The sequence below is a fragment of the Natronosalvus caseinilyticus genome, assembly GCF_017357105.1.
In the GTDB taxonomy this organism is placed as follows: domain Archaea; phylum Halobacteriota; class Halobacteria; order Halobacteriales; family Natrialbaceae; genus Natronosalvus; species Natronosalvus caseinilyticus.
In genome coordinates this window covers 2721700-2835118 of record NZ_CP071596.1, presented here as the reverse complement: position 1 = coordinate 2835118, position 113419 = coordinate 2721700, and the positions used below count along the sequence as shown (strand labels likewise).

The following is a 113419-nucleotide window of genomic DNA, read 5'->3' as shown; positions in this document are numbered from 1 at the left end:
TTTCTGTTATGTTGATTGGGGATCACGAGACACACACAGTGTATCAGTTCCAGTCTGCGGAGTTTCAGAAGGGGGCCGGGGGCACGTAGTTTTTCTCAGGAAAGACAATGACAACAACCTACGCACCGAACCACGTAATTAATGCTTGTTTCTGCCCACTACGGTAATGTTCAGTTCTAGTTTGTAATAAGGTCTTTGCGCGTGAAGCTCACCGTGGCTCACCCCCGCCCCCTCTCAGAAGGCTCAGACTGGAAGTGACACTCTGTGTGTGTTTGTTGGATGGTTGATGTGAATGGCACTTGATACGCGAACTGCTATGGCGGTTGTTGACTACCCCAGATTTCTCCTGCTGTACCGCCTGTTCTCATGACTTCCACTGGAACCGATGTTCTCCCGAGGAGTCGATCAGGCGGCAACAGTGCGCGGGTGTCCTTCTGAGGAGGAGGCCGTGTTGCCGCTCGAGCAGGGTTAGAGTCGAATCCGTTCCTCCTCTACGTCCACTTCTTCGCCGTCCTCAAGAAGGGTAACTGATAAAGTAGGCATGAAGGTATCCTCTGCACCCTTGGGGAGCTCGATTCCCAACCCATCGAGGCCAGGATACCAATCACGGACTTGTTTGAGTTGTTTCGAAGTCTCGTTCGTGTCTTCGTCGGAATCGACTCGTATGTGGGCAGTATATTCTTTGGAATGATCGGCCACGTCGTAGTAGAAGATGACTGAGAGATGATTTTTCTTAATGATGCCTACTGGCGAGACGATGACATCGCTTAGTTGAGGATCTTTGCCAGTTTCCTTGCTCAGAATCTCGAAATCGGGCTTTTCGATGTCCGGCGCCTCGATGTCGGTGTCAGGATTTTCGTCTCTTCCCGAGCAACCAGCGACGAGGGCCGTGCCAACGCCGGTGATGGTGGCAAGGACGTCTCTACGCCGCATAGCCCGCAGGAGGAATTCATTTGCCATAATCTTTCTGGTGGTTGAGATTATGGTTATCCGGACGCACTGGGGTGACGCGTAGACGGTTACCCCTGTATGTATTTTAAACAGGGTTTTGATGGCTCGTCAGAGACACTCGCTATGCTGCCTGTGCTTCTGTAATGAAATGCAGAAACTACACCACGTACATAGTGCTGAAATAGGGAAAGTATGAAGACATCTTAATTAGAGAGACTATTCAACTGATGTTACCCTCGCTTGACGCGCTTGTAGATAACTCGAACAACACGCTCGAAGACGTTTACAAGACCGTCGTCCCCGAATGCGAGGAAATCCGCATCGCAACGGGCTACTTCTACTTATCTGGCTTCGATCTCTTCAAAGAAGATCTTGAAAATCTCCGTGATCCGGAAGAACTCGAACAAGCCCCATTTCGTATCCTCATGGGGCGAAAGACTGACCAACGTACCGTCGACGAAGTCAGCGAAGGCCAAACGCTACGCGAGCAGTTCGAGCAGGAAGTTAAGGAAGATGTTGCAGAGCTGAACAACGCGCAGATTGAACGACTTGACCGATTGCGCGATTTCATTGCAGAGGGGCTCGTTGATGTTCGCGTTCGAAATCCCGACTCGGGATATTTTCATGCGAAAGGCGCCTGCTTCCGCGGTGCGACGGATGACCCGAGTCTACGCAACGGTGACCGCGACCAGCGAGGCGCGGTGACTATCGTCGGATCATCGAACTTCTCACAGTCAGGCCACCGTCACAACGTCGAGCTCAATCTGACCAGTCAGAACGGGAGTGATGCAGAAGCGTTCGAGGAATGGTACGACAACCAATGGGCCAACGGCGAGGAATTCTCGGAAGAGATTATCAATATCATTGAGGAGACCGATCGCTACCAACAGTGGAAGGAACAGCAGGAAGAGGACGATGATGAAGTCGAAGATGAAGCAAATCTCGGAACGTATCTCGAACCGTTCGAGATGTACAAGCTCCTTGCGTACGACGAGCTGAACGGCAACGTCAGTGTCCGCGACAGCCCACTCTACTACTTCCAGACGCTCGGATACGAGAGTGCCAAGACCAAGCTATCACAATATGACGGCTGCATTATTTCCGATTCAGTCGGCCTAGGGAAGTCGTTTATCGGAAGCGAACTCCTCTACGACTACCGGGAACAAGGTGATCATTGTCTCCTTATCGTCCCGGCCAACCTGACCGACCAGTGGCGTGATCTTCTTCAAGACGCGACAGACGAAGACGGAGACCCGTTCTTCGGACTCGAGGTTGACGGAAAACACTTGCAGGTCATGAGCATCAGCAAATTCCAGAACCTCACCCATGAAGAAGTGACCGCTCTCGACGACCGATTCGATGTAGTGCTCATCGACGAGGCACACCGATTCCGGAACCACGGGAAGTGGCGACCAAACCCGGTTGACGACGACGATTACAAGGGAACTCGTCGGCATGCGAACGTGCGACTTCTCCGGAACAACACGATGATCATGCTGACTGCGACGCCGATCAACAACTCGGCTAGCGACCTCAAGAACCTCATTGGATTGTTCACCGACGAAAACGAGCTGATGAACAAGGCGTCGCTGAAATTCAGTGCTTTCGACGACTATATCGACCTCGCTGCGGAGCGTAAGCGAGTTGCTGCCGGCAAAGAGGAGGCCTCCGAGGAGAAACAGCGCCAGATGACAGAGCAACTGAAGCGCCACTCGGATGAGATCTCCGAGATACTAAACGAGGTGATGGTGCTCCGAACTCGAAAGCACGTCAAAGAGACGCTGACCGATCAAGACGAGTTCGATATGAGCTTCAAGCCGCCAGAACTCCACAAGGAACAGTACTCGCTTCCTCCCGCATACCAGCCCATTTACCGAATGTTGCCGGACGTGATGGACGCCCTCCACCTCCCACACATCACCATCAAGAACCCACAAGCAGGGGGTACACTGAAAGCACTCTACAAACTCAATCTCTTGAAACGCCTTGAGTCGTCTACCTACGCGTTCGTCCAATCGGTGCAGACCCTCCACGAGAGTGAACGGGCGCTCCTTGGGTTCCTAGATGGGTTACCGGAGGACGAAGATATCGACGTCCTACGTACGTTTGGCACCGACGAGCCTGGATCGACGCTAGAGGATTTCGTTGAAGGAGCTGACGCAGCTGAAGATCTGGAGCAAACGCTTGAGGAGTTCGGCTTCGATAGTGGAGCCCTTCAGGCAGATGGGGGCGATGCAAACGACGAACTAGCCGATGCTACGGTGGGAGAGGTGAAAACGTACATTCGCGAAGACCTGACACTCCTCGCGTACTTCCTTTCCCGATTCATCGGTCGTGTGGCCCGTGACTCCGGGGCGATAGCGGACATGGAGGTCGAGTTGGAACAGTGGCTTGCTGACCATGGTGCCGCGGTTCTTCCAGACGTGCCTGAGGACGACCCAAACCCGATCCTCTATCCCCGGCATGATTTGAGCGAAGCCGACAGTGCCACACTGGACTTCTACGAAGCCGTATTCACGCTCCGCGAGTTCCGTGACCCCAAAATTGACCGGTTAGCCGACGTCCTGAACGGGTACGATCAGAAGGTACTCATCTTCACCCAGTACCGCGCGACTGCGGACTACGTTCACCGAACACTCGTCGACAACGAGTCATCACCGATGACGATGGAGAACAGTGCCGTGGTGAAGGGCGGTGACGAGAACAAGCAAGACATCATCAAACGGTTCGCTCCAGAGGCGTCAGGATACCAGCAGACCCTGGCTGAGAGTGACGAGACAGAGTTGCAGTACGTCGTCGCCACGGATACCCTCAGCGAGGGTGTGAATCTTCAAGACATCTCGGTGGTCGTAAATTATGATCTACCGTGGAATCCCATGCGAATTGTTCAGCGTGTTGGTCGTGTCGATCGCATTGGTTCGACGGCGGACAAATACGTGCACAATTTCTACCCTGACGGTGACATCGAGGCGGCAATCCAGCTCCTTCAGCGCTTGCAGGCGAAGATCAACGACATCGCGCTGATCGTTGGGAAGGAGAACAACATCCTCGACCCGAACGAAGATGCAGTGCTGGAAAAAGCAGGAGTCGAGACAGAAAAGACGATTGGAGAACTGGAGATTGAAGAGATCGAATCGTCGATTCGGGAATCCCGTGAGGTGACCGACTACAACGAACTCGACGACACCTCGAAGAATCCGCTGCTACGGAACGCAGGAAGTGACGAAAACGCGGCATTCGAGCGCGTGCTACTCAAAGAAGAGCTCAACGACGAATATGGACTCTCTTCAGAAGACTTCGAGTTTGCAGAGGACTATTTCGAAGAGCAGACCGACGAGCGAGAGTTTCTCTACACGAACGCCATTGGCCACGATAGTGGGCCACGTCCAGGTGTGTTCGGCCTTGTCCACCTGTGGTTCGAGAACGAAGAGACTGGGGAACCCGAAGATGCGCCGCTCGGGCGTGTACGGCGGGCGTTGTATTACAAGCCGTTCAGTGGTGATCTGAAGGAGCGACCAGTTGGTGCATTGGCCATCAAACCGGAAACCCAAGGAGAGCAGCTTTCCGGGAACACCGACAGAGTAATTGCGAACAGAGAGTCGGTCGAGGAGCATCTCTCCCAGCGGTTAGAAGAGATACGTGAAGGCCAGGTCGAGGAGGTGTTCAGTGGCGGTGGCCAGTCGGCCACGCAGGAGATGCTCCTCGATATGATGCAGATGCGAATCCTGCCACAGTACGGTGATCAACCCGCACCCGTAGATGGGCACGATACGGTCGGGGAGTGGACGAATGAGCTGTTCGACCAGCTTGATCGAGTTAAGCTGGAGCACACGGATGAAGACAGAGTATTGCGGGAGACCTTCCGGGAACACCCGGACTACACTTCGCTCGGCGATTGGCCAGTCGAGGAATTCCTCGTCGAACTGGAGGCATTCATCGAGGACAATATCGAAGCTTCTGCCGAGTACCAGACGACGCTCGTTGGCGAGAGTGCCGTGCAAGCTCGGCTCATTTGTTGGGGAGTTATCGGTCAGTAGTTCACACTGATCGTTCTCGATATCCGATTACTGCGATATCCTCAACGTGCAACACGCTCCTAATGAACTTCATACACCGCATGGCTTCGTTGTAGAGATCGTTGTTCCTCTCACCCCAATTCACCGGAACAATCAGACATCCAAATTCGATTTTCTTGCGGTTGCTTCGTTGTGTCTTCCCGCCCTTGACGAACTTTAGTATGTCATCGCTCACGCGTTTCTGTTGGCTCTTCTCAATCTCAATAGCAATCCGTTCTCCTGGGTGATACAGGTCTACGCTGGTTGAATTCCGGTGTCCATAATTTGCACTTCGGATTCAGTCCTATATCTGAATCCTGTTCGAAGTGGTAGTCTGGGAGTGCCTTCGCCACATAACTGTCCAGATCTTGTTGACTCTTCTCGAATACACTGTTTGGTGTGTCCTTGACGGCTGCAAGAATTCGTTCAAAATCGTCCTCAGGAAACATCCTCGATTTCTTCCGTTCTCGAATGTCCTTATTCAGAAACCCCTCTTTCACGACTTCTACCATGGTCTATATCATTGAGTGATATCGTTAAAATCGTGGTTATTCTGGTAGGTCATCGCAATCTATCGCTCCGAGGCTAAGACGCGCTCACTATGCGAGTACAGCCGATATTCCCGGTCAGGTTTTGGGGGTTTCCACCGAACGACACCGTTCTATTCGAGGGATGGCCGTAGGTCACGCCACCTCATATCCACCTGAGTACCTGAGGCCAACCGTACACGGTAGATGTAGGAGTCCCGCTCGTCACCAGTAGATGCACCCGCATCGTCCTGAAGTATCTCGATAACCTCTCCGTGCTCGCCATGGTATTGGAAGTCCGGGTCGCCTCGATTGGGGATGTCGATTCGGACACAGTCACCCGGTTCAACGCTCTTCATTAACAGATTCACCAGTCAATATCGCCGACCTTCGAACGTCGGAGTTCAGATAGACTCATCTCGTGCTCTGGATGCAGCCAGTACGGGTATCCATTGACGTTGAATTCACGACCGGTCGCTTGTTCGAGTATCTCTTGAGCCAGAGCAGTGAACGAGTACTCTGCACCGTTCTCCAGCCACTCGACGTTGTCACTCCGACCAGTCTTTCCCGTGATTCGACCGCGCCAGAAGTCGTCCGCCGGGTCGTACACGCGCTCAGCATCGTCTGGTAGGCTTTCCTCGTCGAACAGGACGATGTCCCCTTCCTCGACGAGCCCCGCCTCCAGTAAGACGGTGATCGCCCTGTCTGCCCGACTCGACGACCGACTCTGCTGACGTTCCTTCTGCCGGCGCTTGGCCATGTATTCCTCAGCTTCTGGTATGGGGAGCACTTGCCGAGCGCTGACGAACACCTCTTCGTGGCGCTGGTGAACGTCCAGTTCGATGCAGGTGATGTCCATCCCGTACTCACGTTCGAGCCACACGACAGGGGTTGTGATCTCCGGGCCGAAGCTGCCCGCGACAAGCAATATCCGTGGTCGGTCGTCCAGGACGAAGTCCGCATAGCCGTCCTCTGTGGTGGCGACGTCCTCACCGAGGAATTCACTGAATAGCTCGCCGACAGCTTCAGGCGTGAGTTGGTCGTCTTCGTCGCGGCGGTTGTTCCAGAACGCCCGGTGATCCTGCTGGAGTTCCTCTGCGCTGATGGTCGAGCAATAGCTCGCGTACTTAATCGCCTGGAGGTCAGTCGTCTTGTCGGCGCTGTCTCGCTTCAGTTCGATGACCACGAGCTTCCCGTCTGGGTCGAGTGCCAACACGTCAGGACGTTCGGCAGTCCGGTCAAATTTGGCATACTGGGAGGCGACCACGAGTAAGTCTTCACCGAGTATCGAGGGCGTCTCGATTATCCACTCTTCGATGTCTGCCTCGGTTAGGTGGAGAGCATCGAAGCTGGTGGGCTCAAGTGCTGTGACGCCTTCGTTGTCGACGTGATAGACCATCGTTTGTTAGCAGTATCGCTGTTGGTGTTACTTGAACGGGCCTTCTGCCTCTAACTGGTCGAATTTCTCAAACACCATATCGAAGTACTCCTCAGTCATAATTCGTGGATTCGATACCCGGTGGAAATCGTCAAGAATGAATTGGGTTTCCCGTCGGTCAAGCCCATACGCATGGAAGGCGGCAGCGTCTATTTCTGCCTGTATCTCGTTTCGCTTCTGCGGATCAGTTGCGGACTCAACCCCACCGAGCCGTTCGCGCATCTCCGCGAACTCATTCCCGTAACAATTCAACTGAGCAGCCCGCTCAGCGATGTAGTGGAACCAGTTGTCACCTTCAGAGAGGTTAGGCATCTGCGACTCTTTGAATTTGTACATTACAATGCCTGTATCCACCTTTGTCCTGAGGAGGTAATCAAGCGGAATTGAATTGAGCAGGCCGAGCTTGGCAAACAGCTCATGATCAGTGAACATCCGCTCGTAAAAGTTATGCAGGGGTTCTTCAGATAGCCCCTCCTCATACGGGGTGATCTGGTAACTCGGGATGGTTAGTAACGTGTTGTGGCAGATGATGCCTTTCGGTAACACCGATGCGATGAGCGTCCGCTCGTTCGTTGAATTGGTAATCCTGCGGAGACCGATACGGAATTCAGTACAATCCAAGAGTACGTCGTTCTCGGAGAGAGGCTTGCCTCGATGTTCCTTTAGCAGGTCATCTACAAACCCTTTCTGCGAACCCGTACCGTCGAACGCCTCGTAAATTGCGGACTTGAGGTCACGGACTGTCTTCTCGCGCATCCGTTGCTTTGCGCTTCGAGCTGGGTCTGTCTCTTCTTCAACACTCCAGAACTCCGGTTCATGTACGTCGTTGATGAAGTCTGGAGTGTATGAATACTGGTAGACGTTCTTTCCACCATAGACCGGGTACTCAGCTTCCGACCTATCGACAAATCGATCTGAGTCGCTCGTTCGTCGGAGTCCCTGGTATGGTTCCATATAGCCCGCAGGGGCATCACTGGGAGCGATTGGTGGTTTTTTGATGATGGTCTTGAGCACCTCCAACTTTTGTTCCGACTCAATATAGGGGAAGATTCCTGCCTCTGGAGAGTATTTTTCAAGGACATCTCGAGGGATACGTATGGCCTTTTCATCGAAATCTTCAAAGATGGAAAGGTCGCCTACCATGTATCTCCCCGAGACGTGGTCAGTTGAGCCACCATTTTTGAAGATGACCACTCCGAATTTGTACTGGTTGTGAACTTGCTCGAAGATGCCGTGATTCTCAAAGATGGTTAGAACATCCAGCTGCGTATTGTCCAGCAAGTGGCTTCTTAGGTCTTTACACGACGCACCGTTGTATATCGCGCCCGGAAGGATTTGTGCGACACGAGAGGAGTCTCCTGCCAAGCTAAACACTCGCTCAAAGAACAGCGATGAGAGGTCGTTTGTACTGGGGTTGATTCGCCCATCAATCTCTGGACGTTGTAGCTCATACTCCGGAGTATTCTTGAAGTACTCAGCACGTATCTCCATCTCCTCCTGATACTCCTGCCAACCCTGTGCAATCTCCTCATCAGCGAGGAGTTCCTCTTGCACCTCGTCCTTGTCGTCCGGAAGTCGTGAACGGAAAGTTTCGTCGTATTTCGAGAAGAAATCGTCACGAAGTGGCTTAATACGATCCCATGGTGGATTTCCAATAACGACATCAAAGCCGCCAGTCTCGTACACAGGGGCAAATTCGAGCACCCAATGGAACGGGTGAAAGTCTTTGACAGACTCCTGATCGACTGACTCGATCCCGGCAGCGCGGAACTGCTCAATAACCTTTTTATTGAGTTCCTCACTATGGGTGTCGATTTTTGACTCTGCCATCCGACGTGCATTCGCTGCCTCAGTCGCACTTGTTGCTTCCCGATGGCGCTCAATCGCCTCGATTACGTCTTCATATAGCTCTCGTACCCCAGACCCAACGCCGGCTCCCCAATTATTAAGCGAGGCATCCCCATCATCAGTTAATTCGACTAGGTCGGTGAAGCCGACAAGTGAGTTCCCTTGCCGAATATTGAAGTCGATGTTGGGCAGTGGCTCCACCTCACTGGGCTCATCCTCAATGTCAGCTACCATCGAGAGCCACAAACGCAACTTGCAGATTTCGACTGCTCCGTCGTCGATGTCTACCCCGTAGAGGTTGTTGAGAATAATCGACCGCTTCGCGTACAGCGAAGCACTCCCGCGTCCCTCTTTGATCGTCTCCAGTTCCTCGACGGTGCGCTCCTCCAGTTCCCATGTTTTCCCTTTGCCGTCCATCTGCTGGAAGAACTCGATGCACTGCATGTAGATGTCCAGCAGTACTTCCTGAGCAGCGAGCAGGAAGGCCCCGCTCCCAACCGCTGGGTCAAGGACTCGAGTTTCTTTCAGGAAGTCGTGATACAGCGTCTCCACGTGCTGTGTCTCGACGTTTTTGGTCGGAACCTGCGCCGTGACCGCTCCCCCATCGGCTAGTACTTCCACGCCGCTCTCAGCGTCTGGAGCGGGGAACCCAAATACGTCGTCAATCTCCTCGTAATTGGCACCGACTTCCTCGTTGAGCTGGTCGAGAAGGTATGGGTGAATCGTCCGCCGAGACATGAACCCGGTGATCTCCTCGGGGGTGTAGTACGCCCCCATCTCCTTCTGGTTGACCGTCTGCTCGAAAATGTGGCCGAGGATGGCTGGCGAGAGGTTCTTCGGATCGACGATGTCGAGTCGCTCGTCGACGTTCCAGTTCCAGTCTGAGAGGAAGTCGAGGATGTCACCGAATAGTTCGTTGGTGCGCGCGGTCGTATCGCCGAGTCGTGCATCCTCGAACTCCTCCTCGATTGGGTTCTTCGAGAACAGGCCGCCGTTGAGGTATGGGAGTGCCCCGAACTCGGTGCTCTTCTTGTTCTCGGCGAGGAAATCGAAGAACAGCGGCTCGTAGAACTCCTCGTAGACATTCTCGCCCTCGTTTACGTGTTGTTTGTGGTGGTCGTGGAGGTAGTTCGGGTCGCGGTCGAGCAGACGTTTTTCTTGGATGAAGTAAAGGAAGATCATCCGGTCGAGGGTGACCTGGACGTACCGCTGCTTGGCGTCACCGCGGTCGTCCGGGATGCCGGCGACCTCCTGCACGAGATCGGTTCGAAGGGTCTCGAACTGCTGGTAGAATTCCTTGACGACCTGCTTCGTGTCGTAGAGATCGTCGTATATCGCAGCTGCTGAGCCGTACTCAAGGCTGTTGAGCTTTTGGAGGATCGTGTTCTTCTCGCCGCCTTCGCTGGTCATCTGCTCCTTGGTGAAGGAGAGTTTTTGATGCTTGATGCGTCCGTGTTGTTGCCCGTCGAGCGCTCGAATGCGAGTGAGGAATGTGAACTCCTCGTAGTCGTTGGTGGCGACGAGGTTAGTTCGACGGCGTCGGTCGTCTGGTTTGAAATCTGAGGCAGATTCGCCCGCACCCGCCTCAATGAGCACGATGAACTCTCGGTCGGTCAGCTGGAGGACGAGTTCGTTGTCTTCACCGAGGTTTTCACGGACTTTCAGACCGCGTTTTTCGAAGGTAGAGGCGACATCGGAGAGCGAATCCCAGCCAGCGATGTCCTTCGCTGTGATCTGCTGGAGTGTATCCATGGGCTAAACTTCTACCAGGGATACATAAAACTAGACACACTGGGATGCTGGTGGTACATCATCGTGGGAAAATAATGTTTCAGATAATATGTGTCTTGAATTCGATAGACCACAAGTACTAATCCAATTCGTTGGCGAACGCTTCGTGAGCCCGGTACACTGCATGCAGTTCAGGCCTGATTTTCACTGTTTTCGCCCGTTCATCATACTCAAGGAGATAATTTCTGTTGTCATCCTCGCTATTGTCGAATTTGGTCAGGTGTGACTGAATGAGAGACACGTAACAGGCATTTCTGTCGCCCTGCGAAATGGCGTCTGCGATGTCCCTGACATCGACTATGGTACCAGGTTCGAATTCAACGAGAAACTCGATGATGCGCCGCCTCCTCTCGTTTGAAAGGAGATCGTAGGCATAGGCAGGATCGATTTTATTAGTCGACTGGTTAGGCTGCGGTTCGATAACGTCTCGGATGCGTTGGAGCAGTTGCATCAAACGATTCTATCCGCAACTGCTCAATGCGTTGGTATAAAAGCGAAGACTAGGAGGCTCTTTTCACCAACCAGACTCGACCAACTCATCTGTCGCGCACACCTCACAAACCGCTGCTTCCCGTGTCTCGACATCAGTGGAGTGTCGAGGAGTCTTACCACCGAGATATGACCAACCCTGCTCGGTGACGTGGACATATTCGTGGGCCATCCCAGGCTGTTCAATCAAATCCAACTCTTTCAGATTTTTCAGCACCATTCTATGTATCTCGGAATCGTACTCACACTCGAGGCGCTCATCGACAAGGCGTTTGAGTTTGTGATAGTCGACTGGATCGTGGTAGGCAACGAGCTCAAGCATCACTCGTTCTGCTGGTTTCGGTGCTGAAGGCATACACGTAGAACATCTCGATGACATTTCTATACGATGGGCTTAAACGTGACATAGTATTGTTTTGTTGAGGTCTAGTTATACCGGGCGATGGTCAAGAATTGATAAGATGTCTGCCCTGGTCGACATCCACCCAACGATACGGCTGGATCATACAGTCGAGAGGAAAAACGAGTCACAACAACACTGGGCAATCAAAGCTGCAATTAGCGACAAACTACATGCAGACCCTAGTTGCGTGGGGGCGATAGAAACAGAGAAGAAAACGTCCGATTTGATTGGAGATATTCGCTGTCACCTTTCCGACTCTCCACCCGATATGCCACAGCGATCTGTCGTCGAGATCGAGACTGCCGCATCGAACAAAGATCGGCTACGAGCAACTATTGACCATCTCCGATTTGGCTACGCCGTTTACTGGGTATTTACTGTGGATGCTCACGAGGCCCGGCGGGAAACAGAGGATCTGTTGGACGAATTTATGACTTCGACGCCATCACTGGGTGTTGCCTCACTTGCGGACGGCGAGCTTGCTTTGGGCACTCCCATTGTCTGGGATGAATTCTCTCCTCCAGATCCATGGCTGGGGCAGCACGAGCTCTATATTCCGACCTACAACCGATGGGGCAGCTGCTTTGACCATGGGGACTTCGCGGTCGATGGTGACCGTGTGGCAATCTATCGCCAGCCCGGCAGCGGAGTACTGTATGCGAGCCGGTATCTTGAAAACGGTCAGCAAACGCTTCCTAGGCATTCTCCTTGGAAAAAGGATCAATTTCAAGAGAGTATTCGAGAGGGCGAGGTTGAACGGGTATCCCCGGTTCGGGGCCCCCCATGAGTTGGACGAAGCTACAGAGGTGATCGTCCGCGATTCCATAGATATCTGCCAAGAATTAGTGGCGACCGAAACAGCCTACTTGTCGGAATATATCTTCTCACAAGTTGCCAACACACCGTGACAGAATCTGGTCTACGACGCTACAGCAGATTGAGTTCCAACGATCGTTCACTGCGTCTGATGTTCGGGACGCCATCGATGGCGAACCACCCACTGAACGGACAGTTCGGAACACTCTCGATGCGATGGAAACCCTGGATCTACTCGAGAGCGAAGGCGGAACTGGAAGTGCTCCACGCCAATACTATCCTCAAAATCCTGGCCCACCCAAAATGTCCTCGGGCTATACCCCTCGGGAAAGTACCCAATCAGGTACGTTTCCGTATCCCGGCGCGAAGGGAGGGCTCTCCGATTGGATTGTCGATACGATGCCGGCCCACGATACGTATATCGAGGTATTTGGTGGTGCAGCAGGCGTCATGTACAATAAACCCCGATCGAAGTACGAGATCTACAACGACCACAACGAGGATCTGACGCAATTCTTTACAGTCCTCCGAGACCGACCTGACGAACTATCTGAGTGGCTCGAGTCAGTCCCCTATTCACGAGCGCAGTACGAGCAATGGGTAGCAGAATTTTATAACGGGGTGCGTCCAGACGATCCCATCGCACGTGCAGGCCGGTTCTTCTCACTTCGCTACATGCAGTTTCTCGGCATCGCGTCGTCACCAAATGGTTTCAAAACACGCGCACGCCGGTCACCCGCACGTACGTTCGACAATGCTCGAAAAAGAATCCACTCGCTTGCTCGCCGGTTCGATCAAGTCACCATCGAGAGTCAGGACTTCCAAGCAATCCTCGAGAAATACGATGATTCCGCTGTAGATGTCCTCTACTACGCTGACCCCCCTTATGTTGGTGGAGAAGACCAATACAATGGGGAATTCGACCATGACGTCTTTGTCGACTGTCTCCGTGATATCGAGAATGACTGGATGGTTTCGTGTTCTACGATTCCCGATGGACTTTCGGAATTCACCATTGTAGAGCAGCAGAGTCGCCATCGAATGACGCGAAGTTCAGACGAGGTCAGCGAGAGAATCGTTTGCAATTTCGACCCTGAAGAGCGATCAGCATTCGCCAACGGCAACAGTAACTGACCGCTATTCAATCTCCCTTTGGTCTTCCTGCACCACTATCCTTGTTTGCCGAAAGGAGTTGAAAAGAGAGACTTGAGTTGGTCTACAACTCACATCTCTCGTTTCACCGAGCGTTGTCTCTCATTTACTCAAAGAGACGGGTGAGGCGAACCTACCTCCCCGGACGGTAGCAGGGTAACATTTGAGTCGGTGGGCTGCATACACCTGTATGCAGATGTCTAAAAGTATCAGGCTTTCCGAGGAAGCCTACGAGCGGTTGGAGGCCCACAAGAAGGAGGAAGAGACGTTCACCGACGTGGTTCTCCGACTCGCCGGCGAGCGCTCCCTCCTCGAACTAGCCGGGATCTTCACCGACGAGGAGACCGCGGCCCTAGAAGAGGCGATCGAGGAGCGACGAGAACGGCGCCGCGGCGAGTTAGAAGACGTCGCCGACGAGATGCAGGGTGCATAGAGTGTTGCTGGACACGTCTTTTCTCATCGACCTGATGAACGGCGACGAAGACGCCATTGAGAAGGCTCGCGAGCTGGAGACGAACCTCATCCAGCAGCGGCTGTCCTCAATGACGCTGTTCGAGCTCTACTACGGGATCGAGCGATCGAATCAGTCCAAAGCGGAGCGAGAAAAGGTGGAGAACGTTCTCTCCTCGAAGCCAGTCCATCCAGCCGACACAGCAGTCATGCGGAAGGCCGGGCGACTGTCAGGGCAACTTGTGAACGAGGGCAACACCGTCGACGATGGTGACGTCATTATTGGTGCGACTGCCGATGTCGTCGATGAACCCGTGCTCACTCGGAACGTCGACGACTTCGACCGCCTCGGCGTCGACGTCGAAACCTACTAACTCTCAAAACTACCGAACTGCCCGTAACGTTACGGCCCTCCGTTTTGGAGGGCCATCTTTTCCGCTCGAACCGGGGGAAAGGACGTCGAGATCACCGCCGCTCACCTGGTGGAATCGATGCCCGTCTCCTCGGTTTTTATACCAAATTCCATACATTATTCCCCCGATGAGAGTCGGCCCCCCTTTTTTCTCTGTATAGTACCCATTACCTTGGTTCCATTTTGCCTATCATGCATCGCCGTTGAAGGAATATATTCGCTCTCTCGATGGTTTACAGCGAATATATTGCTTCGATGCCGTTATACGAGAATCGGTAACAAAAGTAGCGGGCCGGGTAGTGCCCTATCTGGGCATTAGAGTCGAAATACGGGGAATATGTATTTTGTTTCGCGGGTTGCTCTAGTGTCAGAACAACATCGATTACGAATGTAGCGACGAATCTCCCGAGAACGACGCTGAAACAGTCGTATCTGGAAGGATAACACCTCGAAACCCCCCTCACTTTGGTAGTGGCGAGAATCGGCTAATGACGAGAAGATACTGATACTAAACTATGCTGTCATATGCGCTAGGGAAGGTGGCAACTCTCAGTCGCCATTGACGAAGCACAGTCGCCGACTCACAGTTCGCCGAGGTCACTCTCAGTCGGCGGTGTCCTATGACTGCTGCTGGACGTGGCGGATGGTCTCGATCAACTCTACCACCGCGTTTGTTGGGCGCACGAGGCCGGCGGCGGGGTTCCACTCAACCACGCCGTGTTTCTTCCAGAACCGGCGGGTGCGACTGGTAGACCTCAGTATACACCGGTTTATAGCCGGCTGCGGACTCGCCGTCCGGCCCGGTGCCGTTCTCCTCGGTGGCGAGTCGGTCGGCCAGCTCGTTACGGTGAACCTCGTCGGCCTCGTGTTCGTCTAGAACGACCAGCAGCTGCCGCCGACGGCGCGCTGCGAGGATACGATAGACTTCCTCTGCTGCAAGGGACTGGTCGTTGGGAACGGTGCTGTTGCTTCGAAGAAAGAGTCGTAGGCCAATCAGAGGGCCACGAACGAAGCCGAGACGCCGCCGTTCTCCCCAGTTATATGCTTCTCAGACCGGTATGCAGCCATCTTCGGCCTCCATAATCCGCCCTTATCGCTGACGACGTACTCAAGGGCGTCCTCGTTCTCGTCCATCGCGACGCCACGTTGCTCGAGCAGCTCCACCATGCGGCGAGCGTCGGCGAGCATACCTTCGGCGTCTGGTCTGGACACTACCACCGCCAGTCGGAGGCTCACCGACGTCTGTAGCGGCCTCCTCGTCAGCTGTGTGCTTGCCGTCCAGCGCGGTGTTGCCGCCGCCGTTGGCGGGCTCTGTGTGACTGACGCCCTGTCCGATGGATTCGAACTCGGTGTCCTCCTGGACGGGGAGTTAAGTATGCCATCGGACTCAGAGATGTCGACGTTCGTGAGCCTGTAGTGGTCTCCGTCCTTGAGGGAAACGTCGCCGCCACTCGACTCCCAGACCACGAAGTGCAACTCGACAGTCTCGTCGGCAGCGGTCGCCTTAACACGGCTGCGCAAATGTGGAGAAACAGCTCAAAAACTGCACGTCTCGAGGGTAAGGTCTCTTCGGCTGACTTCACCTGCATCATTAGCTCGTTTCATGATTGCTTCCACTGTCCTTTGGAGACCGCTTGATTCCCCAGCCATCCCGTTAGAGACGATTTCATCGAATGCTTCGATAAGGAGCGCGGCGTTGACCTCCAGGTCGAACGTGTTTTGATAGCCCGACTTCTGGGTAGGCGTGAGACTGATGAGGTTTTGCTGTTCAAGAGCTTTGAGCCGGTCGCTGAACCGGTTGTATGACCGTGCAGAATGACCATGTCTTGTTGCGATGGTTTCGTATGCTTCAAAGAGGTCGGAAGTTGGTACTTTATTCGACGAACTCGACGGATCGATACTTTTGATGGCAACGGAGAGTAAGGCCAGTCGCTCTTGGGTCGTAAGGCCTTTCAGAGAATTTTTCACGTCGTCTTTGTCTATCTGGGTGTCGGCTTCACGGACATGCTCAACTGAGACATTGTCAGCATTTTCATCATCCGCAATTTCACCCGATTTCTCCAAGAGTTTGAGGGCTTGCCGGGCACTGCCGCTGTCTCGAGCGGTGATGGCCGAGCAGAGTGGAATGACGTCATCGTTGAGGACACCATCTACGAATGCTTCTTCTTTGCGGGCACCCAGGATAGCTTCGAGTTCGGTAGCTTTGTATGGGCTAAATTCAATGAATTCCTCGCAGAGACTGTCTTTGACGGTTGGTGAGAAATTTTTGATGCAGCCTGGGTCGTTAGTGATCCCGATGAGTCCGACGTCGGTGTCCATCGGAAGATCTCCGTTTGTGGTTGCACGTGAGATTTTATAGAGGATCTCGTCTTCACCTAGACCGTCGAGTTCGTCAAGGACGATGATGTTGGTATCTCCGGAGCTTTCGAGTTCGTCGAACATTTTCTCGTATAGTTCGCCTTGGCTATAGCCGCTCCCGATTTTGTCGTAGCCGGACGGATTTCGGATTTCCCGGAGGGAGTTCGTGATTTCTCGGGTGGTATCGTAGCTGCTTTTGTCGTTGTGGGAGTCAGAACAGTTGACGTAGACAGTAGTGACGTTGATGCCCTTTTCGGCGCAATCCTCGGTAAGGGTCTCCAGGATGGATTTTGTTAGCGAGGTTTTGCCGGTGCCGTTCTTGCCGCGCAGAACGATGTTTTTGGGTGGTGAGCCTCGGTATACGCTTTTGAGGGCACTGACGAGTTCTTGTTCTTGAGTTTCGCGTGCAAGGAATTCGTCTGGTGTGTATGAGTCGTGGCGGAGTACTCGATCATTGTCGAAGATTCCGTTTGATTCGAATATAGACATGGTTGGAGAGGGTCTTGTTTGTGCCTGCGTACTTCCGTTGGTTGGTTGGTTGCATAAGTGTTTGGGTGAATGTGGGTAGTGTGGTGAGTGACCCTATTTACTTATATACCCGGAGACACCGCACAGTGAGTGCATCGTAAGAAAACGGTGGGGGGTAGAGTTGGAGACATTTTATTAGTTGGTTGTATTTGAGAAAGGTTTATTAGTGTATGAATCATAGGCTTCCGTAGTAGACCCAAGGGTAAATTGAGAGAGTACTGTGTACTCCGAGATAGACCCCGCGCGACCCCCACCCCTTCTCTACTGGCTCCGCACTCACCGTACGGTGTGTCGGGGGTATATACGAGATACTGAAAAACAGCCTGCACATACCGCACCAACCGCACTTACCGCGGTGGTGATTGCGGTATTGTCGCAGTCATTTCTGAGGTCTACTGCTGTTTGGTGCGGTCTTGTTCTGTAACTGTAGGTGCGCGCCAGCGTTTTATCGGGTCGAGATCGACAACGCCCAGCTGGTATTGATATGGATGAAGACGTTTTCTCTGGGGCAACTGAAGGCAACCATTATACGTGTTGCACCAGATGTTGTGCATAAGCAACACCTGGAGGAGTGAAGACGGGCGTCATACTCCGGGTATTGCACCGGAGAAACCATGAGCAACAACCCTCTATCCGCCGCCCCAGAAAACTCTGACATACAGGAATGGGCATGTCCGTACTGCGAGCAGACCCGCCAATTCCTCCCGGAAATTCGAGATCACATTACCGAGTCAACGGAAGGAGAACACCGAGGGGTTGACGGCTTGAAGCCCACCCGGGATATCGTTGCGTACGGTACTGATGGTGAGGAGGTCGAACGTATCGAAGGAGTGCCGACCGAACCTGCCGACCCACTAGAATCCTATTCAAAGCAGGAAATCATCATCAATAGTTGGTTAGCTGCCGACCGAGACCCGGATCGAAAAGCGGTCGAAGCAATTTCAGGCTCCACCCAGCAATACGTTTCCAAACTGCTGAACGACCTTGAGTCCGGAGAAATACCACGCGAGACCTACATCGAAGTGCTGGACTACGGCCTCAAGAACGAGTTGGAAGAACGACTCGAAGAATACGACCCAGAAGACACGGAGAACACATCCATGAGTGCACAAACAACGGCAACACCAGAAGACATCATCGACAACTCGACGAAGAAAGAACGAATCATCGCAGCGCACAGAGTCAGTCCCTCGGCGGAGAAAAACGCGGTTGCAGACGCGCTAGGTGTCAGCTACGAGTACGTCAGGCAAATTTTCAACGATATCGAGGATAGAGAACCTGACGAGTGGCAGAAGCTGCGTGAGGGAGATCTCGAGGAAGATCCAGATCCTGAGCTGAAGGACGCTGTTGAACAGCGTTTGCGTGAGGCGGGCGCGCTAGCCGGCGAGCGCGAGGAACGGAGTGAGGCCGCGTCGCGTGAGGCAGTGTCTTCGGCGCAGGTAGAAGGGATGGTTCCCGCTTCGGAGATCGCGGACGTGCGCGACAAGATCGAACTGCTTCTCGAACAGGCCGAATACACTGGTGATGAAGATGCGGAGTTCGTGGCCAGAAAAGGTCTCCAGTGGATAGACGATCTTCTCGAGCAAGCCGAGTAGCGAGTTACTCGTTGTCGATTGCTGTAATCCAGGCCTCAGCTGTTTCGTCGATTTTCTGTTTTGCTTCGTTCACAGGAACCGTTATTTTGATTACTGCTTCAGATTCTTCATGGTCAGGCTCTGTACTCGGGAATTCGTAGACGTGAATATCGACAGTATCGTGGCTGGAGCCCTTCCAGAATACCTCCATTTGTGCAAGCTGACCATTTCTTGTGCAGTCGTAGACAGTCACCCAACCATGTTCTGTTGAGGCCAACGGGTCAGTGTACATTTTCGACCAATTGTCAGGTACTGCTGGTGGTTCTATCATAGATTTCTGTACGCTGATATGGATGTAGGCGTCGTATAGTCTCCCGTGTTGTGCCTCCGGTTGTACGCTCGCTGAGTCGGCCCAACGCTAGTCCATAGTTTTAATATAGATGGTTGTTTTGAGCTAGTTGGAGCAACCAACGAGGTTGCAGAGACTGCCCGGAAGCGACCGTAACGCCCGCTGTGGCGGTTGCTCTGGCAAACGCGACACAACGAGTAACAACCATATATGAACGAGACGATCTGCTGCTCTCGCCCGCCCGCCTGCGGAGGTATCGACCTATGAGTACTGATGCATCGACTGCGCACGCGAACGCGCCCGAACACGAAGACCCCTCGAACGACGAAATCGAAGGGCTCTCCGCCCCTATGCACCGCAATGACGACGGTGACGCGCTGGCGCTCTCAATCGTGCTCTCTCCCGACCAGATCGCCGCCCTCGACATTGGCGATTCTGTGGACACCGTTCGGCCAGTCGTTCGGAACGGATCGATCCACATCGAACCCGCCTGACGTGGTACAATAGCGGAATTATAATGTGCGTCATCCTGATTGATTGACCATGGGAAAACAGGCGTCCACCTATCCGCCCGAGGAACAACGCGAACGGTGGAAGAAACGAGCGGACGAACTGGACATGTCAATGTCAGAGTTTCTGGCATCGATGACTGAAGCTGGCATTAAGAAGTTCGAGAGAGACGTTGAACCCGATTTTACGAAAGCAGAGCTGCGCGAGCAACGCGCCGACCTGCTGGAGGAACTGAATCAGTCGCGCGAGCGTATTCAAAAGCTTGAGCAGCAAGTGTACCGTGGGGAGCGCCAGGCCATTCTTGATTTCATCGAGGATAACCCGGCTGCGGAATACCACGAAATCTTGTCGCGTATTCAACAAACTGCCGGGAAGCGTCTCACCGATCACCTGGACTTCCTCACCATCGAAGGAGAAATAGAGTCGAACACCTCGGAGCAGTACTTTGTCGTCGAAGACAACGACGACGATGGTGGGGTTGAGTAGATGGAGGCCGACTACGACCCGGACTCGAACTACCATTCTGGGTCGATCCCGGTGCAGGAAGCGAAGGCAGAACTCGGCGTGTTCAAACGCACAGTTGACGTGCCGACCAGGTATCGACTCGACAACTTCGCATCCGGCCTCGATCCCGACACTGTGTGGGATGCGTTCGTTGAATCAAGAGACAAGAATTGGAGCGAGCACACGCTGAAGTACCGGTATGAGTCGCCGTGGAACAAGTGGTGCGCGTTCGCACGCGAGCGCGGTGTGAATTCGGTTACGCCCACGGCAGAAGACCTCGAGGACTGGTTCAGTGTGACGATTGAGGATTCGAAATCCGTTCAGACCGCCCACGACATTCACTTCAGAGTGCTGATTGCGGTGTTCTCGTGGGTGACTGAGCACACCGACTATCCACACCGATACAACCCGGTTCTGCAAGCGGTGTTGCTTGAAGGAGCTACGGAGGAACTGTGGGCGGAACGTGTGTTCCGTCGAGACAAATATTGGACAGAGGATGCTGAATGACTGATAATAAAGATCGACTTGACAAACTCGAAGCGGGGAAGAACGCCTACGGTGAGGTATCGGGGAATCCGAAAGACCGGCTTGCTGAAGTTGAGCCGGAATTTTTGGCCGTTGATGAAGACCCGTTTGATCTGTTCATGCTCGAAGACCGGCATCAGGAGATCACTGACGCGACCTATAATCAGTGGACGAGAACCTTCGACCAGTGGCGTAACTTCATGGAAGCCCAGGGACGCCATCCGGCGTGCCCGTCAAGCGTGCACGTTTCGAAGTTCGTTAGATTCCAAACCGAGGAATTGGAGAACAGCGAGGGAGACGTGAAGAGCAAGCTCTTCCGGGTGAATGCTGCATATGAGTGGATGCAGGAAGACGGGCAAATCCCAGCACCGACAGATTACAATCCGTACAAGAAGTGGTTGAAGAAGGGTCGGTTATCGACAGACAGTGAACGCTCGTATCCGAGAATCTCGTTGGATGAGCTTCGAGAGAGGGTCAATGACATCACAAACATTCGGGAACGGGCTCTCACCGTCACGCATTTGAAACTCGGGTGTCGCTCGAGTGAGCTTGCGAACATTAACCTGGCCGACATCAGCATCGAGCACGATGAACTGCGTGAGCACTACACTGAGATGGGAACGCACCCGAAAATCGAGCAGTACGAGAATGTAGTGTATATCCCGTCTGAGCGGGATGGGAACAAGCGTGAGGTAGATACGATATTGCCGCTTGACGAAGAGACTCGGCAGGCGATCGTGGATTGGTTGTTGATTCGTCCGGATAATTCGAAGGATGCGTTGTTCTTCACGGACAAAGGGAAACGTCCCGCGCACAACGACATCGCGCACTTTTGGAAGAAGTACTGGTGGCCGGAGTACAAGTTCGGTGAGGATGAGTACTACGATTCAATCACGCCGCATTGGTGTCGACACCACTTCACGTCGTGGTGGAGTACCCAAGGTATCCCGAGGGTGCAACGGAAGTATATGCGTGGTGACCGGACTGACGAGTACAATCGCCGGCGGTCAGCGATGGACGCCTATATGCACGAGTACTTCGAGAACATCGAACCCGTGTATCGGGAGGGTATTTTCCAGCTGCGGTTGGACAAGGTGTAGTCGAGACTGGGCGTCGGTCGAGCGGTCTCTTTCTATTCGTGTGTCTTGTGTTGGAAGAAGTGCTGCTAGTTAGTGCTGATTTTGCTTATAAAGACTCGGCGTGTTCGCGTTAGTTATCGTCCCACTGTGTGTCGTTTTCGTCCCGAATATGGTAATTTTGCTCTATCTTGTTCAGCTCTATCAGAAGCCGAAAGATTGCCTTAACGAGGTTCGCATCGACGTCGAATCGATCCGCGTTCTCGCCCGCTCGCTCCATCACTCGAGCCTCCTGCGTTTCGTCCGTCGTGGGTAAGTCCTCGGCGGCTTTCACCTTCGCAATGGTGTCTGCGACGTAGGTTCGGCGCGCGATCAGTTCGACGAGGTCCTGGTCGATCTCCTGGATCTCCTCGCGTAGTTCCTCGAGGTCCATCTCCTCGGGCGCCCGTCCTTCGTCGTTCGGTTCGTCGGTCGTGGTCTCTGAATCGTTCGTCATAACGTTGTGGCTCCCTCGGTCCGCGTTCGAACCAATCGCGTCGTCCCCGGTCTGTCTCGCCACCGCCCACACACCGTCTCGAGTGCGTCTCGATTACCAACGGCCACGTAACTCGGGCCCGTCCCGGAGAGCGAGACGCCTGCAGCGTCCGGAAGCGCCTCGAGCATCGGTTTGGTCGCACACTCGAGGGCGCCACAGAAGGCGAAGCCGTTGACGGTCATCGCTTCGGCGTAGCGTCCGTCGAGGGCGAGTTCGGCGACGAGGTCGGCCATCGAGTCGATCCGTTTGCAGGCGTCTACGTCGGCGTCGGCGCTGAACGACTGTTCCGGTGGGGTGTAGATGGCGGCGTGCCGTGCGAAGTCCGATCGGTCGTGCTCGAGCAACCGGTCCTCCGTGTTGTCGGTGATCGTGACGCCCCCGAGCATGCTCGCGCTCGCGTCGTCGAGCGCGCCGGTGACGGTGACGCCCGCGTCCCTGGCGGCCTCGACGCCGACCAGGCAGGCCTCGAGTCGGTCCACGTCGTCGGCGAGTCCGGAGCCGAGGGCGTCGAGCGTCGCGAGTACGGACGCGTTGGCGGCGGCGCTCGAGCTCTTGAGCCCCGAGGCGAGGGGGACGTCGCTTTTGGTCGCGACCGTTCCGCCCTGGATCGAGTCCTCGAAGCCAGCGTCGTCGCGGTAGTGCTCGAGCGTGCGCTCGACGCAGCGTTCGATCAGCGTGGTGTCGGCGTCGGGAGCGTTCTCGACCGTCCCGGAGACGCCTTCCGAACCGTCGAGTTCGACCGTCGCGGTCGTCTCGAGGTCGATCGCGAACGCGGCGCCCGTGCCGGTCGCCAGAGCGTTGAGTATCGTGCCAGCAGCGGGTGCGGTCGCCCGACCGTCCATACGGTGTCTCTCTTGTACGGGCTATTTACGGCTGATGGTCGGTGCGGTTCTGGCCGCATTCGCCGAGTCGCCGGTATCGGTCGGTATCAGTACCATCGTGCGTCACCAGTAGCAGCGCCATCGCACCACCCTCGAGGGCCACGGGCAGTCCGTGGTGCTTTTGCCGCCCGCCCCCAAGAGGTGCGTATGAGCACGCGAAGCAACGTCGCCCCGAGCACGCTGCCGGTCGAACTGGTCGACGGCGGCGTCGTCGTTCGCTACCTCGACGGACGGGAGACGTTCTACAACGGCGTTCCGGAACCGAAGGCGGGAAGCGTTCGGTCCCCGCCGGGAAAGGAGGTCCACGTCCTGGTCACCGATCCCGACGGCGTCGAGGGCGTGATGACCTACGTCAACGATCGAAATACCCACGAGGACATCCTCGAGGCGACGGGCGTCGGGCGAGTCATGCTCGAGGCGACGGACGAGGAGGAGTTGTTTCCCGGAGTTACCGTAACGACCGAGGGGTACTCCGTTCGCGTCGAGGCGGATCACGCTGTCGTCGACGGCCGGGTGTTCGTCTTCGCCGAGGACGAGATGAGCGAGCACGCGTACGAACTGGTCGAGGGTGAGGGAGGAGACGAGCGGGACCAGGAAGAGGTGCGAGACGAACGGGACAAACGGGACGAACGAGACAGGTCCGAGTGATGCCGCTTCAAAAACAGTGGCGACCCCTCGAGCGTTCGACCGTCGCGCAGGCGCCGGATCGTCCGGGGGTTTACGAACTCGGCGATGCAGACGGTGAGGTCCGAACGATCGACTCGGGCGTCCTCCGGGACGAACTCAAGACGGCGCTCGCCTACGAGAGCGCCGACCGGGTGCGCTGGGAGGCGACGCACACGCTCGAGGAAGCCGAGAACCGAGCCGTCGAGCACCGTGCTCGAGCGGGTCTCGAGGAGTAGGCGACGGCGTCGCTGCTGGCCGAGGGTGACTCGTGCCAGACTCACTGGATGTACGACGGGCCTTCGGCGTCGCAGTGTCGTTCGTGTTCCTCGGCATCGTCTTGAAGATCGAACAACAGGCCGCACTCCTCGCACTCGTACCAGGTGGCGTCGTCGCGCTGGGTTGTGACCACCATACCACACCATGGCACGCGAAGGGGGAAAACCGTTACTCCGGCAGTGGGTCACGGACGGCGAGCAATTCTAGAATTCTAGCGCTCTTCGTTCGAGCGGCCGGCCCGATCCGCCGCGGTCTCGAATCCGAGTTCGGACTGCTCGAGCGACCGGCGACCCTCGCGTTCGGCGAGCGCCTCCGGATCGGGGGCGACGTCGTCGGTGATCCGCGCCCACGAGTTGTGCACCTTCGCGTGACACCACCGACAGAGATAGATCGTGATCTCGTGACCGACGGTCTCGCCGTCACGAGCGTAGGACAGGTGGTGTTCCTCGAGTAGTGGGCGCTCGCCGGAGATGGCCGACTCCTGGGGAAGCTGGCCGAGTCGGCGTTCCTCGAGCCCGCAGCGAGCGCACTCGCGTTCAGTCGTCCGGGACCGGAAGTGGGGGCATGCGGCCCAGGGTGAGGGTTCATTTGCGTTACTCTCGTCGCTTCCGTTGCTCCCGTCGCTCGCGTCCGACGCCGACTCGCTCGCACCGTGACATCCGTTACAGTCGCCTTCCGCGTCGACGACCACGCACGCGTAGTCGGCCTCGGCTCGCTCGCGGGCGAACTCGGGGTCGTGCTGGTAGTGATCGAAGGCGTATCGGCACTTCCCGTCGCTGGTGAGGTGATCGCAGACGCCGGCGAACGCGTAGGGGTCGTCGACGCCGACCGACGTTCCCCGTGGCGTCTTCTCCATACCACTGTGTACGCTCGAGCGAAGTTGAATCTGTGGTCTGTGCCCGCTCGGTGCCGATACGCCTTTTACCCTGCCGCCGCCACTCGAGGCCGTGCCAGTCGTGTACGACCCAGACGGTGCGGCGCGGACGCTTGCGACGACCGTCGACACCGCCGACTCCCTCCTCCAGCAGACTCGCGGGTTGATGTTTCGTCGGTCGCTCCCCGACGACTACGCGCTCGCCTTTCAGTTCGAGCGGGCGAAAACCCGCGACATCCACATGCTGTTCGTGTTCGTTCCGCTCGACGTACTCTGGGTCGAAGATGGCGTCGTCCAGCGGGTGGAAACCCTCCGACCCTGGCGAGGATTCGCCAGAGGTCGGGCCGACCTCATCCTCGAGTTGCCGGCGGGTGCCGCCGACGGCGTCGAACCTGGTGAGCGGCTCGTTCTCGAGGGCGATTCCCGACGAAACTGATCCGCCATCGTGTCAGCCCGCCTGTGACGCGTGGCAGGTAGTGCCGTGACCGGCGCCTTTAACCATCGACGGGGCCACGGCTGAGATACAATGACACGAGACTCGTTCTCACCGTCAGAGGATAGAGGAAGTCGGGGCGACCCGGCTGGCCGCGAAATTCGTCGATAACGCCTTTTCCACCGATTCTATGACTCGCCCACCCACCCCGCTTACGGATACGTCCGTCGAACTGCTGGATACGACCCTCCGAGACGGCGAACAGGCGCCCGGCGTCTCGCTCTCGCCAGACGAAAAAGTCGAGATCGCCCGCGCCCTCGAGCGCGCCGGCGTCGCCGTCATCGAGGCCGGGAGCGCGTGTACTGGTGCAGGCGAGCGCAAAGCCATCTCCCGCGTGACCGACCTCGACCTCGAGGCTCGCGTGACGAGCTTCTGCCGCGGCGTCAGGAACGACGTCGACCTCGCCCTGGACTGTGACGTCGACGGCGTCCACCTCGTCGTCCCCGCGAGCGACCGCCACGTCGAGGGGAAAGTCGGCAGCACCCGCGAGGACGTCCTCGAGACGACCGCAGACCTGGTCGGCTACGCCGCGGATCACGGCCTCTGGGTCGAGGTGATCGGCGAGGACGGCTCGCGGGCCGACCTGGACTACCTCGAGACCCTGATGGAAGCCGCCCTCGAGGCCGGCGCCGACCGGACCTGCTTCGCCGACACGGTCGGCCACACGGGCCCGGAGCGAACGGCGGAGGCGGTCTCCCGGCTGGCCGAACTCGGGCCAGTCAGCGCCCACACGCACGATGACCTCGGCCTCGGCGTGACGAACGCCCTCGCCGCCGTCTCCGCGGGGGCCGACCTGGTCCACTGCACGGTCAACGGACTGGGCGAACGCGCCGGGAACGTCGCCCTCGAAGAGGTTGCCATCTCGCTCGAGCACGTCTACGGCGTCGAGACGGTCGAACTCGAGGAACTCTACGACCTCGCCCAGCGCGTCGCCAGGGCGACGGGCGTCGAACTGGCGCCGAACAAGGCCGTCGTCGGGCAGAACGCGTTCACCCACGAGAGCGGCATCCACACCGACGGCACCCTGAAGGACGACAGGATGTACGAGCCCTACCCGCCCGAGACGGTCGGGCGGGAGCGACGACTCGCGCTCGGCAAGCACACCGGCCGGGCCGGCGTCAGGGCCGCGCTCGAGGAACACGGCGTCGACGCGACCGACGAACAGGTCGGGACGATCGCTACTCGAGTCACCGAACTCGGCGACCGCGGGCGGCGGGTGACCGACGCCGACCTCCTCACGATCGCCGAGGACGTCACCGGCGCCGACCGCGACCGGACGGTCGAACTGCTCGACCTGAACGCGACCAGCGGCGGCGAGGTGCCCACGGCGAGCGTTCGCCTCTCGGTCGCCGGCGAGGAACGAATTGCTTCGGGGACTGGCTCAGGCCCCGTCGACGCCGCCGTCTCCGCCGTTCGCGAAGCGATCGGGTCCGCTGCGGACGCCGACCTCGAGGCCTACCACGTCGACGCCGTCACCGGCGGTACGGACGCGGTCGTCACCGTCGAGGTCACGATGGCTCGAGACGACCGCAGCGTGACGGTCGCCAGGAGCGAGGCCGACATCACCCGCGCGAGCGTCGAGGCGATGGTCGACGCGCTCGACCGGTTGCTCGAGGACGAGGACGAACGGCAGGTAGTGGCGTCGGCGGACGACTGATCGTTCGCTGCAGAACGAAGGGGACGCCGAGTGACTCGAGTACGAACTCAGTAGATCCGATCCAGGTCAGACTGCTCGTAGCTGTGTTCTTCCGCGGGGAACGCCCCGCCCTCGACGGCGTCGACGTAGCCCTCGGCGGCCGACTCCATCTCCTCGCGGACGTTTCCGAACTGCTTCGAGAACGAGGGACTCCACTCGCTGATCCCCACCGCGTCGTGGAACACGAGCACCTGTCCGTCACAATCTGGCCCCGCACCGATCCCGATCGTCGGGATGTCGATTGCCTCCGTGACCTGCGACGCGACGTTCGAGGGAACGTGCTCGAGGACGAGCGAGAACGCGCCAGCGTCCTCGTGGGCCTGGGCCAGGTCGACGATTGCTCGGGCGGACTCCTCGTCGGTTCCCTGGCGGGGGAAGCCACCGTACTGGTTGACGTGCTGGGGGGTCAGCCCGAGGTGGGCCATCACCGGGATGCCGAGCTGGACCATCTTCTCGGTGAGGTCGACGGTGTGTGGGCCCGACTCGAGTTTGACCGCTTCGGCGCCCTCCTCTTTGAGCATGCGTCCGGCGTTTTCGAGGCTCTCTTTCTCGTCGACGCCGAAGGAGAGAAACGGCATGTCGGCGACGACGAGGGCGTCCTCGGTTGCCCGGGAGACAGCGCCGACGTGGCTGGCCATCTGATCGACGCTCACCGGGAGCGTCGTCTCGTACCCGAGGGTCGTGTTGCCGACGCTGTCGCCGACGAGAATCACGTCGACGCCGGCTCGATCGACGATGCGGGCGGTGGGCGCGTCGTAGGCAGTGAGCATCGTGATCGGTTCCGTTCCGGCCTTCTCGCGAACGTCACGAACCGTTGGCATACCACGACGGTCGCCCTCGAGCGAGTAAACGTCACTGTTTCTGGGCCAGAGCGGGCCCGAGACGGTCGGCCGAGTTCCGAATCGAGAATTCGAAGCAGGCGCCGTCGAATCCGTTTCGCCCGCGTTCGCTGCACTCGACGGTCCAGCCGTGTGCGTCGGCGATCTGGGTGACGATCGAGAGCCCGAAACCCGTTCCATCTGCTCCGGTCGAGTACCCCGAATCGAACACGCGTTCCCGTTCCTCCGGTGGTATTCCGGGTCCGTCGTCGACGACGTAGAAGCCCTCGTCGCTCGAGCCCACAGCGACGGCGACTGCTGGTCCTGCGTGTTCGACACAATTTCGAAAGAGGTTCTCGAGAACCCGAAGCAACCGATCCCGATCGGCCTCGAGCGATCGATCGTCGACGACCGTCAGCGTCGCCTCGCCCGTGTCGACGCCGTCCCAGGCCTCGCGAGCGACGGCCTCGAGCGACAGGGCCTCGGTCTCGGTTTCGTCGACGGTCGATCCCTCCCGCGCCAGGGTCAGCGCGTCGTCGATGATCGCCTGCATTCGATCGTGTTGCGTTCGAACGACGTCGAGTGTCTCTCGACCATCCTCGTCGACGGACGTTTCGAGAATGTCGAGGTACCCGGCCGCGACGTTCAGCGGGTTCCGGAGGTCGTGACTGACGACGCTCGCGAACTCGTCGAGGCGAGCGTTCGTCCGCTCGAGTTCGCGTTCGTGTTCGCGCCGCTGGGTTACGTCCCGGATCATCACCAGCGTGGCGTCCGACTCGGCCGTGATCGGTTCGCTTCGGATGGCCAGGTGCTGTGTGGTCCCCGCCCGTTCGATGGCGAGTTCGTCACGGCCGGTCTCGACGATGGATTCGACGGTTTCGGTCCCGATCCGGACTCGATCGGTGGGGGCACCGACGAGATCAGCGGAGGCATCGGAATCCGACCCCTCGAGTACGGATTCGGCTGTCGCGTTCACGTCGACGATTCGCCCCTGTCCGTCGAGCACGATCACGCCGTCGCGCATCGTCTCGACGACGGATTCCCGGGCGACCGGCACGATCTCGAGCAATTGATAGCGGAAGATAGCCGCGGCGATGGCAACGCCGGTAATTGCGAACGCGACGGGCGTCCAGTTGAACGATTCGATTCCACCCATTCGGACGTAAAAGACGTTCGCGAGGAGGGGGACGACGACGGCGGCAGCGATCGCAATCGCCTGTTTTCGATAAACGCGACGGGAGGTGTATGCGACGTGCCCGATCAGCGCGATGCCGGCGAGAATCAGGGTGTAGGCGTAAATCAGGTGAAGGTCGTACGCCCAGCCGGTCGTGTAGGTGATGAGCGCGCGTTCATCGACGAACCTGGCATCGGCCAGGAACCAGCCGTGAAACCCGTTCGTCACCATCGTGAGAAACGTGAGAGTGGGAACGACGGCCAACAGCCCGATCGTTCCTCGAGTGATATGTCGGTCGTAGTTCGCGTAGTGAGCAGCGAAGACGAGCCAAGAGACGGGCAACGCGAACGTCGCGACGTTGATCAGTCCGAACCAGAACCACGTCGCTGTCGCGCTGGCACTCAGGTGCGCCCCCAGCGATCCGACGCTCCAGGCACAGGTGATCGCCATCATGACTGCTAGAATCGTCGTCAGTCGATCCTGACGATTGCGCCGTTTCCGAAGGGCGTAGACGACGACCCCCATCGAGAGTACCGCTGCAACGAGCAATGCCCCGACGAAGACGGAACGGAGGTCAGTCATCCGTCCTCCGGCGGCAGCACTGTTCCATACAGGAGTCACTCTTCTACCAGTACATGAAGCCGTTGGCCCACTCTCACGGGCCAGGACCAGGAACGACGCTAAAGCCAGTATCGTTAAGCCCGCTCACTCGAGACGTCCGCGTGTGCCTCAACGCGTCGAGACGAGTTCCCCGGAGGGCGTCGATTACGGCTGGGTGATGCAGGTCACGTTCGTCACGACGATCGTGGTCGGCGCTCCGCTCGTCGCCCTCGCGTCCACGACCGTCGACCTGCCGACGTGGAACGCTCGAGCCGAGTTCGCCATCCGGGTCGGCGCCGTCATCTGGGTCCTCACGGCGCTCACCGTCTTCGCGTACGCGAAGCGGGTGCAGGGTCGGTAGACTGCCGGGACCTCTCTCGTCCGTATTTTGCTAACCCCCCCCCCTCTGTGCAATCCGCCGTCTCGAGGGTCTACTGACCGTCGACCTCGAGAGTCTACTGTCCGTCGACGTACTGGAATCTCGCGCCCGCTCGTTTCGCCGTCTCTTCGTCGCGTGGAGAGTCGCCGATGAAGAGGGTTTGCGACGGGACTGCATCGAGCGTGTCGATCACCGCGAGCAACGGGCCCGGGTGGGGTTTTTGCGTCTCGACGGAGTCCCGTCCGACCACGGCGCCGACAACCGACGCGAGCGCGTGTTCCTCGAGGGCGATCCGACACGCTGCCTCGCAGTTGAGCGAGCAGACGCCGACCGGCATTCGCTCAGCCTGCTTCTCGAGGTCGTCGGCGTGAGTCAGTCGCGTCGACCGCCGTGCACCCTCGCGTTCGTGGCCGGCGATCGTCGCCTCGACTTCGGCCGCGAGTCCGACGTCGGGTGCGCTGGCCAACAGCGACCACAGACTTGAATTCGGCGGGTCGACGTCTGCCGCGCGGTACACCTCGCGGACGTCGCTGGTGACGGCAGCCCAGTCGACGGGGAGGTCGACGAGCGTCCCGTCGAGGTCGTAGACAATCGCATCGTATCCGTCGGCGTTCACGAACGACGAGAGGAACGAGAAGGGGATAGTGGCTTCGGTAGCCGCCGGCGTTCTGGATCGAGAACGGTGGTTCGAGGGATGCTCGAGGACTATTCGTAGGCTACTCGAGCAGGTGACGAGCGATGATCTTCTTTTGAATCTCGGTCGTCCCCTCGTAGATCTCGGTGATTTTGGCGTCCCGGTAGAGACGCTCGACTTCGCCTTCGGTGACGTAGCCGTAGCCGCCGTGGATCTGGACGGCCTCGTTGGTGACGAACATCGCCGACTCGCTGGCGAAGTACTTCGCCATGCTCGCGAACATCGCGGCGTCGCCCTCGTTCGCCGCTCGCTTGCGGGCCGCTTCCCGTGTGAGCAGGCGCGAGGCCTCGATCCGGGTCGCCATCTCCGCAAGCTTGTGCCTGATCGACTGGATGTCGCCGATCGGCTGGTCGAACTGCTCGCGCTCCTGGCTGTAGGCGATGGCCTCGTCGAGGGCGCTCTGGGCGAGTCCGACCGACTGGGCGGCGATGGCGACGCGACCGCCGGTCAGGATTTCGAAGGCCGCAGAGAGCCCCCTACCTTCCTCAGTCAGTCGGTTCTCGGCCGGGATTCGAACGTCGTCGAAGTGAAGGCCCGTCGTGTCGCTCGCCCTGAGCCCGAGTTTGTCCTCTTTCTCGCCGACGGTGAGTCCGTCCGCGTCGGCGGGCACCAGGAACTGCGTGACCGTCGAGGGGTCGTCCCGGTCGGTCTTCGCGAAGAGGACGATCACGCCCGCTCGATGGCCGTTCGTAATCCATTGCTTGTCGCCGTTGATGACGTACTCGTCCCCGTCCTTGACGGCTTCCGTCGTCATCTCGGCCGGATTCGACCCCGCGTGTGGCTCCGAGAGGGCAAAGGCGCCGACCGGCCGACCAGTGGCCATCTGCGGCAGCCAGCGCTCCTTCTGCTCGTCGTCGGCGAACGTGGCGATACACGAGGTCGCCAGACAGTGGACCGAGAGCGCCGTCGCCACTGCCAGCATCCCGTAGGCGACCTCCTCGTTGACGATCGCGTAGGTGATTGGATCGGCGTCGTACCCGCCGTATTTCTCCGGAACCGTCAGACTCGTCAGGTCCATCTCCGCGAGGCCGTCCCAGACCTCCTCTGGGAACGTCTCCGTCTCGTCGGCCTCGAGCGCCGTCGGCCGGATCTCCTCGAGGGCGAACTCGTGCACCACGTCCCTGACCGCCTCCTGCTCGGCCGTGAGTTCCATGCCTCGAACTCCGCGGCAACGGCAAAAAATGCCACCGGTTTGCGTTCCTCGCTTTTTTCTCCTCTTCCCGTCGATCGGCAGCGAACCAGCCTCCGACGAACGCGATCGACGACGAACCCGGCGAGTTCGCTACAGCAGGTCCAGCGCCTCGAGTTCGGCCTCGAGCGCCGCCGTACTCGCCTCGTCTTTCAGCCGCAGCGGACTCCGGAGCGGTCCCGCGTCGAACCCGCGAAGACGGAGCGCGGTCTTGACGCCCGACATGTACGCGCCGCCGGTCTTGAGTGCGTCTCGAACGTCGTAGACCCGGCTCTGGAGTTCACGGGCGCGGTCTTCCTCGCCCGCGTCGTAGGCCTCGTAGAGGTCGACCACGAGTTCGGGGAAGACGTTCGCGACCGCGCTGACCATGCCCGAACAACCGATCTCGAGGCCGGGGAAGAGCAGCGAGTCCGATCCGGAGAGGAAGGTCAGTTCGGGGTGGGCATCGATCGACTGGGCGAGCCAGGGCACGTCCTTGCTCGAGTCCTTGAGGCCGGCGATACCGTCGATCTTCGCCAGTTCGTCGAGCGTCGACCGGGCGATCGAGTTCCCGGTCTTGCTCGGAATGTGATAGATGTAGATCGGGAGGTCAGTCGCCTCTGCCACCCGGCGGTAGTGCTGGAGGGCGGCATCGTGGTCGACGGGGTAGTAGTACGGTGTCACGACGACCAGGCCGTCGACGCCGACGCGCTCGGCGTGGGTCGCGTGCTGGACCGTCTCGTGGGTGCTCGGTGCGCCGACGCCCGCGATGACGGGTACCTCACCGTCGATCTCCTCGACCACCGCCTCGACCACGCCTCGCTGTTCGTCGGCGGTCAGCAGGGGGAACTCGCCGTTCGTCCCGAGCGGGAACACGCCGTGGGCGCCACCGTCGACGACGAACCGGGCGTGGGCCGCCGTGGTCTCGTAGTCGACCGACTCGTCCTCGTGAAACGCCGTGACCGTCGGGGGAACGACGCCGTGGACCGAGAGCGGGTCCGCCGTTCCAGGATCGTGATTCGACATACCCGCAACTCAGTCTGGCACGGCTATAAAGGACGGCGGTGCCGGCAGTGCTTCCGGCGCGAGCGATGCTGGCCGCACGCTGGACCGCGAGCGATGCCGGTGTCAGCTTTATACGAGCGTTCGTGATAGAACCGATCATGGCAGACGAGGTCACCGACATACTGACGAAGGCGTACATCGACGAACTCGAGACCGTGATGAACTACCTGACGAACGCGATCGTCCTCGATGGCGTCCACGCCGAGGAGGTCAAAGAGAGCCTCGAGGCGGACGTGGAGGAGGAACTCGAGCACGCGCGGATGCTCGGCAACCGGCTGAAACAACTCGACGAGTCCCCGCCGGGATCGATGGAGTTCGAGGCCCGCCAGTCGAGTCTCCAGCCGCCAGAGGACACGACCGACGTCCAGTCCGTCATCGAGGGCGTGCTCGAGGCCGAGGAGGACGCTATCGATACCTATCGCGCGCTGTTCGAGGCAGCGGGGGAGGCGAACGATCCGGTCACGGAGGACGTCGCCGTGACGATCCTGGCCGACGAGGAGGCCCACCGGACGGAGTTCCGCGGGTTCCAGAAGGAGTTCCCGAACGATTAACTGGCACTCGACGTCGACTCGAGCGACTCGAGAATCGACACTCGAAGCGAGTCGATCGGACCGACACGCGTTTTACCGATGCGCGAGCAGGTCACCTATGACCGTCGACGCCGTACTCTTCGACTTCGACGACACGTTCTACCCGTACGCGCCGTGCAACGAGGCGGGAAAGACCGCCGCCCACGAGGCCGCCCTCGAGCGCGGCTACGACCTCGACACCGGGGAGTTCGAGGCGTTCTACCAGACCGGCCGCCGCGACGTGAAACGCGACCTCGAGGGGACCGCCGCCTCCCACGACCGCCTCCTGTACTTCAAGCGCGCGCTCGAGCGCCGCTCGGGCGAGCCCCGACCGTCGGACGCGCTGGCACTGGGCGACGCCTACTGGGAGGGCTACCTCGAGGCGATGTCGCTCCACCCCGGCGTCCAGGAGGCGCTCTCGGCATTGCGCGAGTCCGGAATCGACGTGGCAATCGTCACGAACCTCACCACCCGGATTCAGCTCCGCAAAGTTGAGCACCTGGACCTGGCGGACGCCATCGACCTGTTCGTGACCTCAGAAGAGGTCGGCCAGGAGAAACCCGCCTCGGTCATGTTCACCTACCCGCTCGCGCGACTCGAGTGTCACCCGAGCGATGCGGTGATGGTCGGCGATTCGATCCGTTCGGACGTCGTCGGCGGAAACGCGATTGGCCTCGAGACGGTGCTGTTCGACGCTGCGGGCGAGGAGCCGGACGACCCCGATCCCTCTGAAGTCGATGATCGAACGAAGGACGACCGCATCCCCGACCACAGGATAGATCACTTCGGCGACCTAACGGAGCTGATACTGTGACTGTGAACCTGATCCTCGAGACCCAGCGCGAGCAGGTGGTCGAGCACGCGAGCGACCTCGCGTCGCTCACTCCTGGCCGTACCGGCAACCTGAGCGTCCGCGGCGGCGACGGCGACGCCTTCGCGATCACGCCGACAGGCGTCCCCTACGACGCGTTCGACGTCGAGGACGTACCGGTCGTCGGCGTCGACGGCGAGCACCGCGACGGCGCCATGAAACCCAGCAGCGAGGTGCCGATGCATAGCGCCATCTACCGCCGGGAGGACGTGGGCGCCATCGTGCACACCCACTCGCCGTGGTCGACGACGCTGGCGATCGCCGACGAACCCTTGCCGCCGATTCACTACATGATCGTCGCCGTCGGCAAGCGGGTACCGGTCGCTGAGTACGCCCCCTACGGCACCGACGCGCTGGCCGAGAACATCGTCACCGCGATGCGCGAGGCCGACGCCACCGCGAGCCTCATCGAAAATCACGGCCTCGTCGTCACCGCGCCGGACCTCGAGACGGCCCTCGAGAACACGGCCCACGTCGAGAGCCTCGCCCGGATCTACCTGGAAGCGCGTTCGGCCGGCCTCGAGCCCCAGCGACTCTCCGACGAGCAACTGGAGATGGTGCTTGCGAAGTTCGAATCGTATGGGCAGTAGATAGGGCCACACCGACAGTGGCTGGGGCCGTACCGACAGTGGCTGGGACCGTTCGCGGCGGAACTGTCGCCAGTTCATCCATCGGAACGGCGACCTCGAGCAGCCGAGAGCTCGAACTAAATCACCCGTGGCAGTGCCGAGACTGAAACCCACTCCGACCGCATCTCCACAACCGCACCTCGTTCCTCCCCAGCCTCGGCGCTCGCTACGCTCGCGCCGTCCCTCGCACGATGTGCTGGAGTCCCCCTCGCAATGCTCGGTCACTCCAGCAGCGCGCGCCACCGGCCGGGAGCAGGGCTCGAACACGAGTGAGAGCCCTGCGACCCGGGGGAGGGCAGGCCATAAGCTGGTGGACGGTCGCCCCCTTTTCGACGGGAACGGTATAGTCCGACCCTTCACGGATGCCGGAATCGAACCGATGGAATAACAGCGTGGATCGCACGCGAGGAACGCCCGGACGAGTCAGTCGCGTCCGGCCAGCAACTCCTCCGCCGTCACCAGCGCCTCCATCTCGAGGCCCGCGGCTTCGACGTTCTCGCGGCCACCCTCCTGCCGGTCCACGACGACCAGGGCGCGCTCGACCGTCGCACCCGCATCGCGTAGCGCCTCGACCGCGTCCACCAGGCTCGTGCCCGTCGTGACGATGTCCTCGACGACGACGACTTCCTCACCCTCCTCGAGTCGGCCCTCGATCAGGTTCGTCGTCCCGTAGTCCTTGCGCTGTTTCCGGGCGATGACGTAGGGAACGTTCGCGGCGACGCTCGTCGCGGCCGCTAGCGGGACCCCGCCGAGGGCGACCCCGCCGAGTTTCGCGTCGGCCCTGGCCTCGAGTCGCTCGGCGAATGCCTCGGCGATCAACTCGAGACAGCGCGGGTCGGTCTCGAAGAGGTACTTGTCGACGTAGTAGTCGCTGGTGCCGCCGTGGGAGAGTTCGAACTCGCCGTATCGAACCGCGTCGGCGTCACGAAGGGCGTCGATGAGTGCCTGGTTCGTCATTGGCGACAGTGGGGCGGCGAATCGAGATAAACGATGTGATGCGCGCTCGGCGTCGAAGGAACTGGGACTCGAATTCGGATGCGCGTCCGGAGACTGGGGAGCGTGTTCGAGGTTGGTACCCGACGTCGGCTCGCGGGGTCGAAACTCGAGGCCAGCACTCGAGCGGCCGACTCGCAGAGCGAGACGCGACCCTACCAGGGCTCGTCCTTTAACCCGAGCCTGTACGCGATCATGTTCGTCGAGACGTGCAACAGCGGCGTGATGACGACGACGACGAGGATGACCTCCCCGGTGAACCAGGTCAGAAACCAGTCGGTCGCGAGCAGGGCCGTCACCGGAAGCGAGACGACGACGAAGTCGAGCTGGTCGAGGACGGGAAACATCGCCCCACGGTCGCGGCCGGTTCGCCGCTTGAGAAACGACGCGAGAATGTCCCCGAGCATCGCCCCGCCGGCGAGCCCGAGCGCCGCGAGCGGCGTGAACGTCGGCACCTCGAAGCCGAGAGCATCGCTCGCGTCACCGGCGAATAGCGTCAACACCGCCGCCAGGATCAGGCCAATCGTCGTCCCCACTGCCGTTCCCCGCCAGGTCTTGCCGTCGCCCAGTAGTCGCTTACTGTTGAGAGTTCGACCGCCGTCGATCGGCCGACCGCCGCCTGCGAGCACCGCCGCGTTGTTCGGCACGTAGGCGGGCACCATCGCCCAGAACGCGACGACGACCGTCTCGAGTACTGCCATGTCACCCTCGATGTGCCGGTGGCTCTTAACCGCTGGTGGTTCTCGACCGTCGATTGGAGGCGTCGATGACCGATGACGGTCGAAGACACGTCGATAACGGTCGCGGACGACGATTCCTCAACGAAGACGAATCACAAACTGCCAAATAAGAGGGGGACCCACGTTCGATTATGATCCCGCCCATCGCAAATCGGTTCGTCGCCGGGGAGTCACCCGCGACGGCCCTCGAGCACGTACGGACCCTGAACGACCGGAACATCAACGCTATCGTCAACCTGCTCGGCGAACACTACGACTCCCGGTCGCCGGCGGCGGCCGACGCGGCCGAATACCGATCGCTCGTCGCGGACATCGGCGACTCGAACCTCGAGGCCTGCATCTCGGTGAAACCCTCCCAGATCGGCCTCGACGTGGGCGAAGACGTCTTTCGCGACCTCCTCGAGGAAATCGTCGCGGAGGCCACAGATCGAGACGTGTTCGTCTGGATCGACATGGAAGATCACACGACGACCGACGTCACCCTCGACGCCTTCGAGGCGATGACGACGACCTACGACGGCAACGTCGGTGTCTGCGTGCAAGCCAACCTCAGACGGACTCGCGAGGACGTCGAGCGACTCGCCGACTTGCCAGGCAAGGTCCGGTTCGTCAAGGGGGCTTACGACGAACCGGCCGAAATCGCCTACAAAGATAAAGCGGCCGTCAACCGCGCCTACCGAGAGTTGCTCGAGTACGCCTTCGAGCACTTCGAGGACGGGGTCGCCGTCGGCAGTCACGACCCCGAGATGATCGACTACGCCATCGACCTCCACGAGGAGTACGGGACCGACTTCGAACTCCAGATGCTCATGGGCGTTCGCGAGGATGCCCAGGAGGAACTCGCCGCAGAGTACGAGATGTGGCAGTACGTTCCCTACGGCGGCCGGTGGAAATCGTACTTCTACCGACGGGTCATGGAACGCAAGGAGAACCTGTTTTTCGCCCTGCGGGCGATCCTCGACCGGTAAAGGGAAGGGCTGATAACCCCGTAGTGTGACCCACAGCACATGACCTCGTGGAAGCGGGACTTTGCGAGCGGCCTCGTCGTTCTCGGTCCCATTCTCATCACCCTCTACCTCCTCTACTGGCTCTACGGGATCATCGCGGGGGTCACCCCGGAGTTGATCCTGGACGCCAACGTGCTCCGATGGCTCATTCCGGACGGCGCGTTCGAGGGTGCGGCCCGAACCCGCGAACAGGTCGCACAGTTCCTGCGGGTCGTCATCGTCCTCACGGTGCTCATCATCCTCACGCTCTCGATGGGGTACCTGATGCGAACGACGATCGGCGGCCTGGTCGAACGCGTCCTGGACAACGTCGCCAACCGCGTGCCTGGCCTCCGGGTCGTCTACAACGCTTCCAAGATGGCTGCCGAAACCGCCTTCGGGGAGCAGGAATCGCTGCAAAAGCCTGTCAAGATCGAGACCTGGAACGGGGCGCGAATGACGGCGTTCAAGACCGGAAAAACGGCCGACGACGGCCGCGAAGTACTCTTCTTGCCGACGTCGCCAAACATCACGACGGGATTCGTCATCGAGGTCGAAACAGACCGTATCACCGAACTCGACGAGGACGTCGAAGACGCCCTGACCCGGGTGCTCAGCGCCGGGTTCGGCGACGCTGATCGAGGCATGGACGCCGGCATCTCCATCGACGTCGTCGACGAGCGCGTCGCACAGCACTTCGAGCCCGACTCCGACCAACCGTCCGAGGCGAACGACTGAAACCGAGCCGATTCCGGACAGATCACACCTATGTCGACGCTCTCCGAGGTCCTCGTAATCGCAACGCTCGCCGGCTGTGCGACCGGAATCGGTGCCCTGCCGACGATCTACACTGACCGGGTGAGCCACAGCGTCTACGACAGTTCGCTGGGATTCGCCGCCGGCGTCATGGTCGGCGCGGCCGTCTTCGCGCTGATCATCCCCGGCCTCAACCTCGGTTCGCCGCTCGAGGTCGTCACCGGCATCGTCGCCGGCGGGGTCTTCTTGCTCGCCGTCAATGCCGCACTTCCCCACCTCCACGTAAACACTGGGTTCCGGGACGAAGCCAGCGGAATGGAGGGAATCGCCCTGCTCCAGAGCGACGAGGCCGCGGCCGAACGGGCGGCGATGGACGACAACCGGCGGCGGGCATTGCTCGTCGGCGCCACCGTCACGATCCACAACGTCCCCGAAGGACTCGCCGTGGGCATCGCCTTCGCCAGCGGCGAGGCGGGACTCGGTCTCGCAATCGCCACGGCCATCGCCGTCCAGAATGTCCCCGACGGATTCGCGATGGCGATTCCGGCCATCAGAGCCGGCGTCTCCACGCCGAAGACGATTCTCTACACCACGCTCTCGGGCGGCCTCCCCGAACCGATCGCAGCCGCGGTCGGCTTCGCCCTCGTGGCGTTCGTCACTGGTATCTTCCCGATCGCAGCGGGCTTCGCCGCTGGCGCGATGATCGCGGTCGTGTTCCGCGAACTCATCCCCTCGAGTCACGGCCACGGCTACGCGGATACGGCGACGATGGCGTTTCTCGCCGGATTTTCGGTGATGCTGGTCGTCGATACCGTCCTGGCGGTGTGATCCCGTCCGAACTCCGCTACGACGAGGACGAATACGTCGGGGACGAATCGGAGGGGTGACTACGCCGACGCCCCCATCCCGGGACTACTCCCGTTCGTACTCCCGTTCGCTGTCAGTATCGCTCTCGGAGTGGTCTGATTCGGCGTCGATCGACGCCTGAATCTCCTCGAGTCCCGGGGCTCGTCGTCGGACGATCAACAGAACGAGGCCGAGCATGATCGCCGGAATAACGACCATTGCCACCAGGACGAAGAGGGCGATCTCGAGTTCCGGCGGGCCGGGGATGGTCGCGGGGGCGTGCTCGAGCCAGCGGCCGACCGGATGGCCGAACGAGGGGTCGACCGAACGGCTGAACGAGCGGTACGACACGGACATAGCACACGTACTCGAGACGCACATACAACAGTTGCCTTCGTTCTCAGTTCGAGACTCCGGTCGCTCACTCGAGACCCAGGAACGACTCGGCGTTCTCCCAGAGGAGTTTTCGCTGCACGTCTTCGGGGAAGTCGAGTTCGGCGAACTGCTCGAGCCAGGGCTTGGGCTCGAGCATCGGGTAGTCGGTGCCGAACATAACCTTGTCCTTCAGCAGGGACTTCGCGTAGTGGAGCACCTGGTCGTCGATGTAGCGAGGCATCCACCCCGAGAGGTCCATGTAGACGTTGCCCTTCTGCTGGCAGATAGCCAGTTGTTCCTGTTCCCAGGGGAACGCCGGGTGGGCAATCAGGATCTGGAGGTCGGGGTAGTTCGCCGCCACGTCGTCGATCAGCATGGGGTTGCCGTACTTGATCTTGAGGCCGCGGCCGCCAGGCGAACAGGCCCCCAGCGTCGAGTTTCCGCCGTGGAAGACCACCGGCACGCCCAGGTCCTCGATGGTCGCCCACAGCTCCTCGTGTTCGGGGTCGGAGGGGTCGAAGCCCTGGGCGATCTGCTGGAACTTGAATCCGGAGAGGTCGAGGTCCTCGACGCAGCGGATCGACTCCTCGACGCAGTCGTCCTTGAGCGGGTCGACCGAGCCGAACCCGACGAAGAAGTCCGAGTACGTGTCCCGAACCTCGGCGACGTAGTCGTTGGGCACCGGCGGATTGCCGGTGTTGGTCTCGGCGTCCCACCCGAGGAGGACCGTCCGTCCGACGCCCGCCTCGCGGTACTCCTCGACCATGTGCTCGTAGGTGTCGGTCTCGAGGTCGGCTCCGAAGCGGTCGGCCGCGTCGCGCATCATCTCCCCGCCCGCGTCGTGGAGGAACTCGCTGGTCGGCTGGTGGGCGTGGGTGTCGATCGCTCGCGGCCCGTCGGCGGCCTCGAGTACTGCCGGAAGCGTCATACCCGACTTTCCGCCCGCGGCCGTAAAAACGACGCCGGTTCGCGCTGACGGGCGAGCGCCACCGCATTCAAGACCCTTCCCGACGTAGGTGAGGTATGATTCGCGACCAGCTAACCGAGGTGACCGGCCGGCATCCCTGACGTGGTCAGATACTGGGCGGATTCGAGAGACGGCGCCTCGAGGCACGCCTCCGTCGCCAGCGTTCGTGAGCGTTCTCTTGCGCGCTCGCTCGACTGCTCGCTCGAGTGTCAGTCCGAGCGCTCATTCCTGCGTCCGTCCGAGCAACCGATCGACCGCTCAAAGCGCGTCGACACCCCTATCGACCACGATCAGCTACTTGTATGAACGAACGCACACACGAACGGACGAGTGCGGACGCGTCGACGGGCGGACGAGCGATCGTCGCCAAACGCGTCGACTCCGGCGTGGCCGACACCGAGGAGATTTCGGACCTCGCCCGCGCAGCCGGGTACACCGTCGTCGACGAAATCACCCAGACCAGGACGGCGGATGCCGCTCTCCAGCTGGGCGAGGGGAAGGCGAACGAGCTGGCGGAGGCGGTCCGGCGAACCGACGTCGAGACGGTCATCTTCGACAACCGGCTCGGGCCCTACCAGACGTACAACCTCGGACAGCTCCTGCCTGAAGGCGTCACGGTCATGGACCGGTTCACCCTGATTCTCGAGATCTTCGGCCAGCGCGCTCAGACCCGGAAGGCCCAGCTCCAGGTCGAACTCGCCGAACTCCGGTACGAACTCCCGCGCGTCGAGGCGAAGGCGAGTCTCGCCAAACGGGACGAACACCCCGGCTTCATGGGGCTCGGTGAGTACGACGAGAGCCGCGAACAGGACATCAAAGACCAGATCAGCCGGATCAGGGACGAACTGGACCAGATCGAGCAGACCGAGGAACAGCGCCGCGAACGCCGCCGCGACTCCGGATTCGACCTCGTCGCTCTGGCGGGGTACACCAACGCCGGGAAGTCGACCCTGCTCCGGCGCCTGGCGCGGGATCTCGAGGTCGAGGAGAACGAGGACCTCCACCCGGACCTCGACGCGACGGCGGAGTCCCAGGACAAGCTCTTTACGACCCTCGGGACGACGACCCGACGGGCGGACATCGAACCCCGGAACGTGCTCGTGACCGACACGGTCGGGTTCATCAGCGACCTCCCCCACTGGCTCGTCGAATCGTTCAAGTCGACGCTGGACTCGGTCTACCGGGCCGACCTCGTCTTACTGGTCGTCGACGTGAGCGAACCCGTCGAGGAGATTCACGAGAAGCTCGTCACCAGCCACGACACACTCTACGAGCGCAACGAGGCGCCCATCGTCACCGTCCTCAACAAGATCGACCGCGTGAGCGACGAGGAACTCGCCGAGAAACGCGAGGCGCTCTCGGCACTGGCGCCGAACCCGGTCGCCGTCAGCGCCCAGGAGGGGAGCAACGTGGACGCCCTGCTCGAGCGGATCGACGAAGAACTCCCCGACTGGGAACGCGAGCGCCTCGTCGTGCCGATGACCGACGACACGATGAGCCTCGTCTCCTGGATCCACGATCACGCCAGCGTCGACGACGTGACCTACGGCGACGACGACGTCGTGATCTCCTTCCTGGCCCGACCCGCGGTGATCGACCAGGCCCGGTCTCGAGCGAGCGACCTCCAGGCGGCGGAGGTCTGACTGACCCCGTTCGGCACAGATCCTCGTCGGCCACGGGCTCGAGACGAAACGTTCGCCCGGTCGAATTTCTGCGTTCGGTATTGTACCGTTGTAGTGCGGAATACGCGCTCACTATTACCGAGCGAAGGTCCCGTATTCGGTTTCGGTGGTCAGCCTGGCCTCGTCGTTCACCTCGTTGCTGCACGATCTGTGTGAGGTCTCGTACGTGTCGTCGAAGACGACATCGTAACGTCTCCCGCGGTCATCGGCTCCCGGGTACACTCGATGTCCTGCTCGCTCGAGCGTTCGTATTCGGCCTCGATATCCTCACATCCTCACATCCTCACATCCAAACACAATCTCGGGGATGCCGTCGACGACGAGTGCATCGCGGTACGCCTCAAGTTCCTCGTCGATTGGTTGGTTCGGTGTGGGTTACAGGAACACCGATTTGGGCTCACTCGGCTGCAGTTATAATAGGATTGCTCGGGCCAATCCGAGGAACACGAAAAAGCCCAGTACGTCGGTTGCCGTGGTGATGAAGATCGTCGCCGACGTGGCCGGATCGTATCCGATTCGGTCGAGTAACAGCGGGGTTAACGCTCCGAAAAACCCCGCGATGACGAGATTCGCCACCATCGAGACACCAATGACGGCCCCGAGTAAGAGCCCGAACTCGCCAAACGAGAAGGCGATAGCGATCACGGCCACGAGCACACCGGTAATGAACCCGTTGGCCGCACCAGCAACGACTTCGTTGAAGATCACCCGCTTGCCGGTGTTGAGTGACACCTCACCGAGTGAAATTCCGCGAACGGTGACTGCCATCGCCTGCGTCCCAGCGTTCCCGCCCATCCCGGCAACGACTGGCATGTACGCTGCCAGAATAGCGACGGCGGCAATGGTGGACTCGAACAGTCCAACGACCGCTGCAGCCATAAATGCGGTTCCAAGGTTGAGGATCAACCACTTGTACCGCCTCCGTATCTTCGCTCCTGGACCGTCGAGGACGCTCTCCTCTTCTGCGACGCCAGTGAAGTCGTAGAGCGTTTCCCCTCGAGCCTCTTCGAGCAGTTGCAACAAGTCCTCGGCGTGTATCACTCCGAGAATGTCGTTCTCTTCATCGAGCACGGCGACGGCGCGCTCGCGGTTTTGCTTGAAAACCTCGATCACCTCTTCGTCATCGCGGTCGTAGCGGACGTGCGGCGTCTCCTGTACGTAGTCACTAACCGTTTCGGTGGCGGTATCGGCTATCGACAGTGCCGCGCCGGGGAGTTCACCTTGTAATTCACCATCAGCGGTAACGAAAATCGTCGGAACACGTCCCGTTCGCTCTTCGAATCGACGAACTCGCTCGGTCACTTCGGGGAATTGCCGTGTTTCGTCGACGGTAACGTAATCGAGGCTCATCAGCCCAGCTGCACTTTCTGGGTCGAACGAGAGTAAAAAGTCGATTTTCTCGCGGCGCTGGTTATCGAGCGTAGCGAGGAGTGCCTCACGCGTCTCTTCATCGGTGAATCTGAGAACCTCGGTCACCTCGTCTGGGTCGAGTCGGTCGATAAAGGCCTCCAGTTCCGACCGACTCATATCCACGACGAGGACTTCTTGTACCTCGTCCGGAAGTCCAAAGAAGACGTCCCGCCACTCCGTCCGTGGCAGAGCGGTAAAGGGATTAGACGGCGAAGAAGACATCGCAATCGTCTCCTGAACGTCTGTCGATTGCTGGGACATACACGGAGCGTACAGATCAACCCCTAAATTATAGTCGATAGCCGAATTCGCACACCAATCCTAACACCGCCTGGGGAGATAGACAGCTGATCCAGAAACGACTCACACCGATTCTGCCAACATCCTCACCCTATAAATGCGTGACCTGACTCAGTGTGAGCATGGAACGCGTTGCGATCATCGGCGCGTCGATGACCCAGTTCGGCCAGCGCGAGGCGTGGATCCGCGACCTCCTCGCCGAAGCCGGCATCGCCGCCCTCGAGGACGCCGGCGTCGCCTCGGACGACGTCGAGCACTGCTACGTCGCGAACATGTCCAGTGGCGAGTTCGAGGGCCAGGGCGGCATCATGAACATGCTCGCTCACGACCTCGACCTCCTGCCGGCGTACGCCCAGCGGGTCGATCAGACCTCCTCGAGCGGCGGGGCCGGCATCTACGCCGCCTGGCAGTCCGTCGCCAGCGGGGCCAGCGAGATGACGCTCCTTGTCGGCGGCGAGAAGATGACCCACCGCACGACCGGGGAGTCGACCGACATCATCGCTTCGATCACCCACCCCGAGGAGTACAAACACGGCGTCACCCTGCCCTCCTTCGCCGGGATGACCGCCCGTCACTACCTCGAGCGCTTCGACGCGCCTCGGGAGAGCCTCGGGAAGGTCGCCGTCAAGAATCACAAAAACGGCGTCGACAACCCCCACGCCCAGTTCCGGAAGGAAGTGGGCTTAGAGACCGTCCTCGAGTCGCCCATCGTGGCCGACCCGCTCAGACTCTACGACTTCTGTCCGATCACCGACGGCAGCGCGGGCCTCGTGTTCTGTCCGGAGTCCGTGGCGAAGGAGTACGTCGACGAGTACGCCGTCGTCGCGGGTGTCGCGGGTGCGACCGACACCCACGTCGTCCACGAGCGTCCCGATCCCACCGTGATGAACGGCGTCGTCGAGAGCGGCGAGTCCGCCTACGAGATGAGCGGCTACGGCCCCGAGGACGTCGACGTCGCCGAACTCCACGACATGTTCACTATCCTCGAGTTCCTGCAGATGGAGGGACTCGGCTTCGCCGATCACGGCGAGGCCTGGGAGCGCGTCGAGGCGGGCGACACGGAACGCGATACCGGCGACCTCCCGATCAACACCTCCGGCGGCCTCAAGTCAAAGGGCCACCCACTCGGCGCCAGCGGCGTCGCCCAGGGTGTCGAGATTTACGAACAGCTCGTCGGCGAGGCCGGACCGCGCCAGGTCGACGCCGACGTCGGCCTGTGCTGTAACGTCGGCGGGTTCGGCAACTGCGTTATCACGACGATCATGGAGGCCGCAGCATGACGATGGAGGCCTATCGTTACGCCGATGGGACGATCGGGTTCCCCGGCCACCACCTCGGACCCGACGGCGAGGAACCCGTCGACACGGTCGACCTGAGCGAGTTCACCGCGACGGTCGTCACCTGGACGACGAGCACTGCCACCCCGCCCGGCGTCCGCGAGCCGAATCACCTGGCCATCGTCGAGTTCGACCTCGAGGACGCGCTCGAGGTCGATCAGCCGCCCGTTCGAGCCCTGGGTCAGCTCACGACCGGCGACGTCGAGACCGGCGACGAGGTTCGGCCGATCTACGTCGAGGAACTTCGAGAACCAGGTGTGGGGATCAAAGTGACCGAGAGTCAGGCGTGGGACGGCTACCGGTTCGAACCGGTTTGAGCGGTCCTCGTTTCGGGCTTATTCGTCTGTGTCTTCGTCGTCTTCACTGTCTTCGCTGTCTTCGCTGTCGCCGTCACCATCGTCACTCAAGTCGTCGTCAGCCCCCGTTTCGTCGCTCCTCGAGTCGCGCGTCCCGTGCGGACCACTACCTCTCGATCCTCCACTGTCCGCCGATTCGCCGTCGTTCTCGGTCGGCGTAGACTCGTCCGTTTCATTCGTTTCGTCCGCGCTCGAGGCGCCGTACCGATCCCGAAGCGTCTCGAGTTCGGCGTCGACGTCGACGCCGGAGTCGGTGGATTCCTCCGGGAGACGGGCACCGCTGTCGCTCTCTCTGTCCTCGTCTCTCGCCGACCGCTGGTCACTCGCGGATCGCTGGTTGTCCCCGGACTGGATGTCGATCCGGTAGGGCTGAGACGCGTCGTCCGACCCAGATTCTCCTCCCCGGTCGATGCGCTCCGCCAGTCGCTGGTCGATATCGTCGCGAAGCCGCCTGGCGTCCTCGAGCAACGTTCGCGTTCGATCGTCGACCTCAATCCCAACTTCGTCAGCGTCGTCCGAGACGGCGTCCTGCAGTTCCCGAAGCGCACGGTCGAGGTGCGTGAGCGTCGTATCGCGGAGGTCGCTCGAACGGCTAGCCGTCCGGTCGGCGGCGTCCGTTGCAGCGTCGCGAACCGCTCGCTGGCCTCGGGCGAGCTTGAGCCCGCGTCTGAGGGCCTCGAGCGCACGGATGTTCGCCTCCAGGGTCGCGATTAGGGCCGGAATCGCGACTTCGTCACCGAACCGCACGAGTTCGCCCGGCGTCGGCGGCCGCAACGGGAATTGCCGTCGACGGCGGTTCCGGGATCGAGCGTCGTCCTCGAGTTCGTCGCGGAGCGCGTTCAGCGTCGCGCTCAACTCCTGAAGCGCGTCGGCGAGGTCGTCGCGGTCGGTACGGTCGCGGTCGTCCATGTGATCACTGCGTGGCCATTCGTGAAAAAATGGCCGATTGGGTCTCTCCCTGGCGAATAATATGCCGAACTCGTCCGACGTATTTTGTTCGAGGTGAACGTACTTAGATGAATAACGACCACAATGTTTATTGCGGTCGGCGGTGAGGCTGTAAATGGATGCAGACTGAGTCAGGTACCGGTGTGTCAGACGGCGTCACGTTCGCGCAGGCGCTCGACCGACTCAAACGGAACGGAAGTACTGTACTGGTCGTCGGGAGCAGCGAGCAAGCAGCGCACGAAGTCGCGTGCCAGCGCTTACTCGGGACGCACACCGATAGCGAACGCCATCGACTCGCCGTGACGGCTCGAGACGCGACGTACCGCGGACACGGCTGCGTCTGTGAGTCCACGGACGCGAGGACGCGGCACATCGAACACACCGTCCAACCAGCACAGGAACCGACCGTCGAGACGGCTGGCCGACCGCTCGCCACCCTCGGAACGGACGTCATCGACGCGATTCGAGAAATCGAGTCGACGGAAGGCGGACTCGATCCTGCCGAACTGCGCGTCTGCGTCGACTCGATCGTCCCGTTGCTGAGCGAGTACGATCCCGAGGACGTGTTCAAACTGCTCCACATCACGACGACGACCGTCAAAAGCACGACGGGAATGGGTCACTTTCACCTCCCGTTGGCGCGCAATCACGACGCGGTCAACCTGTTCGAACCGCTGTTCGACGCGGTCGTCGAGGTCCGACGCCGCGACGACCGCGTCGAGCAACGGTGGCATCTCCGTGACTACACCGTCCAGAGTGAGTGGCTCGAACTGTAGCAGTTCACTTTCACCCCGCTGACCAAACCCTCTTAGGCGACCGGGCCCCAGTGACTGACGATGGATGGGGACGAGTCGTCGCACTCGACGAGCCCGTCGTTGCCGCCCGCACTCGAGTCGGCCGACGTCGCTGACTGGGACGTCTTCGAGTTACTCGAGCCGGCGGTCCAGGAGTGGTGGCTCGAAGCCTTCGGCGAGTACGTCCCCGAGAACGGCGGCTTCTTCACCCCGCCACAGCGCGAGGCCATCCCGAAGATTCACGCTGGAACGAATACCCTGATCTGTGCGCCGACGGGTTCTGGCAAGACGCTGGCGTCGTTTACGGCGATTATCGACGAACTCTTCAAGCGCGACCGGGACGGCGACGGACTCGAGAACGCGGTGTACTGTCTGTACGTCTCGCCGCTGAAGTCACTGGCCAACGACATCCACCGGAACCTCGAGGTCCCGCTCGAGGGGATCGAATCGATCGTCGACGAGCGGGGCGACTCGATGGGCGAGATTCGCCACGCGATCCGCCACGGCGACACCAGTTCGAGCGAGCGCCAGGCGATGCTCCAGACGACGCCCCACGTGCTCAACACGACGCCGGAGACGCTAGCAATCTTGCTCAACGCGCCGAAGTTCCGCGAGAAACTGCGCAGCGTGGAGTACGTCATCGTCGACGAGATTCACTCGCTGGCGGCTAGCAAACGCGGGACGCACCTGTCGGTGAGCCTCGAGCGACTCGAGGCATTGGTCGATCACGACGTCACGCGGATCGGCTGTTCGGCGACGATCGAGCCGCTCTCGCAGGTCGCGGAGTTTCTGGTCGGGTGTGAACCGTCGAGCGAGCCGGGGTCCGCTGGCTCGGATTTCGAAACTGAACGAATCCCTCGAGACTACGACATCGTCGACGCCCGCTTCGCCCGCGAGTTCGACCTCCGCCTCGAGTGCCCTGCCGACGACCTGATCAACACCTCTCGAGACCTCGTTCAGGACCGCTTCTACCGTCTCTTACACGAGCACATCCAGAACCACACCAACACGCTGGTCTTCACGAACACGCGTTCGGGCGCCGAGCGCGTGTTACACACGCTCCGCGAGCGCTTCGACGCCTACGACGAGGACAACTCGGGGTGTCACCACGGGAGCCTCTCGAAGGACGTTCGACACCGGGTCGAAGGGAAGCTCAAAGCGGGCGACCTGGACGTGGTGACGTCCTCGACCAGCCTCGAACTGGGCATCGACATGCCCCACGTCGACCTCGTCGTGCAGGTCGGCTCGCCGAAGTCCGTCGCCGCGTTGCTCCAGCGTGTCGGCCGGGCGGGCCACCGGGTCGGCCAGACGGTCACGGGTCGCGTGATCGCCCTCGACCGGGACGAGTTGCTCGAGTGTGCCGTCATGCTCAAGAAGGCCCAGGAGGGCTTCGTCGATTCCGTGTCGATTCCCGAGAACGCCCAGGACGTCGCCGCCCAGCAGGTCTACGGGATGGCGATCGCCGAGATTCGACCGGAACGGGAGGTGCTCGAGATCCTGCGGCGGGCGTATCCCTACCGGCGCTACGGCGACGACGACTGGGAGCAACTCCTCGCGTACCTCACGGCCGAGTACGCCGGAATGGAGGACCGAAACGTCTACGCGAAGGTCTGGCGGGACGCGAACGACCCGCCCGACGGCGAGCACCACTACCCCGAGTACCCCGTCGGTGAGGTGCTGATGGGCAAACGTGGCCGACTTGCCCGCGTCATCTACATGACCAACGTCGGCACGATTCCCGACTCCTTCACCTGCGACGTCTACACGCGCGCCGAGAGCGCGTGGGTCGGCCAACTCGACGAGGGCTATCTGGACACACTCGAGAAGGGCGACGTGTTCGTCCTCGGCGGGGATCACTTCGAGTACCGCTACCGGCGCGGGTCGAAGGTGTACGTCGACCGGACGAGCGCGCGGCCGACGGTGCCGTCCTGGTACTCCGAGCGCCTGCCGCTCTCCTCGGACATGGGTCGTGAAATCCTCGCGTTCCAGCGGACGCTCCTTGAGCACTACGACGAGGGCGGCTCCTCACGCATCCGCGCCTGGCTTCGTCAGTTTCCGCTGGACGACTCGAGCGTCCGCGCGATTTCTCGGCTGTTCGACTACCAGATTCGCTACGCGGGCGTTGGGAGCGTGAGCACGCCCGATCGACTCGCCGTCGAGGTCGAACGGGACCGTGACGAGTACGAGCGCCACTACTACGTCCACTCCTGTTACGGCCGTCGCGTCAACGACGGCCTCTCGAGACTGCTCGCCTACCGGTGTGCCCAGGAGGCGACGGCGGACGTCCGCGTCGCCGTCGCGGACAACGGGTTCGTCCTCTCGATGCCGCTGAACCGGAAGGTCGACCTCGAGGGCATTCTCGCCGATCTCGAGGCCGACGACGTGCGCCCGGACCTGCGACGCGCGCTGTCGGGAACCGACCTCCTCCAGCGGTACTTCCGGATCAACGCCACGCGCTCGCTGATGATCCTCAAGCGGTACAAGGGCTACGAGAAGTCCGCCAGCGAGCAACAGGTCTCGAGCGAGATGTTGCTGGGGTTCGCCGAGGGCCTCGAGGACTTCGCCGTCATCGAAGAAACCTACCGGGAACTCCTCGTGGACAAGTTGAACGTCGCGGAGGTCGAAGGCATCGTCTCCCGCCTCGAGTCGGGCGAACTCGAGGTCTCGAGACGGCTCGTCGACTCGCCGACACCGCGCGCGTTCGGACTGGCGACGCTCTCGGCGAGCGACGTGGTGCTGGCCGAAGACGAGAGCGCCGTCTTGCAAGCGTTTCACGAGCACGTCCTGGAGGAGATCGGCGAGGGTGCGCTCGCCACGTCGTCCGAGGATCGATAGGTGGATCGCGTTTTTCGACCCAAAATTCAGTTCGCGCTCGAGGAGCGTTCTCCGACCCGTTTACAACGGCTATAATTTCAGTTTCGCCTGGTGAAATTGTTTCGAGAAACGATAATGGCAGATATACCTCGACATTTAGGGACACCGCTTTCATAGGTGTTCGTTGGCCCGCTACTCAGAGATATGAGCAGCCAACTCGATCACGCACCCAACGGCGAGATGGGACTCGACTCGACGGAGGACGAAACGGACGCGTTGACGGGAGAACTCGTCCAGGCGATTGCAGCCCTCGAGGAGGTGCCCGAGACCGACGTCGGGCCGTTGTACGAATCCGTCGAACTGGAATCGGTCGTGACGCTGCTGCGTCACGCGAGCGCGCACGATTCGACGGTCAATGTCGAATTCGAACACGAGGGCTACACCATCACCATCGGTTCCGATGGAACCGTTCGAATTTACGAGGGAGACCCACAGATCGGCCAGCCGAACGAATCTGCGTGAGAGGAATCGACGGAATGCGTAAACAGGAACTCATCCATCTACACGCCCTCGCAGTCGAGGTTCGTAAGGACGTAACCGAACACGAGTCGGTGCCACCGGGCGCGTTCGACGAGTACGATCGGTACGGAGTCGCTCCGACTTCGATTCACTACAACAAGCCTCGGCACAAAGAGAGCCTGCTGTTGCTTCTGGACGGGATCTGTCGTACTATCGGTCGGCCGCCGGCGCAGGAGCTCCCCGACGGGATGCAGTGAGGCCGGTCGAGCCCGCGTGAAGATGTCGTCGTCTCGCTGCACCGTCAGTCGCGACTCTGCTTCGGGAGTGACGTGCGCGGGTGTCTGATTCGCTCGAGTGTGGTGCATGACGTCTGTCTGATCCGCTCGAGCAGTACACGGTCGAACGGTGGCGGCCGGGTGCCATAACATTCAGATTTATCACAAAAATTCGCAACCGGAATCGCCTAAGTGCTATCAGTACGTCCATCCCACGACGCAGATGAGTCGAACCGGAATTTCCGCGCCGATCGCCAGATACTATCTCTTCCAGGCAACCGATTCGGTCGGCTTCATTTGGCCAGTGTTCACCCTGTTCTTGCTCTGGAAGGATCTCACCTTCGCCCAGATCGGGACGTTCGGGGCCGTTTCGGCACTGCTCGTCGTCGTCCTCGAGGTACCGACGGGCTACATCGCGGACCGACTCGGTCGTCGGAACGCGCTCGCGATTGGGATGGCGGCAATGACGCTGTCGATCGCCGGATTCGTCGTTGCCGATTCGTTCCTCTCGTTTCTGGTTCTCTACGCCGTCTGGTCGGTCTCGCTCGCATTTCAGTCCGGAACCGCGGACGCCTGGCTCTACGAGACGCTTCGGTCGGGAGACGGCGAAGGAAATGAGACGGATTTCGCTCGCATCCGCGGTCGAGGCGGGTCGGTCCACCAGTGGGTCTCCGCGATGACGATGATCGGTGGCGGCCTCCTCTACGCGATTGAGCCGACCTATCCGTTTCTCGCTTCGGCGGCACTCAACGGCGCTGGCGTGGCCGTGGTGCTCACCATGCCGAAGAACGCCCAGTTCGATGGCACCAGTGAGATGAACGCGTCGGACTGTCCTGGCGTACTCGAGACGCTCTCGATGCTTCGGCGGCTGTTCGCGGGTCCATCGTTTCGCGTCTTCGTCCCGCTCGTCGCCCTGTTTTTCGCGCTGGTCAACGTGGCAGACACCTACATTCAACCGATTACCGTCGAGGTGTTGAACGGCGCATCGCCGGTGTCGTTCCTCGCCGGACCCCTGCCGGAGGAAGCTGCGCTCGGATTCCTCTACGCCGGATTCGCCGTCCTCGCGGCCATCGCGAGTTATCACGCGGAAACCGTTCGATCCCTGGTGGGCCTCCGGACGGCGCTGCTGACAGTTCCGGTGGTGACCGCCGTGACCATGTTCGCCCCTGCCGTCGTTCCGGTGCTCGCCATTCCCGTCTTCTTCGGAATGAAGGGGGCTCGAGCCCTGTACGAACCGCTGGTCAATCAGTACCTCAACGACCAGTCGGCGTCGGTCGGTCGTGCTACGGTCCTCAGTGCCGCGTCGATGGGGTGCGCACTCGTGCGCATCCCGTTGAAACCGCTTGCGGGCTTCGTCGCGGACCTGACTTCGCCGATCACGTTACTGGCGCTCCTCGGTGGGGGCTTTCTCGCGTTCGCACTTCCGCTGGTAGCCCTTCGATCCCCGGTCCCCGAAACCGCGTGTTCGAGCGAGGAACGGCCATCGATCCAGGACGCGTCGGTCGATGGACGGCAATCGGGTCGAGACTGATCTCGCTCCCGTCGATTACTCGAGCGACACGGTAAACGTCACCCGTGCATCAGCGCCGTCGGCGAGGGCTGCCACCAGCTCGCGGTCGAACCCCTTGGCGGCGACATCGGCCTCGAGCAGGATCGTCCGCTCGTCGACGTACTCGCTGGTTCGTCCGACGGCACTGCGCTCGCTGGCGAACTCGAGGTCGGGGTCCCCCCGCCCTGTCACGCTGTCGACGTGCCCGTCGGCCTCAATGGAGACCGTGATCGTCGCGTCGGCGTTCCGACACGCCTCGACGAAGTCCGGGTCGAAGTCGGCGGGGGCGCGGTCAGCGTCGATGACGAGGATGCAGTCGCCGGCCGGCGTGAGGTAGTCGTCGGTCGTAATCTCGAATGTGCTCGCGTGTCGGGCGGAGACGTGCTCGTGGCCGCGGGCGTGGACGACCTCCGTCAGGGTGCTCGAGTCGTCACTAACGTCGGCGTCGCCTTCCGCTTCCTCCTGGTCTTCGCTTTCCACGTCGGTGGCGTCGCGCATACTCGAGCCAGCACCGGGGTCGTCAAAACGGATTCGAAAACGCGCTACCGATTGGAACCGTTCCGCGAGGTGCCGGTCACACCTCGTTCAATCGCGGGCAAATCGCAAGACCGATACTCGCGACGACACGTCGGATGACCGTGCAATCGACGCCCGTTCGAATTCTCGTCTGGATCGGCGTCGGGCTGTCGGCCGTCTGGGCCGTGGCGGTCGTTCTTCTCGTACTCGGTCGATTCACGCCCCTCCCGTCGTTCGGTCTCGTCAACTTGATCGTCGTCGTCGGTGGCGTTCTGGCGACGATCGTGGGTATCGGGCAACTGCTCCGAAATGGATACCGGTGGCTCGTCGATCGGTGACGCCGTTCGATAGTCGGTCTCCGCAGTATCGAGAGCTGTTGCCCCTTTAGACCAGGCTCGCGCCGTCGAAGGCCGACCGTTTGATGTCGACCTCGAGCAGGTCGAGGATCGTCGGGGCAACGTCGTAAAGGTCGGCGTCCTCGATGGTCGCGTCGGGGTCGTCGATGAAGAGACTGGTGTCGTCGAAGCTGTGCATCCCGTTACGCGGCCCCGTGGTGAAGACGTCGTTGTCGGCTTTGAATCCCGACTTGAGGTCGAAGCCGTTGTTCGGAATCGCCACGAGATCCGGTGCGATGTCGTCGTGGTCGCCGCGGAACGCCGTCTCCTTCTCGACGACACGGTCGACGACTTTCCGACCGTCGGGACCCTCGAGGCCCTCGAGCATGGCCTTCAGTTCGTCGCGAACCGCGTCGTAGTCCTCCTGTGGGACCGATCCGCGCGGTTCCCGGCCCTCGAGGTTGAGGTAGAACCGGCCGGGGATGAACGAGTACGCGCGCGTCTCGTCGGCGATGTCGCCCAGTTCGTCCGGGCTGTCGGTGTCGAAGGAGAGCCAGCCCTCCTCGCGGAGCCACTCGTTGAAGTGGACCTCGTAGTCGAGGCTGGTGAAGCCGTGGTCGGAAGCGACGATCAGGGTCACGTCGTCGGGCAACAGCCCGCGGATGCGCCCGATGTAGTCGTCGAGTTTCTCGTAGAACTCGAGGAACTCCTCTCTGTACTCGCCGTCGCGCTCGTAGTCCTTGAACAGGAAGTGGTTCACCCGGTCGGTCGTCATGAAGACGCCGAAGAAGAGGTCCCAGTCGTCCGTCTCGAGGTAGTGACGGAACGCCTCGAAGCGGGCGTCGAGCGTCTCGTGGGCGTCCTGGATGAACTCGGTCTTGTCCGCCTCGTGGCCGAGTTTCGGGTTGACGTCGATACGGTAGTCGATCGACTCGAGATAATCGCGAACGTCGTCGGGGAAGGCCGCCTTCTCGAGGTCGGGGGAGAGAAAGCCCGAAACCATCCGCTGGACGTCCCGCTGTGGCGGAAAGGTGACGGGAACGTTGAACACGGTTGCCTTGCGCCCCGCCTCCGTCACGCGGTCCCAGAGGCGAGTCGCCTGCACCTCACGCCCCATCGGCACGTACGTCTCGTAGGTGCCGACCTCCCGATCCTGGAAGCCGTAGACGCCGGTCTCGCCGGGGTTGACGCCGGTCGTGAGCGCCGGCCAGCAGGCGCTCGACTCGGGCGGAACGATGCTCGAGATCTCGCTCGCCGTCCCCTCGTCGGCGAGCGCGGCGAAGTTGGGAAATCGATCGCGGTTGTTCGTCAGCAGACTGTACGGCACACCGTCGATACCGATAAACGCGACGCGCGGGTTCTCATCGCCGCGCAATCGGTCGAACAGACCCATGGGGCACCGTAGTCCGACCGGCTACAAGAAGGTTCGTCTCGAGACACTGTTTTCGAGAACGATAGAGCCCTCGCGTCCTGCCGCCCCTCCGCCGAGGGTGATCGACGCCACCGCAGCCGATTTCAGTCTCGACGCTGATTCGGTGCGTCGGGGTCGAAATTCGTCGGGACGACCGTCAGGTGGGCCATTCCGGGTTCCTCGTCGTCAGCCGACGCCGGGTCGTGGGTGGGGTGTTCGGTGGTCGCCATCTCGACTCTAGCTACACCAACGATACTCATAAAATTACCCATGCTCATAATGCATCGTTCGTACGGTGGAGATAACTCTCGAGTATCACTCGGCGAACGGCCGCAAAACGGAGGTGCGCTACCCGAAGTGCTCCTCGTAGAGGCCCTGGGCGTGCTCGATCGCGTCGTAGGCGGACTGCCTGTCCTCCCAGCCCTGCGTCTCGACTTCCTTGCCTTCCTCGAGGTTCTTGTACGTCGAGAAGAACTCGTCGATCTCGTCGCGCTGCTGTTGCGGGATGTCCTCGAGGTCCTGGACGTGATCGTACCGGGGATCCTCGTCGGGGACGGCGATGACCTTGTCGTCCTGCTCGCCGTCGTCGTCCATCTTCATGAGCGCGACGGGACGGGCCTCGATGACACAGCCGGGGAACGTCTGGTCCTCGACGAGCACGAGCACGTCGAAGGGGTCCTCGTCGTCGTAGTAACTCTGCGGGATAAACCCGTAGTCCGAGGGGTAGTGGACGTTCGAGTGGAGCACTCGGTCCAGGACGACGCCCGGCACGTCCTTGTCGTACTCGTACTTGTTTCGCTCGCCCTTGAGACACTCGACGACAGCGTAGATCGTTTCCGGTGCATTCGGTCCGGTCTCGAGGTCTTCCCAGAGATTGACCATACAGGCAGGTCCGTGGTCGATCAAAAAGTACTTTCGTAATCCCGTGGAGCCACGACGTGCTGGTGTTTCACGTGGCAGCCGAACGAACCGAAATTCGCCCGTATACGGGCCTTCTGCCCCGCGTAGCACCCGTTACCGCGCACTGGCGCAAATTGAATAGTTGGTAACTCTTAAATATCTTGGTGACATTTGCACATCCATGTCAGAGGCACAAGCAATCACCGGCGAGCAGAGTATCGCACGCGAACTTACAGCGTTTCAGCGCAACATTCTGGTCATCCTGGCGAAGGAGCCAATGTACGGCCTAGCCATCAAGCGCGAGCTTGAGGACTACTACGGGACGGAGGTCAACCACGGTCGACTCTACCCCAACCTCGACGAACTCGTCGACCTCGGCCTGGTCGAAAAGAGCGAACTCGACAAGCGAACCAACCAGTACGAACTGACCGACGACGGCTACGAGGCCGTCCTCGACGGTCTCGAGTGGTCGCTCTCGAAGGTCGTCACGGGCGACGACCGCGCCGACGAGATCGGCGAGATCATCGAGAACAGTTACTGAAGAACCCGTTCTGACATCACTGGGACGGTTCCGACCGGAATTCGGGCACCGGTTTTTCGGCCGTCTCGTAAATACGTTCGAGAGAGTTGTCTATAGCGTCGCGTTGTTTCTCGGAGGGCCAGGCGTTACGAACGAAGTACTCAGACCGGAACTCCGCGAGTTCGTCGCTCGAGGCCGACGTGATCGGTTTCGCGTAGTGGTTCCCCATGAAGTCCGCGAGCGCCTCGGCGGTGTCGCCATGGACGTCGCCGTGAACGTCGCGAACTTCGGCCGCGAGCGCCCGGTTTCGCTCGTCGACGGTATCCCAGTCCTCGGGATCGCCCGACCCGTCGAGCGGAATTTCGACCGCGCGCGTGAGGTCCTCGATCCGGTCCGTTCTGATGACCCCGGCTTCCTCGTCGTGCCACTCCTCGGGGTGTAAGACGAGTACCTCGTCGCCGTCGTCCGCGCGGACGTGGTCCGTGTAGTCGTGTTCCTCGAGCAACCGCTTCCGGCGGTCGGCGTAGGCCTCGCGTTCTCCCTCGTCGACGGCGTTTCGCTCGAGCCGTCGGAGGCGTTCGGCCTCGTCGACGACCTCGGCGGGCAGGTCGTGCGCTGCGTCGGACGCGTGGTCGGCGTCGTTTTCACCCGGTTCGGATTCGAACGCGTCGTGGCCGGTCATTCGTCTCGAACGGTAGGGCTCGAGGCTATTGGGCGTGCTGTTTCTGCTCACGACGACGCTACGATCTCCTGGAGCTGATACGTGTTTGGCTCGAGTTGGCACTGATGAGGTGCGGATGGCGCGTCAACGTTGCACTGGCGAACGCTATTCCCTGCTGATATGCCTTCGAGTACCCGGTTCGGTCGATACTCGCGGACGGTCTCGTCCGCGCGTATTACTCGACAGCGAACCTGTCTCGAATCTTTACGACATCGTTTCACATGCAGCTAGCGAATGTGCGAGTGAGTGGAACGACAATGAGTGTTCACGTTGACATCGGCGAAAACCGAAACGTTCGATTGACCGACGAACGCATCGAGTGTCGACCGCCGAATCGGATCGCGTTCGCGGCCGAAGGGGTGATTACGGTGACCAGAGAGCTGCTGGGCGAATTCGAGGGAGCATCCCTGAAACCGGTCCGCGTAGACATTTCGGTCGACGAGGCACGAACCGTCAGGGCCGACCTCGAAGGGCCGGCCTCGATCCGGCTCGAAACAGTGGACGTCGGCGTCGAAACGCCCGATACTGACGATCTATCGCCGGGGATGGACTCGGTCTCAGCTTCGGCGGACGACAGCGTCGAGTCGACCGATACGTCGCCTGGAGCGATTGCGTTCTCCGTCGAAGGAGCGATTGTAGACGTGCCGATGGAGACGCTCGACCCCATCACCGATGGCACGCCGTCGCTCGAGTCGGTCGTGTTCGCCGTCGACGATCCGGTCAGGACGGACGGCGGATCGGACGATGTCGTCTTCTCGCTCGGGCTTCTGGGCCACCGCATCGTCATCTACCGAAACGGCGCCATCGATGTCGGTACGGGCGAGAAGGGGGTGGACGTCGACATTCTGTGACGAGTGACGATCGACGTTCGTGGCCGCAGGGAACCGATCTCGCGCTTCTCACTGAGCCTGATCCAACGCCTCGTTCGCCAGCGCGTCCGCTCGGTCGTTGACCTCGCGGGGAACGTGCTCGAGCGTCCACTCGTCGAACTCGCGAAGGAGTTCGTGGACGGTCACCCGCTTTTCGCGCAGTTCGGGATTATTGGTGTTGTACTCGCCGCGCACCTGCTTCACGATCAACTCCGAATCACCGCGCACGTGGAGCTCGTCGTATCCGTAGTCGCGGGCCGCCTCGAGCGCCGCGATCAGGGCCTCGTACTCGGCCTGGTTGTTCGTCGCACGCCCGATCGTCTCGCTCCCCTCGCCGACGATACCCTCGCTCGTGACGATCACCCAGCCGATCCCGGCGGGCCCGGGGTTGCCGCGCGCGCCGCCGTCGAAGTAGACGTGCGCGCGACCGCCGCCCTCGCCCAGGAGGGCCTCGAGGTCGCGGGGCCTACCGCCCTGTATGACCACCTTGTTCTCGTAGGCGACGGCCGTCGCACCCCCGTGAGACGCCCGCCAGCGTTCGTGATCAGTGTTTCCCGACTCGACCGTCACTCCCGCGTCCTGGAGGCGGTCGCGGGCGTCTTCGACGTCGCACTCGATAACCGGCATTCGCCGAATTGTCGGCGTACTCCGGCTAAAACTGTTGTGGTTTCGATCCGAAAATCGGGCGTAAACCCGCCCGATCCCGTCGAATTCGGCCGATCCGATCCCTACAGTGAATATCCAGACCAAAGGTTTATATAATACCGTGCTACTACTATAAAAGTGCGATGACACGGTCCACCCGCCAGCGGGAGCGAATGCGCGAGACGGACGAGACCGAGGATCAAGAGGGGGTACGTGCGTGCCCCGAGTGCAACTCGGACAACCTCGTCAAGGACTCCGACCGGGGTGAGCTCATCTGCGAAGACTGTGGGCTCGTCGTGGAGGAAGAACAGATCGACCCCGGCCCGGAATGGCGGGCGTTCAACCACCAGGAACGACAGAACAAGTCCCGCGTCGGCGCGCCGACGACGCAGACGATGCACGACAAGGGACTCACGACGACGATCGACTGGAAGGACAAAGACGCCTACGGTCGATCCATCTCCTCGAAAAAGCGCAGTCAGATGCACCGGCTGCGCAAGTGGCAAGAACGCATCCGGACGAAAGACGCCGGCGAACGCAACCTGCAGTTCGCCCTCTCCGAGATCGATCGCATGGCCTCGGCACTCGGCGTTCCGCGATCGGTCCGCGAGGTCGCGTCGGTCATCTACCGACGCGCGCTCAAGGAGGACCTGATCCGCGGACGATCGATCGAGGGCGTCGCCACGTCCGCACTGTACGCTGCCTGCCGAAAGGAAGGCATTCCGCGCAGCCTCGAAGAAATTTCCGAGGTATCCCGCGTCGAACGCAAAGAAATCGGTCGCACGTACCGGTACATCTCGCAGGAACTCGGCCTCGAGATGAAACCGGTCGACCCGAAAAAGTACGTCCCTCGTTTTTGCTCCGAACTCGAACTCTCCGAAGAGGTCCAGACCAAGGCCAACGAAATCATCGAGAAGACGGCCGAAGAAGGGCTCCTCTCCGGAAAATCACCGACCGGGTACGCCGCGGCGGCGATCTACGCGGCCTCGTTGCTCTGTAACGAGAAGAAGACCCAGCGAGAGGTCGCCGACGTCGCGCAGGTGACCGAAGTCACCATCCGGAACCGGTATCAAGAGCAGATCGAAGCGATGGGCATCCACGGCTAACGTCGGTTAGCCGTTCGTTTTCAGCCGAACGAAGGCTCGAGAGTGTCTGGGCCGTTCGGACCGCCTGGACTGTCCAGAGCACCCAGCCCGACCGGAGCACCCGGACCATTCGGAGCACCCGAGCCGTCCGTGAAACTCGTCTCGAGTTACGTCACTGACAGCCGATTTCCTCGGCCCGCTCGAGTAACGCCGCTTCGCCGATCGAACTGCTCAACTGGTAGGTCAACTCGCCACAGTCCCACGTGACGAGGGTCGTCCCGTTGTAAGTCGAGACGGTCGCCTCGAGTTCGCCGACGTCCTCGCGGTCGGGGTCGTCGCTGCGGAGGTCGCCCTCCGAGACACTGAACCAGAGCAGTTCCTCGCCAACGCGGTGCTCCTCGTGGTAGGTCTGGACGCCGTTCCACTGGTCGGCGGACACGGACTGTCGTTCGTACTCGCCGGGGAACGTCGCGTTCGGAACCTCGAATCGCAGGTACTCGTTCGCTTCCGAGCGGTCCTCGAACTCGTGTTGTTCGAATTCCGGCTCTTCGACCGACCGCTCGTCGTCCGTGTCGTTCCCTGCTGGCGGGTCGAACAACCCGGCCTCGAGGTCCGCTTCGAACGTGACGGTCTCGAACGTACTGGTGACCTCGAGTTCGGTGCCGTCGACGTCCGTGTACGTTCCCTGCATTGCGAGCGGATACCCGTATTCGTCGTCGATCCAGAACGTCCCGCCCTCGAAGTCCGTCTCCTCGTACGCGCTCGTCTCGAGCGGGTAGACGTAACGGGTGTCGCCGACCAGTACGCCGATGCCACGGTCGACTGTCGTCTCCTTCGGCTCGATCGAGACGACGTGAGTCGTCCGGTTCGCGACGGTCTCGGTCCCCTCGTAGCTGACGTCGTACCGATCGAGGCGCTCCTCCAGTAATCGTGCCTCGTCATCGGCTTCGCTCTCGCTCTCGGACTCGGACTCAGTCTCGGTTTTGGACTCGGCTTCGAGGTCGTACGCGGTCACGTTGTCGGTCTCACCGTCGGTCAACCAGAGCGTCGAACCGTTTCGAACGGCAATTCCGCCTTCGTGGCTCTCCTTGAAACCGCTCGAGTCGATCACTTCCGATCGCATCTTCGACGGTGGGCGTTCCCAGACGCGTTCTGTCGTCTCGTACGTTCCTGCACTGTCCGTGAACGTGACTGTCCGCTCCCCGGTTAACGGCGGTACGTCGTCCGCCGTCACCGCCTCCTCGAGAAGCGTTTCCCCATCCGGTTGCGTCTCTCCGGAAATTGCCACCGTACACCCGGCACAGACGACCACGAGTGTGATCGCTGCGAGAACCAATCCGTCGTGAGTCCACCCCATACGCATTCGTACGCTTACACGCTTATCTAAGTATTTCTATGTCGGGGAAAATATCAATGGGGGTGGATGCAGTTGAGCCGTCGAGTGTGTGCGTACACCTCGGGCGTCGATGGGTCGGAGCGACGCGTCGAACGTGGTGTCAGAGGCACGTTCGGCTTGATGGATGCAGTGGAGGGCCGACTCCGCCCAGCACGCCGGTTACGGCCTGCAACTATCCGTTGAGACCGATGTATAATCAAATCGGACGAGCGACTTCACGCAGAGAAAAGACCATGGACTCTTTAAGACGCACCGCGTCTTTGATGGAAAGTTTGTTCGATACCGAGTGGTATCATCGGAGTATATCCTGGGAGTTTCGTACAATCGCTCTGTCCGCTCGAGAGCCCGTTTAGGCCGAATCGGTCGCAGTGTCGCCCACACGCCGTTCTCCGAAATCGTTCGCCGCTATCCGTCGTCGCCCCCGCGACGCCCTATCCCTACTTCGTTCCGTACAGCGAGTACGTGATTGCCAGCAATCCAAGCAACCGACTCACGTTCTCGAGGAAGACCGTCGTCGCCTGATCGGCGGCGGTGAGCGTCGTCACCGAGACGTTGATCACGAACGGGCCGAGCGTCAGCAACAGCAAGCCGATGGCGAGATACTTCATCGCTCGACTGTCGTTTCGCCGATAGCCGCGGTAGGCCTGCACAGCAAGGACCGTCCCCACCAGCGCGACGAGGAGCAGGCTCGCGACCGTCAGCAACTCGAACGTCGACGCCTGGTCGAGGCGGACGACGCCCCCGGTCATCGTAACTCCTCCCACATTCGGGTAAACTTGTCGGCGACGTCTTCGTCCTTCCGGGTAATTTCGAGGGACAGTTCGCCGTCCTCGAGGGTGACCTCGAGTCGCTCGAGGCGGGCCGCGTAGACGCTGTAGTGGTTGCCGTCCGGTGCGAGTTCGGTCTGTTCGCTGATCAGGTCACACTCCCGGAGTCGCTCGAGGCGACGGTAGATCGTCGGGAGCGACGCGTCACAGCGGTCGCTCAGGGTGCTGGCGGACATGGGTTCGGCGCTCGTTTCGGTGAGGATCGCGCGGGCGTACTCGTCGTCGAGGAGGGCCAGTAGTTCGGGGGGATCGGCGTCCTCACTCACGTTTGATACGTCGTTCCCCCACCGCTATCAAAAGCGCCCCGGTTTTTCTGGCTCAGAACATCCGCTCGAGAGCGTTCTGACTCGGACCAGCCGCTTGAGCGTGCCGTCGAACCGTCAGTCGCGCGGGTGAAACCGCTTGACGGCCGTTCGGACAGCGTCTTCGCGGCCGATGAACGTGACCCGATCACCCTCTTCGAGGACGGTGTCGGCCTCGGGAACGTGCGTCTCTCCGTTACTGGCGATCACGGCGACGATACAGCCGTCGGGAATCTCCGAATCGAGGTCGCGGATGGTCGTCCCGTCCAGTTCGGCCGCGGTGACGACGATCTCCTGGGCGTCGTGGCCCTCGCCGAGTTCGTTCATCCAGTGGGCCAGCGCCGGGCGTTCGATCTCGTTGTCGATGGTCCAGGCCGTCGCGCTCGAGACGTCGATGGCGTCGACGTCGAGCGTCTCGAACGCCTCCACGTTCTCCGGCGTGTTCACGCGGGCGAGCACGCGGTCGACGTCGAAGCGCGTGGAGGCGAGTTGTGAGACCAGCAGGTTGGTGTCGTCGTCGGCGGTCGTGGCGACGACCAGTTTCGCGTTGTCGATGCCGACCTCCTGAAGCGTCTCGGTCGAGGTGCCATCGCCGTGGTGGGCCGAGAAGCCCTCCTGACGGAGTCGCTCGACGGTCGCCGAGTCGCTGTCGACGAGGATGACGTTCTCTCCGCGGTTCTCCAGTCGCGTGGCGAGCGTCCGGCCGACCCGACCGCCGCCGACGATGATGGTGCGCATTGGTTCGATGTCGAAGTATTCCGCGAGCTGGCGGGCGAGCCCCGCCTGCAGCACGACCGTGATGAAGATGACGAGAAAGACGGTGCCGGCGAGCGTCTGTGCGGCCACGTCGTTGCCGGCCGTCTCGAGTTCGATGGCGAACAGCGTGGCGATGGAGGCGGGGATGATCCCCCGCGGGCCGACGAGACTCAGGAAGTACCGCTCGCCCGCGCTAAATCGCCAGTGGGTGGTCGCCGCGGCGACGATCAGCGGACGGACGATTAGCGTGACCGCGACCACGACCGCGATGCCGCCGAACCCGAGGCCGAGGAGCGCTTCCACGTCGATGAGCGCGGCCAGCGAGATGAACACGAATGAGAGGACGAGCAGGGTCAGGTCGCGGTTGAATCCCTCGATTTCCTCGCGGTGTGGCAGGTCGAGGTTGCCCAGGACGAACCCGGCCGTCCCGGCCGCGGCCACGCCCGTCTCGGGGAAAATCGAGTCGGCGAGGCCATAGGCGGCCAGCGCGCCGGTCAATACGACGAGACGGGCGGTCTGTGGGGCGTCGCCCGCGGGCTGTCTGACCCGCGTCAGCAGGGCGTAGACGACGATGGCGACGACGATCCCCACGCCGATGCCGACCGCGTAGCGCTGGAGGAAGTACACAGGCACGTGCGAGCGCTCGTCCCCGACGACGACCGTCTCGAAGATGACGATGGCCAGGAGCGCGGCCGTCACGTCGTTGACGATGCCCTCGGCCTCGAGCGCGGCCTCGACGTGCTCGCGAACGGTGATAACCTCGAGGATGGGCGTCACCACGGTCGGGCCGGTCGCCACCAGCAGGGCACTGATCAGGAAGGCGATTCCCCAGTCGGTGTGCAAGAAGTACCGGACGGCGAGGGCTGTCCCGCCGAGGGCGACGGCTGCACCGAGCGTCGTCAATCGGATGATGGCTCGAGGGGCCATCTCGAGCTTTTCCCGGCGGAGGTGAAACGCCCCGTCGAAGATGATGATGGCGACGCTCAGGCCGACGACGGTCGAGAGACCGGCGCCGAAGGTATCGATTGAGACGAACCCAAGTCCCTCGGGACCGACCAGCAGGCCGAGGAGGATGAGAAAGAGGACGCTCGGAATGCGCAGCCGATTGGCCAGCAGCTGTGCGGCCAGCCCGAGGACGAGGATGCCGACGATGACGGGGAGAATCGACGCCACTACGACGACGTATGTTGTTACGCTTGATATGAATTTCGAGCGCATACCGGCGTCTTCAGGCGCAGGTCGAGCGGTGGACCAGGTGTGACACCCACTGTCGGTGGCCGGATCGGATTTCGACCGTAATCGGTGTTGTGTGGCCCTGCGTACCACGAAGTGCTACGAATACCGTGAGATGCCGGCTCCGAACAGACACGGGGCGGTGACGAACGCGGTCTGTTCGGCACACGGCGATGACGTGGGATTCGATGGGGTCGTTCGAACATCGAATATCTTCGTGATCATGAGAGGCGACGCCTCTCGAACGATCCACTTGACCAGACCTCAGCCCCATACAGTGGAGAAACCGAGAGTTTCGCCGGAGTGTCTCTGGTTCCCCTCGTCGTCCTCAGATGGTCTCACTACGAATGGACGCATCATGTCGTAATCCTCGTGCTCGACCATGTGGCAGTGCCACATGTACGTCCCCGTCTGATCGCTGAAGAGCCCTTCGTACTCTCCAAAGTGAACCGCCACGTGGACTACCTCGGACGGGTGAACCGTGACCACGTCGTTCCACCCCAGTTCGTAGGGTTCGGGATCCTCGAGCGAGTCCAGATCGAGCTCGTCCTCTGCCGGATCGTAGTCTCCCGTTGGTTGCCGCCCCAGGACCTGAAAGTGTACTAGATGAAGGTGGATCGGGTGAGACATACCGGTCAGGTTGGGAATACTCCAGATCTCGGTGTCTCCGAGCCGTGGATTCTCCGTTACTGGATCATCCAGTGCGAGTCCGGACGTGTGTTCCTCGTTGCCGAGCTTGTGCAGATTTCGCCCGTACTCGTCGCTCTGTATCAAGAGCGGGAGGTACCGAGTATTGTCGACGGCATCCAGGGAAATCTCCGGAACGTCGGCCAGGTTCGACGGAACGGTATTCGTAGTACTCGTACCCTCCTCAGCAGCCGAGTCCGAGACGTCGACGAGCAGAATTTCGGGAAGTGACACGACGTCATCGCCTTCGCTGCTGAATTTACCACGGTACATAGCAGGTGCATTATTGTGGAGAAGCAGTGTCTCCCCTGGCCACTCCGAGAAGTCGACGACGACGTCACTGCGTTGTCCGGGGCCGACCTCGAGCCTGTCGTCGAGTTCGACAGGATCCGAGAGGAGGCCACCGTCGTTACCGATCTGAACGAACGGCGGACCGGTGTCGCCGACGGTTTCGGAGGACTCGTCGTACTCACGAAGGTCGAGACTGTAGAACCGACAGTTCGATCCGTTCAATATCCGGAACCGGTACGTTCGGGGCGAAACTGACAGTCGAGGCCAGGCTTTCCCGTTGACGACCGATGTATCTCCGTAGAATTCCGAGATGATGCTCGGATCGGGGAACGACTCGTCGGGCGCGTCGGCGACGGTACTTGGATAGAACAACGACCCATCATCGCTGAAACTCCGGTCCTGTAAGACGAGTGGAATCTCGTAGTCGCCGCTGGGAAGGCCGAGTTCACGTTCTTCGTCACTTCGGAGTAGATACAATCCGGCCAGACCGGCATAAACGTTCAATCTGGTAATGCCGACCGAGTGATCGTGATACCAGAGCGTCGACGCCGGTTGATCGTTCACGTAGAAGTAGTCTTTCTTCTCGAATGCCGGGCCGGTCTCCGCAAAGTCACGGGTATACCACCCCTGCGCTTTTCCATCGCTCTCGTGTTCGATGTTCCCTCCATGGAGGTGCGTCACGGCTCGTACACCCGGAGTTTCGTACGGGATCATCTCACTATGTACCGTCGTGTCTACGGGCAAGAGATGTTCGTCCGGCAGTTTATTCTCCCACCTGACGTAGATCGGTTCTCCCTTCTCAGCTTCGATCGTGGGTCCGTGGAAGTGTCCTTCGTACCCCCAGACGGTGGTCGCCGGAAGATCGGGATGTATCTCCTGGTCGAACTCCTGCATCTTCAACTCGTAGTATGGCCGGTCATCCTTGCTCCCAACCGGTTCAGCGGCACCGGGCTTCGGTAGGTCCGCAACTCACTTTTCGAGCGGAGGCGACGTATGATTGAGGATCGTCCGTGCATCCGATTGCTCTGGTGGACGTTCCTCTGGTTCCGTGTTCGCTGAGGGACTCGAACAGCCAGCGAGTCCCGAAATCCCAACTGCACTCGAGATAACCATGAGATCACGCCGAGAGAGGCCAGAATTGGATCGTTCGTCGTGGTCCACCATTTCGTCTGGAGGTATGGAACCCTCCCTTATCTGGAACGGGCCGATTCCTACCGCCTGGGAATCTTGTCGAAATCCGCTAAACGCGTGCAGCTCTCGGAAATCCGGACTGCTTTCACCCTTGCCGACCCGTCAGGCAGGTCGCGACGCACCTTCTCGGCGATATGAACATTCCAGGCCGTATCTCTGTCGAAGCAGACGGGGATGGCATCTTCGTAGCCGCAACCTCTATCGGTTCTTGGAATTCGAGGCATCGTAATCGCCAAATTCCGTGGTGACGCGTCGCTCCTGGACCTCGGTATCGAGGAACTCGAATCGTGGAACTCCCGGGTTTGATGAGTGGCTCTCAACTCGAGAGGACACTGTCGAAGCGATACGTGTGCCTTCAAATCTCTCCAACGGACGATGTCCCTCCACCAGCGGAAAATTTATCCACCGGCATCGTGATAAACTGAAGTAATGACTGACTCGCAGTTGACGGGCGTACTTCAAGAAACCCTTGCTCTCTTCGAAGTGGGAGGAGCGCCCAGGACGACGGCCGAGGTAGCCGACCAGATCAACCTCGACCGTCGGAAGGCCTACGAGCGCCTCGAGTGCCTCGTCGACCACGGTCGGCTGGAAACCAAGAAAGTAGGCGACAATGGACGCGTCTGGTGGCAGCCAGCTACCGAGCTCGAAGGGCTCATTACCGACGTCACCGACCGCAGGGAACGCGAACGCGAACTTGAACGCCGCGCCAATCAGCAACAGATCGTGGCGGATCTCGGGCAATTCGCACTCGAAACCGACGACCTGGATGAACTCATGGACCGGGCGGCACGTCAGGTGGCAGACGTCCTCGACAACGAGTACTGCAAGGTGCTCGACCTCGACCCGGACGCCGAGGAACTCTTGCTCCGCCAGGGCGTCGGCTGGCACGACGGAATCGTGGGCGAGGCAACTGTCTCTTCGGTCGAAGCGGACTCCCAGGCGGCCTACACGCTGGCGAACAATCACCCGATCGTCGTCGAAGACCTCGAGACGGAATCACGCTTTAGCGGCCCCGAGTTGTTGACGAGCCACGACGTCAAGAGCGGTCTCAGCACCATCATCGGGCCGTTCGACGACCCGTGGGGTATCCTCGGCACCCACGACATCGAACAGCGGGAGTACTCCGAGGAGGACGTGACCTTCGTCCAGAGTGTTGCGAACATTCTCGCAGAGGCGATCGACCGACATCAGTCCCAGGAGGAACTCGAACAGTTAGTCGCCGACCTCGAGGAGTCCAACGAACGGTTGGAACAGTTCGCGTACGCCGCCTCTCACGATCTCCAGGAACCACTCCGAATGGTGTCGAGTTATCTGCAGTTGCTCGAGCGTCGCTATAGTGACGCGTTTGACGAAGACGCCGAGGACTACCTCGAATTCGCCGTCGATGGAGCCGACCGGATGCGGAGGATGATCGACGGACTGCTTCAGTACTCACGCATCGAGACGTCGGGCGAGCCGCTCGAACCGACCGATCTCGATTCGATCCTAACCGATGTCCTTGAAGACCTGCAGTTGCGGATCGAAGAAAGCGCCGCCGACGTGACGTCCGAGTCACTTCCGCAAGTCGAGGGTGACGCGAACCAGCTCCGGCAAGTGTTCCAGAATCTGCTGAAGAACGCAATCGAATACAGCGGTGACGATCCTCCACGCGTTCACATCTCGGCTGAGGAAACGGGAGATGAGTGGATCATCTCGGTGCACGACGAAGGAATCGGTATCGATCCCGGCGACACGAATCGCGTCTTCGAGGTCTTCAATCGACTGCATAGCCACGAGGAGTACGATGGAACTGGCATCGGACTGGCGGTGTGTGAGCGGATTGTCGAACGGCACGGCGGTGAGATCTGGGTTGACTCGAACCCCGGCGAGGGAGCGACGTTCTCGTTCACGCTTTCCGACGCGTAATTCCGTAGCGTAGACGACTCGATTTTTGACCTCGCATTCCACACTACACCGACTGTTCAGTAAGCAGGTCTACGGGGCCGGTGGTTCATTGGATTCGGCACGAAACAATCCATCACCGTGCTGAACCCATTCTCTATATGCAGCACGCCTGCCCTCCTTCATGCCCTGAAGAACGTGGAGGGGGGGGGTCTAAATCAAACCTGCCTAGGAATTCGACGACCACTCGACGAGACATTTCAGGGGTTCGACGACCGCCCATCGAGAGTGAAACCACACCGTCCGGAACCCCGAGACGAACATTCAAACCCTCGCCGTCCCTACCTGAAGTGAATGCGCCTCGACGACTACATCGAGGAGTTAGAGCCCGACGAGGAGGCCGAGCGCCGGCGCCTCGCGAAGGAGAAGTCCTACGCCATCACGGACCACCTCGAGGACTTCGAACGCAACTTCGAGCGGGCGCTCTCGGGTGACACCCTCGTCGGCTCAACCGCGCCCTCCATCTTCGTCGGGCGATCGAACTACCCCGACATCCCGGTCGGCGTGCTCTCGCCGGTCGGCGACGAGGACGACGCCGAATCCTACGTCACCGACGGGAACTGGTACCGGCAGGGTTACGGGATCGACGACGTCCTCCAGCGCCGGACCGGCCTCCTGAACTCGAACAAGCGTGCCAACGTCGACGCACCGGGCATCGCCAGCCGACTCGCTCCCTCCGTCCAGGACGTCTGGGACGGCTTCGTCGGCGTCCAGCGCGAGGTGGCAATCGCCGATCGACCGGTGGACCTCGAGATCGGTCTCGAGGGCAAACCCGACCTGGGCTTCGACGCAGGCACCGACGTGGCGACCCCCCGCGGTCCCAGGGCGGCGGCCCGCTCCGCGGGCCTGACCGAGAACCCGCACGTTCCCCGGCCCGTCAAGAAGACCCTCGAGGACGACGACTGGCAGGCTCAGGGGGCGATGACCTACCTCTACCGGCGCGGGTTCGACGTCTACGAAATCAACTCGATCCTCTCGGCGGGAGCCCTCGGTGAGGCCGCCCAGCGGCGACTCGTCCCCACCAGATGGTCGATTACCGCCGTCGACGACACCGTCGGGCAGTACCTCCGTGGCCGGATCCGGAACGCTCCGAGCATCGACGAGGTACAGGTCTGGGCCAACGAGTACGTCGGAAACCGCTACTGGGTGATCCTCGCGCCCGGCACCTGGGAGTTCGAACTCGTCGAAATGAAGGCACCGGGAAGCATCTGGAACCCCGATCCGGGCGCCGGAATCTGGATGGCCAGCGCCTCGGAGGGCTATCAGGGCCGCTCGAGTTACGTCGAGGAAACGGCGGGCGCGTACTACGCCGCCCGACTGGGCGTCCTCGAGCACCTCGAGTCGGTCGGACGCCAGGCAAAGTGTCTGGTGCTTCGGGAGGTGAGCGACGACTACTGGGCGCCAGTAGGGGTCTGGCAGGTCAGAGAGAGCGTTCGGAACGCGTTCGAGAGCGCGCCGGGGGCCGCAAACGGGCTCGAGGGCGAGGACGGCAACCGAGCGAACCTCGCCGGCGAGTACGGGACTGCCGAGACGTTCCACGACGCCGTCGCAACGGTCGCTCAGCAATTGCCGGTCTCACTCGATCGGTTACGGCGAAAGTCGGAACTGGCGGCGGGCGTGCAGTCGAGTCTGGCAGCGTTTTCCGGGCGGGAGTGAGCGGGGACCACGCCGGTTCTGGCCGATTCGGTGGTGGTCTCAGGTCTCGATCCGAGGGCTCAGTCCTCTGATCTCAGCCCTCTGATCTCGAATCTGACGTTTCAGACGATCCGCTCGTCGTCCTCGTCCTCGGTGCTCCGTCGCTTCCCACGGTGTCGCCGGTCGTCCTCTTCCTCACCGAGGTCGCCCTCGGAATCTGAAACGGCATCCATCTCCTCCGCCTTCCGTTTTCTGGCGCTGTCACCGCTCGCGTCGTCTATGCTTCGCTCGTCTGTACCTCGTTCGCGGCCGGGTTCGTCACCTTCCCGCGCGAGGCCGCCGTGGTGCTGGTCGGGCGTCTTCGACCTCGAGTCGGGGTCGACCGCTGATTCCTCGTCGTCGAAGACCCCGTCGCCCTCGTCGAACAGGTCTTCGTCCTGCTCGAATACCTTCTCCGTGTCCTCCTCGTCGACTCGGCCGTGACCCTCGTCGAGACCACGGGTTCGATCCGGTTCCGACCGGTTCGGTTCCGTCTCCCGACTCCCCGGTCCCTCCTCGATCGGCTCTCGTTCGTCGACATCGGTCCTGGTCTCCGTCTTCGGTTCCGCTTCCATCCCCGATCCCGTCTCCATCCCCGACCCCATCTCCATCTCGTGACCGCTCGAGTCACCGACATCGCCGGCTCCCATCGCGCCCGGACTCCGGAGGTGAACCTCCGTGCTGGTCACGTCGGAGACGTCGGACTCTTCGAGCGTGATCGCTTCGTCGCTCGGCGACCCCCAGCCGAGGGCGGCCTTAATGCTGTCGGTGATCCCCGGGTCGGGCTCGACGTAGGCAGTAGCGCCCTCGACGTCAGTGACCATACCGACGTCGTCGCCGTGCTCGTTGATGACACGCTTACCGACGTCCTCTGGCGTAAATCTTGCGGACATAGCGCTCGAATCAACGGGCGGCACACGGATGCAAGTGGACCTTGCATGCGCGTGCTATCTCTTGACACGCCATGGACGACGGAAAAAACGATCGGAACCTGGTTCGAACCGGTTAGAGGTCAGTTCCGCGGTCCGTTCCTCTCGTGCCGGTCGTGTCACCGAGGTCGGATCGGAGGTGGATCTTGTCGTCGGTGACTCGCTCGATGGCGCTCTCCTGGAGGGGGTAGGTGTCTTCGTTAGTGTCGCCCCAGCCGAGTTTCGCCTTGATCGTATCCGTCATTCCCGGGTCCGGTTCGACGTGGGCCGTGCCGTGTTGCATGGCGGAAACCATGCCGATCGTTTCGCCGTTCGCGTTGACCACTGTCTTGCCGATGTCGTCCTCTGTCAGGTTTCGTGCCATTGCACTCGACCAGTCCACGAAATCGATGAAGGGTCTGCTGCCTGCCGCTGCAGGCACTCGAGAAGATCAGTCGAAATCCGGCTCTCTTCCCTCGAGAAAGGCCGATACGCCCTCCTCGTGGGAATCGGAGGTGTACGCCTGCACCTGCAACAGGTTCTCGTACTCGAGGGCCTCACCCCAGTGGCGACCGAGGTTTTCGTGCATTGCCCGCTTCATCAGCGCGATGGTTTCGGTCGGTCGACGTCCGAGTCGATCCACGGTCTCCTCGACGCGCTCCTCGAGGTCGTCGGGGTCGACGGATTCGTTTATCAGGTCGAGGTCGGCTGCCTCGTCGGCGTCGAAGAATTTCCCAGTAAAAGCGAGTTCCTTCGCCGTGCGCAACCCGACGAGTTTCGGCAGGAGAAACGTCCCGCCGGTGTCGGGAATCAGCCCGACACGCACGAACGCACACGAGAACGTCGCGTCCTCGACGGCGTACGCGAAGTCCGAGAGGGCGACGATCGCCAGGCCGGCGCCGACGGCGTCGCCGTTGACCTTCGCGACGGTCGGCACCGGGCACTCGAGCATCTCCTCGACGACCCGGCCGAACGTCTCGGTGATTCGGTTGAACGCCTCCTGTGGTCCCTCCCGCCGCTCGGCCATCGCCTGAATGTCGCCACCAGCGCTGAACGCCGTTCCTTCGCCCGTTAGGACGACGGCGTGGTGGTCAGCCGGCGACACGTCGGCTATCGCCTCGGCGAGCGTCACGGCCGTCTCCGTCGAGAAGGCGTTGAGCACGTCGGGTCGATCGAACGTGATCCGAACGACGTCGCCTGTATCGTCTACCTGCATGCCTCGAGCATTCGCCAGGAGGCGCTTAACGGTATGCGTTCAACGCTCGACGGCCGGGGACGCGACAGGCTGGAGGACAGTAACGAACGCCTACCAGTCTCCATCCAACGAATAACCATATGTGGTTGTCTGGATTTCTGACCTATGGTAGGGCTCACCGGTCGAATTGGGCGCTCAGACGAGGAACCGTTCGCGGCGTCGCTCGAGTCGCTCCGTCACACCGATCGGCTCGAGGCGACCGTTACTTACGACGAGGGCATCGTCCAGTTGGGACACACGGCGTATTCCGAATACCCAATCGACAGTTTCGAACGCGGACGATATCGAATTCGATTCGAGGGGAAACTGTACGACGTACCCGATGAGAACCGTCGCGAGGAACTCGAACGGGTTGCGCCGTTGTTGTTCGAGGACGAGATCGCCACCGGCGATATCGACGACGGGTTCAAAGCGCTTCGCGATTGGATGCTATCGGTCGACGGCGCGTTCGTATTGACCGTCCTCGATACCGAAACTGGCGAACTGGCCCTGTGTAACGACGTTCTCGGTCGGTTACCCACGTACTTCTACGCCGACGCGGAGTCTATGGTCTTCTCGCGAGAGCTTCGGTACGTGCTCGAGTCCGTCGACGTGGCATTCGATCGTCTGGGAGCCGCACAGTGTCTTCTCTTCGGCTACTCCCTGGGGAACCGAACGCTCGTCGAGAACGTGCGTCGTCTCCGACCGGGGTCGCTCGTTCGCGTTCGAACCGACCCCATCGAAACGAGCACGCATTCGGTGTACACGTTCTCCTTCGACGACCCGGCGCACGCCCACCGGAGCCGAGAACAGAACGCTACTCAACTGGCGACCCGGTTCGTTCAGGCATGTGAGCGTCGTGCAGGTCATTTCGACACGGATCTCATCTCGTTGAGCGGTGGTCTCGACTCGCGGTCGGTACTCGCTGGCTACCACGCCGCGGGTTGTCCGGTCGAGGCGGCGACGATGGAGTCTCCCGAGTACGTTCCCGTCTCGGATGTCGACATAGCTCAGGAGCTAGCCGCGGACTTCGAAGTCGACTGGCGAACGTACGACGTCGGCCAGCCTCGAGGGGCCGACCTCGACACGCTCGTGAAGACGAAAAACGGCCACATCGGTCTCATGACGTCCTTCGTCCTCACCTTCTTGCGCCATCTCGAAGCTGACTACGGGGCGTCGATTGCCTACATCACGGGCGACGGCGGTGACAAGGTGCTCCCGGACCTGACTCCCACGGGTTCGGTTCACAGAGACGCCCTCGTCGACTACATCGTCGAGGAGAATTCCATCCTGGACATCGGTCAGGTGTCTCGAATCACTCGCGTCTCCGAAGACGCGATCAGACGGAGCGTTCGCGACCACGTCCAAACCTACCCCGAAACGACTGTCGACGGCCTCTACACCCACTTTCTGCTCTACGAACGAGCCGCGAACTTTCTCTTCGAGGGCGAAGACCGAAACCGACTGTTCTTCTGGAGCGACACCCCGTTCTACTCGCTCCCGTTCTTCCGCTATGCGATGAACTGTCCGCCAGAACAGAAACGACGGTACAACCTCTACCGCTCGTTCCTCGAGGCGCTGTCGCCGAAAGCGGCGAGTCGAACCCACGCCGTCTACGGTGCTCCGGTCAATTCGAGACGCCACGTGGCAGCGGCCCTCCTCGACGACGTACTCTCGCGATATCCCGCCGTCCTGGAGACGCTCAAGCCGATCATCAAAGCCGTCAACGACCTCGATACGGATTCAGACCTCGATGCCGACACTATCGACTGCATCCGCCGCCAGGTCGATCGAATCGAAGGGGTAGACGTTGGACTCGATACTGACGAACTACATCGATTCCTCGATACCGCTAACGATCGGGAGAAATACGCCGTCTACCGCATCTTCGCGATCACTTCTATCGTCGACGACCTCTCCTCGACAGATCGAAAGAGCGTCCTCGAGTCGAGAGAGGACGCCGTCTTTGCCTGAGTCCGACGTATCGTTTCTGCATGGACAACTATGATGCTTCTGTAGAATCCGAAAATTGTAATACTGGAGTCTGCAATTTATGGATATGCGTACCCTGGATAAAATCGACATCGAGATCCTCCACCACCTCGTCGCGGATGCCCGCCAGCCCTACAGCGAGATCGCCGAACGGATCGACGTCTCCGCGCCGACGGTGTCCAACCGAGTCGACCGGCTCGTCGATCTGGGCGTGATAGATGGCTTTACTGTCGACGTCGACCGATCGACCGTCTCTGCGGGGACCGAGGTACTGATCGACTGTACGCTCTCGCCGGACGCAGACGACGGAATCGCCGATCGGCTGTCCTCGTTCGAGGAGTTCGAACACGTCTTCGCGACGGCGGACGGCCGGGTCCTCGCGACCGCTACCATCTCCCAGGCACGAATCCGAGCGGTGCTCGCCGACGCGGTCGACCTCGAGTCCCTCGACAGCTACCGGGTTCACCTGCTCGAGGACTGCCACTGGTCCCCGTCGATTGCCTCCTCCGATCTCGCTTTCACATGTGACGAGTGTTCGAATCGGGTGACGGACGACGGCGTCTCGATCACCATCGACGACGACCGCTACCACTTCTGCTGTCCGTCCTGCCGGTCCGCGTTCGAAGAGAGCGCGACGATCAGTGAGTCTGCGTAACTCGGTCGAGAATTCACGCAAACCTGCGAGAGCCGAGAGAACCGGGCTTACCCGAAGTTTTCGATGCGTGCCTCGTCCGGATCCCCGCCGGCGGCATCGATTGCCTCGGCGACCCGGTCGACGAAGTCGGCGAACCCGAAGACGTAGCACCGCCCGTCCTCGAGGTGTGTGTCGACGGCCGACTCGAGATCCTCGTCGTCGTCCGCCTCGAGTACCGTGACGGTCGCCCCCGCTTCCGAGAGCGCCTCGAGTCGCTCGGTGTGGGCCGGTTCGTCGTCCCGGTAGATGACGGTCGCGTCGTGGCCGGCCCTCTGGGCAGCCTCGGCGATGGCGACCGCAGGGCCGATGCCGGGTCCACCGGCGATCGCCACGACGTCACCGTCGCCCTCGTAGGCGATCGTTCCGAACGGGCCCTCGACGTGAACCGTTTCGCCGCCCTCGAGGGAGGCGAGCCACGGCGCGAGTTCGCCGTCGGGGTCGACCCCGACGGTGATCTCGAACGTCTCCTCGACCGTCGGCGACGAGAGTGTGTAGTGGCGCGCGACCTCCTCGCCCTCGGGTGCCGCTCGGAGGAGGACGAACTGCCCGGGGAGCGCCTCGAACGCTTTGGGCGTCGCGAGCTCGAGTGCGACGGTCGACGGTCCCACTTCGGTGACGGACTCGACGGTAACGGCCGTGCCTTCCATACCGGACCGTACCGGCGGGTGCCTCAAAGAAGTTCCTTTCCCCGCGGCGGTTTCAGGTCTCGAGCCGTCGATGCTCTCGCTAACGCCTCGTGTTCTGGGGGCCTCGTTCAGGCCTCGAGTTTCGGGATTCGGGAACCTGGTTCCCCCTCGAGTTTCCGGGCCCGCTTACCCCTCGAGTTCGTCGCCGTATCGACTCTCCCACAGGCGGAGGTAGACGAACAGCGGGGCGAGTGTCGCCCCGGCGTCGGTCGGTTCGTACTCGACGCGCGGAGGAACCTCGTCGTAGGCGGTTCGCTCGAGCAGTCCGGCGTCGACGAACTCAGAGAGGCGCGCGGAGAGGGTGTTCGGGGAGGCCGGAACCACGTCCTCGAGTTCGGAGAAACGACTCGGTCCGCCCGCAGTCGTGATCGCCCGCAGAATCGAGAGGGCGTGTCGGTGCTCCAGGAGCGAGAGAACGTCCGGTTTCGCTGGCGACTCGTCGGTCGCTTCTTCTCCGCCTGCCGTTTCCACCCCCTCGGGAACTTCTCTCACGTCGGTCGCCGACTCGAGGGCCTCGGGCGCCGGAACGTCGAGGATCGTTTCGAGCGCGTCCGTGATGGGATCTGAATTGGCCATACGACCACTACGTATTCTGTAGTATTAAACTCCTGGATGTATAGCGAACTATTGAGTCCTACTGGGCCGTGGTCTCTGCTCTGGTTCGCGTCCGAACACTCAAATGATTCCTGTGTGTGAGACGAATCATGTCTGAACGAGATGCGATCGACGCAGTGGACGAACCCGTGACAGTGTCGTCGCTCGTCGAGGACCTCCGGGCGCTCGGGCTGACGGCAGGCGAGACAGTGCTCGTCCACTCTTCGCTCAGCTCCTTCGGGTGGGTCTGCGTGGACGCCCAGACCGTCGTCGACGCGCTCATGTCCGCCGTAACCGAGGCGGGGACGCTCGTTATGCCGACCCACTCCGGACAGTACGGCGATCCGGCCGTCTGGTCGAATCCACCCGTTCCCGACGACTGGATCGACACGATTCGAGCGGAGCGACCACCCTATCGACCGAAGACCACGCCTACACGCGGCGTCGGCGCGGTTCCGGAGTGTTTTCGATCGTACCCCGACGTCTATCGGAGCCAGCACCCGACCGTCTCGTTCGCGGCCTGGGGTGCCGACGCCGAATCTATCGTCGCCGACCACGCGTTCGATAACGGCCTGGGGGAGCGTTCACCGCTGGCTAGCGTCTACGACCGCGCCGGCTCGATCCTCCTGCTGGGAGTCGACCACAGTGCCAACACTTCCCTCCACCTCGCCGAGTACCGGGCGGACATCGATCGGTCGAGGACCGACAACGTCGCCACCGTTCTCGAGGACGGCGAACCAGTATCGGTCACCTTCCAGGACATCGAAACCGACGCCAGCGACTTCGCGACCCTCGGCGACGCGTTCGAGGACGAACACGACTCGAGCGTCCGACGCGGATCGGTCGGTGCTGCCGACGCGCGGTTGATTCCCCAGCGAGCGATGATCGACTTCGCCGTCGGCTGGCTCGAGGCGAATCGGTAACGCGCTCCACCACCGACGCGAGACCTCGAGAATCGACCACGCGCTCCCGTCGATCACTCGAGGCTCGAATCTTCCGTGGATTCGGCGGACTCCGCTCCTGCGTCCCTGACCTCGACCTGTGAGATACGTGTCCCCTCGACTGCCGCAACGGCGAACTCGTACCCCTCGACCTCGAACTCGTCACCGACGTCCGGAACGCGACCCGCTCGAGACAGGATCAACCCACCGACAGTCTCGACGCCGTCGGCTTCGAATGCGGTCTCGAGCGTCTCGTTGAGCCTCGAGACCGTGAATCCGCCGTCAACGACGTAGGTGCCGTCGGCTCGCCGATCGACCGACGGTTCGTTCGTGGCCACGTCGAAGTCGTCGCGAATGTCGCCGACGAGTTCCTCGACGACGTCCTCGACGGTCACGATGCCCTCGAACGCGCCCCACTCATCGACGATGGCGACCATCTGTTTTCGTTCGCGCTGGATCTGCTCGAGGAGGTCGGTGACCGAACCGGTTTCCGGATAGATGAGCATCTCCCGGGCGACGTCGCCGGCCGTTAGCGCGTCGGCGTCGCGGTTCTCGTGGGTGACGCGGAGAACGTCTTTCACGTCGAGGAAGCCCTCGATCTGATCGTCGGTGTCGGGATCGATCACTGGGTACCGGGTGTGGCCTTCTTCGATGATCCTGGACCGAACGGCCGGAAGCGGCGTGTCCGCGGAGATGGTGATCACGTCCGGCCGTGGAACCATGACCGCCTGAACCGAGAGGTCGTCAAAGTCGAACACGCGCTCGATTAGTTCGACTTCCTCCATCTCGATGTTGCCCTCTCGGCCAGCCGTTGACAGCACGGCGAGAATCTCCTCTTCGGTCAGCACTTCCTCGTTCTCGGAGGCCGGCGGGATGCCGATGAGCCGCGTGAAGAAATTAGCCGTCCCGTTGAAGACGACGAGTCCGGGGATAAAGACGTAGTAGAAGAGTTTCATCGGCCGGGCGACGATCAGCGCCACGCGTTCTGCCTCGGCGATCGCGATCGTCTTCGGGGCCAACTCGCCGAAGACCACGTGCAGGAAGGTGATGATACTGAACCCGACGGCGAAGGCGACGAGGTGGATCAGCCCCTCGGGCAAGACCGGCGACAGTACGGGCTTGAGCAGGGCCGCCACGGCCGGTTCGCCGATCCAGCCCAGTCCAAGCGAGGAGATGGTGATGCCGAGTTGTGTCACGGCGAGGTAATCGTCCAGGTTGTCCATCGCGTCCTGTAAGAGGACTGCCCCCGAACGACCTTCCTCGACGAGCGCGTCGACGGCTGTCGCTCGAATCCGAACGTACGCGAACTCTGCGGCGACAAAAAATCCGTTCAGGAAGACCAGGACGAACGCGACGAGGAGTCGACCGACGGAGAGGGCGACGTCTACCATCGACGACTCCATGACGTTCCCGCATCGGGCTGGGTGCTCGAGTCGCGAATGAGGCGACCACTGTACGGGCCAGGATCGTGCATATCACCATCTATGAGCTTCGAGCAGTTAATTCCCTAGAAATGCGTCCCTTGTTTGGATCAGCCATTGAACGACGCTCGAGACAGCTACCGATGCGGACTCTTTCCAGAAATCGGCCACGTCGGCGACCACACAGCCACGAATGGCCGCGAGGCGTGGCCGACTCGAGCATGAGTGATCCACCATGACACAGTACAGTGTCACTTGGCACCCGAACTGGGACGTTCGTGAGCCATTTGCACTCACAGGGGTCGTTGATGTGTCGATTCCTCAGTCGGCGGGGGATCCCGTCGACGATCTACTATTGGGCAGATCTCATTATAAAACCGATTTAATGAGCAAAATTGGCAATAAGATCGTATTTTTAGGCTATATAAGATATAATTGCCTAAATAAATGAATGTTTGTCAGAATTATATGGGTGCGTCGGTGTAGAACTATTCGGTTGATCACTGGCGGTACACGAGACGGGTTCCACTGGCGATGCTCGAAACGGAGTACGACTGACGGTACTCGAGACATGCACCTCTGGCGGTACTCGAAGCAGGAACCCTAATCGAACCCGCACGTCCGCGATCCGTCGATCAAACCCCGCATTGGTCGACGATGTTCGATGGTAGTCACTCATCGTATGCATCTCGAGCGTCTCGTCACTCGAGCTACGGGCGTGATACACGAGCGGAGAGAGTCGAATAGTCGAGGTGAGCAGTCAGAGATCGACCTTTCGCTGGTCTCCATCGGACAGCTTGGCACTTACGAGCGCCGCGTGGCTTCGCCGCAATCGTTCCGACAGCGCCTGGTGAGAGATGCCGAGTTCGTCCGCGAGCTCTTTCAGGGTCACCTTCCGGGGCACGTCGAAGTAGCCCAGTTCGTGAGCCGTGACGATCGTCTCGTACTGGGTCTCCGTGAGCGGCGTCTCCTCGCTGAGGTCGCCGTCGAGTTCCGTCATACGACGCACTGAGACGGAGAACTCCTGATCCAGCAGTTCGTCGTGCGCGGCCGACAGCGACTGTCGATCGTGAAAGAGCAGTTCGATCGTCCAGTGGTGGTCCGCCCCCGTCGTCTCGAGGATGGCTCCACCGTGATCGGCGATCACTTCCTGGAACTGCGTGATCGGCGAATCGAACTCGAGGCGAAAGAGCCAGCGTTCGCGGCTGGCGTCGGTCAGACTGGCGAGCACTGAGAGCGTCGGATCTGCCTCGAGCGCCTCCTGAATCTCGTTACGACTCGCCCCCGACACCCACACGAGTGGCGGGCCCTCTCCGACCACCCCTGCAAACTGGAGCTCGAGCGACGGGATGCGCTCGAACGCGGTCGCTGCAGCGAAGTGGCCGGCGGGGACCTCGAGTTCGGCGACTGTCGTCATCATCGACATTCACCACAACCGCATATAGACGGCTTCTGATAGCGGTAGGTGTTCCCGCTATCATCGTTCGAGGACTATCTCGTTCGGAGATAGGTTACTCCGTTTTACCGCCTCCGCGTCGGGCATTCACGGCGTAAGATAAAACAACAGACATACATCGTTAACTGATACCGTGCCCAACCCCAGCGCATTACGATGTCGATTTCGTCTCGTCTACGTGGAGAGGTAATAGGACGATACACGGTGATGGGGCTCGGTCTCCTGTACGTCCTGGTCGGCGCCGCGTACTTCGTCACGGTGGTGTCCGAGGGAACGTCGCTCGGGTCCGCGTTCGTGGTTTTCTCGTTTATCGCCGGGTCGGGCCTCGTCGTCTTCGTCGGCGGGTACCGTCTCCCGGTGTCGTCCGTCGACCGTCGATTCTACTCGTCCGTCGCGGGCTGGTCGCTTCTCGGAATCGGCGGCATGCTCGGTATTCTGGGGGTCTATCACGCGCAACCGGATATGGGACTCGAAGACCCTCGACGGTCGCTCGCCGTTCTCACCGCGCTGAGTTGCGTCGCCGGGTTCGGCGTCGGAACCTACGCCGCCCGGGCCAAAACGAACGCCCTCGAACTCGAGCGACGGAATCGAGCCCTCGAGCGAGTCCAGGACCAACTTGAGGAGACGAACGAACAACTCGAGCGATCGAACGAGCGACTCGAGCAGTTCGCGTACGTCGCCTCCCACGACCTTCAGGAACCGCTTCGAATGGTCACCAGTTACCTCCAGTTGATCGAACGTCGCTACGCCGACGAACTCGACGAGGACGGCGAGGAGTTCATCGGGTACGCCGTCGACGGCGCGGAGCGAATGCGAGCGATGATCGACGGCCTCCTCGAGTACTCGCGCGTCGAGACGCAACGGGAACCGTTCGAACCGGTCGACCTCGACGACGTCTTCGCTTACGTTCGCAAAAACCTCGAGCTCAAGCTCCGAGAGCACGACGCCGATCTCGAGGTGGACGACCTCCCTCGCGTCGAGGGCGATCCGAGCCAGCTTCGTCAGCTCTTCCAGAACCTCATCTCGAACGCGCTCGAGTACAGCGGCGACGAACCGCCGGTCATCGACGTGACGGCCGAACGGAACGGCGACCGCTGGCTCGTCTCGGTTCGCGACGAGGGGGTCGGAATCGATCCGGACGAGACGGAACGCATCTTCGAAATTTTTCAGCGGCTTCACAGCGAAGACGAGGTCTCGGGAACCGGCATCGGCCTCGCGGTCTGTAAGCGAATCGCGGAGCGCCACGACGGTGACATTCAGGTCGATTCCGAGCCTGGGGAGGGCTCGACGTTTTCGGTCGCTCTCCCGGCGGCAAACGGCGAGATGTGAATTCCAGACGACGGAGCACCCGCTCGAGCCGGTAGCTCCGCTGCAAGTGAACGACGTAACGCCGTACGTGGCAGCCCGTTTCACGTCCAAAGGCTTCGGAATCTGCAATCAAGAGCGTCGTGAGTACGAAAGAGGTTCATCGACCCATGCATTTTTTGGCAAAACGAAGGATATCAGTCCGCGTCCGTTTCGTCGGTGGACGGTGTATCCGATTCTGAGGTCCCCTCGTTAGTGGATTCATCGGATCTCGCCGATGACCCGGGGTGTGTCGCCGCCAGAACGTTCTGGACGTAGCGCATTCCGGTGGCAATTCCCATCACGCTGTCCATCAACGATTGCTGAGTCGCCTCACCGGGATAGATCCGGTGCTCTAGCTGGAGCACCTCGGCGTTCCGAAGCTCACAGGCGCGGTCCTCCTCGTCGAGGAACGTGTAGAACCCGGGCGTCGCAGCAAGCACCGGCCCGATCTGGGTCAGTAGCTCCGTGCGCGACTCCTCCTCGCGGATGAGTCGCTTTGCCCGTTCGGTGTCGAACGCGCTACGCCCGACGACCCGAATCGGACCCCGCTTCTCCTCCTGGATGAGGTGTATCGGCAGGCGCGAGAGGGTCACCTGCAGGTTGAACTCCGTTTCCTCCTGAGAGTGAGGCGTAACGTCCTGAATGGCGTTCTCGTCGAGCCACCACCTGACCTGCTCGACGCTCACGTGGGTCGTCATGACTCGACTCCGGCTTCGAGCCAAAAAAGGCCTGACCTGGCAGGAGCCGACTTTTCGACTCCGAGAACGTACGGACTTACCGATACTCGGGCTTCCTGGAAGACCGCATTCGATGACGGTTGTAGTCGCGGGGCCCCTCTCCCTGGGCAAGGCCGTCGCCGACGTCCCACGGACCCTCCCGATAGGTGCGACGTCGACAGCGGTCTCGAGAGGGTCGCGATTTGTCCACGGCGCGAATAGTAGTTTCTCATCGGAACCTACGGCTCGTCCATCGCTGAGTACGAGGTATTCGGCGAGGTCGCTGTCGGACTCGGGAACGGTGAAGTCGGCGTCCTTCTACGATTAAATGGTCCGCGGAGAGTCGTCACAGCATGACTGCCAGAGCGAAAGTAGCAGGAAAGTCGGATCAGGCTAATTCTCCTGTGCTCCAGATGAGGGGATGTACAACTCGGAGGTCGGTAATAGTAGGCACCGTACAAATAGTAATATGCCCGGGGAGGGCTCCGAACCCTCGATCTCCGCATGTCCCAGGTTCGAGGCTCGGCAGAGTCCTCGAGGGACACGGAGGCTTCCAAGGCGAAACCGCACCGAATCTCTGAACCCTATGAGTGCGGCGCTATGTCCAGCTAAGCCACCCGGGCTTGCTGCAGTAGCGGGTTGTGCGCTGTGTTTCTTTAACCTTCCCATTCGCCGACGGCGTGTAATCCCTACCCACGGATTTATCACCAGCCCATACGAACCACGGTGCATGACCGTTCCCGGTATCGTCCAGTCGACGCTCGAGGGCGAGGAAATCGCCGCTCGAGTGCCACTCGGTGGTGACGACGAACTGTTCATCACACCCTCCAGGACCATCATCTATCGCGCCGAAGGACTGCTGAGCGACGAATCCGTCGACGCGTTCCCGCACGACGCCGACCGCCTCACGCTCTCGGAAGGTCGCCGAAAGACCCGATTTACGCTCGAGTACGCCCTCGACGGCGAACGCGAGTTCACGATTCCCGCCAATCGAACCGACGACGTCCTCCACCCCGTGCTCGCCGGCGTCCTCACCGGCAACGACATCACCGACTCGGGCGAATCCGTCCTCAAGACGTTCCGCTTCAGCGAACTCACCCTCATCATCACGAGCGACCGACTCGTCAAGCACATCGGCGAGGCCGTCTGGGACAGCGACTTCGAGCAGTACCACTATGCCGACGTGACGAACCTCTCGTTCGAGGACGGCAGCGTCGCCACGCAGGTCGTTCTCGGGGTGGACGGTCGCCAGCAGCGGATCAAAGCGCCGAACGACCAGGCCGACGAGGTCGCCGAACGCCTCAAGCGCGCGCTCTGTTCGTTCCACGACGTCGAGACGCTCGAGGAACTCAACGCGCTCCTCGCGGCAGACGAGGACGACGCGGACGAACCGACGACCGAGTCGGCGTCGGGCGTCGACTTCGGCATCGGCGTCGACCCGCTGGATGCGAACCCGCCGGAACCAGACGACCTCGGTGAGGAGGCGGCCGCGAGCCAGGAACCGACCGAGACCGACCTCTCCAGCGACCCACTCGGCTCCTCGAGTGCTTTCGATTTGGGGTCAAGCGCAGACGAGGGTACCGGGCAGGCAGCCCAGCATCAGACCGCCGACGGCGACCTGCACGACGAGTCGAGCGCGACCGATCGATCCTCGGTCGGTGTGGTCCGGGACACGTCGACGGCGGACTCGTCCTCGGCCGACCCGGAACTGCTCGAGCGAATCGAATCGCTCGAGTCGGCCGTCGAGGCCCAGACCGAGTTGCTCGAGGCCCAACAGGCGACTATCGAGCAGTTGATCGAGGAGCTTCGGCAGGGTCGATAACTGCTGCTGGCAAAGATATCGGAACTATAGCAACTACCGAAACTATAGTAGCTACCGACTGTATGGCAACTACCGAACGGAAAGTTATGGCGTTACGGCGGCGTTTCTGACGTAATCATCGCCCTCACTCCCGCCCCGTGACTTTCCTGATACACGACGAGCCAAACGGCCCGAGTTCGCCGGCCTCGAGTTTGATGAAGTGACCCGTCGAGAGGCCGGCGCCACAGCGGCGACAGGAGAACTCGCCCTCCTTGGTGATGACCTGTTCTTCGAACCGGACGTACTGGCGACTCTTCACGCGAACGATGCCGTCCTCTCGGTCGATGATGCCCCGCAGTTCCGCCTCGTCGAGAATCGTTCGCGTCACTGCGGGATCCGTAGTGATCGTCTCGATTCGGTCGACGACCGCCGGGAGCGGGAGCGACTCGTGCTCGAGTCGCTCGAGGAGAGCGAGTCCGAGGTCGACGCGGTCGTCTTCGGCCATCGTGCTCGCTCTCGAGTGTTCCGTGGATAGTGATAAACGTTGTGTCGACGCTCGGCCCTCTCGCCCGGGTTGGCGCTCTCGTTACCGAAGAACACGGAGATTAGAAGGAATGGAACCGCTGCTATCACCTCGGGAGAACGTCACGAGACAGAAAGGTTTCAACCCCGGCGTTCGAACCACCGGCCAATCGATGGCGTCGCCGATCACCACTCGAGCCCTCCTCGGGACGGTACTCGTGGGTTTCGTCCTCCTCGCGAGCCTGCTCGTCTCGCCGTCGGCCACGGTCGGCGTGCTCGAATCCGTCGCTGACGATCCGTACCGGTTCGGACTCGCCGTCGCCGTTCTGTACACTGTCCGGCCCCTCTTCGCGTGGCCGACGACGCCGCTCGCCGTCCTGGTCGGTTACGGCTACGGTGCAGTTCTCGGTCTCCCCGTCGCCCTGCTCGGCGTCTCGCTGACCGTAATTCCGACCTTCCTCGTGGTTCGCTGGCTCGTCGGGGGGAGCAACTGGTCGACCGGCGAGGGACGCCCGCTCGCCGGCATCCTCGGGCGGAGTTGCGACGTTATCGACCGGTACTACGACGCCGTCGGCCCCGTTCGCGGCGTCGTCACGTCGCGACTCGCCCCGATTCCATCGGACGTCGCGACGGCCGCCGCCGCCGTCAGCGAGGTCCGGCTTCGACACCTGGTCGTCGGAACGGCCCTCGGCGAGCTGCCGTGGACGATCGCAGCCGTTCTCGTCGGTGCCTCGGCGGCCAGGCTCACGAACGACGTCCTGGCCGACGGGGTCGGTCAGCATGGGCTCGTCCTTACCGGGTCGGCGGCGGTCGTCGCCGTCGCACTGTTCGCACCGTCGATCTACAGCCATCTCCGGACTGGGTCGACGGCGAGGACGTCGCTCGAGTGAGCCAAGACGCGTCTCCGTTCACGTCACCTGAGTCTCTCGGTACTCGTGTTAATCCCCTCGACGAATCCCTGCACTATTTGCGCTACTCGCCTTCGGCGAGCCCCTCTCCCATCGAGTCACCGAGTTCCTGTAAGTCCGCCTCGAGGCGTCGATATTGCTCGGTTCCCTCGAGGTCGTCGATCGAGAGGGACCCGTCGAGTGCTTCCTTCTTGTTCGAGAGGGCCGCCACCTCGCGACGACCGTGCTGACCGTACCGCGACTTGGCGCGGAGGGTTTCGATCAGGCGCGTCAACGTCGTTCGCGAGACTGGCTTCGTCACGTAGTCGTCGACGTCGAGATCGATGATGTCGAGTCCGGGATCGACGGCGGTAACCATGATGACCCAGCAGTCGTGGCCTCGACGGCGGAGTTCGTCGAGGACCTCGTCGCCGGTGAGATCGGGCATTTGTCGGTCGAGCAGCACGACGTCGACCTCGTCGCTCACCTGCTCGAGTGCGCCGCGGCCCGTGTAGGCGGTGCGAACGGCGTAGCTGTCGCGCATCCAGCTCGCGTAGAGGTCGACCAGGTCGCGCTCGTCGTCGACGACGAGAATCGTCGGTTCGGTGGCCATGCGACGGGAATCGTCAGAACGTGGGGCACTCGAGGGGGTAGTCGTTTCGGTGAACTCAGTCGGTGAGTCGTCCGCCGACGTGGGAGTATCGTAGTCGCTGGGCCGTCCGCCGACGTGGGACTATCGAAACGGATCGGAACAGTCGTAGACGACGCCATGTTGCGGACAGACGTACTTGCAGTGACGTTTGTACAGGTGGGCCCCGCAACTGGGACACGCAGGTCCAGCGTCGGTCATTGGCTGAGTTTCGGCATCGGGCGTGCTAAGTGTTCCGTCGGTTGCTCCGTTGAAGGCTGTTTCTCGCGTCTTTGCGTGGACGGTGCGTAGTGTAGGGGGTGTCTTCAGCACATCTCGTGTTCTCGAAGGCGAATCCTTTTGACCGCGAACGCCTGGATACAGGTATCGATGTACCTGGTTACGTTTCGCCTAGATCCGGGGGAGTACGATGCGGAGTTCCACGAGTTGAACGACTCGATCCAGGCCGTTGCCGAAGAGACGGACGGGTATCGGGGCAAACGAACGTGGAACGACCCAGCAAGTGGTGAGGTGCTCGTCGTCTACTACTGGGAGACACTCGACGCGCTCGAGGCGTTTGGCGCGGATGCAGACCACAATCGAGCGAAACAACGGTGGAACGAGTGGTACGACGCGTACGAAGTCACCATTACGGAAGTCATCGAAACGTATGAAAGCGGGTTCGGTGACTCCGCTGACCCGCCCGAGTAGTGTATCGACTGTACCAATGCTCGAGAAGTGCCGCCCGCGAAGTCGAACCTACCGTCGGAAATCTGGAAAGCTGAAAAGCTGAATCAGCGTCGACCCTACTCGATCAACACTCGCTCCAACCGCAGGACTCGCAGGTCTTACAGCCCTCCGAGAAGTACAGCGAGAGCGAGCCACAGGAGGGACACTCCGGCGACTCGCCGGCGTCGATGAGGTCCTGCGTGGCGTCTCGTTCGTCCGCAGTCGCCGCACCACCATCGGTCTCGTGGTCAGTATCGACGACCTCTCCGTCGGTCTCGAGGCTGGCGTCTGCGTCAGCGTCAGTCTCGGCGTCGGCCGACTCCTCGAGCGTTTGCTGTTTCGGGTACGGCTTGTCGATCTCGTCGTCGAGATACCGGCGCATCGCGGTGCCGATGGCGTCCGGAATCGACTGGATCTGTTCGCCCTTGTCCCAGGCCACCTTCGGACTCCGGGTCCCACAGAGTTCGTCGATGACCTCCTCGGGATCGACGCCCGAGCGCAGCGAGGTGGAGATGACCTTCGCGAGCGCTTCCGTGAAGGAGTTCGTGAAACCGCCGGAGTGGCCGATGTTCGCGAAGAGTTCGAACGGCTGGCCGGTCTCGGGGTCCTCGTTGATCGTCACGTACACCTTGCCGTACCCGGTGTCGATCCGCTGGCTCACGCCCTGGAGCGAATCGGGGCGTTCGCGCTTCTCGGCGAAATCGACCGTGACGGGTTCGTCCCGGGTGCCGATGGTCGCGCCGTCGGCCTCGAGTACCTCCCGGACGTCCTCGTGCTCGAGGAACTGCTCGAGACCGCCGAAGATGTCGTCGATTTGCTCGAGCAACGCTTCGGCCGCTTCCTGCTCGTCGGCGAACTCCGTATTGTCGGCTCGCGTCGTCAGGACCTGCTTCGTCCGGGTGCCGTCGCGGTAGTAGGTGACGCCCTTGCCGCCGTGCTCGTAGACCCACTCGAAGACGTCCTTGGCGTCCTCGAGCGTGGAATCGTTAGGTGCGTTGACCGTCTTCGAAATCGCGGAGTCGACACCCTCCTGGCAGGCGCACTGGACCGCGGCGTGATCTTTCGCCGAGAGGTCTGCGGTGATGACGAACAGTTCGCCGATGGCGTCCGGGACGGTCTCGAGGCCGTCGACGCCGTCGAACTGGTTCGTGGCCATCTGCTCCTGGGCCTCGCGTTTCGCGGCCTCGACGTCGACGTCGTTGGCCTCGAGCGTGCGCAGGAAGTAGTCGTCGAACTCGACGAGCATCTCGTCGCCCTGGACGTCGTCGGTGACGTTCTTGTAGTAGGCGACGTTGTAGATGGGTTCACAGCCGCCCGTCGTGTTGCCGACCATCGAGGTCGTTCCGGTTGGTGCGATGGTCGTCACGTTGTGGTTCCGGATCGGGTAGCCGTCCGCCCAGTCGTCGGCGGACTCGCCCGTCTGGTGTTCGAACCACTCGCGGTACTCGGTCGGGTTCGCGTACTTCGAATCGTCCCAGTCGGCGAAGGAGCCGCGTTCGGTCGCGAGTTCGTGGCTCGTCGCCTTCGCACCGTGGTTGATGTGCGTCATCAACTGGCGGGCGACCTCGTTGCCCTCGTCGCTGCCGTACTTGATGCCGAGCTGGATATAGAGCTGGGCGAGGCCCATGATACCCAGCCCGATTTTGCGCATCCGGCGAACGGTCTCCTCGATTTCCTCGACCGGGAAGTCGGACATAGTGACGACGTTCTCGAGGAAGCGCGTCCCGTACTCGATGCGCTCGTCGAATTCCTCCCAGTCGATGGCGTCCTCGAGGAACGCGGCGACGGCGTCCTCGTGGGAGTCGTACTCGTCGGCGTGTTCGGCCGACCAGACGCGCCAGTCTGGGGCGTCGAAGTCGGCCAGCGTCGAGAGGTTGATGTGGCCGAGGTTGCAGGCCTCGAACTCCTCGAGCGGTTGCTCCCCACATGGATTCGTCGCCAAAATGGTGTGTTCGGGGTGTTTCTCCACGTCGAAGGAGTGTTCCTTGTTGACTCGCTCGAGATAGATGACTCCCGGTTCGCCGTTCTCGTGGGCGCCCTCGACGATGCGCTCCCAGACGAGTTCGGCGGGTACCGAGAGCGGTTCACCGACCTCGACGTACTCGCCGAGGTCGTAGCGGCCGTACATCTCCTTGGTTTCCTCGGTGGCGATGTGGGGCTCCTCGGTCCGCGGGTTGGTGAACGTGTACTCCTCGCCGTTCTGGACGGCTTCCATGAAGGCGTCGGTGACGCCCACGGAGATGTTGAAGTTCGAGAGGTGGCCCTCGACGGCGTTGCGCAGGTGTTTCGGCACCTTCCCGTCGTCGTCGATCAGTTCGCGGGCCTCCTCGAGCGCCTCGGCGAACGTCGTGTACGTATAGTCGTCGGGGTCGTTGAGCCGCAGGGTGTGCGCCAGCGAGACATCCTTGTTCTTCGCGTGGATGAACTCGATGACGTCCGGGTGCGAGACGCGCATGATCCCCATCTGGGCACCCCGCCGCGTCCCGCCTTGGGCGATGGTCTCACAGAGCTGGTCGTACGTCCGCATGAAGGTGATCGGCCCGGAGGCGATGCCGCCCGTGGAGCCGACGCTGTCCCCGAACGGGCGAAGCTGCCAGAAACCGTAGCCGACGCCGCCGCCGGACTGGAAGACTTCTGCGGCCTTCTTGGCCGTCTCGTGGATGTCCGCGAGGTCGTCGTCGGGGCTCATGACGAAACACGCCGAGAGCTGCTGGAGTTCGTCGCCGGCGTTCATCAGTGTCGGCGAGTTCGGCATGAACGAGAGGCTCTCCATCCCCTCGATGAACGTCTCGGCGACGTCCTCGACGTGCTCGCGCACGGGTTTCGGCAGTTCCGGAACGATCGTGTCGTAGGCGAACTTGTTGACGTTCCGCTCGGTCAGCGTCGTCTCGCTGTTGTCGTCGACCGTCGTTCCCTCCCCAAAGACCTCCGCCGCGAGTTCGTCCCGGCGCGGGTGCCCCGGCTTGAGCTGATTGGGCGTAACCGTAATCTCGAGGCCCTGGTTGTTCGCCTCGTACACTGCCTCGGCCAGCGCGATGTTCTTCCCGACGCGCTCGAACAGCTCCTCCTGGGTCTCGGTGAGTTCGCCGTTGGCGTCCTTCCGGAGGTAGCGGGCGGGAAGGATGTTCTGGTAGGCGTTTGTCGTCATCCGATCCTCGAGGGTCTCTCCCTCGGTGCGCTTGATCGGGAGCGTGAGGTCGTCCGCGGTGAGTTCGGACCCGCTCATGCGCGCGCCACCTCGAGCACGCAGGAGTCTCCTGACGCGAGTTTCCCCGAAAATTGAGTGTTCCGTTCCATGAGTAGTGACGACGGTTTGGTGTTCTCCCAACCCTATAAATCTACCTGAGTTGTAAGAACGCAATTTCAGTTGTGTTTATACCAGTCGGTGCTCGCAACTGAAACCGGCGACTGAGACTGCCGCCGTGGCGTCTGTGAGACGCTACGAACCCAACGGCCTTAACGATTTCCAGAGTGGACCGAAAGTGATCGAACCCCCGTTCAGAACGGCGACGTATGGTGATTTTTAGTTTTTCGATTGAAGGATGTGGCGGTCTCGCGAACACACGACACGGTGGGGTGCTCGACCGATTCGTGGTTTCGACGCGTTACGTCGTTTCTCGTCTAGAGTGACTCGAGCATCTCGAGCGACTCGACTGGCTGTCGCCGACGAAACGTTCACTTCCGAATTACTGTCAAGATGGTCGGAAGTATTAGGTATCTCTAGCGCGCGTAGGTAGATATGCTAGATCCGATTACAGGTTCACCGGTGCTCGTGGTGCTCGCGGCGCTCGTCGTCCTCTTCGTCGTCGTCGCCGCGGTCAGATTCGCGATCAAGATGGCGATCAGAGTCGGTCTGGTCGCCGCCGTCGTCCTCGCCGGACTGTACACCGTCGGCTATCTCGACGTCCTTCCGTTCTGAGAACCGATTCCGTCGAGGAAGTTCTCGATGACGTCGTGGCCGACGGCGGTGAGCACACTCTCGGGGTGGAACTGCACGCACTCGAGCGGCACGTCCGGGTCGACGTGGCGGATGCCCATCACGAGCGACTCGCCGTCGTGGTCGGTCGTCGCCGTCACCTCGAGACAGTCGGGCACGTCCACCGCGACGAGCGAGTGGTATCGGCCGGCCTGGAATCCCTGTTCGAGCCCCGAGAAGACGCCCCGCCCGTCGTGGGAGACGGGTGAGGCCTTCCCGTGAATCGGTTCGGGAGCGCGCTCGACCGTCCCGTCGAGGGCGTAGACGGCGGCCTCGAGGCCGAGGCAGACGCCGAGGACCGGAACCGTCGATCGCAGTTCCCTGATGACGTCCATCGAGACGCCCACGTCCCGGTCGTTCTTCGGATGGCCAGGGCCGGGGCTGACGATAATCGCGTCGGCCTCGACCGCGCGGACGTCCTCGAGCGAAGCGGTGTTCTTCACGACCGTCGTTTCGGCGTGCTCGCTGACGTACTCGACCAGATTGTACGTGAACGAGTCGTAGTTGTCGACGACGAGGACGTGCGGACGGGACGGTTCGGCTTCGGTGTCGGTGTCGGCGTCGACGGGTGCGCCGACGTCGCGGTCGTTGCGGTCCTCGCGCGAGGAACTCATCGGCGTGCCTCCGCAACGGCGTTTTCGTCGGGGTCGTCCTGTTCGTCGTGCTCGCCCCGCTTCCAATGATCTCGACCGCCGTCACTACCGCTGCTCTCTGAAAGCCCTCCCGCGCTCGAGTCCACGTCGATCCGCTCGAGGGCACTCACTACGCCGCCCATCTTCTTCTCGGTCTCGTCGTACTCGGCGGCCGGATCGCTGTCGGCGACGAGTCCCGCACCCGCTCGAACCGTGATCAACTGGTCGTCGTCCCGTTCCTCGACCGTCGCCGTCCGGATGACGATCGCAATGTCGGCGTCGCCCGTCCACGAGAAGTAGCCGACGCCGCCGCCGTAGAGTCCGCGCGGTTCGTCCTCGAGGTCGTCGATGACCTCCATGGCCCGAACTTTGGGCGCACCCGAGAGCGTCCCGGCGGGGAACGCCGCACGGGTCGCGTCGAACGCGTCGAGGTCCTCTCGGAGCGTGCCGGTGACCGTCGACTCGATGTGCTGGACGTGGCTGTACTTGAGGACGTTCATGAACTCGTCGACGCGGACCGATCCCGCCTCGGCGACCCGTCGAACGTCGTTTCGTGCCAGGTCGACCAGCATCGTGTGCTCGGCGCGCTCCTTCCCGTCGGCGAGCATCTCGCCGGCCAGTCGACGGTCCTCGACGGGGCTGGAGCCGCGATCACAGGTTCCCGCGATGGGATTCGACATAATCTCTCGCCCGCGAACGGAGATGAGCGTTTCCGGGCTCGCGCCGACGACGGTGAGGTCGTCGTGCTCGAGCAGGTACATGTACGGCGAGGGGTTCACGGCCCGCATCGACTCGTAGAATCCCAGCGGATCGACGTCGCCGCGGAGTTCCCGCCGACGGGAGATCACGCCCTGGTAGATGTCCCCATCGAGCACGTGCTCTTTGGCGCGCCTGACGTGTCCCTCGTAGTCCTCTCGCGAGCCGGCGGTCTCACCCTGACAACGGAAGCCCCCGGTCTCGATTGCCGTCGCCGACTCCAGCGTCTCCTGGACGCGCGTCGCTTCGGCGCGAAGCTCGTCGTACACTGCGTCCGGGTCGTCGTCGGCCTCGAGGACCGGCGTGAACACGAGCGAAACGGACCCGTCCCGTTCGTCGAAGGCCAGCGTCTTCGTCGTCAGGACGAACTGGGCGTCCGGAAATCGCGACTCGGGTCGCTCGCGACCGACCTCCTCGAGCCAGAGGTCGTAGACGGCGTCGTAGGCGAGAAAGCCGACGAGTCCGCCGTCGAAGTGCTGGCGGTCCCGGTCTGGCACGTTCTCGAGGCGGACGTCGGGGAGTGCGCTCCGGAGCGCGTCGAGGGTGTCTCCGGCCTCAGTCCCAGCCTCGGTCTCGGTCTCGGTCTCGGCCCCGGATCTGGACCTGGCCCCGGAACCGGTCCCCCTGCTATCGATTCCGGTCGCCTCGAGCGGCGCATTAGCCGAGAGCGCTTCGACCTCGACTCCCTCTGGCCCGACCGTCACGACGGCGTCGGGATCGTAGCCCACGTACGAGAAGCGAGCGTGGCGCTCCGCCGTGCTCGCGTTGGGCTGGAAGGCCCCGTCCGGGTCGCTCGAGGGCGTCTTCTCGGCGCTCTCGAGCAGGAACGCGTAGGGTGTTCGCTCGCCGTCGTTCTCGTGGGCTTTGGCGCCCTCACTGCCTTCGATCCGGTCCGTCGCCGTTCTCCCGGTAAGCGCAGCGTAGGCGGCGAGTGGCGTCGTCTCGACCTCGAGCGTCGCCTCGACGCGCACGACGGCTGGCCGTTCCGTGCGGTCGGCGGCGTTCGCGTAGGCACGAAAGCTCTCGCGGTCGGTCTCGAGCGTCGCCGTTTCGGCGGATTGCGTCGTGGTCGTCGTTGAATCCGTCATCGCTCCCTCGTAACGTGGATGGGGTCTCTCACGGCTCGACCACTCGCTGGCGAGGTTCGTTCGGCGCCAGCGCCGTCCGTCGACCTCGATCGACGAACGCCTGGACGGCGTCGTGATCTTTGACGCCAGGGCGCGCTTCGATCCCGCTCGAGACGTCGACGGCGTACGGCGAAACGGTTCGAATAGCTTCCTCGACGTTGTCAGGAACCAGGCCGCCAGCAAGAATCACGGGCGACTCGAGGTCCGCGGTCGCCGCTCGGGTTCGTTCCCAGTCGTGCGTTTCGCCGGTTCCGCCCGCACCCTGGTCGTCCACGGAGTCGACGACCAGCGCGTCCGCGAGGTCGTCGTACCGCGAGGCGGCGGTCACCCGTTCTGCATCGACCGCCAGGAACACCTGTGCGTCGATTTTGGCCCGGAGGTACGCGAGGTCGCCAGGGCGCATCCCGCCGTGGATCTGGATCGCGTCCGGGTCGACCCGCTCGACGAGTTCGATCGCTCGCTCGGGGCCAGTCGGCATGGTTACCAGAACTGTCGTCACGAACGGCGGCGCGGCGCTGAGGAGGTCGGCCGCCCGCTCGGGAGCGACTTCGCGCGGCGTGTCGATCGGGACGTCCGAGACGATACCGACGGCGTCAGCGCCGGCATCGATGGCGGCCTCGAGGTCAGTCTCTCGAGTGAGGCCGCAGATCTTGACGCGCGTCACGTCACCGGACCTCCGGGGCGACCCCGCACAGTCGCTCGAGCGTCGCGCTCGCGTCTCCGCTCCGGATCGCCTCGAGCGCGCGGTCCGCGCCGGCCTCGAGGGTGGGCGCTTCGCCGGCGACGTAGATGGCAGCTCCGGCGTTCGCCAGGATGACGTCGCGTTTGGCCCCGTCGACGTCTCCCTCGACGATACCGCGCAGGTCGGCGGCGTTTGCCGCGGGCGTTCCCCCCGAGATGTCGTCGATGGCGTGACGTTCGAGGCCGAGGTCGACCGGCTCGAGGGTGTACTCCTCGACCGTTTCGCCCTCGACTTCGGCGACTCGCGTCTCGCCGTGGATGGCGATCTCGTCGGTGCCGGCGCCGTGGACGACGAGCGCCCGGTCGACGTCCATTCGCGCGAGTGCCCGGGCGAGGATCGGAACCAGATCGGGGTCGTACACCCCGACGACCTGCGCGTCTGCGCCGGCGGGGTTCGTGAGCGGGCCGAGGACGTTGAAGATCGTCCGAATGCCGAGTTCTTGACGCGGCCCGATCACGGCCTTCATCGCGGGATGGAAGACCGGCGCGAGCATGAAGCCGATGCCCTCCTCCTCGATGGTCCGCTCGACGGCTGGCGGTTCGGCGTCGATAGTGACGCCGACTTCCTCGAGCACGTCGGCGCTGCCGGACGAGGAGGATACCGAGTAGTTGCCGTGTTTGGCGACTGGGACGCCCGCACCCGCGGCGACGATGGCGCTCGTCGTCGAGACGTTGATCGTGTCGTAGTCGTCGCCGCCGGTGCCGCAGGTGTCGACGAGCGGCTCGCGGTCGGGGTCGATTGTTCGCGCGGCGTTTCGCATGCCCTCCGCGAAGCCCGCGATTTCGGCTTCCGTTTCGCCTTTCGCGCGCAGGGCCGTCAGTAGCGCGCCGATCTGGGCGTCCGTTGCACCCTCGAAGACCGCATTAGAAGCGGCTCTAGCGTCGGCTTGCGTCAGGTCGTGACCGTCAGTTACGTGTTCGACGTACGTTTTCATAGGGGACACCAATGTACGGGTCTGTCTGGTAATGACCAAACAAGTACATAGACTTAAGCGTGTCGGAGCCTCGTCCGTGGTGAGGCCTCGCGTACGGCCACCGATTCGAAACCTTCAATTAGGGTGGCGGGCAACGATTGAGTGCAGTTCGAAGACGCAAACCGGACGGGTTGGTGGTCTAGTCTGGTTATGACACCTCCTTGACATGGAGGAGGCCGGCAGTTCAAATCTGCCCCAACCCATTTTTCCGACGCAAACCGAGGAGCGAAGCGACGAGTTCGCGTCAGAAAAATTGTCACGGGTAGATTTGAACCCTGGAAGTCACAGCTCGCACAGCGAACGGAGTGAGCGAGCAAGAACGTCTTCCTTCGGTTCAAATCTGCCTCAACCTCACGCTGTGAGAGTAACCAGATGCCGTCACACTCTTTAGAACCACTCGCCGTCCGTTGAACCACTCGAGTGGGGCGCTAGTGGACCACGCGAGTGAGTTTCTCGAGCACGAACCCTGAAGTATATAGGTCCGAAGAGTCACTACCTATCTAACCGAAAGACGCGCTGTCCCTCACACGGATGCGGGTGAACGGCAAGACGACGAACACGTGTGCTGCCGCGATCGACGCCTCTCACTGACGCCTGACTCGCTCTCTTCCCATTCCCTGTGGCTGGACCGCTCTGATCGGCACATCTATGGAAATCGAAATTGCAACCATCGGCGGTTACGAGGAAGTTGGACGGCAGATGACTGCCGTACGCGCAGGAAACGATATCGTCATCTTCGACATGGGACTGAACCTCTCGAAGGTCCTCATTCACGACAACATCCAGACGGAGAACATGCACAGCCTCGATCTGATCGACATGGGCGCCATCCCCGACGATCGGGTCATGAGCGACCTCGACGGTGACGTCCGGGCGATCGTTCCTACTCACGGCCACCTCGACCACATCGGCGCCATTTCCAAACTGGCACATCGATACGATGCACCGGTCGTCGCGACGCCATTTACGCTCGCGTTAGTCGAACAGGAACTCGAGGACGAGGACAAATTCAGTTCGGACAGCGAACTCGTCGAGATGGACCCCGGCGAGTCGATGACCATCGGCGACCACGGGTGTGAACTCGAGTTCGTCAACGTCACCCACTCGATCATCGACGCGATCAACCCGGTCTTACACACGCCCGAGGGCGCGATCGTCTACGGCCTGGACAAGCGTATGGACCACACGCCCGTCATCGGCGACCCCATCGACATGAAGCGCTTCCGTGAGATCGGTCGCGAGGGCGAAGGCGTCCTCTGTTACATCGAGGACTGCACCAACGCCAACAAGAAGGGGCGCACCCCCTCCGAGAACGTCGCCCGCGAACACCTTCGCGACGTCCTCCACAGCATGGAAGACTACGACGGCGGCATCGTCGCCACCACCTTCTCGAGCCACATCGCCCGTGTCAAGAGCCTCGTCGAGTTCGCCGACGACATCGGCCGACAGCCCGTCCTGCTCGGGCGCTCGATGGAGAAGTACTCCGGCACCGCCGAGCGACTCGGCTTCGTCGACTTCCCGGACAATCTGGGCATGTTCGGCTATCGCAGATCGATCGATCAGTCGTTCGAACGGATCATGAACGATGGCAAGGAAGACTTCCTGCCCGTCGTGACGGGCCACCAGGGCGAACCCCGCGCGATGCTCACGCGTATGGCTCGCGGCGAGACTTCCTACGAACTGAACGACGGCGACAAGGTCGTCTTTTCCGCCCGCGTCATCCCCGAACCGACCAACGAGGGGCAACGCTACCAGGCCGAGAAATTGCTCGGCATGCAGGGTGCCCGCGTGTATTCAGATATTCACGTGTCGGGTCACCTCTGTCAGGAGGGCCACTACACGATGCTCGACGCGCTCCAGCCCCAGCACATCATCCCCGCTCACCAGGATCTCAAGGGCTTCTCCGGGTACATCGACCTCGCCTCGAACCAGGGATACGCACTCGGGCGTGACCTTCACGCGACGTCGAACGGGAATATCATCCAGCTCGTTTGAATTAGAACGCGACCCAGTCACTCGAGTAACTCTCTCGACGGATTTGCAGGCGATGAGTGTGAGTCGACGCCAGCGTCCGCGAGGTGAAGGGACACCTTCGACAGTGACCTTACTCGTCGTTCTGTGCTTTCTTCGCTTTGATGTCCTCGAGTTGGCCCAGGAGTTCGTCGGTCGAACCACCGGTTTCGACAGTGACCGTTCCCTCGTGTTCGTGCTCGTGGACGGTCACAGCAGCGTCTTCGTCGTCCTCTGTATCCGTATTTTGATGCTGTTGCTCGGACTCATCGTAGCTTCCAAAACCCATAGTAACGAAGTGAGGGGCCAGCGGTATAGTTCCAGCGGTTCAACGCTCCCGTTATGAAGAGGTATCGACTATGAACGAAAATTACTTACGCATCACTAGAAAACTAGAACTCAGCTTCAGTGCGGCCAGGTTATCCTCACCGTTCGTAGCGAACCCATCTCGAATCTGATCGATCGGGCCGCATGGTTACTCGAGACCGCTCCGGGGAATCTCCGCTGGGCGGTACACGAAATACCCGACGGATACCACAATCACGACTTAAGAACGTGACCTTCCCTCGCCGATTACAGGTCGAACAGGGAGTGACCAACCCACACGTGAAAAGATACTATGCCAACACCCGACTCCGACGAACGACTCCGAGCAATCGACTTCGAAGGACTCCCGAACAATCTCACCGAGGATTCAGTAATCCTCGTTGCAAAACCCGCTCCACTGGAGGAATACGCCGTATCGCTACGGATTCTGGATCGCTACACGTCTCCTGACGACCGTCGAATTGTCGTCACGACAGCGGTTTCTGCTGAGCGAACAATCCAGCAGCAGACGGCCCTCGCCTCACCAGAATCCGGTCGATTCGGGGTCATCGATGCGACTCCACAACATCAGCCTTCCGCTCCGTTTCAACAGTATCCAGTCGTCTCGTTGCCCCACTCGGTCGAATTGACCCGCCTCGTACTCGCGCTGTGGGAGCTAGAAGCCTCGATGGCGAGTGGGAGTCAGCAGACCCACTTTGGTATTCGATCGCTCACGCCGTTACTCGTAGACGAGGGCCTTGGACGTACCGTCAGTGTGCTCGAACACCTCATCGAGGACCGGTCTGACTCGGGGCTCGTCGTGCTCGGTCTCGAGTACACCAGACACGACGAGGACACGCTCGCTGCACTGCGAGCCATCGTCGATGGAATCGTCTGGGTGGAAGAGCGAACGGACGGGTCGATTTCGGCGGCGTACCGTCGGGTACACGCGCAACCCGATGGCGTTTGATCGTGCGTTCTGCAAACTGCTGTGCGTCTATTGAGAGCTCAGCTCACGGCGCCCTTGCAAGACGTATGCTCGAGACAACGGGGATTCGAACCGGTTCTCGTCTCACCACTCCACGAGCGCACGTCGCCCGTGGAACCGGACGAGAATAACGAGAAACGTCGTGACGCCGGTCAGCGCAAACGCACCGCCGACGTAGAAGACCGACGCCATACTCACCTCGACCATCAGCCAGCCACCGAGCAAGGGGGCGATCACGCTTCCCGGACGCCAGACGAGCTCGCGGATACCGAAACTCGAGGCGACACCGCCTTCCTCGGTGCCTTCGTCGGCGAACAACGCCATACTCGCCGGCTCACGAAAGCTATCGGCGATGCCGAGGAGTCCGGACAGGAAGACGAGCGGGAAGAACGCTGGCGACACCTCGCCAACGAGGACGAGTTGATCGCCGATCGAGTCGTATGGCAGCCAGGCAGGGAGCGTGCTTCCGGCGAGTACTGTGGGAATGGACACGACGAGTTCAGCGGGAAACCCGAGCCCTGTTCCCAGCCACGGTGAGAGCGGAACGACCAGCGCGATGAGTCCGTAGGCTGCTCCACCTGCAAAGACGAACAGGGCTCGTCCGTATCCGTCCGAGAGCCGTCCGGTAAACGGTTGGCAGCACATATTGGTGAACTTCTCGGCGACGACCGTCAACGCGACAGCGAAGCCACCGTAGGCGAGTCCGCCTTCAGCAGCGGAGAGACCGGCGAAGATCGGGATCCACGTCCGAACGAGGGTTACGGAGAACGCGTACTGAAAGCGAAACGTCGAGAGCGTCAGAATGCGCCGATTGAGTGCCAGACCCGAAAACGGGAATCCTTCGATCCGCGTCTCGTCCGGGTCCAGGTACCAGAACGTTCCGACCCAGGCGACGACCATGATGCAGACGATGACGAGGAAGATCGGACCGAACCCGAACGCGTCGTAGAGCGTCCCCGCGCTGATGCTGCCGAGTATCGACGCACCGAAGCTCGCCGCGTTTGCTTTTCCGATGTAGTTCGCTCGCGTTCCCACGTCGGCAATCTGGCCGACGAGCGACAGCGTCATCAGACCAGTGCCCGTGACGGCTATCCCCTGCAACGCACGGATCGCGATGAAGGAAGCGCTCGAGTCGACGACCGGAAACAGCGCGTAGACGCCAACGCCGACGCCGAGGACGACGAGCAGGACGAGCCGCTTATCGAAGCGGTCACCTGCCCAGGCGAGCGGGACGACGGCGACGGTCTGTGCGAGGGTGAACCCAGTCGTATACAGTCCGATGATGAGACCGGCGCTAATCGTTATCCCGAGAAGGGTCGTACTCGACGGATCGAGCGCGTTGATGTAGTATGGCAGCAGTGTGATCAGCGTAATGAAGCCGAATCCTTCCGCGAAACGTGTGAGATAGAGCACCCAAAACTGGGCTCGTTTGTCGTCCACGCCCTGATTTTTGCCGATCCGAGTAAAGATATTTCGATTATCTCAGGCGGAGCTGAATCCACCGCTACGAGAGGGCGGTTCGCGAGTACACACCGATGCCAACGCGTGGGAAGCGGGTGGGGGCTATATTCCGCTGGTCGACGTGGTATCGACCGATGCCCGAAGAAGAACTCTTCAAAACGGAAGAATCACGAACTCGAGGAGAGATCGCCGAGGCCCTCACTGCTGTCGCCGAACAGATCGAAACCGGCTCCGTCCACTTAGAGAGTGCGACGAAGGACGAGCGTGTGACGATTCCCGATACACCGAGGTTCGAGGTCGAACTCGAGCGACTCACCGATTCCGAAACTGGCGAGCAGCGATACGAACTCGAGTACGAGATTCGGTGGACCGAGTAACGTCGGTTGCACCGACTTCGGGAGCTCGAGTAGCGCACACTTGCACGATAGTAGGCGGTTGCCAGAGTGACGGTTTTGGAGAGCGGTTCTACATCGAAATATCCACAACAGTATTCGCACATTAGACAGATGAACAGAACATGTCTCGACGGTCTCGTCCTCGGGTCACGTACGCTCTCGCTGTCGTCGGTATCCTCGCCCTGTTCGTCGCACCGTTTTACCCGGGTATCTTTGGGACATCGTCGGAGTCCTTTCTGGGCCAGCTTATTATAGCGAACCTGATCGCGTGGCCGTATTGCGTCTTTCTTGCCGTTTTTCTCGGCGTATCAGGTGGAATGTATCCCCTCCGGGTCTATCCCGGATTCGTTGGGGTGGGTTACGCCATTCTCACGCTCAACCTCGTACCGCCACACGTTGTGACGAACGACGGTGTCCCCTCCACCGGATCGATCGTGCCTGTTGCGATCATCGCGGTGTGGGGAACGATAGTGGCTGGGTTTGGCTATTTCGTTGGGTACGGGCTAGTTTATGGGGAACGCTGATTCCGGATTCGCGCTGTTGAGCGCCTTAAAACGAGGAACAGGTTTCAGGGGAACCGGAACGTCTCCAGATTCTTCGGCTGATAGGTCCTGACGTTGTAGTTCTGGTACAGTGCAGAGGAGAGTTGGTCCGTCGCCTGTTCGTCGCCGTGGACGCACAGAATCGTCTCCGGTCGTGGATTCATCTCGCCCACGTACTGTTCGAGCCCGGCTCGGTCGGCGTGGCCGGAGAAGCCGCTCACCGATTCAATCCTCAGTTCGAGTGTCAAACGATTCGCGCGGTCGGCCCGTCCAGGGAGGGTAATTTCCACGTTCCCGCCCTGAATTCTGCGCCCGAGCGTCCCCTCGGCCTGGTACCCGACGAACAGGAGGGTGTTCGCCGGATTCGGTCCGAGCAGTTCGAGCCAGGACATGATCGGTCCGCCGGTCACCATCCCCGACGTCGAGAGGATGACGCAGGGCTCACCGCTCGCGATCTCCTCGCGCATTTCCTGTCCGCCGTCGACTTGCCGGAACTGGTCCGCGACGAACGGGTTCTCGTCTTCGTGTAAAATGCGCCGTTGCAGCCCATCTCTGAGGTACTCGGGGTACGCCGTGTGAATCGCGGTCGCCTCCCGAATCATCCCGTCCAGATAGACCGGCATCGTCGGAATCGTTCCTTCCCGCATCGCCTCCTCCAGAACCAGCATTAGTTCCTGGGACCGACCGACCGCGAACGCGGGGATGACGACGATCCCGTCCTCCTCGTACGTCTCCCTGATGATCTCGTGGACATTCGCTTCGCTCTCCTCGGTGTCCGTCTGATAGTCGCCGCGGCGACCGTACGTCGACTCCATGACCATCGCCTCCGCGCGGGGGAAGTTGTTCACGGCACCGTTGAACAGCCGCGTCGGCTCGTAGTGAACGTCGCCCGAGAAGAGGATGTTGTAGAACCCGCTTCCGATGTGAAAGTGAGCGGAGGCGCTTCCCAGAATGTGCCCTGCATTGTGCATCGTCAGTTTGACGTCCGGCGCGATGTCGGTGACGTCGCCGTACTCGACCGGAATCGTGTGCTTGATCGCCTGTCGAACCTGCTCGCTTGAGTACGGCGGCGTTCGACCCTCCTTCGAGGCCACGGTCAGATAGTCCAACTGCAACAGCCCCATCAGATCACGCGTCGGTTCAGTCGTGTAAACCGGTCCGTCGTATCCGTACTTGAACAACAGCGGAAGCAACGCACTGTGGTCGAGGTGAGCGTGGGTCAGCACCACGGCGTCGATACCCGTCAATGGCATCGCCTCGGGCGCATGAAGGTAGGGTACTTCTCCCTCGGCCCCGGGTTTGTCGCCACAATCGATGAGAATTCTCGTGTTAGGTGTGTGGAGCACGAAACTCGCGCGACCGACTTCGCGACAACAACCCAGCGTCGTGATCCGCACCCACTCGAGGTCCTTCTCGGGCTCTCCGTGGATCTTCTCGCCGACTTTCGCGAGGAACTCGCGTCGTTCCCCGCGTTCCTGGGTCAGGAAGTTCCTGACGTTGGCGACGGTCGAGGACTCCATCGGTGGCGTTCGAACCACTTCCAGGTTCCAGCCGATTTCCCGGGTTATCTCCCGAAGCGTACTCCCTCGCTGTCCGATAACGAGCCCTGGCTTCTCGGCTTCGACGATCACCTCCCCGATCGTCGGATAGAACTCGAGATCCTGAATCTGGGCCTCGTCGGGAGCAATGTCGCGGATCTTCTTCTCCGCTTCCGACGGGCTCGACTGGGCGCCTGGTGCTGGCCGTATCGTCACCCGTTTTCGGAGTGTCCGTGCGAGGTTCCCGATGAGATCGCTGTTTTCAGCGAACTTGCGGGGGGTCTCGGTGTAGATGACGAGGTCTGGGCCCTCGTACTGGACTTCGGTGACGTCCAGATGTGAGGGCACTTGCGTGACAATGCGTTCGTGTAAGTCTGAGTGGGTCGTATCGTCGCTCATAGGGGAGAGGATCGCTGTCTCGTCGCAATGTGACCGAGATCCACTGGTGTGGTCTACGGCAGCGGCGTACTCGGTATCGACGGGCCAACTGGCCGAAATTGCCAGGAAGAATCGGTCAATCGAGTACCGAGCGCCCGGTCAACGCCGTCGAGAGACGCGATGAACTGCTACTATTGTCTTCGTAACGAGTGTTAAAAATCTTGCTACTGTGGCAGCATCGGACTCCGTCGACTATCGAGCTAATGACGCCTCACGGACTGTAGTTGGGCGACTGGGCTTCGATCGTCTCGGCGACGTTGTCGAGTTGCTCCCCGATGGTCGCGACCAGGTCGTCCAGTGTGACGATTCCCGTCAGCGATCCGTCCTCGTCGACGACCGGGAATCGCCGGACGTTGTGCTCGCCGATCGCTCGCGAAATTTCGATCGCCTCTTCGTCCTCCTGGATCGTGGCCGGGTCCTCTGCCATGACCTCTTCGACAGAGAGGTTCGCGACGTCGTCGTTTCGATGGATCGCGAGCGCGGCGTCGCGGTCGGTGACGATTCCGACGGGGGAGTCGTCCTCCGTGACGACGACGGCGCCGACGCCTTCGGACTCGAGTTTCTCCGTGACGTCCGCCAGCGTGCTGTCTCTGCTCTCCGTGACCACTTCGTCCGGACCGAGGTTTCCGACTGGCATGGTTCGAACGAGTGTACTATCGATTTGTGCTTCAACGTGGGGCCTTCAAGTGAAGAGTATCGTGGAGCTACACGCGATCGAGCGTAGCGGCGCGACGTGAATGACCCAAAGCGCGATACCGCGGTGTAACGTCGACAAGAATGGTGCGACGAAAACCCGCGCCTCGAGTGCGCCGCGAATGCGGTTTAATCGGATTTCGAGTGCGCCTCGAGCGCGTTCCGACGGTGGCCCAACCGCGACCCGAACATCGCTCAGGCCAGCCACTCCTCGGGCTTCGTGTCGTAGTCGACGTCGTCGGCGGTGAGGTGTTCGACGGCCTCCCAGGGGACGTCCTCCACCGTTACTTCCTCGCCGTCGTACCGGATGCGCTTGCCTACCTCTTTGGCTTCAGGCTCCCGATTTCGTCGCCTGGCTACCTCCACGTCGTGATCGTCGACTTCCTTCACGATCGTCAGCAGGTTCACGGGTCGACCCCACAGCTCGAACACGCGCTCGAGCGTGGCCTTCGCCTGTGAGATGTCGAGCATCACGCCGTTGTACCGGTGGCCCAGCAGGAGTTCGTTCGCGTTGTCGTAGTTGCCGTCGTAGACGGCGATGCTCGGCTTCCCGAAGTTGGTGAACTGCAACAGGAGTTTCTTCTTGACGTCCTCGGCGTCGACGCTCGAGACGTGGAACTGGCCGGTCGCCCGCGAGTGCTCGTAAGTGAAGTAGTCGTTCGCGGTGATGAACTCCTGGGTCAGGAAGGCGTCGAGGAAGGTGACGTCGTTGTGGCTCTCCCGGACGTCCAGCATTCGGTCCCAGCCGGCGCTGCAGTCGACGTCCGCGAGCGCCTCCTCGACCGACGCGTAGCGGGCGTCGTCGAACAGGTAGCGTCCGATCGACTCGAGGTCGTTCTGGCTGACGCGACCCAGGAAGCCGCGATTCTGGGGTTTCACGAGCGAGTAGTGGCGCCGGGCGAGTCCCTCGTGGGTCAACACCTTCCAGGGGTAGCGATCGACGTCGATCTCGTCGTTGCGGGCGGCCTCGAGGGCCTCCTGGTCGATCCAGGATTCGGGCACGTCCTCGAGCGCGTCGAGTGAGTCGCTGGTGATCGAAGCGATTGCGGCCGGCGGCTCGAGTACCTCGAGCACGTCCTCGAAGTCGACGACGTCTGCGAGGTTGCGCCAGGAGATGCCTTCTACGCGGAGCAGGTGCTCGAGCACCTCTCGACGATTGGTGGTGTTCTCGACGTACTCCCACAGGGCCATGCCCAGGCTGTAGGGGTTGAGTCCCGGCGAGGCGAGCACCTTCGCCATGTGGTCGGCGTAGTTGAGGAACTCGTCGTCGCCGGCGAAGCCCTCATCGGTCATCATCGTCGACTCCCAGTAGGCCGCCCAGCCCTCGTTCATGATCTTCGTCATCTTCTGGGCGGCGAAGTAGTACGCCTCGGTGCGCATCATGTCGAGGACGTCGCGTTGCCAGGGTTCCATCTCGCGGGCTTTCCCCGACTCCGCGTCGTACTGCTTGCCGTACTCGCGGACGAACGCGAGCACGTCGGACTGCGGTTCGCTCGGGAACTCGGCTCCCGCATCCGAATCCTCGAGCCCCGCGAGCCACTCGTCGTCGAAGACCTCGCCTCTCACCTCGTCGGAGAGCCCCAGCTGGTCGAGCTTTTCGGCGAGGTCGTCGTCGAGGCCTTCCTCGGGTCCGTCCATCTCGAGGTGACGCTCGAAGACCGCGTGCTGGTCGATCGTGTCCTCCAGGACGAGCGCGTTATCGATCCACTTTTCGACCTCGGCGCGGTCGATTTCGGGGTCGGCCATGTAGTCGGCGATGGCTCGGGCATGGCGCTCGAGCGTGGCGGCGGCGTTGACGTCGCCGTCGCCTGCCTCCCCCGTGAAAAGGCCGAACCACTCGTTGTTCGCGAAGAAGTCCGAGTGGGCCTCGACGTGGGTGATGACGGCCTTCTGGTCGGCCGTCGTGTTCGACTCCTGGAGGAAGGCGTGGGCCGGGTTGTCGTTGTTGACGATCTCGAAGGCCTTGCCGCCGCCGTACTGGCCCTGCTTCTGCTGGCGGTCGTACTGCATTCCCCACCGCCAGTGGGGATAGCGCGACTGGAAGCCCCCGTAGGCAATGAGTTCGTTCATCTCGTCGTAGTCGACGATCCAGTACTTCACCGGGTAGGGCTCGAGGCCGAGTTTCTGGGCGAGGTTGCGCGCCTCGCGGACGGGTTCCTCGAGGTCGGCGGCGATCGCCTGTTTGTGGAATCGATCGGAATTACTCATCTGAATCACCCGCTTCGGTGCTGAGGATGCGGTAAATCGCGTCGGTGACGTCCTCCTCGCTGTTGACGTACGCCACCGCGACGTCGTCGGTATCGCCGAAGTGGCGCTCGAGTTCCTCGGCGTGAGTCGCGTTGATGGCGTTGCCGCTGGGCTGGGTCTCCACGTAGGCGTGGAGGTTCGCCGGAATCGACTCCATCAGTGGGATGACGCCCTCCTCGGTGTCGTTGCTCGAGTTCTCGGAGTCGCCGGCGGCGAAGACGTAGCGGTTCCAGTCGCTCCAGGGGTACTCCTCGAGGAGTTCCTGGGCGAGTTCGTACGCGCTCGAAATGCGGGTTCCCCCACCGGAGCGGATGCCGAAGAACTCCTCGCGTTCGACCTCCCAGGCGTCGGCGTCGTGGGCGATGTAGAGGAATTCGGCGTTGTCGTACTTCCCGGTGAGGTACCAGTCGAGCGGCGTAAATGTTCGTTCGACCAGTTCCCGTTTCTTCTCGCGCATCGACCCCGAGACGTCCCGGATGTTGACGACGACGACGTTCTTCTCTTTCTCCTCGATGATCTCGGGGAAGCGATAGCGTTCGTCCTCGCGTCGGAACGGGACGTGCTTGATGCCGTCGCGTCGAATCTGCTCGTGGATCGTCTCGCGCTCGACGTTTTCTTCGACCTCCTCGATGGAGGCCCATGCGCCGCGCTCGTCGGCCACCTCGGCGTGGGCGTCCTCGATCCAGGCCATCGACACGGGCAGGTTCTCGCCGCGCGCCCACTCGAAAACTTCCCGCGGGGTGATCTCCTCGACCTTGCAAACCTCGCGGACGAACTCCTCGTCGAAGTCCATCGTCAGCTTGCGTTTGAGCCCCTCTTTGAACATGCGCTCGAAGTCGAGCGTGCTGTCCGGCCCGGAACGCGTGAGGTCCGTGTACGGCCCCTCTTTCTCCTCGATGACGCGCTTGCCCTTCGGCTCTAAGTCCAGGCCGAGTTCCTCGTCGAGTTCCTGGGCGAACTCCTCGGGGTCCATCTCGTAGTACTCGTGTTCACCGCCCTCCTCGCCGGGCTCGCCCTCCTCACCGTCGTCGCCGTCGCCGGGCTGGGGCTGCGGCTGGCCGACCGGCTGGCCAACGTCCGGAGTATCGCCGTCGCCCTGCCCGACGCCGCCCTGGTCGCGCTGATCGTACTCGAATCCCGGCAGGGAGACGATCTTGATCGGGATCTGGATGTCGTTTCGTCCGCCGCCGCTCAGATCGCCGTACTGGATGAACTCCGAGAGGTCTTCGCGGCGCTCTTCGCCCACTTCGCGGAATCGGTCGAGGTCGTCTCTCAGTCCCATCGGTAACTCACCTGTCCCATGACGTGTCTGCTGGTCAACTCGGCCGAGGCCGGGGAGTACTCGAAGTCTGCAACCAGGCGCTCGAACGTTGCCTCCTTGACGGCCTCAGTCTCGGTGCCACTCGGAGGATTGTCCCACTGGTGGGGGTCGAGGTCCTCGAAGGTCCGCCTGACGTCGTCCCAGTCGTGACTCTCGAGGACGGACCTGATGACGGGGATCGACGTCAGGTCGACGTCCGACACGGAGAAGTCCTCGTTGCGCTGTTCCCACGCGTGACGGTTGAGCGCCGTGATGACTTTCTCGCGTCGGAACTCCCTGACGACCTCCCGCGGCAGGTTCGACTCGTAGGCCTCCTCGGAGAACCGGCCAAGGTGTTCGACCTCGAAGAGCTTCATCTTCAGCGGGTCGGGGTCGATCTCCTCGCCCCGGTCGTTGTAGAGTGCCTCGTCGGTCTCCCAGGCGTAGACGTGCTCGACGTACTCGGCGACGGTCGCCTCGTCGACGCGCTGGTCGTGCATGATAGCCTCGATGACGTCCGACTCCTGCTGGTCGTAGACGTAGTTCTTCACGGGGACGACTCGGTTCTCGAACTCCGAGCGTTCGCCCGTCGAGAACACCGGGGCATCGGCCAGTCCCTCGGCCATCGCGTTCAGGACGTCGCGCGGCATGACCACGTCGGCAACCGGGAGGTCGGGGTGGTGACGGTCCGCCTCGTGCTGGATGAGTTCGGCCAGCGTATCGCGGGTGTACGTCACCGGAATGCCGTGCTCCCCGTCGTGGCTCTGGTCGTCGAACTCGAACTCGTCTTTGTCCCGACGGGTGTCGCCCTCCTGCAGGTACCCCCGGTCGTAGAGCAGCGCCTTGTCGATCAGGTCGAGTCCAGAGGGCGTTCCGTCCTCGTCGAGGCGCGTGACGACTGCGTAGAGAGCCGCCGCCTCGAGTGCGTGCGGGGCGAGCTCGCGTTCGCGCAACGATCCGTCGCTCTCCTTGACCGTGATGGTGATCGGTTCCCTGATCTTTGCGGCCACGTCGTCGTAGTCCTCGGCCTCCCAGATGGTCGTCTCGCCGGTGAGTTCCCGGCGGATCAACTCGGTCTCGAGGCTCAGGTTCGTCAGGTAGCCGAACTCGTGTTTGTCGAGACGGCGCTTGAGCGCCTTCAGCGGGTCCATTCCGTTCCGGTCGGCGTGCTGGTTCAGCTGGGCCTCGAGGTCCGGGTTGGAGATGATGAGCATCTGGGTGTCGACGTCCATCGCGATGCCCTTGTCGAGTTTCACGGATCGCTCGTCGGGTACGTTGAGCAGCTTCTGGAGCAAGTCGGCGTGCTGGGCGGCGTCCTCGACCACCGTCAGGACGCCGTTGCCCTGCGAGAGGACGCCGTCGTAGCTGAACGCCTGCGGGTTCTTCCGGCCGCGGGAGTCGAGTTCCTGGAGCATCCCGTGCATCCACGACCCCACCAGCCGCTCCTTCGGACGACCGTCGTCCTCCGCGTGGAGGACGCCGATTCCCGAGCCGACGTCCACGACGTAGTTCTTCACCCGGAGGTGACTCTCGTCGGTGATCGCCGAGAACAGCCCCTCGGTGCCGCGGCGGCGGTACTGCTCCTCGAGGTAGTCGTAGGCCTCCCTGGAGAACGGGTCGAGCCGGGTGTCGACCGAGATCGGGACGTGGTCGTCCAGTTGCGCGTTCAGTTTCTCGAGCAGTTCCTCCCGGACCGGCTCGGGAAAGACGGCCAGCGGGTGGACCTGGACCGGGCTCTCGTACCAGTTCTCGTCGTCAGACGGCGCGGGATTGCCGCCGTAGCTCAGCCCCCGCTCGTCCGGGTCGGTCGCGTCGACGTTCCACTCGAGGGTGTACCGACGACCCTCGGGCGTCTTCGAGTACGTGCGCAGGCCGTTGACCAGGCAGCGCTTGAGTTCGGACTTCCCGGTCGCCGTCGGCCCCTCGAACCAGATGATCTTCTCGTCTTTCGCCCGGCCCGCAGCGATCGACTGCAGGTCGTCGACGAACTCGTTGAGCACCTCAGTGTTGCCGAGGATCGCGTGCTCACCGTCGTTTCCGGGATCGTCGAAGAAGCGGTAGCGCCGCTTCTCTTCTCCCTCTTCGATCACTTCCCGGGTTCCGCTGGCCTCGATCGCCTCGAGCAGGTACTTCGAGGCGTGGGAAGCCGTCGACGGCGTCTCGAATATCCGGTCGACGTACGCCGCGAGGCTCATCGGCTCCTCGTAGGTCTCCTCGAGCGTACGGTCGGCCGCGTCGACGTAGTCGGTGCCGCGCATGTTAGTCCTCGATTTCGGCCTTGGCGACCTCCGCGCCGGCGAACTCGAGCACCTCCTTCGCGCCGGCTTCGGAGTAGCCCTGTTCGATGAGGGCGTCGATCCAGGCGCTACGCTCGTCGTCGTCGAACTCGTTGGCGCTCACCAGCGCGGAGAAGTTGATGTTGTGCTTCTTGTCCTCCCAGAGCTTGCGCTCGAGGGCGCGGCGCAGACGCTCGTTGTCCTGCGGGTTGAACGTGTCACCCTCGCGGGCGCGCCGGGAGACCCAGTTCGACACTTCCTGGCGGAAGTCGTTCTTGCGGTCCTCGGGCACGTTGAGTTTCTCCTCGACCGAGCGCAGGAACGTCTCGTCGGGTTCCTGCTCGCGACCCGTCAGGGAGTCCTCGATGGTGTCGTCGTCGATGTAGGCCATGACGTGGTCCATGTACTTCTCGCCCTGGCGCTGGATCTCGTCGACGTCGTAGGCCAGCGCGTGGCGGACGTCCTCGATGGCGCGCTCTCGGTACTCCTCGCGAACCATCTCGAGGTAGCGGTAGTAGCGCTCGAAGTTCTCCTCCGGGATCGAGCCGTGGTGCTCGAGGTTCTCCTCGAAGAAGTTGAACACCGTCAGCGGCGAGAGGAACCCCCGCGAACGGTGTTTCGAGTCCATGATCGCCTCGGCGATCTCGTCGCCGATGAACCGGGGTGAGACGCCGACCATTCCCTCGCCGATCTCGGCTTTGCGGGCGGCTTCCTCGCGGAGTTTTTTGACGTCTAAGTCGTCACCTTCGTCGATCTCGCCGTTGTAGGCCTTCGCCTTCGAGAGCAGGTCGACCGTCTCGGTGTCGGGTTCCTCGATCCGGGTGAGGACGCCGAACAGGCCCGCCATCTCGAGGGTATGGGGCTCGACGTTGATGTCGGGCACGTCGGCGTTAGCGAGCATCTTGTCGTAGATCTGGGACTCCTGTTCGTAGGAGAGGACGTACGGGAAGTCGATCCGTTTGGTCCGGTCGTTGAACGCCTCCATCTTCTCGTCGCCCTTCTTGTCCTTGTACTCGGGCATGTTCGTCCGGCCGACGATCACCTGGTCGATGTCGATCCGGGGGTTGTTCTTCGGCTTGATCGTCATCTCCTGGGTGGCGTGGAGGAAGTCGTAGAGGAACTCCCGCTGGAGTTTCAGTAACTCCTCGCCGGAGAAGATGCCGCGGTTCGCGTTACAGAACGCCCCCGAGTAGTCGAACGCGCGCGGGTCGGACTCGCCGTAGATGGCGATCTTCGAGTAGTTGACGTCGCCGGTCAACTCGGTCTCGTCCTGGTTCTTCTTGTCTTTGGGCTCGAACGTCTCGAGGCACTGGCGTTTGTTCTCGTCGGCGACGAGGCGAACGATGTCGACGTGGTTCGCGAGCACTTGCTGGAGGTCGTCGTCGTAGTGAGCGAGTAGTTTGTCCATGTAGAACTCGCTCTCGGGATCGAGGCTCTGCTCGTTGCGGATCGTGTACGGCGCGTCGAGTCGCTCGTTGAGGTCGTCGATCACCGTCTGGCGCTGTTCGAGCGGCAGGAGGACGAGAGGATCCTGGTTCATCGGCGAGCGGACCGTGTCGTCGGTCGGGTCCTGGTCGCGGATCACGTCGCCGAGGTTGGTCCAGCGGAAGGTGTACATCCGACCCTCCTCGCGGAGCGTGTAGTCCTCGAAGTACTTGCGCACCTGCTTGTCGAAGTGCGATTTCCCGGAGCCCACCGGGCCGAGCAGGAGTTTGATCCGTCGTTCCGGACCCAGTCGCCGGGCGCCGGATTTGACCTTGTTGACGAACTCGTGGATCGACTGGTGGATAACGGTCCCGTAGAACGTGTTCTCGCCGTCACCCAGCGGGTCTTCGCTCGCGAGGCGGTATTCGACGACGCCCTCTGTCTCGTCGTAGGACGTTCCGTAGAAGTCGAACATGTCCGCGACGCGCTGGTGGGCGTTTCGCGTAATCTTCGGGTCCTCGTAGCACGCCTCGAGGTACCAGTCGAAGGATCGCGTCTCCCGGAGGTCTTCGGGGACGGATGCTTTGTAATCGCTGCTCAGCGTCTCGAGGGTTTCGATGTCACTAGTCATGGATTGTGTTGGGCTGGGAACCACGGGCGGGTCCGTCTGCACCGATTCGGTTCACGTTTCGTTCGGTCCGACCGGGCGATCGAGATCGGCGGCCGGCACTCGGGTTCGGACTCGGTCGTCGGTCGACGCCCGGGTGACGACAACGCCTCGATCCGTCGAGACTCGCCGCTCTCGGTAGCGGTTGGGTGGGCGAAGTCGCGTGGGCGGCGTTCGCAGGGATTGTCATGTGTGAACCTTCACCACTTCGCCGACGCGGCGACTCGTTCATCGCCTGTGTCGACAGTGCACCGTGTGAAGTGAATCGATCCGTCGGTCGGATATCGATAGTGTTTAATGAGTGTGTATTCGAGACACTTAAGCATAGCCCCAAAAGATATTTACCAGAACCTTTTTCCGGCAATCCTGTTCACGAACAATTGTATGTTGACAATGAACATGGTCGAATAGTGTCCCGACGTATATAAGTGAAGAGGCGCCAGTGAGCCGATTTTGCTCGCGCGCACGCTCCGATATCGCGCTCTCGAGACCGTGTTCGAGTACCGGCCGGTGTCAGTACCGCTTTAGGGCTCGTGTGCGTACACCGAGACAATGAGCGACTTCGCGGACCTCCCCGAGGGCTGGGTCGTCTGGAGCGACCAGGACGACGGTCGAGTCGTCCTCGCCTATCGACCCGACGTGTTCGACGCAGACGAGTACCCGGCCGCGTGTCTCCCGACGCTGTATCTCACTCACGGCCGCCGGTCGCGCCGTCCGGGCGTCAACCCGGGCGACCAGAACGCGAAACGTGACTGGCACGTCACCCTCTACCTCGAGCCGGAGGTCCACCTCCGAGAGACCAACCGATTCCCGACCAGGGAGGAGGCCGTCGAGTGTACGCTCGACCTGGCCGAGCGCTTCGTTGCGGGCCAGATTGACTTCCGCGAGATTTACCAGGTGCCACGCGAGCGGTACCTCGACGCGCTCGAGGAGTTGACCGACGGTGGCGGTGGCGGCGACGGCGACTGACCGGCCGCCAGCACGACCTATGTAAGTCGCGTCACGTACTCTGGCTCGACACGCTACTCGCTTCGGTGCAATACCCCACCGCCCAGTCCCTCCCACTCCACGCGATACCCCAGCCGTGAGAGGGCCGCACTCGTCTCCGAGAGTCCGACCTCCTCGAGAACCTCCTCTGCGTCGGCCAGCGAGAGCCCGGCCTCGAGGTCCTCTCCCAGCCCCGTGAGCACGCCGGGACGAACGAGCGACCGCCCGACGCGCTCGTGATCGGGATACGCCACCGCCTCGAGGGCGTCCTCCCCGACGCCGTGGCGCGCAGCGAGGTCGGCCAGCGCGATCACGTCCTCCTCGGGGACCAGTTCGTCCGGAAGGCTCGCCGCACTGGCCTCGATCAGGTCCGTCTCGTACTCGCGGAGCACGTCGGCGACGTCTTTCAACCGAACCGATCCGCGGAACGGAATCGCCCGGTGGTCCCTCGCCTCGATGGCCTCGCCGGCCCCGAGTGACTCGTCGACGGCCACGATCATGTCCACGTCCTCGAGTCCCTCGAGCTGGCCGAGTTTCTTCTCGACGTACTCGGGCGTCCAGAAGCCCATGATCTCGAAGTAGACCCGGAAGTCGTCGTGGCGGTAGTCGAACGCGAAGTCGGGGATCATCGCCCGCGTCCCCGTCGAGAGGGGTTCGGGTTCGCGAACCAGATCCCACTCGAGGTCCAGGTTCGTGAATCGGGCGGCGAAGTCGACCTCGACGCCGCTGTCGAAGGACACCTCGGCAACCGGGTCGGCGTCGGGCACCCGAACGGGGTCGGCGTCCGACAGCGTGAGCGTCCGCTCGGTTCCCCGGTCGTCGATCGTCGCCTCGAGCGACCACTCCTCGGCCTTCGCGACGGTACGCAGGAGGCGAGCGAACCGGGTCCCGTACCGTCTGGTGGCTCGAAAGAGTGCGGTAGGCCCGGTGACGATCACGACCCGGTTTCCGGTATCGGGGGCTTCGATCTCGTACATCAGGCGAAGTCGCTTGACCGCCGAGATCAGCGCCTTCGGATCGGACGACCGGACGCGGACCTCGGTCGCGTCGAACAGCGCCGTCTGGGCCAGCGAAAGGTTGTACTGGGCGACGAGGTCGTCCGGATCCCACGGGACATCCAGATCGGCGAGCACCTGGCGTTCCTCGAGGTCGGCGAACAGGCCAGCCTCGAGGTCGTCCGCCGACACCTCGCGTCCCTCCGCGGCGCCCACGAGCGCCATCGCCCGTTCGTCCTCGGTGACGACGCCGACGGCTTCGGCCGCCTCGAACACCGCTGGCCGAAGCTGTTCGGGC

General features: G+C 61.4%; 109 protein-coding genes, 2 tRNA genes and 3 pseudogenes (1 of these 114 cut by a window edge). 49 read left to right on the top strand and 65 right to left on the bottom strand.

Going from position 1 to position 113419, the window contains the following annotated elements; translation table 11 throughout:
• Positions 1-468: 468 nt before the first annotated feature.
• A complete protein-coding gene (locus J1N60_RS13520) occupies positions 469-933 on the bottom strand; it encodes a hypothetical protein (protein WP_312908209.1) in 465 nt (154 codons plus the stop codon).
• 245 nt (positions 934-1178) lie between these two features.
• On the opposite strand from J1N60_RS13520, the gene J1N60_RS13515 reads away from it, so the two are divergent.
• The gene (locus tag J1N60_RS13515; protein ID WP_312908207.1) at positions 1179-4988 is read left to right on the top strand and encodes a helicase-related protein; all 3810 of its coding nucleotides are present in this window, start codon (positions 1179-1181) and stop codon (positions 4986-4988) included.
• A 1-nt stretch (position 4989) separates the two neighbouring features.
• Here the strand turns inward: J1N60_RS13515 and J1N60_RS13510 are convergent, their stop codons facing one another.
• From J1N60_RS13510 to J1N60_RS13485, 7 genes are all read right to left on the bottom strand, one after another.
• On the bottom strand, positions 4990-5226 hold the full coding sequence (locus J1N60_RS13510) for a hypothetical protein (RefSeq protein ID WP_484551602.1): 237 nt from the start codon (positions 5224-5226) through the stop codon (positions 4990-4992).
• 1 nt (position 5227) lies between these two features.
• Positions 5228-5518: a hypothetical protein gene (locus J1N60_RS13505; RefSeq protein ID WP_312908203.1), complete on the bottom strand. Its 291-nt coding sequence runs from the start codon at positions 5516-5518 to the stop codon at positions 5228-5230.
• Between the two features lie 149 nt (positions 5519-5667).
• The gene (locus J1N60_RS20775; protein ID WP_484551596.1) at positions 5668-5892 is read right to left on the bottom strand and encodes a DUF8139 family protein; all 225 of its coding nucleotides are present in this window, start codon (positions 5890-5892) and stop codon (positions 5668-5670) included.
• 8 nt (positions 5893-5900) lie between these two features.
• Entirely contained in the window at positions 5901-6932 is a 1032-nt protein-coding gene (locus J1N60_RS13500) for a hypothetical protein (RefSeq protein WP_312908201.1), read from the bottom strand.
• A gap of 27 nt (positions 6933-6959) precedes the next feature.
• The gene (locus tag J1N60_RS13495; protein WP_312908199.1) at positions 6960-10571 is read right to left on the bottom strand and encodes an Eco57I restriction-modification methylase domain-containing protein; all 3612 of its coding nucleotides are present in this window, start codon (positions 10569-10571) and stop codon (positions 6960-6962) included.
• A 118-nt stretch (positions 10572-10689) separates the two neighbouring features.
• Positions 10690-11061 carry a DUF7344 domain-containing protein gene (locus J1N60_RS13490; RefSeq protein ID WP_312908197.1) on the bottom strand — a complete coding sequence of 124 codons (372 nt, stop codon included), beginning with the start codon at positions 11059-11061 and terminating at the stop codon, positions 10690-10692.
• 63 nt (positions 11062-11124) lie between these two features.
• Complete coding sequence (locus tag J1N60_RS13485) at positions 11125-11454, bottom strand: hypothetical protein (RefSeq protein WP_312908195.1); 330 nt, start codon at positions 11452-11454, stop codon at positions 11125-11127.
• Between the two features lie 106 nt (positions 11455-11560).
• On the opposite strand from J1N60_RS13485, the gene J1N60_RS13480 reads away from it, so the two are divergent.
• From J1N60_RS13480 to J1N60_RS13465, 4 genes are all read left to right on the top strand, one after another.
• On the top strand, positions 11561-12289 hold the full coding sequence (locus J1N60_RS13480; protein ID WP_312908193.1) for a hypothetical protein: 729 nt from the start codon (positions 11561-11563) through the stop codon (positions 12287-12289).
• Between the two features lie 245 nt (positions 12290-12534).
• A complete protein-coding gene (locus J1N60_RS13475) occupies positions 12535-13452 on the top strand; it encodes a DNA adenine methylase (protein ID WP_312908191.1) in 918 nt (305 codons plus the stop codon).
• A 214-nt stretch (positions 13453-13666) separates the two neighbouring features.
• The gene (locus tag J1N60_RS13470) at positions 13667-13903 is read left to right on the top strand and encodes an antitoxin VapB family protein (RefSeq protein WP_312908189.1); all 237 of its coding nucleotides are present in this window, start codon (positions 13667-13669) and stop codon (positions 13901-13903) included.
• A gap of 34 nt (positions 13904-13937) precedes the next feature.
• The gene (locus J1N60_RS13465; protein WP_312908187.1) at positions 13938-14294 is read left to right on the top strand and encodes a type II toxin-antitoxin system VapC family toxin; all 357 of its coding nucleotides are present in this window, start codon (positions 13938-13940) and stop codon (positions 14292-14294) included.
• A gap of 744 nt (positions 14295-15038) precedes the next feature.
• Here the strand turns inward: J1N60_RS13465 and J1N60_RS20660 are convergent.
• The 3 genes from J1N60_RS20660 to J1N60_RS13450 all read right to left on the bottom strand — a co-directional run bounded on the left by J1N60_RS20660 (position 15039) and on the right by J1N60_RS13450 (position 17179).
• Positions 15039-15218 carry a DUF7344 domain-containing protein gene (locus tag J1N60_RS20660; RefSeq protein WP_425499354.1) on the bottom strand — a complete coding sequence of 60 codons (180 nt, stop codon included), beginning with the start codon at positions 15216-15218 and terminating at the stop codon, positions 15039-15041.
• A 107-nt stretch (positions 15219-15325) separates the two neighbouring features.
• Positions 15326-15799, bottom strand: a complete 474-nt coding sequence (locus J1N60_RS13455; protein ID WP_312908184.1) for a hypothetical protein — start codon at positions 15797-15799, stop codon at positions 15326-15328.
• A gap of 69 nt (positions 15800-15868) precedes the next feature.
• Positions 15869-17179 (bottom strand): Cdc6/Cdc18 family protein, encoded by a 1311-nt coding sequence (locus J1N60_RS13450; RefSeq protein ID WP_312908183.1) that lies wholly within the window; start codon positions 17177-17179, stop codon positions 15869-15871.
• A gap of 653 nt (positions 17180-17832) precedes the next feature.
• On the opposite strand from J1N60_RS13450, the gene J1N60_RS13445 reads away from it, so the two are divergent.
• Complete coding sequence (locus tag J1N60_RS13445) at positions 17833-18813, top strand: thioredoxin domain-containing protein (protein WP_312908181.1); 981 nt, start codon at positions 17833-17835, stop codon at positions 18811-18813.
• 4 nt (positions 18814-18817) lie between these two features.
• On the opposite strand, the gene J1N60_RS13440 is transcribed toward J1N60_RS13445, so the two are convergent.
• On the bottom strand, positions 18818-19123 hold the full coding sequence (locus J1N60_RS13440) for a hypothetical protein (protein WP_312908180.1): 306 nt from the start codon (positions 19121-19123) through the stop codon (positions 18818-18820).
• Between the two features lie 281 nt (positions 19124-19404).
• On the opposite strand from J1N60_RS13440, the gene J1N60_RS13435 reads away from it, so the two are divergent.
• The 4 genes from J1N60_RS13435 to J1N60_RS13420 are packed head-to-tail and all read left to right on the top strand — an operon-like array spanning position 19405 to position 21780.
• Positions 19405-19635 (top strand): hypothetical protein, encoded by a 231-nt coding sequence (locus J1N60_RS13435; protein ID WP_312908178.1) that lies wholly within the window; start codon positions 19405-19407, stop codon positions 19633-19635.
• Between the two features lie 49 nt (positions 19636-19684).
• Positions 19685-20137 (top strand): hypothetical protein, encoded by a 453-nt coding sequence (locus tag J1N60_RS13430; protein WP_312908176.1) that lies wholly within the window; start codon positions 19685-19687, stop codon positions 20135-20137.
• On the top strand, positions 20138-20662 hold the full coding sequence (locus tag J1N60_RS13425) for a hypothetical protein (RefSeq protein ID WP_312908174.1): 525 nt from the start codon (positions 20138-20140) through the stop codon (positions 20660-20662).
• On the top strand, positions 20659-21780 hold the full coding sequence (locus tag J1N60_RS13420) for a tyrosine-type recombinase/integrase (protein WP_312908172.1): 1122 nt from the start codon (positions 20659-20661) through the stop codon (positions 21778-21780). Before J1N60_RS13425 ends, J1N60_RS13420 begins: the two co-directional genes overlap by 4 nt.
• Positions 21781-21889: 109 nt before the next feature.
• On the opposite strand, the gene J1N60_RS13415 is transcribed toward J1N60_RS13420, so the two are convergent.
• On the bottom strand, positions 21890-22252 hold the full coding sequence (locus tag J1N60_RS13415) for a chorismate mutase (protein ID WP_312908170.1): 363 nt from the start codon (positions 22250-22252) through the stop codon (positions 21890-21892).
• Positions 22249-23133 (bottom strand): shikimate kinase, encoded by an 885-nt coding sequence (locus J1N60_RS13410; protein WP_312908168.1) that lies wholly within the window; start codon positions 23131-23133, stop codon positions 22249-22251. Before J1N60_RS13410 ends, J1N60_RS13415 begins: the two co-directional genes overlap by 4 nt.
• Before the next feature lie 186 nt (positions 23134-23319).
• On the opposite strand from J1N60_RS13410, the gene J1N60_RS13405 reads away from it, so the two are divergent.
• Complete coding sequence (locus J1N60_RS13405; RefSeq protein WP_312908166.1) at positions 23320-23820, top strand: DUF5796 family protein; 501 nt, start codon at positions 23320-23322, stop codon at positions 23818-23820.
• The gene (locus J1N60_RS13400; protein WP_312908164.1) at positions 23820-24074 is read left to right on the top strand and encodes a DUF7508 domain-containing protein; all 255 of its coding nucleotides are present in this window, start codon (positions 23820-23822) and stop codon (positions 24072-24074) included. Before J1N60_RS13405 ends, J1N60_RS13400 begins: the two co-directional genes overlap by 1 nt.
• Before the next feature lie 41 nt (positions 24075-24115).
• On the opposite strand, the gene J1N60_RS13395 is transcribed toward J1N60_RS13400, so the two are convergent.
• Positions 24116-24250 (bottom strand): DUF7128 family protein, encoded by a 135-nt coding sequence (locus J1N60_RS13395; RefSeq protein ID WP_312908162.1) that lies wholly within the window; start codon positions 24248-24250, stop codon positions 24116-24118.
• A 75-nt stretch (positions 24251-24325) separates the two neighbouring features.
• Positions 24326-24970 (bottom strand): DUF7097 family protein, encoded by a 645-nt coding sequence (locus J1N60_RS13390; protein WP_312908160.1) that lies wholly within the window; start codon positions 24968-24970, stop codon positions 24326-24328.
• Between the two features lie 91 nt (positions 24971-25061).
• Here J1N60_RS13390 and J1N60_RS13385 point away from each other — a divergent pair, with 91 nt between their 5' ends.
• Both J1N60_RS13385 and J1N60_RS13380 read left to right on the top strand, forming a co-directional pair.
• Positions 25062-25424 carry a DUF192 domain-containing protein gene (locus tag J1N60_RS13385; protein ID WP_312908159.1) on the top strand — a complete coding sequence of 121 codons (363 nt, stop codon included), beginning with the start codon at positions 25062-25064 and terminating at the stop codon, positions 25422-25424.
• Positions 25425-25611: 187 nt separating this feature from the next.
• A complete protein-coding gene (locus J1N60_RS13380; protein WP_312908157.1) occupies positions 25612-27138 on the top strand; it encodes a (R)-citramalate synthase in 1527 nt (508 codons plus the stop codon).
• 47 nt (positions 27139-27185) lie between these two features.
• Here J1N60_RS13380 and panB read toward each other — a convergent pair whose 3' ends face one another.
• Together panB and J1N60_RS13370 are read right to left on the bottom strand one after the other, a co-directional pair.
• A complete protein-coding gene (panB, locus tag J1N60_RS13375; RefSeq protein ID WP_312908155.1) occupies positions 27186-27998 on the bottom strand; it encodes a 3-methyl-2-oxobutanoate hydroxymethyltransferase in 813 nt (270 codons plus the stop codon).
• Positions 27999-28029: 31 nt separating this feature from the next.
• On the bottom strand, positions 28030-29751 hold the full coding sequence (locus J1N60_RS13370) for a sensor histidine kinase (RefSeq protein ID WP_312908153.1): 1722 nt from the start codon (positions 29749-29751) through the stop codon (positions 28030-28032).
• A 142-nt stretch (positions 29752-29893) separates the two neighbouring features.
• Between J1N60_RS13370 and J1N60_RS13365 the strand changes: the two genes are divergently transcribed.
• Entirely contained in the window at positions 29894-30130 is a 237-nt protein-coding gene (locus J1N60_RS13365; protein WP_312908152.1) for a DUF5822 domain-containing protein, read from the top strand.
• 94 nt (positions 30131-30224) lie between these two features.
• On the opposite strand, the gene J1N60_RS13360 is transcribed toward J1N60_RS13365, so the two are convergent.
• The 3 genes from J1N60_RS13360 to J1N60_RS13350 form a co-directional block, all read right to left on the bottom strand.
• A complete protein-coding gene (locus J1N60_RS13360; RefSeq protein WP_312908150.1) occupies positions 30225-30764 on the bottom strand; it encodes an HAD family hydrolase in 540 nt (179 codons plus the stop codon).
• Positions 30765-30864: 100 nt separating this feature from the next.
• Complete coding sequence (locus J1N60_RS13355) at positions 30865-31995, bottom strand: acyl-CoA dehydrogenase family protein (RefSeq protein ID WP_312908148.1); 1131 nt, start codon at positions 31993-31995, stop codon at positions 30865-30867.
• 129 nt (positions 31996-32124) lie between these two features.
• Positions 32125-33036: a dihydrodipicolinate synthase family protein gene (locus tag J1N60_RS13350; RefSeq protein ID WP_312908147.1), complete on the bottom strand. Its 912-nt coding sequence runs from the start codon at positions 33034-33036 to the stop codon at positions 32125-32127.
• Between the two features lie 137 nt (positions 33037-33173).
• On the opposite strand from J1N60_RS13350, the gene J1N60_RS13345 reads away from it, so the two are divergent.
• The 3 genes from J1N60_RS13345 (at position 33174) to J1N60_RS13335 (ending at position 35105) form a co-directional block, all read left to right on the top strand.
• On the top strand, positions 33174-33626 hold the full coding sequence (locus J1N60_RS13345) for a ferritin-like domain-containing protein (RefSeq protein ID WP_425499292.1): 453 nt from the start codon (positions 33174-33176) through the stop codon (positions 33624-33626).
• A 97-nt stretch (positions 33627-33723) separates the two neighbouring features.
• Positions 33724-34458: a ribulose-1,5-bisphosphate 5-phosphatase gene (locus tag J1N60_RS13340; RefSeq protein WP_312908145.1), complete on the top strand. Its 735-nt coding sequence runs from the start codon at positions 33724-33726 to the stop codon at positions 34456-34458.
• 8 nt (positions 34459-34466) lie between these two features.
• Positions 34467-35105, top strand: coding sequence for a ribulose-1-phosphate aldolase (locus tag J1N60_RS13335; RefSeq protein WP_312912587.1), 639 nt, complete (start codon positions 34467-34469; stop codon positions 35103-35105).
• Positions 35106-35567: 462 nt separating this feature from the next.
• On the opposite strand, the gene pyrE is transcribed toward J1N60_RS13335, so the two are convergent.
• Both pyrE and J1N60_RS13325 read right to left on the bottom strand, forming a co-directional pair.
• Positions 35568-36101, bottom strand: a complete 534-nt coding sequence (pyrE, locus tag J1N60_RS13330) for an orotate phosphoribosyltransferase (RefSeq protein WP_312908143.1) — start codon at positions 36099-36101, stop codon at positions 35568-35570.
• A gap of 191 nt (positions 36102-36292) precedes the next feature.
• Positions 36293-36838: a CDP-2,3-bis-(O-geranylgeranyl)-sn-glycerol synthase gene (locus J1N60_RS13325; protein WP_312908142.1), complete on the bottom strand. Its 546-nt coding sequence runs from the start codon at positions 36836-36838 to the stop codon at positions 36293-36295.
• Positions 36839-37008: 170 nt separating this feature from the next.
• Here J1N60_RS13325 and J1N60_RS13320 point away from each other — a divergent pair, with 170 nt between their 5' ends.
• The 3 genes from J1N60_RS13320 to J1N60_RS13310 are packed head-to-tail and all read left to right on the top strand — an operon-like array spanning position 37009 to position 39447.
• Entirely contained in the window at positions 37009-37845 is an 837-nt protein-coding gene (locus J1N60_RS13320) for a proline dehydrogenase family protein (RefSeq protein ID WP_312908140.1), read from the top strand.
• 39 nt (positions 37846-37884) lie between these two features.
• Entirely contained in the window at positions 37885-38601 is a 717-nt protein-coding gene (locus tag J1N60_RS13315; RefSeq protein ID WP_312908138.1) for a DUF502 domain-containing protein, read from the top strand.
• Between the two features lie 30 nt (positions 38602-38631).
• Entirely contained in the window at positions 38632-39447 is an 816-nt protein-coding gene (locus J1N60_RS13310; RefSeq protein ID WP_312908136.1) for a ZIP family metal transporter, read from the top strand.
• Positions 39448-39531: 84 nt separating this feature from the next.
• On the opposite strand, the gene J1N60_RS13305 is transcribed toward J1N60_RS13310, so the two are convergent.
• Both J1N60_RS13305 and J1N60_RS13300 read right to left on the bottom strand, forming a co-directional pair.
• Positions 39532-39822 carry a hypothetical protein gene (locus tag J1N60_RS13305; RefSeq protein WP_312908135.1) on the bottom strand — a complete coding sequence of 97 codons (291 nt, stop codon included), beginning with the start codon at positions 39820-39822 and terminating at the stop codon, positions 39532-39534.
• A 64-nt stretch (positions 39823-39886) separates the two neighbouring features.
• A complete protein-coding gene (locus J1N60_RS13300) occupies positions 39887-40768 on the bottom strand; it encodes an amidohydrolase family protein (RefSeq protein WP_312908133.1) in 882 nt (293 codons plus the stop codon).
• 341 nt (positions 40769-41109) lie between these two features.
• Here J1N60_RS13300 and hflX point away from each other — a divergent pair, with 341 nt between their 5' ends.
• Entirely contained in the window at positions 41110-42450 is a 1341-nt protein-coding gene (gene hflX / locus J1N60_RS13295) for a GTPase HflX (RefSeq protein WP_312908131.1), read from the top strand.
• A gap of 450 nt (positions 42451-42900) precedes the next feature.
• Here hflX and J1N60_RS13290 read toward each other — a convergent pair whose 3' ends face one another.
• Entirely contained in the window at positions 42901-44160 is a 1260-nt protein-coding gene (locus J1N60_RS13290) for a magnesium transporter (protein ID WP_312908130.1), read from the bottom strand.
• A 161-nt stretch (positions 44161-44321) separates the two neighbouring features.
• Between J1N60_RS13290 and J1N60_RS13285 the strand changes: the two genes are divergently transcribed.
• Together J1N60_RS13285 and J1N60_RS13280 are read left to right on the top strand one after the other, a co-directional pair.
• Positions 44322-45479: a thiolase family protein gene (locus J1N60_RS13285; protein ID WP_312908128.1), complete on the top strand. Its 1158-nt coding sequence runs from the start codon at positions 44322-44324 to the stop codon at positions 45477-45479.
• Positions 45476-45853 carry a nucleic acid-binding protein gene (locus J1N60_RS13280; RefSeq protein ID WP_312908126.1) on the top strand — a complete coding sequence of 126 codons (378 nt, stop codon included), beginning with the start codon at positions 45476-45478 and terminating at the stop codon, positions 45851-45853. Before J1N60_RS13285 ends, J1N60_RS13280 begins: the two co-directional genes overlap by 4 nt.
• An 18-nt stretch (positions 45854-45871) precedes the next feature.
• Here J1N60_RS13280 and J1N60_RS13275 read toward each other — a convergent pair whose 3' ends face one another.
• Positions 45872-46801 (bottom strand): DUF7547 family protein, encoded by a 930-nt coding sequence (locus tag J1N60_RS13275; RefSeq protein WP_312908124.1) that lies wholly within the window; start codon positions 46799-46801, stop codon positions 45872-45874.
• 158 nt (positions 46802-46959) lie between these two features.
• Between J1N60_RS13275 and J1N60_RS13270 the strand changes: the two genes are divergently transcribed.
• The 5 genes from J1N60_RS13270 to J1N60_RS13250 all read left to right on the top strand — a co-directional run bounded on the left by J1N60_RS13270 (position 46960) and on the right by J1N60_RS13250 (position 52773).
• On the top strand, positions 46960-47616 hold the full coding sequence (locus J1N60_RS13270) for a DUF7504 family protein (RefSeq protein WP_312908123.1): 657 nt from the start codon (positions 46960-46962) through the stop codon (positions 47614-47616).
• 60 nt (positions 47617-47676) lie between these two features.
• Positions 47677-50469, top strand: a complete 2793-nt coding sequence (locus J1N60_RS13265; RefSeq protein WP_312908121.1) for an ATP-dependent helicase — start codon at positions 47677-47679, stop codon at positions 50467-50469.
• A gap of 183 nt (positions 50470-50652) precedes the next feature.
• Positions 50653-50970, top strand: a complete 318-nt coding sequence (locus tag J1N60_RS13260; protein WP_312908120.1) for a HalOD1 output domain-containing protein — start codon at positions 50653-50655, stop codon at positions 50968-50970.
• A 14-nt stretch (positions 50971-50984) separates the two neighbouring features.
• Complete coding sequence (locus J1N60_RS13255; protein ID WP_312908118.1) at positions 50985-51224, top strand: UPF0058 family protein; 240 nt, start codon at positions 50985-50987, stop codon at positions 51222-51224.
• A gap of 241 nt (positions 51225-51465) precedes the next feature.
• Positions 51466-52773: an MFS transporter gene (locus J1N60_RS13250; RefSeq protein ID WP_312908117.1), complete on the top strand. Its 1308-nt coding sequence runs from the start codon at positions 51466-51468 to the stop codon at positions 52771-52773.
• Positions 52774-52788: 15 nt separating this feature from the next.
• Here J1N60_RS13250 and J1N60_RS13245 read toward each other — a convergent pair whose 3' ends face one another.
• The gene (locus tag J1N60_RS13245; RefSeq protein ID WP_312912586.1) at positions 52789-53208 is read right to left on the bottom strand and encodes a DUF371 domain-containing protein; all 420 of its coding nucleotides are present in this window, start codon (positions 53206-53208) and stop codon (positions 52789-52791) included.
• A 215-nt stretch (positions 53209-53423) separates the two neighbouring features.
• Between J1N60_RS13245 and J1N60_RS13240 the strand changes: the two genes are divergently transcribed.
• A complete protein-coding gene (locus J1N60_RS13240) occupies positions 53424-53645 on the top strand; it encodes a hypothetical protein (RefSeq protein WP_312908116.1) in 222 nt (73 codons plus the stop codon).
• Between the two features lie 46 nt (positions 53646-53691).
• On the opposite strand, the gene J1N60_RS13235 is transcribed toward J1N60_RS13240, so the two are convergent.
• The 3 genes from J1N60_RS13235 to J1N60_RS13225 form a co-directional block, all read right to left on the bottom strand.
• A complete protein-coding gene (locus J1N60_RS13235) occupies positions 53692-55035 on the bottom strand; it encodes an alkaline phosphatase family protein (RefSeq protein WP_312908114.1) in 1344 nt (447 codons plus the stop codon).
• Positions 55036-55157: 122 nt separating this feature from the next.
• Positions 55158-55283 (bottom strand): hypothetical protein, encoded by a 126-nt coding sequence (locus tag J1N60_RS13230; RefSeq protein ID WP_312908113.1) that lies wholly within the window; start codon positions 55281-55283, stop codon positions 55158-55160.
• Positions 55284-55401: 118 nt separating this feature from the next.
• The gene (locus J1N60_RS13225; RefSeq protein ID WP_312908111.1) at positions 55402-55935 is read right to left on the bottom strand and encodes an inorganic diphosphatase; all 534 of its coding nucleotides are present in this window, start codon (positions 55933-55935) and stop codon (positions 55402-55404) included.
• A gap of 199 nt (positions 55936-56134) precedes the next feature.
• Between J1N60_RS13225 and J1N60_RS13220 the strand changes: the two genes are divergently transcribed.
• A complete protein-coding gene (locus J1N60_RS13220) occupies positions 56135-56494 on the top strand; it encodes a PadR family transcriptional regulator (RefSeq protein WP_254156554.1) in 360 nt (119 codons plus the stop codon).
• A gap of 16 nt (positions 56495-56510) precedes the next feature.
• Here J1N60_RS13220 and J1N60_RS13215 read toward each other — a convergent pair whose 3' ends face one another.
• The gene (locus tag J1N60_RS13215) at positions 56511-57155 is read right to left on the bottom strand and encodes a DUF7108 family protein (RefSeq protein ID WP_312908109.1); all 645 of its coding nucleotides are present in this window, start codon (positions 57153-57155) and stop codon (positions 56511-56513) included.
• A 296-nt stretch (positions 57156-57451) separates the two neighbouring features.
• Between J1N60_RS13215 and J1N60_RS13210 the strand changes: the two genes are divergently transcribed.
• Positions 57452-58045 carry a hypothetical protein gene (locus J1N60_RS13210; protein ID WP_312908108.1) on the top strand — a complete coding sequence of 198 codons (594 nt, stop codon included), beginning with the start codon at positions 57452-57454 and terminating at the stop codon, positions 58043-58045.
• A gap of 48 nt (positions 58046-58093) precedes the next feature.
• Here J1N60_RS13210 and rnhA read toward each other — a convergent pair whose 3' ends face one another.
• Positions 58094-58690, bottom strand: a complete 597-nt coding sequence (rnhA, locus tag J1N60_RS13205) for a ribonuclease HI (protein WP_312908107.1) — start codon at positions 58688-58690, stop codon at positions 58094-58096.
• A gap of 161 nt (positions 58691-58851) precedes the next feature.
• Between rnhA and J1N60_RS13200 the strand changes: the two genes are divergently transcribed.
• Positions 58852-59814: a transcription initiation factor IIB gene (locus J1N60_RS13200; protein WP_254156548.1), complete on the top strand. Its 963-nt coding sequence runs from the start codon at positions 58852-58854 to the stop codon at positions 59812-59814.
• A 151-nt stretch (positions 59815-59965) separates the two neighbouring features.
• Here the strand turns inward: J1N60_RS13200 and J1N60_RS13195 are convergent, their stop codons facing one another.
• The 6 genes and pseudogenes from J1N60_RS13195 to J1N60_RS20655 form a co-directional block, all read right to left on the bottom strand.
• On the bottom strand, positions 59966-61150 hold the full coding sequence (locus tag J1N60_RS13195) for a LolA family protein (RefSeq protein WP_312908105.1): 1185 nt from the start codon (positions 61148-61150) through the stop codon (positions 59966-59968).
• Between the two features lie 476 nt (positions 61151-61626).
• Positions 61627-61938 carry a DUF7521 family protein gene (locus J1N60_RS13190; protein WP_312908104.1) on the bottom strand — a complete coding sequence of 104 codons (312 nt, stop codon included), beginning with the start codon at positions 61936-61938 and terminating at the stop codon, positions 61627-61629.
• On the bottom strand, positions 61935-62282 hold the full coding sequence (locus J1N60_RS13185) for a helix-turn-helix domain-containing protein (RefSeq protein ID WP_312908102.1): 348 nt from the start codon (positions 62280-62282) through the stop codon (positions 61935-61937). Before J1N60_RS13185 ends, J1N60_RS13190 begins: the two co-directional genes overlap by 4 nt.
• A 114-nt stretch (positions 62283-62396) precedes the next feature.
• On the bottom strand, positions 62397-64292 hold the full coding sequence (locus J1N60_RS13180) for a cation:proton antiporter domain-containing protein (RefSeq protein WP_425499291.1): 1896 nt from the start codon (positions 64290-64292) through the stop codon (positions 62397-62399).
• 279 nt (positions 64293-64571) lie between these two features.
• A pseudogene (locus J1N60_RS13175) lies at positions 64572-66449 on the bottom strand (multicopper oxidase family protein).
• Positions 66450-66559: 110 nt separating this feature from the next.
• Positions 66560-66667: pseudogene (locus tag J1N60_RS20655) on the bottom strand (DUF7567 family protein); the annotation flags it as partial.
• A 451-nt stretch (positions 66668-67118) separates the two neighbouring features.
• Between J1N60_RS20655 and J1N60_RS13170 the strand changes: the two are divergent.
• Positions 67119-68381, top strand: a pseudogene (locus J1N60_RS13170) (sensor histidine kinase); the annotation flags it as partial.
• A 330-nt stretch (positions 68382-68711) separates the two neighbouring features.
• Positions 68712-70073 (top strand): Nre family DNA repair protein, encoded by a 1362-nt coding sequence (locus tag J1N60_RS13165; protein WP_312908096.1) that lies wholly within the window; start codon positions 68712-68714, stop codon positions 70071-70073.
• A 101-nt stretch (positions 70074-70174) separates the two neighbouring features.
• Here the strand turns inward: J1N60_RS13165 and J1N60_RS13160 are convergent, their stop codons facing one another.
• The 3 genes from J1N60_RS13160 to J1N60_RS13150 form a co-directional block, all read right to left on the bottom strand.
• A complete protein-coding gene (locus tag J1N60_RS13160) occupies positions 70175-70984 on the bottom strand; it encodes a hypothetical protein (RefSeq protein ID WP_312908094.1) in 810 nt (269 codons plus the stop codon).
• A gap of 112 nt (positions 70985-71096) precedes the next feature.
• Complete coding sequence (locus tag J1N60_RS13155) at positions 71097-71384, bottom strand: hypothetical protein (RefSeq protein WP_312908093.1); 288 nt, start codon at positions 71382-71384, stop codon at positions 71097-71099.
• Between the two features lie 66 nt (positions 71385-71450).
• Positions 71451-72215: an enoyl-CoA hydratase/isomerase family protein gene (locus J1N60_RS13150; protein WP_312908092.1), complete on the bottom strand. Its 765-nt coding sequence runs from the start codon at positions 72213-72215 to the stop codon at positions 71451-71453.
• Between the two features lie 144 nt (positions 72216-72359).
• Here J1N60_RS13150 and J1N60_RS13145 point away from each other — a divergent pair, with 144 nt between their 5' ends.
• Positions 72360-74207: an asparagine synthase-related protein gene (locus tag J1N60_RS13145; protein WP_312908091.1), complete on the top strand. Its 1848-nt coding sequence runs from the start codon at positions 72360-72362 to the stop codon at positions 74205-74207.
• Between the two features lie 85 nt (positions 74208-74292).
• Positions 74293-74880: an AsnC family transcriptional regulator gene (locus J1N60_RS13140; protein ID WP_312908089.1), complete on the top strand. Its 588-nt coding sequence runs from the start codon at positions 74293-74295 to the stop codon at positions 74878-74880.
• 47 nt (positions 74881-74927) lie between these two features.
• Here J1N60_RS13140 and J1N60_RS13135 read toward each other — a convergent pair whose 3' ends face one another.
• Positions 74928-75566 (bottom strand): FAD-dependent oxidoreductase, encoded by a 639-nt coding sequence (locus tag J1N60_RS13135; RefSeq protein WP_312908087.1) that lies wholly within the window; start codon positions 75564-75566, stop codon positions 74928-74930.
• Positions 75567-75731: 165 nt separating this feature from the next.
• The gene (locus J1N60_RS13130; RefSeq protein WP_312908085.1) at positions 75732-76181 is read right to left on the bottom strand and encodes a winged helix-turn-helix transcriptional regulator; all 450 of its coding nucleotides are present in this window, start codon (positions 76179-76181) and stop codon (positions 75732-75734) included.
• A 128-nt stretch (positions 76182-76309) separates the two neighbouring features.
• On the opposite strand from J1N60_RS13130, the gene J1N60_RS13125 reads away from it, so the two are divergent.
• Positions 76310-77122: an AAC(3) family N-acetyltransferase gene (locus J1N60_RS13125; RefSeq protein ID WP_312908084.1), complete on the top strand. Its 813-nt coding sequence runs from the start codon at positions 76310-76312 to the stop codon at positions 77120-77122.
• Positions 77123-77175: 53 nt separating this feature from the next.
• On the opposite strand, the gene J1N60_RS13120 is transcribed toward J1N60_RS13125, so the two are convergent.
• Complete coding sequence (locus J1N60_RS13120; protein ID WP_312908082.1) at positions 77176-78531, bottom strand: hemolysin family protein; 1356 nt, start codon at positions 78529-78531, stop codon at positions 77176-77178.
• Positions 78532-79321: 790 nt separating this feature from the next.
• Positions 79322-79978, bottom strand: coding sequence for a helix-turn-helix domain-containing protein (locus tag J1N60_RS13115; protein ID WP_312912585.1), 657 nt, complete (start codon positions 79976-79978; stop codon positions 79322-79324).
• A 246-nt stretch (positions 79979-80224) separates the two neighbouring features.
• Here J1N60_RS13115 and J1N60_RS13110 point away from each other — a divergent pair, with 246 nt between their 5' ends.
• Complete coding sequence (locus J1N60_RS13110; protein ID WP_312908080.1) at positions 80225-81346, top strand: sensor histidine kinase; 1122 nt, start codon at positions 80225-80227, stop codon at positions 81344-81346.
• Positions 81347-81519: 173 nt separating this feature from the next.
• On the opposite strand, the gene J1N60_RS13105 is transcribed toward J1N60_RS13110, so the two are convergent.
• Both J1N60_RS13105 and J1N60_RS13100 read right to left on the bottom strand, forming a co-directional pair.
• A complete protein-coding gene (locus J1N60_RS13105) occupies positions 81520-82062 on the bottom strand; it encodes a type III secretion system chaperone family protein (RefSeq protein ID WP_312908078.1) in 543 nt (180 codons plus the stop codon).
• 488 nt (positions 82063-82550) lie between these two features.
• Positions 82551-82703 (bottom strand) — tRNA-Met (locus J1N60_RS13100).
• Positions 82704-82810: 107 nt separating this feature from the next.
• Here J1N60_RS13100 and J1N60_RS13095 point away from each other — a divergent pair.
• Positions 82811-83902, top strand: a complete 1092-nt coding sequence (locus tag J1N60_RS13095) for a DUF7115 domain-containing protein (protein ID WP_312908076.1) — start codon at positions 82811-82813, stop codon at positions 83900-83902.
• 124 nt (positions 83903-84026) lie between these two features.
• Here J1N60_RS13095 and J1N60_RS13090 read toward each other — a convergent pair whose 3' ends face one another.
• The gene (locus tag J1N60_RS13090) at positions 84027-84386 is read right to left on the bottom strand and encodes a DUF5830 family protein (RefSeq protein ID WP_312908075.1); all 360 of its coding nucleotides are present in this window, start codon (positions 84384-84386) and stop codon (positions 84027-84029) included.
• Positions 84387-84495: 109 nt separating this feature from the next.
• Here J1N60_RS13090 and J1N60_RS13085 point away from each other — a divergent pair, with 109 nt between their 5' ends.
• Positions 84496-85293: a TVP38/TMEM64 family protein gene (locus J1N60_RS13085; RefSeq protein WP_312908073.1), complete on the top strand. Its 798-nt coding sequence runs from the start codon at positions 84496-84498 to the stop codon at positions 85291-85293.
• A gap of 82 nt (positions 85294-85375) precedes the next feature.
• Here J1N60_RS13085 and J1N60_RS13080 read toward each other — a convergent pair whose 3' ends face one another.
• Together J1N60_RS13080 and J1N60_RS13075 are read right to left on the bottom strand one after the other, a co-directional pair.
• Positions 85376-85903, bottom strand: a complete 528-nt coding sequence (locus J1N60_RS13080) for a response regulator transcription factor (RefSeq protein ID WP_312908072.1) — start codon at positions 85901-85903, stop codon at positions 85376-85378.
• A gap of 120 nt (positions 85904-86023) precedes the next feature.
• Positions 86024-86140 carry an HVO_2523 family zinc finger protein gene (locus J1N60_RS13075; protein WP_305882003.1) on the bottom strand — a complete coding sequence of 39 codons (117 nt, stop codon included), beginning with the start codon at positions 86138-86140 and terminating at the stop codon, positions 86024-86026.
• 168 nt (positions 86141-86308) lie between these two features.
• Here J1N60_RS13075 and J1N60_RS13070 point away from each other — a divergent pair, with 168 nt between their 5' ends.
• A complete protein-coding gene (locus J1N60_RS13070; protein WP_312908070.1) occupies positions 86309-86629 on the top strand; it encodes an antibiotic biosynthesis monooxygenase family protein in 321 nt (106 codons plus the stop codon).
• Positions 86630-86732: 103 nt separating this feature from the next.
• Here the strand turns inward: J1N60_RS13070 and J1N60_RS13065 are convergent, their stop codons facing one another.
• Positions 86733-89873, bottom strand: a complete 3141-nt coding sequence (locus tag J1N60_RS13065) for an adenosylcobalamin-dependent ribonucleoside-diphosphate reductase (protein ID WP_312908068.1) — start codon at positions 89871-89873, stop codon at positions 86733-86735.
• A gap of 513 nt (positions 89874-90386) precedes the next feature.
• Between J1N60_RS13065 and J1N60_RS13060 the strand changes: the two genes are divergently transcribed.
• On the top strand, positions 90387-90566 hold the full coding sequence (locus J1N60_RS13060) for a DUF8029 family protein (RefSeq protein ID WP_312908067.1): 180 nt from the start codon (positions 90387-90389) through the stop codon (positions 90564-90566).
• Here J1N60_RS13060 and trpG read toward each other — a convergent pair.
• Genes trpG through trpD form a run of 4 tightly spaced genes read right to left on the bottom strand, consistent with a single transcriptional unit; the run spans position 90542 to position 94814 of the window.
• A complete protein-coding gene (trpG, locus tag J1N60_RS13055; protein ID WP_312908065.1) occupies positions 90542-91237 on the bottom strand; it encodes an anthranilate synthase component II in 696 nt (231 codons plus the stop codon). The two genes, J1N60_RS13060 and trpG, sit on opposite strands and share 25 nt — an antisense overlap.
• Entirely contained in the window at positions 91234-93099 is a 1866-nt protein-coding gene (gene trpE, locus J1N60_RS13050) for an anthranilate synthase component I (RefSeq protein WP_312908064.1), read from the bottom strand. The genes trpG and trpE overlap by 4 nt, the downstream gene beginning before the upstream one ends.
• A 28-nt stretch (positions 93100-93127) precedes the next feature.
• Positions 93128-93802: a phosphoribosylanthranilate isomerase gene (locus tag J1N60_RS13045; protein ID WP_312908062.1), complete on the bottom strand. Its 675-nt coding sequence runs from the start codon at positions 93800-93802 to the stop codon at positions 93128-93130.
• 1 nt (position 93803) lies between these two features.
• The gene (trpD, locus tag J1N60_RS13040; RefSeq protein WP_312908061.1) at positions 93804-94814 is read right to left on the bottom strand and encodes an anthranilate phosphoribosyltransferase; all 1011 of its coding nucleotides are present in this window, start codon (positions 94812-94814) and stop codon (positions 93804-93806) included.
• 167 nt (positions 94815-94981) lie between these two features.
• Here trpD and J1N60_RS13035 point away from each other — a divergent pair.
• A tRNA-Val gene (locus J1N60_RS13035) sits at positions 94982-95056 on the top strand.
• Positions 95057-95501: 445 nt separating this feature from the next.
• On the top strand, positions 95502-96848 hold the full coding sequence (locus tag J1N60_RS13030; protein WP_312908059.1) for an RNase J family beta-CASP ribonuclease: 1347 nt from the start codon (positions 95502-95504) through the stop codon (positions 96846-96848).
• A 109-nt stretch (positions 96849-96957) separates the two neighbouring features.
• On the opposite strand, the gene J1N60_RS13025 is transcribed toward J1N60_RS13030, so the two are convergent.
• On the bottom strand, positions 96958-97152 hold the full coding sequence (locus tag J1N60_RS13025) for a DUF5786 family protein (protein ID WP_312908057.1): 195 nt from the start codon (positions 97150-97152) through the stop codon (positions 96958-96960).
• A 330-nt stretch (positions 97153-97482) separates the two neighbouring features.
• On the opposite strand from J1N60_RS13025, the gene J1N60_RS13020 reads away from it, so the two are divergent.
• Complete coding sequence (locus tag J1N60_RS13020; RefSeq protein ID WP_312908055.1) at positions 97483-98139, top strand: DUF7504 family protein; 657 nt, start codon at positions 97483-97485, stop codon at positions 98137-98139.
• 102 nt (positions 98140-98241) lie between these two features.
• Here the strand turns inward: J1N60_RS13020 and J1N60_RS13015 are convergent, their stop codons facing one another.
• Positions 98242-99597, bottom strand: a complete 1356-nt coding sequence (locus tag J1N60_RS13015) for an MFS transporter (RefSeq protein WP_312908053.1) — start codon at positions 99595-99597, stop codon at positions 98242-98244.
• Between the two features lie 155 nt (positions 99598-99752).
• On the opposite strand from J1N60_RS13015, the gene J1N60_RS13010 reads away from it, so the two are divergent.
• Both J1N60_RS13010 and J1N60_RS13005 read left to right on the top strand, forming a co-directional pair.
• The gene (locus J1N60_RS13010) at positions 99753-99995 is read left to right on the top strand and encodes an amphi-Trp domain-containing protein (RefSeq protein WP_312908051.1); all 243 of its coding nucleotides are present in this window, start codon (positions 99753-99755) and stop codon (positions 99993-99995) included.
• 140 nt (positions 99996-100135) lie between these two features.
• Complete coding sequence (locus J1N60_RS13005; RefSeq protein ID WP_312908049.1) at positions 100136-100537, top strand: hypothetical protein; 402 nt, start codon at positions 100136-100138, stop codon at positions 100535-100537.
• Between the two features lie 44 nt (positions 100538-100581).
• Here the strand turns inward: J1N60_RS13005 and J1N60_RS13000 are convergent, their stop codons facing one another.
• The 6 genes from J1N60_RS13000 to J1N60_RS12975 all read right to left on the bottom strand — a co-directional run bounded on the left by J1N60_RS13000 (position 100582) and on the right by J1N60_RS12975 (position 111103).
• Positions 100582-102492, bottom strand: coding sequence for a beta-CASP ribonuclease aCPSF1 (locus J1N60_RS13000; protein WP_312908047.1), 1911 nt, complete (start codon positions 102490-102492; stop codon positions 100582-100584).
• 250 nt (positions 102493-102742) lie between these two features.
• Positions 102743-103168: a CBS domain-containing protein gene (locus J1N60_RS12995; protein ID WP_312908045.1), complete on the bottom strand. Its 426-nt coding sequence runs from the start codon at positions 103166-103168 to the stop codon at positions 102743-102745.
• A 251-nt stretch (positions 103169-103419) separates the two neighbouring features.
• Entirely contained in the window at positions 103420-105432 is a 2013-nt protein-coding gene (locus J1N60_RS12990; RefSeq protein WP_312908043.1) for a SpoVR family protein, read from the bottom strand.
• Positions 105425-106753, bottom strand: coding sequence for a DUF444 family protein (locus J1N60_RS12985; protein WP_312908041.1), 1329 nt, complete (start codon positions 106751-106753; stop codon positions 105425-105427). The genes J1N60_RS12990 and J1N60_RS12985 overlap by 8 nt, the downstream gene beginning before the upstream one ends.
• On the bottom strand, positions 106744-109029 hold the full coding sequence (locus J1N60_RS12980) for a PrkA family serine protein kinase (protein WP_312908039.1): 2286 nt from the start codon (positions 109027-109029) through the stop codon (positions 106744-106746). The genes J1N60_RS12985 and J1N60_RS12980 overlap by 10 nt, the downstream gene beginning before the upstream one ends.
• A 1-nt stretch (position 109030) precedes the next feature.
• Positions 109031-111103, bottom strand: coding sequence for a PrkA family serine protein kinase (locus J1N60_RS12975; protein WP_312908037.1), 2073 nt, complete (start codon positions 111101-111103; stop codon positions 109031-109033).
• 588 nt (positions 111104-111691) lie between these two features.
• On the opposite strand from J1N60_RS12975, the gene J1N60_RS12970 reads away from it, so the two are divergent.
• Positions 111692-112108, top strand: a complete 417-nt coding sequence (locus J1N60_RS12970; RefSeq protein ID WP_312908035.1) for a DUF5820 family protein — start codon at positions 111692-111694, stop codon at positions 112106-112108.
• A gap of 53 nt (positions 112109-112161) precedes the next feature.
• On the opposite strand, the gene J1N60_RS12965 is transcribed toward J1N60_RS12970, so the two are convergent.
• Positions 112162-113419, bottom strand: the 3' portion of a protein-coding gene (locus J1N60_RS12965; RefSeq protein WP_312908033.1) for a DUF790 family protein. Its footprint extends 251 nt past the window's final position; only the last 1258 of its 1509 coding nucleotides appear in the window; the start codon falls outside the window, past its right edge; the stop codon is at positions 112162-112164.

Coding starts and splice junctions, on each gene's coding strand:
- J1N60_RS13350 (WP_312908147.1), bottom strand. CDS start 33,036: ATGTCGAATCACGATCCTGGAACGGCGGACCCGCTCTCGGTCCACGGC.
- J1N60_RS13320 (WP_312908140.1), top strand. CDS start 37,009: ATGATCCCGCCCATCGCAAATCGGTTCGTCGCCGGGGAGTCACCCGCG.
- hflX (WP_312908131.1), top strand. CDS start 41,110: ATGAACGAACGCACACACGAACGGACGAGTGCGGACGCGTCGACGGGC.
- J1N60_RS13425 (WP_312908174.1), top strand. CDS start 20,138: ATGGAGGCCGACTACGACCCGGACTCGAACTACCATTCTGGGTCGATC.
- J1N60_RS13080 (WP_312908072.1), bottom strand. CDS start 85,903: ATGGCCACCGAACCGACGATTCTCGTCGTCGACGACGAGCGCGACCTG.
- J1N60_RS13075 (WP_305882003.1), bottom strand. CDS start 86,140: ATGACCGACGCTGGACCTGCGTGTCCCAGTTGCGGGGCCCACCTGTAC.
- J1N60_RS13435 (WP_312908178.1), top strand. CDS start 19,405: ATGAGTACTGATGCATCGACTGCGCACGCGAACGCGCCCGAACACGAA.
- J1N60_RS13390 (WP_312908160.1), bottom strand. CDS start 24,970: ATGGAGAAGACGCCACGGGGAACGTCGGTCGGCGTCGACGACCCCTAC.
- J1N60_RS13020 (WP_312908055.1), top strand. CDS start 97,483: ATGCCAACACCCGACTCCGACGAACGACTCCGAGCAATCGACTTCGAA.
- J1N60_RS12980 (WP_312908039.1), bottom strand. CDS start 109,029: ATGCGCGGCACCGACTACGTCGACGCGGCCGACCGTACGCTCGAGGAG.
- J1N60_RS13135 (WP_312908087.1), bottom strand. CDS start 75,566: ATGGAAGGCACGGCCGTTACCGTCGAGTCCGTCACCGAAGTGGGACCG.
- J1N60_RS13155 (WP_312908093.1), bottom strand. CDS start 71,384: ATGGCACGAAACCTGACAGAGGACGACATCGGCAAGACAGTGGTCAAC.
- J1N60_RS13010 (WP_312908051.1), top strand. CDS start 99,753: ATGCCCGAAGAAGAACTCTTCAAAACGGAAGAATCACGAACTCGAGGA.
- J1N60_RS13280 (WP_312908126.1), top strand. CDS start 45,476: ATGACGATGGAGGCCTATCGTTACGCCGATGGGACGATCGGGTTCCCC.
- J1N60_RS13275 (WP_312908124.1), bottom strand. CDS start 46,801: ATGGACGACCGCGACCGTACCGACCGCGACGACCTCGCCGACGCGCTT.
- J1N60_RS12995 (WP_312908045.1), bottom strand. CDS start 103,168: ATGCCAGTCGGAAACCTCGGTCCGGACGAAGTGGTCACGGAGAGCAGA.
- J1N60_RS13500 (WP_312908201.1), bottom strand. CDS start 6,932: ATGGTCTATCACGTCGACAACGAAGGCGTCACAGCACTTGAGCCCACC.
- J1N60_RS13515 (WP_312908207.1), top strand. CDS start 1,179: ATGTTACCCTCGCTTGACGCGCTTGTAGATAACTCGAACAACACGCTC.
- rnhA (WP_312908107.1), bottom strand. CDS start 58,690: ATGCCGGTTATCGAGTGCGACGTCGAAGACGCCCGCGACCGCCTCCAG.
- J1N60_RS13215 (WP_312908109.1), bottom strand. CDS start 57,155: ATGACCGGCCACGACGCGTTCGAATCCGAACCGGGTGAAAACGACGCC.
- J1N60_RS13195 (WP_312908105.1), bottom strand. CDS start 61,150: ATGGGGTGGACTCACGACGGATTGGTTCTCGCAGCGATCACACTCGTG.
- J1N60_RS13475 (WP_312908191.1), top strand. CDS start 12,535: ATGGAAACCCTGGATCTACTCGAGAGCGAAGGCGGAACTGGAAGTGCT.
- J1N60_RS13395 (WP_312908162.1), bottom strand. CDS start 24,250: ATGGTGGTCACAACCCAGCGCGACGACGCCACCTGGTACGAGTGCGAG.
- J1N60_RS13235 (WP_312908114.1), bottom strand. CDS start 55,035: ATGGGTCTGTTCGACCGATTGCGCGGCGATGAGAACCCGCGCGTCGCG.
- J1N60_RS13370 (WP_312908153.1), bottom strand. CDS start 29,751: ATGACTGACCTCCGTTCCGTCTTCGTCGGGGCATTGCTCGTTGCAGCG.
- J1N60_RS13470 (WP_312908189.1), top strand. CDS start 13,667: ATGTCTAAAAGTATCAGGCTTTCCGAGGAAGCCTACGAGCGGTTGGAG.
- J1N60_RS13465 (WP_312908187.1), top strand. CDS start 13,938: ATGAACGGCGACGAAGACGCCATTGAGAAGGCTCGCGAGCTGGAGACG.
- J1N60_RS13520 (WP_312908209.1), bottom strand. CDS start 933: ATGCGGCGTAGAGACGTCCTTGCCACCATCACCGGCGTTGGCACGGCC.
- J1N60_RS13305 (WP_312908135.1), bottom strand. CDS start 39,822: ATGTCCGTGTCGTACCGCTCGTTCAGCCGTTCGGTCGACCCCTCGTTC.
- J1N60_RS13230 (WP_312908113.1), bottom strand. CDS start 55,283: ATGGCGACCACCGAACACCCCACCCACGACCCGGCGTCGGCTGACGAC.
- trpG (WP_312908065.1), bottom strand. CDS start 91,237: ATGAGTTCCTCGCGCGAGGACCGCAACGACCGCGACGTCGGCGCACCC.
- panB (WP_312908155.1), bottom strand. CDS start 27,998: ATGCCAACGGTTCGTGACGTTCGCGAGAAGGCCGGAACGGAACCGATC.
- J1N60_RS13485 (WP_312908195.1), bottom strand. CDS start 11,454: ATGCCTTCAGCACCGAAACCAGCAGAACGAGTGATGCTTGAGCTCGTT.
- J1N60_RS13440 (WP_312908180.1), bottom strand. CDS start 19,123: ATGATAGAACCACCAGCAGTACCTGACAATTGGTCGAAAATGTACACT.
- J1N60_RS13495 (WP_312908199.1), bottom strand. CDS start 10,571: ATGGATACACTCCAGCAGATCACAGCGAAGGACATCGCTGGCTGGGAT.
- trpD (WP_312908061.1), bottom strand. CDS start 94,814: ATGAAAACGTACGTCGAACACGTAACTGACGGTCACGACCTGACGCAA.
- J1N60_RS13060 (WP_312908067.1), top strand. CDS start 90,387: ATGCTAGATCCGATTACAGGTTCACCGGTGCTCGTGGTGCTCGCGGCG.
- J1N60_RS20775 (WP_484551596.1), bottom strand. CDS start 5,892: ATGAAGAGCGTTGAACCGGGTGACTGTGTCCGAATCGACATCCCCAAT.
- J1N60_RS13345 (WP_425499292.1), top strand. CDS start 33,174: ATGGCAGACGAGGTCACCGACATACTGACGAAGGCGTACATCGACGAA.
- J1N60_RS13310 (WP_312908136.1), top strand. CDS start 38,632: ATGTCGACGCTCTCCGAGGTCCTCGTAATCGCAACGCTCGCCGGCTGT.
- J1N60_RS13290 (WP_312908130.1), bottom strand. CDS start 44,160: ATGTCCCAGCAATCGACAGACGTTCAGGAGACGATTGCGATGTCTTCT.
- J1N60_RS13225 (WP_312908111.1), bottom strand. CDS start 55,935: ATGGTCAATCTCTGGGAAGACCTCGAGACCGGACCGAATGCACCGGAA.
- J1N60_RS13090 (WP_312908075.1), bottom strand. CDS start 84,386: ATGGCCGAAGACGACCGCGTCGACCTCGGACTCGCTCTCCTCGAGCGA.
- J1N60_RS13445 (WP_312908181.1), top strand. CDS start 17,833: ATGAGCAACAACCCTCTATCCGCCGCCCCAGAAAACTCTGACATACAG.
- J1N60_RS13070 (WP_312908070.1), top strand. CDS start 86,309: ATGTACCTGGTTACGTTTCGCCTAGATCCGGGGGAGTACGATGCGGAG.
- J1N60_RS13190 (WP_312908104.1), bottom strand. CDS start 61,938: ATGACCGGGGGCGTCGTCCGCCTCGACCAGGCGTCGACGTTCGAGTTG.
- J1N60_RS13065 (WP_312908068.1), bottom strand. CDS start 89,873: ATGAGCGGGTCCGAACTCACCGCGGACGACCTCACGCTCCCGATCAAG.
- J1N60_RS13005 (WP_312908049.1), top strand. CDS start 100,136: ATGTCTCGACGGTCTCGTCCTCGGGTCACGTACGCTCTCGCTGTCGTC.
- J1N60_RS13110 (WP_312908080.1), top strand. CDS start 80,225: ATGGGGCTCGGTCTCCTGTACGTCCTGGTCGGCGCCGCGTACTTCGTC.
- J1N60_RS13400 (WP_312908164.1), top strand. CDS start 23,820: ATGCCGCTTCAAAAACAGTGGCGACCCCTCGAGCGTTCGACCGTCGCG.
- J1N60_RS13210 (WP_312908108.1), top strand. CDS start 57,452: ATGAGTGTTCACGTTGACATCGGCGAAAACCGAAACGTTCGATTGACC.
- J1N60_RS12985 (WP_312908041.1), bottom strand. CDS start 106,753: ATGGGACTGAGAGACGACCTCGACCGATTCCGCGAAGTGGGCGAAGAG.
- J1N60_RS13315 (WP_312908138.1), top strand. CDS start 37,885: ATGACCTCGTGGAAGCGGGACTTTGCGAGCGGCCTCGTCGTTCTCGGT.
- J1N60_RS13340 (WP_312908145.1), top strand. CDS start 33,724: ATGACCGTCGACGCCGTACTCTTCGACTTCGACGACACGTTCTACCCG.
- J1N60_RS13285 (WP_312908128.1), top strand. CDS start 44,322: ATGGAACGCGTTGCGATCATCGGCGCGTCGATGACCCAGTTCGGCCAG.
- J1N60_RS13420 (WP_312908172.1), top strand. CDS start 20,659: ATGACTGATAATAAAGATCGACTTGACAAACTCGAAGCGGGGAAGAAC.
- J1N60_RS13450 (WP_312908183.1), bottom strand. CDS start 17,179: ATGTCTATATTCGAATCAAACGGAATCTTCGACAATGATCGAGTACTC.
- J1N60_RS13180 (WP_425499291.1), bottom strand. CDS start 64,292: ATGCGCTCGAAATTCATATCAAGCGTAACAACATACGTCGTCGTAGTG.
- J1N60_RS13355 (WP_312908148.1), bottom strand. CDS start 31,995: ATGGAACTCACGGCCGAGCAGGAGGCGGTCAGGGACGTGGTGCACGAG.
- J1N60_RS13490 (WP_312908197.1), bottom strand. CDS start 11,061: ATGCAACTGCTCCAACGCATCCGAGACGTTATCGAACCGCAGCCTAAC.
- J1N60_RS13145 (WP_312908091.1), top strand. CDS start 72,360: ATGGTAGGGCTCACCGGTCGAATTGGGCGCTCAGACGAGGAACCGTTC.
- J1N60_RS13200 (WP_254156548.1), top strand. CDS start 58,852: ATGACACGGTCCACCCGCCAGCGGGAGCGAATGCGCGAGACGGACGAG.
- J1N60_RS13410 (WP_312908168.1), bottom strand. CDS start 23,133: ATGGACGGTCGGGCGACCGCACCCGCTGCTGGCACGATACTCAACGCT.
- J1N60_RS13030 (WP_312908059.1), top strand. CDS start 95,502: ATGGAAATCGAAATTGCAACCATCGGCGGTTACGAGGAAGTTGGACGG.
- trpE (WP_312908064.1), bottom strand. CDS start 93,099: ATGACGGATTCAACGACGACCACGACGCAATCCGCCGAAACGGCGACG.
- J1N60_RS12970 (WP_312908035.1), top strand. CDS start 111,692: ATGAGCGACTTCGCGGACCTCCCCGAGGGCTGGGTCGTCTGGAGCGAC.
- J1N60_RS12990 (WP_312908043.1), bottom strand. CDS start 105,432: ATGAGTAATTCCGATCGATTCCACAAACAGGCGATCGCCGCCGACCTC.
- J1N60_RS13165 (WP_312908096.1), top strand. CDS start 68,712: ATGCGCCTCGACGACTACATCGAGGAGTTAGAGCCCGACGAGGAGGCC.
- J1N60_RS13140 (WP_312908089.1), top strand. CDS start 74,293: ATGCGTACCCTGGATAAAATCGACATCGAGATCCTCCACCACCTCGTC.
- J1N60_RS13025 (WP_312908057.1), bottom strand. CDS start 97,152: ATGGGTTTTGGAAGCTACGATGAGTCCGAGCAACAGCATCAAAATACG.
- J1N60_RS13085 (WP_312908073.1), top strand. CDS start 84,496: ATGGAACCGCTGCTATCACCTCGGGAGAACGTCACGAGACAGAAAGGT.
- J1N60_RS13270 (WP_312908123.1), top strand. CDS start 46,960: ATGCAGACTGAGTCAGGTACCGGTGTGTCAGACGGCGTCACGTTCGCG.
- J1N60_RS13380 (WP_312908157.1), top strand. CDS start 25,612: ATGACTCGCCCACCCACCCCGCTTACGGATACGTCCGTCGAACTGCTG.
- J1N60_RS13105 (WP_312908078.1), bottom strand. CDS start 82,062: ATGACGACCCACGTGAGCGTCGAGCAGGTCAGGTGGTGGCTCGACGAG.
- J1N60_RS13405 (WP_312908166.1), top strand. CDS start 23,320: ATGAGCACGCGAAGCAACGTCGCCCCGAGCACGCTGCCGGTCGAACTG.
- J1N60_RS13300 (WP_312908133.1), bottom strand. CDS start 40,768: ATGACGCTTCCGGCAGTACTCGAGGCCGCCGACGGGCCGCGAGCGATC.
- J1N60_RS13240 (WP_312908116.1), top strand. CDS start 53,424: ATGACCGTGCAATCGACGCCCGTTCGAATTCTCGTCTGGATCGGCGTC.
- J1N60_RS13325 (WP_312908142.1), bottom strand. CDS start 36,838: ATGGCAGTACTCGAGACGGTCGTCGTCGCGTTCTGGGCGATGGTGCCC.
- J1N60_RS13125 (WP_312908084.1), top strand. CDS start 76,310: ATGTCTGAACGAGATGCGATCGACGCAGTGGACGAACCCGTGACAGTG.
- J1N60_RS13160 (WP_312908094.1), bottom strand. CDS start 70,984: ATGTCCGCAAGATTTACGCCAGAGGACGTCGGTAAGCGTGTCATCAAC.
- J1N60_RS13505 (WP_312908203.1), bottom strand. CDS start 5,518: ATGGTAGAAGTCGTGAAAGAGGGGTTTCTGAATAAGGACATTCGAGAA.
- J1N60_RS13000 (WP_312908047.1), bottom strand. CDS start 102,492: ATGAGCGACGATACGACCCACTCAGACTTACACGAACGCATTGTCACG.
- J1N60_RS13120 (WP_312908082.1), bottom strand. CDS start 78,531: ATGGTAGACGTCGCCCTCTCCGTCGGTCGACTCCTCGTCGCGTTCGTC.
- J1N60_RS13095 (WP_312908076.1), top strand. CDS start 82,811: ATGACCGTTCCCGGTATCGTCCAGTCGACGCTCGAGGGCGAGGAAATC.
- pyrE (WP_312908143.1), bottom strand. CDS start 36,101: ATGACGAACCAGGCACTCATCGACGCCCTTCGTGACGCCGACGCGGTT.
- J1N60_RS13415 (WP_312908170.1), bottom strand. CDS start 22,252: ATGACGAACGATTCAGAGACCACGACCGACGAACCGAACGACGAAGGA.
- J1N60_RS13130 (WP_312908085.1), bottom strand. CDS start 76,181: ATGGCCAATTCAGATCCCATCACGGACGCGCTCGAAACGATCCTCGAC.
- J1N60_RS13115 (WP_312912585.1), bottom strand. CDS start 79,978: ATGACGACAGTCGCCGAACTCGAGGTCCCCGCCGGCCACTTCGCTGCA.
- J1N60_RS13265 (WP_312908121.1), top strand. CDS start 47,677: ATGGATGGGGACGAGTCGTCGCACTCGACGAGCCCGTCGTTGCCGCCC.
- J1N60_RS13260 (WP_312908120.1), top strand. CDS start 50,653: ATGAGCAGCCAACTCGATCACGCACCCAACGGCGAGATGGGACTCGAC.
- J1N60_RS13480 (WP_312908193.1), top strand. CDS start 11,561: ATGTCTGCCCTGGTCGACATCCACCCAACGATACGGCTGGATCATACA.
- J1N60_RS13220 (WP_254156554.1), top strand. CDS start 56,135: ATGTCAGAGGCACAAGCAATCACCGGCGAGCAGAGTATCGCACGCGAA.
- J1N60_RS13150 (WP_312908092.1), bottom strand. CDS start 72,215: ATGCAGGTAGACGATACAGGCGACGTCGTTCGGATCACGTTCGATCGA.
- J1N60_RS12975 (WP_312908037.1), bottom strand. CDS start 111,103: ATGACTAGTGACATCGAAACCCTCGAGACGCTGAGCAGCGATTACAAA.
- J1N60_RS13250 (WP_312908117.1), top strand. CDS start 51,466: ATGAGTCGAACCGGAATTTCCGCGCCGATCGCCAGATACTATCTCTTC.
- J1N60_RS13430 (WP_312908176.1), top strand. CDS start 19,685: ATGGGAAAACAGGCGTCCACCTATCCGCCCGAGGAACAACGCGAACGG.
- J1N60_RS13255 (WP_312908118.1), top strand. CDS start 50,985: ATGCGTAAACAGGAACTCATCCATCTACACGCCCTCGCAGTCGAGGTT.